This window comes from Streptomyces ortus (assembly GCF_026341275.1).
Taxonomy (GTDB): Bacteria; Actinomycetota; Actinomycetes; order Streptomycetales; family Streptomycetaceae; genus Streptomyces; species Streptomyces ortus.
The window spans coordinates 7,629,275-7,742,749 of sequence record NZ_JAIFZO010000002.1 but is presented as its reverse complement, the minus strand read 5'-3'; the positions used below and the strand labels follow the sequence as shown (position 1 = coordinate 7,742,749).

The window sequence follows — 113,475 nt, the reverse complement described above, 5'->3', positions numbered from 1 at the left end:
GCGCGGTGCGCTTCGAGGTACAGGGTGTCGTCGGGGGCGAGCCCCGGATCGTGATCGAGCACGTCACCCGGATCCATCCGTCCTGCGCGCCGGACTGGCCGGTTCCGCCGAACGGCGACGGGGCCCACCGCGTGATCATCGAGGGCCGCCCGCGGATCGAGATCACCGTCGAGGCGACCGACGAGGGCGAGAACCGGTCCGCGGGCGGGAACGCCACGGCGGTCGGCCGGCTGGTGAACGCGATCGAGTGGCTCGTGGACGCGGAGCCCGGCCTGTACGACGCGCTCGACGTCCCGCTGCGGCCGGCGGTCGGACGGCTCGGCAGGAAGTGACCCCGCGCACGCGAAGGAGTCCCGGATGAACGTCGACATCCCCGAGGGCAGGAACGCGATCGAGTACGTGTGGGGCGAGATGGTCCCCGGTATCGGACCCGCCGCCGCGAACTTCTCGCTCGCCGTCTACGCCCATACGACCCTCGGGCTGCGCGAGTTCGAGGCGGCGCGGCTGCGGATCGCGCAGATCAACGGCTGTCTCTTCTGCCTCGACTGGCGGACCGAGCGGGACGGGCTCAAGGTCGAGGAGGAGTTCGCCGACGCGGTGGCGAAGTGGCGCACCACCGACGCCTTCGACGAACGCACCCGGCTGGCCGCCGAGTACGCGGAGCGGTACGCCCTGGACCATCACGGCCTCGACGAGGAGTTCTGGCACCGGATGACCGCGCACTACGGCCAGACCGAGATCGTGGAACTGACCATGAGCCTCGGCTCGTGGCTGGCGTTCGGGCGGCTCAACCGTGTCCTCGGGCTCGACGCCATGTGCGTACTGCCGGGGCACTGAGCCGGGGGGCGCCACACAGGTCCGGGGCCGCCGGCCTCGCCGGGCGGCCCCGGTCGCGTACCCCTGCCGTCGCTACAGGTCGGCCGCGATGATCGCTTCGATGTTGCGTTCGGCGAGCGCCGTGATGGTGACGAACGGGTTGACGCTGGTGTTGCCCGGGACGAGCGCGCCGTCGATGACGTACAGGCCCGGATGTCCGTGCAGGCGGCCGTAGTTGTCCGTCGCCTTGTTGAGCACCGCGCCCCCGAGGGGGTGGTACGTGAGGTGGTCGCCCCAGATCTTGTAGGTGCCGAACAGGTCGGTCCGGTAGATCGTGCCCTCCTTGGCGTTGATCTTGTCGAAGATCGTCTTGGCCATGTCGATGGACGGCTGCTTCCAGGCCGTCTGCCAGTTCAGGTCGACGTTGCCCGTTCCCGCGTTGTACGAGAACTGGGCGCGGTGGGGGTTCTTGGTGATCGACAGATAGAAGGAGGCGAAGGTCTCGATGCCGGTGGGCAGGGGGGCCACCTCGGCGAACGCGCCGCCCGCGGCCCAGTTGTCGATGCCGGAGCACGGGATGGACGACTGCACGGCGCCCGTGGGGTCCCACAGATGGTTGGCGCGCCCGCACATGACGTTGCCGTTGTCGCCCCAGCCCTTGCCCACCTCGCTGTTGAGGCCGGGCAGGGCGCCGGTGGCCTTCAGGCTGACCAGGAGCTTGCTGGTGCCGACGCTGCCGGCCGCGAAGAACACCCGGTCCGCGGTGACGGTCTTGGTGGCCGTGGTACCGCCGGTGGTGTTGAGCTGTTCGATGACGACCGTGTAGCCGCCGCCGGAGGCCGGGGCGACCGAAGTGACCTTGTGGAGCGGTGAGATCGAGACCCGGCCGGTCGCCTTCGCGCTCGCGAGGTAGGTCTTCTGCAGCGACTTCTTGCCGTAGTTGTTGCCATAGAGGATCTCGCCCGCGAGCGCGGACTTCGGTACGGTCCCGGCGGCCTCCTGCTCCATGTAGTCCCAGTCGTACACGTCGGGCACGAAGACGAACGGGAAGCCCGAACGCTGCGCGTGCTTACGGCCGACCCGCGCGTACTGGTAGCAGGCGGCGGTCTCGAACCACGTCGGGTCGACCGTGCCGACCCCGAGGCCGGCGTTGGCGCGCGGGTAGTAGACGGAGTACATCCGATCGGCGTCGACCGACGGCAGGACGGCGGCGAAGTTCTCCCGCTTCGGAGTGACCGCCATGCCTCCGTTGACCAGCGAACCGCCGCCGACACCGCGGCCCTGGTAGACGATGATGCCGCCCATCTCCTCGGCGTCCAGGATGCCGGTGTAGCGCGGGACGTCCTTGTCGATGGGGAAGCCGAGGAAGTTGCTGAGCGGCTGCTTCGTCCTGGTGCGCAGCCAGTAGGAGCGGTGGTCGGGGCTCGTGGTGTTGGCGAAGATCTTGCCGTCGGAGCCGGGGGTGTCCCAGGCCATGCCCATCTCGACCATGTGCACGTCGACGCCCGCCTGGGCCAGGCGCAGAGCCGCCACCGAACCGCCGTATCCGGTACCGATCACGAGGGCGGGCACATGCGCCCCGGGTTCGATCACCGCCGCGGCGGTCGCGGTGGCGGCATGCGCGGGGGTCAGCTGCCCGGCCAGCGCGGCCGAGCCAAGAAAAGAACCAGTTCCAGTGATGAATCTTCGCCGGGACACACCTCTCAGGCCCGTCCCACGTGGGGAATGGTCGTTCATGCGCGGCTCCTCACTCTCCATAGAGTGAAACGGGTTCTACTGGCACCCCCGTGAGAAGTCACGCCATACCCTGAGGTAACTTTCAAAGAATCACATACTGGGCATCCCGCCTCGCGTGCCCCGCGACCCACGGGGCGTCATGTGTCGCGGAGCAGGCGCCTGGCGGTCAGCGCGAGGCTGAACTCCACCATGTCCGCCGGACGGGCGAGCGAGCGCCCGGTCAACTGCTCGCACCTCTTCAGCCGGTTGAGGACCGTGTTGCGGTGGCAGTACAGCCGGGCACTCGCCCGCTGCGCCGAGCCGTCGCAGTCCAGCCACGCGGCCAGCGTGTCCAGCAGGATGTCGCGGTCGGACGGCTCCAGGCGCAGCAGCGGCCCCAGGACCCGCTCGGCGAGCGCGCCGCCCAGCTCCGGGCACGACATCACCAGGGCGGCCGGCAGCTGCTCGCTCAGCCGTACGGTGCCGCCGTCGTCGGCGCACATGCTCAGGGCCATGTCCGCGAGCCTGCGGGCGTCGCCGACCGCGGCGAGGCCCGCCACGACGGGTCCGACACCGACCCTCGTCCCGGCGGGCGCGCTCAGTCCCACCGTCGGCTCGGTCCGCACGCCGTCACCGTCGCCGCCGCTCTCACCGTCGCCGACCAGGACGATGCAGTGGTCGACCTCCATCCCCGTGTGCCAGTACACGCGCGCACCGGCCGGGACGACGGCGCCGGGCACGGAGGTGCGGCCCGCCTGGCGTCCGCCCGCGACCGCTATCACCGCGTACCGGCCTTGTTCCGGCAGCTCCAGGGCCTCGGCCGTCTCGGCGACGTCCGCGATCCGGCTCGTACCGTCGAGCAGGGCGGCGGTCAGCAGGCGTACCCGGTGTTCCTGGCGCCAGGCGTGCTGCCGCTCCACCTTGCGGTAGACGTCCGCCACGAGGGTGCAGTGCTCGTCGACGAAGTTCCATACGTCGGCGGCCACATGGACGAGCAGACGGACGTCCTCGGGGGCGGTCCGTGAGGTCTCCTCGACCAGGGACTGCCAGATCAGGGAGCCGCCGAGCCGGAAAGCGTGCAGCAGCGCGTCCAGGGGCAGCCCCTGCTCGGCGCGCGAGGCACCGATCTTCCACGAACAGTGCAGGGCGGCGTCCCGGGCGCTGCGCGGGTCGAGCAGCGCGCCGACACTGTGCCTCAGCGAGCGGTGCGCCTCCTGCCAGGTGCCCGCGGGATCGCTCTCCAGGGTGCTGCGGTAGGCGGGTTCGCGTTCCCGCAGCGCCGCCACCAGCCGGTCGGTCAGCTCCGGGAGGTTGTTCAGGAGCACCCGGGCCGACCGGTGCAGCACCCGGACGGCGTCGGCGTCGATCAGCGAACGGACCTTGGGGGCACGCGACAGGGCGGCGGACGGCGGTCCGTGAACGAGCTCGGCTCGGGACCGTAGGGCTTGCTGCATCGCGTTCTCCCGGGGCGTCGGCTCGGCTGCTCCGTGGCGGCGCGCTCCCAGCGGTCCGTGTACGGCGGCCTGTCGGCCGCGGTCCCCGCGCTGGTCGGCACCTGTCTCGTCCTGCCCCGTAGAATGACATACCGTCCAGTCGGTCCCTAGGGTTCTGCGGCGTTCTTTTCCCTCGGCACCCCGTACTCCTTTCGTCGCCCCTCCACGGGCGTGCGGCGTGTCCCGCGGTTTCAGGGGCATCCGGAAGCCGAACGGGAGGAGAGGTGCCATGTATCTGGCACGTGGAGGCGGCGGGGATCCCGAGGGCTGGCTCTGGGCCCTGGGCGCCCTCGCGCTGTACGCGCTGATCAGTTACGCGCTGGCCTACCGGGCGCGCGCCCGGCGGGGCTCCGGGCATCCGGCCCACGACGCGCTGCACGACCTCAAGGACCGCGAGGAGCCGCAGACGACCCGGCAGCGCCTCGTGAGCCGCACGATCATGCTGTGCGGCGGGGCCGCGACCGGCCTGGTCGCCTTCACCACCTCGGGCGTGCTGCGGGTGGTGGCGGTCGCGGGCACCGCGGTCGTGGCGGTCGCCGTGTGGGCGTACTACGACCACCGGACCGAGAATCCGGTGGCGCGGCGGCGCTGACGCACCCGCAAGACGCCGTCGCCCCGCGGGTGCGGGGGCCTTTGTCGTCCCCGCGGGGATCCGGGGCCGGAGTTGTCGTCCCCGCGGGGATCCGGGGCGGAGTCAGGGGCCGGAGCCCGGGTCCGGTTCCACGGCGTCGGTGATCCCGGCGCGGGCGGCTTCGAGCTGGGCGGCGAAGGCGACTCCGAGGAAGAGCGCGACACCGGTGAGGTTGGCCCACAGCAGCAGGGCGACGAACGCGGTGAGGGGGCCGTAGACGGCGCCGAACGACCCGCTCTTGGCGACATAGAGCGCCAGCAGCCAGGTGGCCGCGACCCACAGCACCAGGTGGACCGCCGAGCCGAAGGCCAGCCAGGTGTAGCCGGGCTGGTCCCGGCGCGGCGCCCAGCGGAAGATCACCGCGGAAGCGACCCACACCAGCACCACGCCCAGGGGCACTTCGAGCGGCCCCCACCAGTCGAGGCTGTCGCGGGACCAGCCGAGGGCCTCCACCACGGACTCCCCCACCGCGTCACCGGCGACGAGGACGAGGAACCCCAGCGCGAGGGGCATGCCGGCGGTGAGGGCGAGGAGCAGCGAGCGGCCGTACTTGACCAGGAACGGGCGATCGCGCTCGATGCCGTATATCCGGTTGGCGCCCCGCTCGATCTGACCCATCGCCGAGGTCAGGTTGAGTACGGCGAAGGCCAGGCCCAGCCACATCGCGAGGGCGCCCCAGACACCGGATCCGGCGCTGCGGGCCGTCTTGTCCAGGGCCTCCTCGACCAGATCGGCACTGGCGCCGGGCACGATCCGGCCGAGGGTGAGCTCGATGATCCGTCCGACGCTCTCGGTGTGGACGGTGGTGGCGACGCCCACCAGGGCGATGGTGAACGGCACCATGCCGACGACGACCTGGAAGGCGAGGGAGCGCGCGTTGGTGAAGCCGTCGGCGTAGCGGAAGCGGGAGAAGGCGTCCACCAGGAGGCGCCGGCCTCCGTAGCGGCGCAGCGCGGCGAGTGCCTCGTCGCCGGAGAGTTCCTCCCCGATCATGTCCCGTGTCTGCGGGACGTGCACGGCGGTACCCATCGCGTATGTCTCCTCAAGTCGTCCCTCCGGCGCGACCGGAGCCGAACGGGAGATGATGGCACACACATCCGGCCCCGTCCGGAGCGGGCCGGATCCCGGTCGGTTCCGCCATCATGGGGCCGGCGCCGTCCGGGTCGCGGAACCCCTCCGGCTCCCGCGTTCCCGGTACGCCGCGGCGCTCCAGTACCCCCGGTACCCCGGTACCCCCCACCGCAGCGGACACCACAGTGGAGTCGCCCACGTATGGGAACCATCGACGCACCCATCGACGCATCGCCCCGCGCCCTTCCGGCGGCGGCCCCGTGAGCGCGGCGCGCGTTCCCGGGCTGATCCTGCCCGTCGCCTTCCTCTGCGCCTTCGTCGCCGCCGGGCTCTGGTACTGGCGCCACCGCGGGGACTGACACCGTATGAGGCCCCGCGGCCCCCGCAGGGGTCAGGCGGCGTGTCGGCGGATGTCCTGGAGGAGGGCGTCGACGCTCTGCGGGGTCGTCGCGAAGGAGGTGACGAAGCGGACGACGCTGGGCTCCCAGCGGTCGTGGTAGAAGGTGTAGCCGTCGGCCAGCAGCCCCTCGGTGACCTGCCGGGGCAGCCGGCAGAAGAAGATGTTGGCCTCGGCAGCGCCGAGGAGGTCCACCTCCGGGATGGCCTTGACGCCGTCCTGGAGGCGGGCGGCCATGGCGTTGGCGTGGGTCGCGTTGCGCAGCCACAGGTCGTCCGTGAGGTACGCGTCGAGCTGGGCGGCGTGGAAGCGCATCTTGGAGGCGAGCTGGCCGGCCCGCTTGGCGCGGAAGCTCAGTTCGGGGGTGAGGGAGCGGTCGAAGACGACGATCGCCTCGGCGGTCATCGTGCCGTTCTTGGTGGCTCCGAACGACAGCAGATCGACGCCCGCCCGCCAGGTCAGCTCGGCCGGGGTGGCACCGAGGGCCGCGACGGCTCCGGCGAAGCGCGCGCCGTCCATGTGGAACCGCAGGCCCGGCTCCCTGATGACCGAGCCGAGGGTGCGCAGTTCGTCGAGAGAGTAGACGGCACCGGTCTCGGCGGCCTGGGTGACGCTCACCACGGAGGGTTCCACGCTGTGCACGTCCCCGGCCTTGTTCCGTACGGCCGCGCGGAGTTCGTCCACGTCGAGCTTCGCGTCGTCACCGCCGAGGGGTACGAGCTTCGCGCCCGCGGTGTAGAACTCGGGTGCCCCGCACTCGTCGTTGTTGATGTGGCTGTCGCGGTGGCACAGGACGCTGCCCCAGGGCGGGGTGAGCGCGGCCAGGCTCAGGGCGTTCGCGGCGGAGCCGGTGGAGACGATCAGGAGGTCGACGTCGCGCTCGAAGATCTCGGACAGCTTGCCGCGGACACCGGCCGTGATGCTGTCGGAGCCGTAGGGCGAGGCCGGGCCCGCGGCGGCCCGGACCACCGCCTCGACTATCTCCGGGGAGGCGCCGGCCGCGTTGTCGCTGCTGAAGGTTCGGGCGGCGGCGGTCGTGCTGTTGCTCATGCCGTGGGTCCTGACTTTCCGTCGGTTGGGGTGCTGGGGCGGGCGGCCCGCGCCGGGTCGGCGGCGGTGACGAGCTGGCGCAGGGCCCCGTAATAGACCTCGTGGTCGGTCAGGACGGGCAGGATCGCCGCCACGTCGCCGGTCAGTGCCGGGTGGTCCGCCGGGTCGAGGGAGGCCAGGGCGGTGCGGGTGAGCGCCTGGGTGGCCCTGGGGTCGCGGTGGTCCACGAAACTCGCGCTGCCGAGGGTGAGCAGGTAGATCCGCCGGTAGACGGTGATCGCCTCGCGGTGGGTCATCCCGGCGGCCAGGCTGTCCGCGAGCTGCGGCTCGACGAGCCGGGCCAGCAGGTTCGGGCCGAGCCAGGGGCGGGCGCCGCGCAGCGCGACCAGGCCCGGATGGGCCGACAGCAGGCGGTACAGAGCGGTGAACCGCGTCTCGGTGGCCTCGGCCCAGTCGGTGCCCGGCTCGATCTCGGGCAGCCGCGCGGCCAGGTGGTCCGTGCACAGGTCCAGCAGTCCGGCCAGATCGGTGCAGCGACGCTGGAGGGAGGCCAGCGAGATGCCCAGCCGGGCGGCCAGCGCGCGGAAGGTCAGCGCGCCGGGACCCGACTCGTCGACCAGTCGCAGGGCGGCCTCGGCGATCCGGTCGGGGGTCGCGCGGTCCAGGGACGGGGAGTTCCGTGGCATACGTGTCAGTGTACGGTACGCCGTATCGGTCCCGTCGTGTCGAATACGCCGTATCGGATACGCCGTGTCGCACACGCGGATGCCGGAGCCGTGGCCGAGGCCCGGTCCGCCGTCGCGGACGCGGATGACCCGGTCGCCTTCCCCCAGGGGCGACCGGGTCACGGCGTACAGGAGCGCTGCCCGGCGTCGGCTCCGGCCGTGCGGTTCACGGCAGGTGCCGGGGCCGGTTCACAGGTTGCGCGGCGGCGTGGTGAACGACTCGTCGAAGTCCTCCTGCCGGACCACGCTCAGGGCCCAGATGATGAAGGCCGAGAAGGCGATCATCACGATGGACCAGACCGGGTAGTACGGCATCGAGAGGAAGTTGCCGATGATGATCAGGCCGCCGATCACCATGCCGGCGACCCGCGCCCACGTCGACGCCTGGAAGAGTCCGATGCTGACGATCACGGCGGCCGCACCCAGGGCGAGATGAATCCAGCCCCAAGACGTGAGGTCGAACTCGAATATGTAGTTGGGCGTGTTGACGAAGAGGTCGTCCTCGGCGACCGCCATGATCCCCCGGAGTATGTCGAGCACACCCGCGATCATGAGCATGATGGCCGCGAAGACCGTCAGGCCTTCGGCCCAGTGCCGCTTGGCCGAGTGCGGGTGACCGGTGTGTGTCGCAGTCATACCGATGCCTCGATTCAGTGTCGTGCGTTGCCGTCAGCGACCGGCCGCCGACTGCGCGGCGCCCGTCCGTCCCGAGGTGCCGGAACCGCTCAGCACCAGCTCCTTCGCCCGATGGAACTCCTCCTCCGTGATGTCGCCGCGCGCCTTGATCTCGGACAGCCTGGCCAGTTCGTCGACACTGCTCGGCCGGTCCGCGCTGCGGGCCGTCTCGCGGACGTACGAGTCGAAGGCCCGCTGCTGCGCGTGCGTCTGCGCCACCTCGCGGTGACCCATGTTCTTGCCCCGGGCGATCACGTAGACGAAGACGCCGAGGAAAGGCAGGAAGACCACGAACAGCAGCCAGGCAGCCTTGGCCCAGCCACTCATGTCGTCGTCCCGGAAAATGTCGACGACGATCCGGAACAGCAGGACGAACCACATGATCCACAGGAAGAAGACCAGCATGGACCAGAAGACGTCCATGAGCGGATAGTCGTAGGCGAGATACATCTCTTTCCTCCGTCCTGGGCGTTCACCCAGCCGTTTTCCACCTTTTTCAGCGTGCCCGGGTCAAAGAGCCGACGGCCTCACCCGGAGCGGGTGAGAGGACCGGCGGGCCGGCCCCGGGGCGTTCAGGAGGCGGCGTGTCCGGAGGCCGCGCCGTCTCCGGGCGGGGATGAGGCCGCCACGGCGACGAGCACCGCCACCACGGCCAGCGCCGCCAGGACCAGGGCCAGGACGAGCACCACGGCGCCGACCGTCGGGTGGTTCCACAGGACGAGGGCCAGCGCGCCCGCCCCGATCACGATGCCGGTGGCCCACGACCGCCGGGCGGCCAGCCCGCGTCCCACGGGGCCGACGCGCAGACCCGCCCGGCTCAGCCCCCGCCCCGCGGCACCCGCGCCGCGCCGGGCCCCGCGCCGCAGGCCGACGGCCACCCGCCCCGGACCGTACAGATACGCGGCCAGGGCCGTGATCGCGGCGACGACGATCAGGGTGCGCGTGCTGTCGCGCAGGAAGCGCACGAAGGTGTCGAAGATCGCCGCGGCGGCGTCCGGTGGCAGCGTGGTGGCCGGGACCGCGTCCAGGTACACCCGCCGCATGGCCGCCAGCGCGATGAGCAGCGCCACCGTCATCAGCCCGATGCCGACCGCCGTGATCAGCAGCATCAGCCGGTGCCCGGGAGCGGTCCACACGGCCAGGGCCGCGAGCACGATGGTGAGCACGGGCAGCCAGGTACCGACGATGTCCAGCACCCGCATCGCGTCCTGTGCCCTGGCCAGTTGGGCGGTCCGGAACAGGGTCACGGTCCGGTCGCTGTCCGGGATGAGGGCGGCCCGCTCGAAGCCCTGGTCGACGAGGCGCGCGCGCACCTGGTCCACCACGGAGCCGATGTCCAGCTCGATGGCGTCGTCCGTGGCACGCAGGGCGCCGTGCCGTTCACCGGTGAGCATGCGCAGCACGGCGGCGTGCGCCCGCCGGTTCGACCCCTCCCACACCTGCTGGAAGAGGTCGCTGGTGACCACGCGTTCGACGTTGCGCCGCACGACGGTGCGTACCGCGGAGGTCAGCGGGCCGGTGAGTGCCTCGGAGCCCGCCACCACGCGCGGCGGGGCGTCGGCGTCCGCGAGCACCTTGGTGAGCGAGGCCGTCACCGCCTCGACGTCCACCTGGTCCACCACGCGGGCGGTCAGCCGGTTGATCACCACCTTCTGCACGGCGGGGTCCGAGGCCAGGGGGGCGACGGTCTCCACGTACCGGTCGGTGTCGGAGACCGTGTCGTGCACCCAGGCCGCGACGACCGCCAGGGGCGCGAGCAGCAGCGCCACCAGGAGCAGGATCGACGCGCCCAGCCGGCGGGTCCTGCGGTGGCGCAGGGTCGCGGCCCGGCACAGCCGCTCGTACTCCGTGTGTTCCTCGGCGCTCAGGACACGACCGGTGGCCGCGGTCTCACCGGAGTGGGACGGTGCGGCCTTGTTGTCCGGGACGTCCGGGACCATGGCTACTCCTCGGAGGTGTGCGCCCCGGCAGCGGCGTGCCGCGGACGGGTTACGGAGGCTGCGGCGGGTGGGGAGGCAGCGCCGGGTCACGGGCGCCGCGGCGGACCGGCGCCGAAGGAGGCCGGGAGGGTGTCAGTCGGCCAGGAAAGTGTCAGTCGGTCCCGGCGGGTTTCGCGGGACCTGCGGAGCCCGAGGAACCTGCGGAGCCGGCCGGATCCGTGTAGGTCGTGGGCCCGGTGGGGTGCGCCGGATCGGCCTGGCCGGCCGGGGCCCGCGCGCTCGTGGCGCGCTCCTTGCCGAACGTGGCGCGCACCGCGACGGCGATCACCACCTCCACCAGCCCGAGCAGGACGAGCCACAGGCCGAGCAGCCGGGTCAGTGCCCGGGCCGACTCGGTCGGCAGCGCCAGCACCACGATGCCGGCGAGGATGCCGATCACGGCGGCTCCGAAGAGGAAGCCGCGGTGGGGCAGGCCCTTGGCGACGATGGCCGTGTAGAGGGTGAGCATGCCGGACACCAGCCAGACGACCCCGACGATCAGCGAGAGCGCGGCGATCGTCTGCAGCGGGTTGCGCAGGCAGAGCACGCCGGCGAGGACGTACAGCACCGCCAGGAGCAGTCCCGGCAGCCGTTCGCCCAGGTCGTGGCGGGCGAAGGACGCCACGAACCGGAAGCCTCCGGTGACCAGCAGATAGAGCCCGATCAGGACCGCGAGGACGTGCAGTGTCTCGTCCGGCCAGACCAGTACGAGGATGCCCGGCACCAGGGTGGCCACCGCCGAACCGAGGATCCAGGTCCAGGAGTGCCCGAGCTTCGCCAGTACCTCCGCCGGGTCGGCCGACGCCCCCGGGGCCGCCCCGTCGGAGCGGTGGGCCGCTCCGGAACGCGCTGCCGGACCACGCGACTGGGTCATGACCTCTCCTTACTGCGGAGTGAATCGACCGTCAGCGTCGCGCCGTCCCGGCGGGGCGGGCTCACCCCCGGCGGGTGATCCCGCCCGGCCGGCAAGACGATGAGGTGGAGGGCGCGGACGTGCACCGGCCTGCGGTGGAACGGACGGTACGGGTGCCCGGTACGGGTGCCCGTTGGAGGCGCCCGGTACAGGTGCGCGTGGCACGGGTGCTCGTCAGCACCGTCCGGACGGTTCAGGAGGTTCGCGCCATGGCCATACCGATCGCCTTCACGGCCTCTCTGCCCCCCGCCGAGAGGGCGGCGTACGGCAGGGACGCGCGCAAACGGGCCTCCCGCGCGTGTCACGGCTGGTTCGAGGCGGAGCAGCAGCGGCTCGACCCCGTCGAGGTGATAGAGCGTCAGTCACGTTCGCGACTGCCCGAGTTGGTGCCGATCCGCTACAGCCGCATGCTGGAGTCCCCGTTCCGCTTCTACCGGGGCGCCGCGTCGATCATGGCCACGGACCTCGGGCCGGTCCCCAACTCCGGCCTGACGGTGCAGCTCTGCGGAGACGCCCATCTGCTCAACTTCCGGCTGCTGGCCTCGCCGGAGCGCCATCTGGTCTTCGACATCAACGACTTCGACGAGACCCTGGCCGGCCCCTTCGAATGGGACGTGAAGCGGCTGGCGGCCAGTCTGGCGATCGCCGCCCGCGCCAACGGATTCCCGGTCCCGAAGCAGAACCGCGTGGTACGGGCCTGTGTACGGGCCTACCGGCAGCGGATGCGCCAGTTCGCCGGGATGGGCACGCTCGACATCTGGTACGCCCAGGACGACGTCGAGCGGATACGGGCGCTGCTGGCCTCCTCGATGGACAAACGGACCAGGCGGCGCACCGCCGACGCCACGGCACGGGCCAGGTCCCGCACGCACCTCCAGGCCTTCGAGAAGCTCACCCGGGTCACGGCCGAGGGCCGGCGGATCACCCCGGACCCCCCGCTGATCACTCCGCTCCGCGACCTCCTCACGAACTCCTCCGGGGCCGACGAGGAGAAGGAGCTGCGGACCGTCCTGGAGGGGTACGCGCGGACGCTGTCCTCCGAGCGCCGGCACCTGCTGCGCCACTACCGGCTGGTGGACATGGCCCGGAAGGTGGTGGGCGTCGGCAGCGTCGGAACACGCTGCTGGATCCTGCTGATGCTCGGCAGGGACGACGGCGATCCCCTGCTGCTGCAGGCCAAGGAGGCCGAGGAGTCGGTGCTCTCCGTGCACACGAACGGCAACCACTACGACAACCAGGGCCGCCGTGTGGTGGCCGGGCAGCGGCTCATCCAGACGACCAGTGACATCTTCCTCGGCTGGACCCATGTCGTGGGCCTCGACGGCCGGGGCCGGGACTTCTACGTACGGCAGCTGCGGGACTGGAAGGGCATCGCCCGGCCGGAGACCATGGACCCCGGGCTGCTGAGCCTGTTCGGGCAGTTGTGCGGTGCGTGTCTGGCGCGGGCGCACGCCCGGTCGGGCGACCCCGTGGCCATCGCCGCCTATCTGGGCGGGAGCGATCGGTTCGACCTCGCGCTCACCGGATTCGCGCAGGCCTACGCCGACCAGAACGAGCGCGATTTCGAGGCGCTGGGCGCCGCGGTGCGCTCGGGCAGGGTCCACGCCGCGAGTCTCTGAGAGCACGCCTGACGCCCGGCCCGGTGTGCCGCGTCGGGCGCCTTTGGGCGGGCCGCCAGCGTGCCGGGACCGTGTGTTCTACGGGTCGGTGTTCAGTGGGTCAGGAAGAGCTTGAACGAGATGATCAGCAGGCCCAGCAGCAGGTTCACCCCGGCGGTGACGGCCATCAGGCCGCGGGAGGCGCCGCCCCGCCGTGCCGCGACCGTGGACCAGCCCACCTGACCGGCCACGGCGACGGTGAGCGCGAGCCACAGGGTGGCGTCCATACCGAGCCCCAGCACGGGGGTGGCGGCCACGACGGCGGCCGGCGGAACGGCCGCCTCGACGATCGGCCACTCGTCGCGGCACACGCTCAGCACCACCCGGCGGTCCAGCCTGCGCTGTGTCACCCGCGCGCCGAACACCTGCGCGTGCACGTGCGCGATCCAGAACGCCACTCCGGTGAGCAGCAACAGCAGCACCAGCTCAAGGCGCGGGAACGACCCCAGCGTGCCGGCACCGATGATCACGGAGGCGGCGAGCATGGAGCCGTAGACAGCGCCGGTGCAGTCGGCCCGGGCCCGGCGTTCCGCGTTGCGCACCACCCGGGGCGTGGCGTGTCCGGTACCGGACATCTCGAACTCCCTTCGGGCGACGACGGTGGCCGCCGGGGTGTGCGTACCGGCCGTCCCGTTCCCATGGCACGCGGACAGGGCGGGCGGACAGGGCGGGCGGTGCCTCACCCTCCGTGGGCGACCCGACGGACCGCCGGCTCAGCCGAGGGCGTCCATCTCCTTGTCCAGCGAGAGGGCGGCCGTGATGAGCGCCAGGTGGGTGAACGCCTGCGGGAAGTTCCCGAGCTGCTCCCCGGTCGAGCCGATCTCCTCCGCGAACAGGCCCACCGGGTTGGCGTAGGTGAGCATCTTGTCGAAGGCGTACCTGGCCTGGCCGAGCTGTCCCGCCTGCGCCAGCGCGTCCACGTACAGGAAGCTGCACAGGGAGAACGTGCCCTCGCTGCCGCGCAGTCCGTCCGGGGAGGCCTGCGGGTCGTAGCGCTGGACGAGGCTGTCGGAGACGAGTTCGCGTTCCATCGCGTCGAGGGTCGACAGCCAGCGCGGGTCCTTCGGCGCGATGAAGCCCACGGAGGGCATGAGCAACAGGGACGCGTCGAGGGTGGCGTCCTCGTAGTTCTGCACGAACGACTCGCGCCGGGTGTTCCAGCCGCGTTCCATCACCTGCCGCAGGATGTCGTCCCGTGCCATGGTCCACTGCGGGATGTCGGCGGGCCGGGCGAAGTCACGGGCCATCCGGATGCCCCGGTCGAAGGCGACCCAGCACATGAGGCGGCTGTAGGTGAAGTCCTTCTGCCCACCCCGCGTCTCCCAGATTCCCTCGTCCGGCCGGTCCCAGGCCTTGACCAGCCAGTCCAGCACGCCGGACAGGGCCAGCCAGCCGTCGTACGGCGGTGCGTTGCCGACGCCCTGCACGGTGTGCGAGAGGGCGAGGACGGCCTCGCCGTAGATGTCGAGCTGGAGCTGGCCCGCGGCGCCGTTGCCCGCGTACACCGGTGCCGAGCCGCGGTAGCCCTCGAAGTGGTCGAGGGCCACTTCCGCAAGCTCGGGGTCGCCGTCGACGCGGTACATGATCTGCAGGGGTTCACCGCTGACCGTGCGGCCCGACTTCACCCGGTCCCCGAGCCAGCCGCGGAACGCCAGGGCCTCCTCGACATGGCCGAGGCCCAGCAGGGCGCCGACCGACATCGAGCCGTCCCGCACCCAGGTGTAGCGGTAGTCCCAGTTGCGTCCGCCGCCGATCTGCTCGGGCAGTCCCATGGTCGGTGCCGCGACGGGCGCCCCGGTCGGCGCGTAGGTGAGCAGCTTCAGGGTGATGGCCGCCCTGTTCACCATGTCCTGCCAGCGTCCGCGGTAACGGCCGCGGCGTACCCACGCGTGCCAGAAGTCGCGGGTGCGCTCGAACGACGCCATGACGTCCGTGGCCGTCAGCGGCGGTACGGGTGTGTCGTCGGCGTTGCCCACGGTCAGTACGAGAGCGGCGAAGTCGCCTTCGTCCATGGTGAGTTCGCTGCGGACGTCGTCGCCGTCCCCGCTCCACCGCACCGGGCCGACGGTCTGTACGACGGCCTGGGCCCCGGGGGCGTCGAAGCGCACGGTGTCCTCGCCGAGGTCGAGGCGGTGCCCGGCACGGCCGTAGTCGAAGCGGGGCCGGCACTCCAGCGCGAAGCGGACCCGGCCGCGGGTCACCCGCAGGATCCTGACGAGCCGGTGCCGGGCCGCCGCGCGCTCGGGGCGCTCCACCGGCATGAAGTCGACGACTTCGCCGACGCCCGACTCCGTGAGGAAACGGGTCACCAGGATCGCGGTGTCCTGCAGATAGATCTGCACCGGTGGCTGCGCGGTGTCGGCGGACACGGTGAAGTGGCCGCCGCGCTCGTGGTCGAGGAGCGAGGCGAACACACTGGGCGAGTCGAACCTGGGCGCGCACAGCCAGTCGACCGTGCCGTCGGAGGAGACGAGTGCGGCGGTCTGCAGGTCACCGACCAGCCCGTGGTCGGCGATGGGGGGATAGCGTCGCATGGTCGGGTGCTCCTTCGGCCGGAGCGCCCCCGGGCGTCGAACGACCCGGCACCGTGTCACGCCCCCACACCCCCCAACATCCCCGCCCCCACCCCCAAAGCCTCCCCCACCCCGGGTGACTTCCCCGCCTGTCACGGGGAAGACGCAGAACACGCACACCCCCAAGAGACAGGCCCAGCGGCCTTCTTTCCTTCCTTCAGGGGCGCGAAAAACTACGCACCCGGCTGACGCGCCCAGCCGCCTTCCTTCAGGGGCGCGGGGAACTGCGCACCGGGGTGCGGGGCGGAGCCCCCGAGGCAGCAGCGGGCGGCGCCGTTCAGAGAAGAGCGCCTCCAGATCCGGCTCTTGTCACCGAACAACCCGTCCTCCTTCCCCAGCGCCGCCAACTTCTCCAGCGAGTCCATGTCCACGGCCCCCGGCCACGCCGGCAACGTCAGCTTCGCCAGAACATCACCGTTGATCTTGGTGTACGTGGTGAGGACCTGCCGAGCCTCGTCAGGATGACCGGAGGCGTACTTCAGCGACTCGGTCATCGCCTCGGTGAACTTCTTCACCAGCCCCGGGTCCTCCTTCACCAGCTTCGCCGAGGTGAAATACGTGGCCACGGTGAGCTTCGGGTCCGTCTCCGCGAACGGAGACGCCACCACGCGGACACCCTGCGCCTTGGCGATCGTCATCGCGGGCTCCCCCATCCACGCCGCGTCCACCCGCCCGTCCTCCAGCGCGGCCGGCATCTGGTCGAACGGGATCTCCACGAACTTCACCTCGGACGGTTCACCGCCGGCCACCCGGACCGACTCACGCACCGTGGTGTCCCCGATGTTCTTCAGGGTGTTCACCGCGACAGTGTGTCCGGCGAGGTCCGCGGCCGACTTGATCGGACTGTCCTTGGGAACGCCCACCCCGGTGACGTCACCCCCGACCTTGCCGTTGGACGCGGCGCCGTTCACCACGGATTTGACCGGGACCCCTTTGACCTGGGCGATCATCAGGGACGTCGTATTGCTGAATCCGAACTGGAACTGCCCGCTCACCACTCCGGGAATGATCGCCGCGCCGCCCTGGGCGCTCACCATGTCCAGCTCGATGCCACGGCTGCCGAAGAAGCCCTTCTTCTGTCCCAGATAGAGCGGGGCCACATCGACGATCGGAATGATGCCGACCTTGACCCGTGTCGTCTTGTTCCCCCCGGAGGACGACGAACCGTCGGCCTCCGGATCGGAAGAGCCGCAACCGGCCGCGGCGACGAGGGTGGTCAGCACGGCGACAAGCCCGAGAACGCGCCTTCGCATGGGCTCCTCCTGCAGCTCGGTGCTACGGCTCGGCCTATGTTGTGCATTTTCGTGACGGCAGAAATCTACCGGCCCAGCTTCGCGCTGTCAGTACTCAGGACAACGTCGGTCGGCCGTTCGGAGGAGGTCCTTCGATTTCTCGGACGGCCGTGTTTGGACCGGCTCTCTCCGGTCAGCCGTAACAGTAGATCGCACGGACGAAGCACAAGTAAGGACGTGAGCTGCAGTGGCCGAGAACGAGAAGGCAAAGGCGAAGACCGAGCAGGCCAAGGGCAAGGTCAAGGAAACGCTGGGCCAGGCCGTCGGCAACGAGCGTCTGACTGCCGAGGGCAAGGCGGAGCAGACCAAGGGTGACGCGCGCCAGGCCAAGGAGAAGACCAAGGACGCATTCCGGCATTGAGGATCACCTAATGCGGAGGGCCCGTCGCACGCTCTTGCGGCGGGCCTGCTTCTTTTTCAGGCGAAGGAGCAAGAAATGCTCATGGAGCACCGGTCGCCCGTCACCGGCGCGACGACCGTCCCGTCCCGGACCGCCCCCGCCGAGCCCCGCAGCACCCCCTCGGGGCCCCGCACTCCGGCCGAGGTGCGCGAAGAGGTGAGGCACGCGCTCGCCGAGGCCCGCCGGTCCCCCTTGCTGCGTGAAGCGCTCGGCGGTGACGACATCATCGGCGACGCCCTGCTCGTCGCCACGGAGCTGACCAGCAACGCCATGCTGCACGGCGGCGGTGTCACCGGGTTCGAGGTGGCGCTGGACGCCAAGGAAGTACGGCTGTCGGTGAGCGACCGCAGCCCGGAGTACCCCCGGCCGGCGCGGCACACCGATGAGCGGGGTGTCATGCGGCCCGGTGGCCACGGCTGGCCGATCGTCTGCCGTCTCGCCAGCGACATCGCCATCTCGGAACTGCGGACCGGCGGCAAGCGCATCACCGCCGTGGTACCGCTCACACGCCGCTAGGACCCGCTCGGCCCGTCCGGCGTGGCTGCCGGGCCTGTCCGGTACACACGGCGGACCGGCCGCACCCATCGGTACAGCCGGTCCTCAGCGTCATGCGTCATGCGGTGTGCGGTGTGCAGACAGGAAGCCGTCCGCGAGCGTCACTTCCGCACGATGGCGCGTACGTTGTCCACGGATCCGCAGCCCGACTTCAGGTGGTGGGCCCGCTCCTCAAGAAAAGCCGCGCCGAGTTCTTCACGCCGCTCCATGGCGACGTTCTCCCGCGCTCCGTTGAGGATGGTCCGTTCCTCCTCGTCGGTGTGGTGCGCGATGGCCTCCACGAGTTCTTCGAGCTTCTCGTCCCAGTCGTCCGAGCCGATCTCGTCGACCTCCAGGAGGGCGAGCAAGGCCTCGTTGCCCTCCTCGTGCTCCTCCTCGCCGTGCTCCACTTCCTCGTCGTCGATGTCCTTGTAACGCTTGAGGGCGGGGTAGACCTTGGCCTCCTCCGCGAGCGCGTGGGCGATCAGGAGATCGGCGAACTCCTTCAGCGCGGCCGACCGGTCCGCCTCGACACTGCGCATCTGCCGGAAGAGGTCCTCCATCTTCCGGTGGTCCGCGAGTATGAGTTCGACGACGTCACGCATCTCGGTTCGTGTCTCAGACATGGGTGCGGTGGGCCCTCCTCGCTGGAAATACAGTCCAGCGACACGTGTGCCCCCGGAAGCGAGGAAGAAAAGCACGGGATGACGAAGACCCAGCCCCGGGCCGTCCGTCGCCGGGGTCAGGCGGTGAGTGCCTGCCGGGGCGCCTGTCGGGGCGCGCCCGTCGCCGGGGCGCGCACCACGGAACGCACGGCGGGGCGCACCGGGTACGTCGTCTTCGAGGGGTCGATCACCGGGTCGCCCAGCACGAGCCGGCCCGCCGCGTGCAGCGCGTCGCACTCCTCCGTGGGCAGCGCCACGTAACAGCCCGCGTACCCGGAGCCGGCCGTGGCCGCCTGCCAGTAGCCGTACCGGCGGCGGCCGTTGGCGTGCACGGTCAGGCAGACGGGGACACGTTGGACCGTGATCAGCCGCAGCACCTCGGAACCACTGGCGCCGAGCGGCGCGGGAGCGGGCGTGCGCGGGACGGCTCGCACGAGGGTCAGCGGCGCTCCGTCCGAGGCTCGCGACACGGCACGGCGGTGGAGAGTGGACGTCATGTGCGGGCGGCCTTTCGAGGGACGGGTTCGATCGCGTATCGCCTGGAGCGATGACGTTCTCGTTGCTCGGCATTCTTCCTGAGGGCACTGACAACGCGGGTCGCAGCCGGTCGGGGCCGCTCCCGGGGGCCGCACGTCACCGGCGGCCGGGAGGCGGGGGCGCGTGATGTGCGCGGCCTTCCAGCCCACCCTGTACGAAGGGGTCGTCGGCGCTGTCGTACGCCCCCGCGTGATCGAAGAGCGCTTCGGTGACGCGCTTCCACTCCTCGGCCTCCGCCCGCGCGATCAACGCGTCCCGGCCGGTGCGCGACTCGTCCTCGGCCGCCTTGCGAGCCTCGTCCCAGGCGTTCTTCGCCTCGTGGTGCCGCATCCCCTTCGCGGACCGCCGTACCCGCTCCCAGGCGGCTCGCTCGTCCTCGGACGGCTCCACCACCTCGTCGCTCGCGCCATCGACGAGACCGGACGCTCGGTCCTGCTGCGGGCTCACTGCTTCACCTCGCTGTGGGGTACGGCACGGAAAACCGCCTTCTGCAGCCCCGTCTGCCCCGGTCGCGGAAACCGACACCTGTCAGTGTGACGAGCCGTTACCTCACTGATCTCACGTCCGGTGCGGGCACCGAGGCCCGCCACCCACACGCACGTAGATGTACACGTACCGCGTTCGGCGCACCTCACACCTGGCGCGCCACTCTGCGCACCGGTCGCGCTACGCGGTGTTGTCACGGGATGTGCGGCTGCGGATGCGTCGTCGCAGAGCGCGTCGTTCGCCCTCGCTCTTGCCGCCCCAGACACCTATGCTCTGCCCGGTGTCGAGCGCCCAGTTCAGACACTCCTCGCGCACGGGGCAGCGTCGGCAGACGGACTTCGCGTCCTCGATCTGCACCAGCGCGGGGCCCGTGCTACCGATGGGGAAGAAGAGGTCGGGATCGACAGTGCGGCATTCCGCGTACTCGCGCCAGCCCTCCATGGGGGCCTCCTTCGGTCGCAGTGATGTTGTTCACGGGGGTGGGTCCTCCTTCGGGTCACCACGGACCGCCCCGGTGAAACAAGGAGACTCGTGGGACAGCGCCGCCAGGGTTTTCGGACGGCACCGCCGATCACCTGCCGGAAGCCCCGAAAGCCCTGGCCCGGCGCGACGCGGACGCCCGGATGGCAAGATGGGCCTTCACGAGGCGTCCCGGGATGCTTCACCAAAAGAGCAGGTGACAAATGTCTGAGGTGTCGGGCGAGGTCTGGGAGCAGTTCGCGATCGCCGTGGCCGAGATGGCGCGCGATCTACTGGCGCAGGACTCCGCCCAGAACACGCTGGACCGTGTCGTCGATCACGCGAAGGTTCTGATCGACGGATGTGACGAGGCCGGCATTCTCACGGTGCGGCAGGGCGAGGTGAACGCGCTGGCGGCCACGAGCGATGTGGTCCGCCGGTCGGACCGGATCCAGCAGGATCTGCGGGAGGGACCCTGCTTCGACGCGGTGACCGACCGTCAGCAGATCTACGCCATCGAGGACCTGCGGGAGCCGAACGCGAAGTGGCCCCGCTTCGCCCCCGAGCTCCGCAAGCTGGGCATGGGAAGCATGATGGGCTTCCTCCTCTTCACCGAGGACGACAACCTCGGCGCCCTGAACGTGTACTCGCACAAGCCGGACGCCTTCGACGAGGCCGCCCGGCGAGCCGGCTGGATCCTCGCCTCGCACGCGGCCGTGGCGTTCTCCGCGGCGCGTACGCATCAGCAGCTGAGCCATGCCATGGAGACCCGGCACGAGATCGGTGAGGCCATGGGCATCCTGATGGAGCGCTACGGACTGACCGAGGACACGGCTTTCAAGGTGCTCAAGAAGACGTCGCAGGACCGCAACGTCAAGCTGCGCGAGATCGCCCGCCAGATCTGCCAGACCGGCGAGAAGCCCTCCTGACACCGCGCAGTTCCGGGCCGACCGGACCGGCGGCGCGAGCGCTCGCCACGGTCCGGCCCGTCCCTCACAGGAAGCGGCGGATGGGGATGACGGCCGCCTCCCGGGCCCGCTGCACGACGGAACGCCGCTTCCAACGGCCCTTCTCGATCCGGGTACTGGCGGTCAGGTCCTCGTCGAAGTGGGCGTCGAGCGTCGACGTGAACTCCTCGTCCAGCACCGCGAGCATGATCTCCTCGTCGTGGTCGAGCGAGCGGCGGTTGAAGTTGGTCGAGCCGACCAGCGAGGCGACGTTGTCCACGGTGATGACCTTGGCGTGCATCATCGTCGGCTGATACTGGTAGATCCGCACACCACAGGCGGTGAGGTCCTCGTAGTAGTGCTGGCCGGCCAGCTGGCAGACCCGCTTGTCGGTGTGCGGGCCGGGCAGCAGGATCTCCACCTGTACGCCCCGGCGGGCCGCGGCGCACAGCAGCTCGACAAAGAAGGCGTCCGGCGAGAAGTAGGCGGTGGCCAGCCGGAAGCGCTCCTCGGCCGACTCCAGCATCACCCGGAGCAGGGTCTGCATGTCCTGCCAGCCGAAGCTCGCCGAGCCGCGCACCACCTGCACCACGGCCCCGCCCTCGGGGGTGTGCGCGACGAACCGGTCACGGTCGTCGAAGAGCTCTTGGTGGCACTCGGCCCAGTTCTGCGCGAACGCGGCGGCGATACCGTCCACGGCCGGCCCGCGGACCTCGGCATGGGTGTCACGCCACTCGCGCTCGTTGCGGGCGTCGCCGCACCACTCCTCCGCGATCCCCACCCCGCCGGTGAACGCGGTCCGTTCGTCGACGACCAGGACCTTGCGGTGACAGCGGTGGTTCTGCTTGAGCGGCGAGAGGGCGAGCGGTTTGCGGAACCACGCCACCTGCACCCCGGCGTCTTCCATGGCCGCCAGCAGGTCCTTCTCGATCAGCCTGCTGCCGAAGCCGTCCAGCAGCAGGCGTACCCGCACACCGTCCCGGGCCCGGTCCGCGAGTGCCTGCGCGAACTCGCGGGCGATGTCGCCCTTCCAGTACACGAAGGTCATCATGTCCACGGTGTGCTCGGCGGACCGGATGCCCGCCAGCATCGCCGCGAAGATCGCGTCGCCGTTGCGCAGAGCGGTGAGGGAGTTGCCCTCGGTCGCCGCGATGCCGATGAGTCTCTCCAGTCGGCGCCGTATCCGTTCCGCGCGCTGCGCGTACTCCGGCGACGACCACGTCCCGGAGGGACGGGTCGCCTTCTCCGGCTCGTGCTTCATGTCCGGCTGCTTCAACGTGCCCGGCTCGTTCCGCGTGTCCGGCTGGTCCTGCGTACTGGTCATGGCATCACCCGGCCGGCACAGAGAGGAGACAGGAGGATGCGCGCTGCCCGGTCCGGCGCGGGCGCGGCCAGCAGACTGTACTCCGGGTCCCCGGGTGCTCATGAACGGAGTGCTGATGAACGGACCCCTCCGCAATTGACCGAGGATGAGCAGACATGCTCTGGAAGAAGCCGGGCAGGAGATGGCCGACTTGGTTTCTAGTTAAGGCGGCACTGTGACTACCTCCGTGAACACCCGCGACGCATCTGACTGCAGCACGGGCGTGCAGGAGGCCGCCGGGGATCTGCCGTGGATCGAGGACGGCGGCAAGGTCGCCCCCAAGGACGCCCGGGTGCTGTCCCGCATGTTCCTCGACCGGCTGCAGGAGCTGGAAGAGGGCACGCACGAATACCAGTACGCCCGCAACACACTGATCGAGATGAACCTCTCCCTGGTCAGCTTCGCGGCCCGCCGGTTCCGCAACCGCGGCAGCGGGGACATGGAGGACGTCATCCAGGTCGGCACCATCGGCCTGATCAAGGCGATCGACCGCTTCGACCTGTCGCGCGAGGTCGAGTTCACCTCCTTCGCGATCCCCTACATCATCGGCGAGATCAAGCGCTTCTTCCGGGACACCACCTGGGCCGTGCACGTGCCGCGCCGTCTGCAGGAGCTGCGGGTCTCCCTCGCCAAGAGCAAGGAAGCCCTCGCCGCCACGCTGAACCGCCCGCCGACGGTCAAGGAACTCGCCGTCCACCTGGACCTGAGCGAGGAAGAGGTCATAGAGGGTCTGGTCGCCGCCAACGGTTACGTGGCCGGCTCCATCGACACCCCCGGCGGGGACGACGACGCCGGCGACGGCGGTCCGAAGTACGCGGACACGCTGGGCGAGGAAGACCCGGCGATGGACCTGTTCGAGGACCTGCACACGCTCGCGCCCCTGCTGCAGCAGCTGGACGACCGGGAGCGGACCATCATCGAGATGCGCTTCGGCCGGGAGATGACCCAGGCGGAGATCGGCCGCGAGCTGAACCTCTCCCAGATGCACATCTCCCGGCTGCTGACACGCACCCTGAGCCGGCTCCGCGCGGGGCTGCTCGCCGCGTGACGTCCGGCCGCGGGAAGCGGCACACGGACAGTCGTGACGAACACCTGTGACGAACACCTGTGACGGATCGAAGGGACGAGCAAGGCCGTGAGTGAAGAGCAGGACCCGCTCCTGGAGTCGGCCGCGCCGATCGTGACGGAGACCGTGCCGGATCTCCAGCTGCAGATGCTGGTGCGACTGGTCGGCCAGGACCCGCAGGCGGCACTGCCGATCACCTTGTTCGTCGGGGGTGGTCTCCTCTACGGCGACCTCATCTCGCACGCGGCGTGGAAGACCGACTGGGCACGCAGCCTGCGCGGTGTCGACGGACCCGGCGCACAGCTGCTCGAGCGGTTTCCCGAGCAGGTGGACGAGGCGGTCTCCGACAAGCAGGGGCGTCCGATCCCGCAACGGCTCCCCCAGTGGATCCACCTGCGTGACGCCACCAGTACCGTCGCGGCGGGCGGCCCTGTCGTGATGCCCCTGTGGCGCGGACGGCTCACGGACGTCTCCGGCTGGTCCCTGGGCAAGCCCGACAGCTCCCTCACCGAATCAGAGGACACCCGCCACTGACGACGTACGGGGGACGAGCGAGCGGCGGACGAGCGCGCCGACCGTCTTCAGCAGCCGGTCCGCGGGCTCCTTGAGTCCTGGATGGGCCAGCACCGTGTTCCGCAGCCCCCGCACCGGCCTGCGCCACAGCCGGTGTGCCGCTGCCACCGGGTGGGGACGCGTCGCGAAGCCCTCCCCCACCCGCAGTTCCCGGGTCTTGAGCCAGTCCTTGTACTCCTTGTCACCACGCCCCAGGTCCAGGACCCGTACGCCCTCCCGCCCCGCCGCCTCCGCCATCCTGAGGTGCATGATCAGCCCGGGTGAGTAGTAGCCCAGTGCGGGGTCGTACGCGGTGAACCAGGCCGCGAACACCGTGCGCGACCGGGGACCGAAGTGTGCGGCCACCGGCCGGTCGCCGGCGTACACCACGGACAGGATGCCGGTGAAGTGCTCCTCACGGACCTGGAACAGGTGCTCCACCACGTTCACGATCCAGGGGCGCGCGAAGCGGTCCATCCGGGACGTCCTGCGGTACTGGGCGGACTTCCACCCCATGAGCGTGCGCAGCAGCGCGGGGTCGCGCTCGTCGAAGACGAACCGCAGCTCGCCCAGGTCGCGTGCCAGGCGGCGTTCCTTCTTCAGTGTCGTCTTGGCCAGTCCGGGGTACGCGCCGCGCAGCCACTGCGCATAGTCGCCGTCACGGTCACCGACACCGGTCTTCAGGTCGACCACCGGTGACGCGAACGTCCCCGTGACGTGGCGGGCGAATGGTTTCTGTCCCTCGACGAGGTGGTCGAACTCGAAGACCGACAGCCCACAGGCACGCAGCAGTTCATGGGTGTCCCAGGTGACTCCGGGCCGGTGCACGAGGGCCTGGCAGTCGGACAGGCCGAGCCCGATGGCCCGTCCCACACCCAGGGAGTTGCGCTCGTACGGGAGGAAGCCCACCGCCTCCCCGCCCTCGTGCAGCACCGCCACCCGCGCCCCGCCGCGCCAGGTGCCGATGCCCGCCGCGAACTCGGGGGACAGGAAGGGGTTGGCGTAGTCGGGTGACCCGTCAGCCGCCCGGTGCCAGTCCCGGCGCAGCGATGCGCTCAGGGACTCGGGTCGGTGGGTGGTGATGTCCACCTCGGTGGATCGCATGGACGGTAGCCCCCCGTTCCCCCAGGGACGCGCCGTCCGCGTCCCGGCACTTCCCCGGCCGACGGGCGACGGCCGACGGCCGACGGGCCGGGACCCGAGGTGTCCGCAAGGCTCAAACTTCGCGAAACAGTACGCAGCCTGTCAAGGCTGCCGGTCGTAACGAAAAGGGTGCGAGTCGGGTGCACCGGTCGGTCAGTCCGTAAAGTCACCTTGAAGGTTGAATTCGAGACATGGCTTCACGCGACGGGTCAGGTGTCTCTCGCACACCTCGCAGCCTGCGCCTTTGCGGCTCGGGACAGGGTGTCAGAAGCCGTGGGAGCGCGCGGACGGTCCTGACAACTTCGGGATCATGGCCTGATGATGCGAGTAGCATCCGGCCCCAGCACCACACGATGACGAGGAAAGGTAACTGCCATGTCCGAAGTCGAATCGGCCGCCACGGAGCTCAAGACCCATTACGCCGCCCAGGTGTCCGCGGATCTCGAACGCAACACCAAGGAGCAGGAACGTATCGGCGCCGAAGTGGAGGCGCTCCAGGAGCAGTTGAGTGCACTGCAGCACGACCAGACCCTGCTGGCCGAGTTGCAGCGGGCCTTGGGTGGTGACAAGTCCGCCGCGAACGCCAAGGGTGGCTCCGCGCCCGCGCCTTCGGTGCCGCGCCAGGCCACCGCCACGGCGGGCGGACGGAAGAAGGCCACCACCGCGAAGTCGGCGGCCAAGCCCGCCGCGACGAAGACCACTGCGACGAAGGCCACCGCCAAGTCGGCCTCGAAGTCGGCTGTTTCGAAGCCGACGACCACCACCGCGAAGCCCGTCGCCACGAAGTCCACCGCCGCACAGCCCGCGGCTGCGAAGTCCACCGTTTCGAAGACCGCGGCCAAGTCCGTCGAGAGCGGTCCCGCGAAGCCCACGCTCGTCGAGCTCATCCGCGAACACCTCGGCCGGCAGTCCGAGCCGCGCTCGTCCGCCGAGGTCGCCACGGCACTGGCGGAGGCCCACCCCGACCGCGAGATCAAGCCCAAGGTCGTACGCACCACGGTGGAGGGGCTCGTCGCCAAGGGCCAGGTCCAGCGCAGCAAGCAGGGCTCGTCCGTCTTCTACACGACGTCCAAGGCCGCGCCCGCCGGCGCCACGGCGGAGCAGGCCGCCGTCCCGGCAGCCACTGCCTGACCGACATCCGGCGCTCGCCCGGCCGACGGGGCGCGGTGACCCCGCCGGCCAGTGGCCTCCCTGTGCCCTATTGACCCTCTGTCAGGTGGTCGCGCACGTGGTGCCGTTGAGGGTGAACGCGGTCGGGGCGGCGTTCGTGGCGCCCTTGTCGGCGGTGAAGCCGACGGTGACCGACCCGCTCGCGGGAATGGTGGAGGTGTACGAGGCGTTGGCGACGCTCACCGTCGCACCGCTCTGGGTCGGCGTACCGCCCCACATGCTGGAGACCTTCTGCCCGCCCGCGAAGGCGAAGACCAGCTTCCAGCCACTGATCGCCGCGGTGCCCGTGTTGCGGATGGTGATCTCGCCCTGGAAACCGCCCGGCCATTCGTTGCTGACGCGGTAGCCGACGGAGCAGCTCGCCCCGGGCGTGCCGCCGCCGTCGGCGGTGGTGACACTCACCGTGGCCGAGCGGGCCGAGCGGTTCCCGGCCGCGTCACGTGCGTAGACGGCGAAGGTGTACGCCGTGCCTGCGGTGAGCCCTGTCACGGTGGCGGTGTTGGTGGTGGCCGCGGCGACCGTGGTCTCACCGCTTCCGCCGACCCGCACCACGTCGTAGGCGGTGACGCCCACGTTGTCGGTGGCGGCGGTCCAGGTGAGGGTCACCGAGGTGGCCGCCACGGCGGCGGCACCCGGGGTGCCCGGCGCGGTCGGGGCCTGGGTGTCACCCGGGGTGCCGCCACCGTAGATCGTGGCCTCCTTCGAGGTCTGGGCGATGCCGTCGGCGCCGTTGAAGACGCGCTGACCCCAGGAGCTCAGCCGTGTCGGGTCGAAACCGATCGTGAGGTCCAGGATCGGGTCGGTGTTACCGCTCCAGGACCAGGCGAGGTAGCCGAGCTTGAGCTGCTGGGCCGCGGCCATCATGGTGTCCTCGTCCGGATCGCCGTACTGGTCGGCGGGGCCGCCGAACTCGCCGATGAGGATGGGGAGTTTCGCGGTGACGAACGCGTTCAGGTAGTCGGTGATCTCCGCCGCGGTGTCGAAGACGCTGTACATGTGGATCGAGAAGATCAGGTTGCCGGTGGTGTCGGCGTCGTGGACGGCCTGGGCATTGGCCCGCATGACGCCCTGCCAGTCCTGGCCCCAGTTGGGCGCGTCCACCATGATGGTGTGCTCGAACCCGGCGGCACGCAGCTTCTTGACGGCGGCGACCGTGGGAGCGGTCCAGCCGGCGGGGTCGGTGTTGCCCCAGGGCTCGTTGCCGATGTTGACGATGACGTAGTTCTCCTGGCCGGTGAGCACGCTCTTCAGGCCGATCCAGTAGTCGGCCGCGTGGTCGAGCGTGCCGGCCGCGGCGTCCTCGCCGTAACCGGTGGTGTCATGCACCTCCAGCACGCAGATCAGCCGGTTCGCCCTGCACTGGGCGATGACGGCGGCCACGTCCTCGGGGCTGTTCCTGCTCCAGCGGTGGCCGTCGGACAGGACGACGCGCACGGAGTTGGCGCCGAGCGCCTTGATGTCGGCCAGCGACTGCGTCTCGCCCGGGTACCAGGTGTGGGCGTGGTTGACGCCGCGCATGACGAAATCGTTGCCGTTGCCTTCGAGCAGGCGGCCGTCGTCGACATGGAGGCCGGTCGCGAGGGCACCCGCGGACGCGCCGGGCGGGTCACCGGGCATCTGGGCATGTGCGGCGGTCGGTACGAGCGCGCCGAGGACGACGAGCCCCAGAAAGGCGGCCAGCCCGGCGAGCAACGCGCTGATGTGGCTCTTTCGTGTCGTGCTTCTTGCTCTTCTCACTGCGACTCCAGGAAGTGAGCGCCAAGAAACTTGGATTACGGGAAAGTGGGAGCGCTCCCATGGAGTCACCTTGCCAGGAACACGTCAAGACTTGGCACAACCTCGGCTTCCTGACGGCTGTAACGGATGTGCCGTGATGGATGACAGGCCGGGGGTCCGTTTCCGCCGGGACCACCGGTGCGCGCCGCGTGACCACTCTCACGCCCCCCGAGGGCCGCCTTGTCACCACCCGGGTACGCGCACTACTGTCACGACGCCTTGGTGCTCGGGAAATCGGTGTGATGCCGGTGCGGCCCTCGCCACTGTGATCGGGAAGTCCGGCTCCGGCCCTCACGGGCAGCCACTGGGTCCTCGGACCCGGGAAGGCGGAGCACGGGCGGTGTTACCCGTAAGCCAGGAGACCGGCCAAGGCACGTCAACCATCCACGAGGTGCTGGAGAGGGTCTGCTGAGCCATGCACATAGCCGAGGGTTTCCTTCCTCCGGCGCACGCGGTCGCCTGGGGCGTCGCGTCGGCGCCGTTCGTCGTCCACGGAGTCCGGTCGCTCACCCGTGAGGTCAGAGAACATCCCGAGAGCACGCTCCTCATCGGCGCGTCGGGGGCCTTCACCTTCGTTCTCTCCGCACTGAAACTGCCGTCGGTGACCGGGAGTTGTTCGCATCCGACCGGCACCGGTCTGGGCGCCATCCTGTTCCGGCCGCCGGTCATGGCGGTCCTGGGCACCATCACCCTGCTCTTCCAGGCCCTGCTGCTCGCGCACGGCGGGCTCACCACACTGGGCGCCAACGTCTTCTCGATGGCGATCGCCGGACCGTGGGCGGGCTACGCGGTGTACCGGCTGCTCCGGCGGTTCGACGTGCCGCTCATGGTCGCGGTGTTCTGCGCCGCGTTCGTCGCCGACCTGTCCACCTACTGCGTCACCAGCGTGCAGCTGGCGCTCGCGTTCCCCGACCCGAGCAGCGGATTCCTGGGCGCGCTCGGCAAGTTCGGCTCGATCTTCGCCGTCACGCAGATCCCGCTCGCGGTGAGCGAGGGACTGCTCACGGTGCTCGTGATGCGGCTGCTGGTGCAGTCGAGCAAGGGCGAACTGACCCGGCTCGGCGTGTTCCTGACCGGCAGGCGGTCCGGGGGCGGGAAGTCCGGGGCCGCCGAAATCGGCGGGACGACCGACACCGGGGACCCGACCGATGCCGACGACACGACCGACACGACCGGGACGGTCAGGACGACCGACACGACCGGGACGGTGACCCGATGAGCCGCGGCGCGAAGATCAACACCCTGCTGCTGCTCCTCGTGGCCGCGCTCGCCGTACTGCCGCTGGTCTTCGGCATGGGCGACCACAAGGAGGAGCCGTTCACGGGCGCCGACGCGGAGGCGGAGACCGCGATCACCGAGATCGAGCCGGACTACGAGCCGTGGTTCTCACCCCTGTACGAGCCGCCGTCCGGTGAGATCGAGTCGGCGCTGTTCGCCCTCCAGGCCGCCCTCGGCGCGGGCGTCCTCGCCTACTACTTCGGCCTGCGCCGGGGCAGGCGCCAGGGTGAACTGCGCGTCCTGGCACAGCGCGAGGACGGCCGGGACCCGACGGCCGGGGCACCCGGCGGTGCCGAGGAGTCCGCGGCCCGGCCGAACCGTCCGGCCGAACGGACCTGAGCGTTCGTGCTGCCGATCGACGCGGCGGCGCACAGCAGTCGCTGGCGCCGCCGCCACCCCGTGGACAAGGCCGTGCTCGGTCTCGGCCTGACCGTCCTGGCGATCTCCCTGCCGCCCTGGCCGGGCGCCGCCCTGGTCCTGGTGACCGCCCTCACCGTGCTGCTGGGTCCGGCGGCGGTACCCGCCCGGCGGCTCTGGCGCGCCTACCGCGTACCGCTGGGCTTCTGCGTGACCGGTGCGCTGCCGCTGCTGCTCCAGGTGGGCGGCCCGGACGGGTTCGTGACCCTGGCGCAGGGTGGTCCGGTACGCGCCGGGGAACTCCTGCTGCGTACCTCGGCGGCCTCCCTCGGCGTGCTCCTGTTCGCGTTCACCACTCCCCTGTCCGACCTGCTGCCACGACTGGTGAACGCCGGGGTGCCCGCGCCGGTCGTCGACGTGGCCCTGGTGACGTACCGGATGAGCTTCCTGCTCCTCGACTCCGTACGCCGGATCAGGGAGGCGCAGGCCGCCCGGCTCGGGCACACCACGCGGGCCGCCGCCTGGCGTTCGCTGGCCGGGCTCGCCGCCACCGCGTTCGTCCGGGCCTTCGACCGGGCGACCCGGCTGCAGGCCGGACTCGCCGGACGCGGTTACGACGGCACCCTGCGCGTCCTGGTGCCGGAGGCCCGGATCTCCGCGCGCTTCACCCTGGCCGGCGTCGCCCTGCTCGCGGCGGTGGTCGCACTCACCTTCGTACTGGAAAGGCCGCTGCGATGAGCGAGCCCGTGCTGGTCGCCCTGCGGGGCGCGTCCTACGCGTACGAGGACGGCCCGACCGTGCTCGGCGGCCTCGACTTCGAGGTGCGCGCGGGACGTGCGCTCGCCCTGCTCGGCCGCAACGGCAGCGGCAAGACGACACTGATGCGGCTGCTCAGCGGCGGACTGCGCCCGCTCACCGGGCAGTTGACCGTGCGGGACCGGCCGGTCCGGTACGACCGCAAGGGCCTGACCCTGCTGCGCACGACCGTGCAACTGGTGGTACAGGACCCGGACGACCAGTTGTTCGCCGCGTCCGTCTTCCAGGACGTGTCGTTCGGGCCGCTGAACCTCGGCCTGCCGGACACCGAGGTACGGGCCCGGGTGGACGAGGCACTCGCCGCGCTGGACATCACGGCCCTGGCCGAACGCCCCACCCACCTCCTCTCCTACGGGCAGCGCAAACGGACCGCGATCGCGGGCGCCGTGGCGATGCGGCCACGGGTGCTGATCCTCGACGAACCGACCGCGGGGCTGGACCCGGACGGCCAGGAGCGGCTGCTCGCGACCCTGGAGGGGCTGCGCGCGAGCGGTACCACCGTGGTGATGGCGACGCACGACGTGGACCTCGCCCTGCGCTGGGCCGACGACGTGGCACTCCTCACCCCGTCCGGCGCCGTCACCGGGCCGGCCGGGGCGACCCTGGCCCGTACGGACCTCCTGGCACAGGCGGGACTGCGGTTGCCCTGGGGGGTCGCGGTGGCCGAACTGCTGCGCGCGCAGGGCCTGTTGACGTCTCCGTCGACCGGCCCGCGCACCGCCGAGGAACTGGCCGCGATGACGTCGCACAACTCCGCTCCCCCGGTGCCGGCCGAAGGCCGACGGTGACCGCCGTCAGTCGGCGGGTGTCACCCTGGTCACCTTGCCGCGGGCGTCGGCCAGCAGATAGCCGCTCCTCTTGTACTCGTCGGTGAGGTAGACCAGCATCTCGGCGCCCCGGTCGAACACGTCGTTCGGTGACCTGACCACGAGGTAGCGGGAGGTGGCGTCGTCGACGTTCAGTTCCTTCTCCGCCTCGGCGAGCAGGGCGGGGAGCCTGTCCCAGTCGAAGCCGTCCATGGTCATCGGCTGGTCCCCACCCGCCAAATGCGCCTTGACCGGGCTCTCCTGGACGCCCCGGCCCACGTAGTAGGTGTACTGCTCGTAACCGGTCCGGCTGCCCTCGACCATGACCTGCGCGGAGACGTAGTCGGGGTAGACCGTCAGGGTGCCGTACCGGTCGCGGCCCGTCTCCTTCTCCAGGGCCTTCAACGCGGAGCGGATGCCGTCCGGCGTCAGCAGGTCGGTGGGGGTCTTCGAGGCCGTCCGCCGAGGCGAAGGGCTCTTGTCGGCCGCTTCCGTCGCGGAGGTGTCGGCCGACGGATTCGCCGTCGTTCCGTTCGTGGAACCACCCGACGCCGAAGCTCCCGAGCCCTCTCCGTCGGGCAGCAGTGTCCACGCCAGCACACCCACCAGCACCGTGCCGACGGCGGACAGGGCGACCGTCGTCCGGCGTCCCCGCCGCCTCGCTGGTCGTACGGGTGCCGGAGCGGGCGGCCCGGGCACGGCGTCCTGCGGGGGTGTGATCCGGTAGGAGGTGGGTTCCGCACGGTCCTCGGGTACGGCATCGTTCTCGGGTTCGACACGGTCCTCGGGTACGACGCGGTCCTCGGGTACGGCACCGGCCGCGCCGTCGCTCGTGGCCGCGCGCATCCCTTCGCCCGCACCCACGCCCGTGCCCGCTCCCGTCCCCTCGGCTACGGCTGTCAGCATGCGGTCGAGCGTTTCGGTGTCCGGGCGGGCCTCCGGGTCCCGTACCAGTACCCGCATCAGCGCGTCCGCCAGCGGGCCTGCCCGCCTCGGCGGCGGCACGTCCTCGTACAGGACGGCCGCCAGGGTGGCCAGCGTCGTGGCCCGGCGCAGCGGATGGTGGCCCTCGACGGCCGCGTACAGCATCATCGCCAGCGACCACAGGTCCGACGCCGGGCCGCCGTCGTTGCCCGCGATGCGCTCGGGTGCCATGTAGTCGGGCGTGCCGATGATCGAACCGGTGGCGGTGAGGGCCGTCGACTCCCGGATCGCCGCGATCCCGAAGTCCGTGAGCACGGGGCGGCCGTCCGGGCGCAGCAGGACGTTGGCGGGCTTGACGTCGCGGTGCTGGATGCCGGCGTCGTGCGCGGCCCGCAGCGCGGCCAGTACCTCCCGCCCGAGCCGTGCCGTCTCCACGGGGTCCGTCGGGCCCCGCTCCAGCCGGTCGGCGAGCGAACCGCCGCCGACCAGCTCCATCACGATCCACGGGTACGTTCCCTCACCGCCGTCGACGATGTGATGGATCGTCACGACGTTCGGATGGTCGATCCTCGCGAGTGCCCTGGCCTCGCGCAGCACCCGTTCCCGCAGCAGGCGCGCGGCCTCCGGGTCGTACTCGGCGAGGTCCATGTCCGGGGGCCGGACCTCCTTGACGGCCACGTTCCGGTGCAGGGCGAGGTCAGTGGCCCGCCAGACCGTGCCCATCCCGCCGCCACCGAGCCGTGCCTCCAGCCGGAACCGCCCGTCGATGACCCGTCTGCCGGAGTCCCCGTTGCTCATGCGCGGAGCTTAGAGGACGGGTACGACAGGCCGTCCGCCCAAGGGCCGCACCCACACGCTCACACCGGACTCACAGGGTGCCCACGGCCGTCGGCCTGCCGAGGTAGGTGAGCGGACCGGGGTCGGGGACGGGGATCTCGTGGAAGCCGAGGCGGTCGTAGAACGCCCGCGCGGCCACATTGGCGGTGACCATGCCGAGGTGGACCGCCGGGACCCCGCGGTCGTGCAGGGCGGCGAGGAAGGTTCTCATCAGTCCCCGTCCGAAGCCGCGCCGCTGCCAGTCCGGCAGGAGGTCTATGTGCAGATGGGCCGGATGGGCGGCCAGGTCGGGCAGGATCATGCGCTCGGGCGTGTGCAGGAGAACGATCATCTCCTCGCTGGGTGTCCGGGGTTCCGCGCTCGGCTCGGGGTAGCGTCCGGCGACCCGGGGGAGCCAGGCCGTACGGAAGTTCTTGACGAACTGTTCCGTGTCGGCCGTGCCGAGGACGTAGCCGACCGGGGACCCCGAGCCGTCGTCGAGGACGAAGGCGAGTTCCGGCTCCAGGTGGCAGTAGGGCGCGGCGAAGATGGACGGCAGCAACTCCTCGTCGGGATAACGCGCTCGCGAATCCCCTCCGTCGAGGGCGGTTCTCACACAGATGTCGGCGACGGCGGCACGGTCGGCGGGTCGGTACGGGCGGATGCTCGGCTGAGGGCGCATGCCGAGCATCCTGGCCGCCACGGGAGCGCTCCCACAAGGGACCGGCCTCCTTCCGCGCGGGCCACGGCTTCCCGCCGGACCTCACGCCCCGGCGACCGCCGCGATGTCCCGGGCGGCGATGTAGCCGAAGGTCATCGCCGGGCCGATCGTCGAGCCCGCGCCCGCGTAGCTGTGTCCCATGACCGCCGCGCTGGCGTTTCCGGCGGCGTACAGGCCGGGGATGACGGAGCCGTCCGGGCGCAGTACGCGCGCCCGGGCGTCCGTGCGCAGGCCGCCCTTGGTACCCAGGTCGCCCGGGACGATCCTGAACGCGTAGTAGGGGGCGAGCCACAGCGGTGCCAGGCAGGAGTTCGGGAGGATCGCGGGGTCGGTGTAGTAGTGGTCGTAGACACTGTCGCCGCGGTGGAAGTCGGTGTCGGTGCCGCTCCGGGCCATGCTGTTGAAGCGGTTGACTGTGGCCCGCAGGGCAGCGGCCGGCACACCGATCCCCTGCGCGAGGGCGTCGAGCGTCCAGGCCTTGTGGGCGGCGCCGGACTCGTACCACGCGTCGGGGAGGACGAAGGTCGGGGCGACGTCCCTGAAGAGGTAGCGGTTGCGGTAGTTCTGGTCGACGATCAGCCAGGCCGGGATGTGCGGCGCGGTGGCGTTCTTGTCGTACATGGTGTGCACGACATCGCTGTAGGGGGCCGCCTCGTTGACGAAGCGCGCTCCGGCGGCGTTGACGAGGAGGCCGCCGGGCAGGGTGCGTTCGGCGAGGCAGAAGTACGGCTGGCCGGGCAGCGGGATGGCCGGGCCCCACCAGGCGTCGTCCATCAGGTCGAGTGCGGCGCCGGCCTGCCGTCCCGCCCGGATGCCGTCACCCGTGTTCTCCTTCGCGCCGACCGTCCACTCGGTGCCGATGGGCTGTCGCTGGTACTGGGCCCGCATGGCCGCGTTGTGCTCGAAGCCGCCCGAGCCGACGATCACTCCGTGGCGCGCCCTGACCAGGCCGGGCGCGCCGTTCCTGGTCACCACGGCTCCGGCGGTGGTGCCGTTCTCCGTGTACAGCTCGGTGAGCGGGGTGTTCAGCCACACCGGCACCTGGGCCGCGAGCAGTCCGGCGCGCAGCCCGGCCGCCAGTGACTGGCCCATGGTGAGGGGTTTCTGGCCGAGGAGCGCCGCCCTGGTACCGCGGGCCAGGCACTCGGTGGCGACGGCGGCTCCCTTCACACTGACCGCCGAAAGGGCGAGCCACTTGTAGTCGGTGCTGAAGACGACCATGCCGCTGGGCACCGGCAGGTACGGAGGGTTCAGCCGGGCCAGTTCCGCGCCGAGGACGGTGCCGTCGAGCTGGGCGGGTTCGATGGAACGGCCGCCGGGCAGACCGCCGGGCAGTTCCGGGTAGTAGTCGCTGTAGCCCTCCATGAAGCGGAACCGCAGAGGGCTGTTGGCCATGACGAAGGAGATCATGGCCGGTCCCTGTCCGAGGAAGGCCTGTCTGCGGTCCGCGGGGACCTCGGGGCCGACCACGGCCGCCAGATAACCCGCCGCCTTCGCCGGGGTGTCGGGGACACCCGCGGCCAGGATCACCGGGTTGTTCGGAATCCAGATCCCGGCGCCCGAGCGGGCCGCCGAACCGCCGAAAGTACCCGCCTTCTCCACGACGACGCAGGTCAAGCCCTGCTTCGCGGCCGTCAGCGCGGCGGTCATCCCCGCCGCGCCCGACCCGATCACGACGACGTCGTACGTGCCGAGGAGCGGCAGGTCGGCCGCGCGGGCCGTACCGGGGAGCCCGGCGGCGAGCGCGAGCCCTGTTCCGGTCGCCGCGCCCAACACGCGGCGCCTCGACGGGGCGGAGGAAGAGGAGGGGCCAGGGTGGTCCGTACGTCTTGCGGGGTCCGCGCTTGTGGCCATGGCAGGGCGCTCCAACCGGACGGCGAAGGAAGACGAGAGGAGACGGCGGAGTCAGGAATGTGGCGCGGGGGTCTTGGGAAGTCAAGGGCCACGCCGGGGCCGGCCGCCACACCCCGCGAGCGGACCTTGCACAGGAAATCGTCACCTGTCAGGATGGTGACGTGAATGTGGATCACGCCTTCGTGTGCGGAAACCCGGCCCTGGACTTCGCCACGACACTCCGCGCCCGCCGCACCCTGCGCTTCGAGATGTTCACGTCACCGGAGCGGCTGGACGCGTGGTACCTGGAAGCGGGAATCGTCGACACCGTCTTCCCCGCCACGGAATCCGACCTCGCGCGTGCGGTCGCCGTACGTGAGGCCGTCTACGCACTGGTCACCGCCCGGCGCCTCGGAGAGCCCTTCGACGGCGAGGCGCTCGCCACGGTGAACGGCGCGGCCCGCAGGCCTCCGGCGACACCGCAGCTCACCGCGGCGGGGCGGCGGACGGACGCGACCCAGGAGGAAGCGCTGTCCACGGTGGCCCGGCATGCCGTCGAGGTGCTCAGCGGTCCCGACGTACCGCTGCTCAAGGAGTGCGGCAATCCCGAGTGCACCCGCGTCTACATCGACCGGTCCCGCGGGATGCGCCGGCAGTGGTGCGGCATGGAGTCCTGCGGGAACAAGCTCAAGGCTGCGGCGTACCGCGCCCGCAAGAAGGAGGCGCGGGCACCTGCCGCACCTGCCGCGCAGGCCGGCGCCCACACCCGCTGACACCTTTACCCGCACTCACGGACGCGCGGGCCGTTGAACGGCGAACGTCAGATACACGTCCGTACGAGCCACTCGTCGTCGTTGTACGCGTTCCGCGCGGGGTCCGGGGCCATGGCCGGCCTCTCCTCGACGGTGTCCGCGAGACGGACCCTCTCCGGCAGCGCACCGAAGCGCGCACTGCGTGCCGCCTCGGCGACATCCGGAACCCGAACCTTCTCACCCTGCGCCATCCCGGCCTCCCGCACCTCAGAGCCATCGGACGCCGCCCATACGACGTCACCCGCCTGACTGGTGACGATCCTCTCAGTGGGGTCGTCACCAGTCAAGGGGGTGACGGATCCGCCACCCCCGGTCCGTGCGGCGTAGCGGCCCTGCGCGAGCCGCTGAGAGGAGCCGGGTCCACCGCTCAGCCCCGCGGCCGGCGCTGCCCCAGTGACGCACCGATGCGGCCGGCGATCTTGCTCCGGTCCATGGCCGCGCTGTCGGGTTCGCCCTCCAACCAGACGCGAAGACGGGTGACCGCCAGCAGTCCGAACCGCTCGGCGTCCGCCTCCTCGCGCCGGTCGAACTCGGTGCGGGCGGCCACTTTGCGTACCGGTTCCCGCAGTTCGGGGAGTTCGGCGCCGGTCGTGGCCATGCGGGCCGCCACCGCCTTGCCCACGACGTGGTTGCCACAGTCCCCCCTGAGCATGTGCCACACCTCATGGAAGAAGATCGCCAACTGATGCATCGGCGTCGCCCGCTTGTCCACCACGATCAGGTCGTAGGCGGGCAGGTCGAGCCACAGTCCGCTGGCGGTCTGGTGAGGGAACTCCTCCTTCACGAGCCGGACCTCACGGCCTCTCAGCTCGCTCACGGTCGTGACCAGCGCGGCGAACAGGGTGTCGGGCTCCGTGGGTACGGGCAGTGTCAGCCCGTCGACCAGCTGACCGATCAGTTTCCGCATCTCTCTGGCTTTGCCTGTGCGCACCGCTCTCCCCGCGAACCTCAGCACGGGCACCGTCGCACGGCGTCCGCCGAATCCCACCCTGCCTGCCGTACACCCGGTCGAAGGCGTTCGGCGGTCGTGCGGAGGACGGGCCCGGGGCGACGCCCTCGGTCCTGACCACCGGCACGGGCTCCAGCGCGCCCAACTCGGTAGGCAAATATGTCAAACCAGAGCCGCGTCGGCCACACCGAGCCGGAAGAAGTACGCGGAAGGCGGCGATCTGAAATACCGAACAAACCCGACATGCGCTGGTCTGGTCCTGGCGCATCCGTTGCGCTCCCAGCGCTCTCCCTCGGTCGGCGGAACGCCGACCATCCACGGCGCATGCCGGGCCGCACGCGACGGCCGCTCTGCTGGGCCGGCATCGTCCCTGCTTGTGGGGGATGTACTTCGGCCGGGTGTGAGGTGTCGCAAGCGCCGCTCGTCCCCCGCCGCGGTGAAGGAGGCGCTTTTCCGCTCTCCGGGGAGGGCTTGATCCAGTCACTCGTCGCGGTGTGTGCCGCAGCTCACGCGGTGCACTGCCCTGGGCACGGAACAAGCGGGAGCGGTCGGCCGTTCTTCTGTACGTGGCTGCGGAGGGGACAGTGTCCCCGGGCCTCACCCAAGCCCATGGGGAAGATCGTTCGGCTGAAGCCCCATGGAGCCATTCGCCGAGAGGCGACCGCCCTCCGCAGACACCGCACACGGCCCCGGCTGGTCTCCCCCGTCCAGCCGGGGCTTCTTGCTGCTCGCCTCACGACCCCCGCCGCAGGCCGGGAGACCGCGTGCCGGGATACCGCATCCCGGAATGCCGTGCCCCGCACGCACGGAGGGCGGTCGGAACTGCCCGCGCAGTTCCGACCGCCCTCCGTGCGGCATGTGCGACCGTGCCGCTGCCTGCCGCTGCCTGTCGCTACCTCGACCTGCTGCTGATACGGCGCAGGAGCACGAAGCCGGCGATCACCAGCAGTCCTCCGGCCGCCGCGGGCCACAGGCTCGTACCCGTTTCCGCGAGTCCGCCCGTCACCGCCTGGGGTGCGGCCACGCCGCCCGCGTCCGAGGGTTCGGGGCCGGGCACGGCGGCGCCGGTGTCCGCGTCGCCCGTGGAAGCGCCCGCGTCCCGCTGGGTCGCCGACGGCGATGTGGCCGCCTTGGGCTCGGCGTTGCCCTTGCCCTGGTCGTTCTTGCCCTCGTCGTTCTTGCCCTTGTCGGCGCCGCCCGCGGCCTCGGTCGCCTCGGTGTTGCCGGCCGAGGGCTTCGCGGTGTTCTCGCCGCCGTTGTCCGCGGGAGTCTCGCCCTGACCGTTGTCACCGGGCTCGTCGTCGCCCGGCTGCTCGTTGCCCTCGGTCGGGTCCGGGGCCGGAGTGGTCGCCGGCGGGTCGGTCGGCTCCTCGCCGCCACCGCCACCGCCGTTACCGCCGCCTCCGTTGCCGCCCCCGCCGTTACCGCCGCCGCCATTGCCGCCGCCGTTGCCGCCGTCATCGGCGCCGTCGCACTTACGGCCGTCGTTGATGCAGTCCACCATCTCCTTCATCAGTGCCTCGTCGAAGACGTTGATGAAGTCGCCGTGGTCGGTGACCGGCTTGTGCAGCTGCTCGGGGAAGGAGTCGACCGCGAAGAACGGCTTCGACTTCCCGCCGTCGGCCACGCTGGGCGCGTCGACGTCGTAGACGATGCGCTGCACCAGCTGCGGGATGGCCTTGAAGTCGTTCGCACAGCTGCCGTCCGCGGTGGCGAACGCCACGTGGGTGCGGTGGTTGGCACTGTCGATGTTCCGGCCGTCCCAGCAGCTCTGGAACCTGAAGGTGCGGACCACGTCACTGCCCTGGGGGCAGAGGGGGTACTTGTCCTTCAACTGCCGGTCCTCGAAGCCGGTGCAGCTCCACGACGCGTTGGCGTTGGTGGGGCCGTTGACGAACGCCTTGGCGTCGCCGGTGATGATGCGCAGCAGCTTCGGCATGGCCGTGACGTCACCGCGCGGGCTGCCCTCGAACGACATCGTGGCCGCCTTGGGCCGGATGATCTGGCCGGCGTTGCCCTCGATGCCACCGCCCGGAGAGCCGGCGTCCTTCTCGTCGTCGCCGTTCTGCAGCCGCAGCACGGGCCAGAAGTACGAGGACTTGTCGCCCTGGTTCTCGCAGGAGGTCTGGGCGTTCGCCAGGTCCTCGTCGCTCGCGAAGGCGTCGTTGGACTGGTTGCCGACGTAGTCGTGGAAGTGGTGGGCGCCGTTGCTGACACCGGGGGCCACGATCACGTTGTCGGAGTTGAACAGGCCGTTCTCGTTCACACCGCACTTGGTGACGAAGGAGCCCTTGGAGGCGTTGCCCTGGGCGGCCGGCTTCGACACGTTCGGCTTGACGGTGGAGATGTCCACGAAGTCGGCTGCCACGGGGCCGTTGCCGGCCTGACCGCCGTTGCCGGGAGGCTGCTCGCCCTGCCCCTGGTCGCCACCCTGCTCCTGGCCCTGGCCTTGCTCCTGGCCGTCGCCCTGATCCTGACCCTGGTCCTGGCCGTCCTGGCCGGCGCCGTCCTCGGCACTGCCGTCCTGGGCGTCACCGTTCCCTTCGCCGTCCTGACCGTTCTCCGGCGCGTCCTGGTTGCCGGAGGCGCGGAGTATGCAGGGTGCGAAGGCGTCCAGCCCCTCGGGGCGGTCGCCCACGGCGTCGATGGCCGCCACGATGCGCTCGATGGTCGCCACTCGCTTGTCCTTGAGCGGGTTCATGATCGAGTTCTGGGCGAAGGCGGCGTCCTGCTTGATGGCGTCCGCCGAGCTCTGCAGCCGCTGATACGCCTCGGCGATCTGCTTGTCCAGGAGGGCGAGTTGCTTGTCGACCTCCGTCTTGGACCCGTCCGGCACCGCGGCCAGCTCACTGCCCACATCCGGGCAGTCGATCGTGGCGGCACCCGAGGCAAGGACCTGGTCGGTCTGGCCCGAGGTGCTTTCGGAGGCAGTGGCGTAGACGTTCGCCGCTACCAGCCCACCTCCTCCCAGCATCAGCGCGACCGCCCCGATGGTCGCGCGTCGTGCGCCTGTTGGGCGTCTGCGCGTGTTGCGTCCCAAGGATCTACTCCTACGCTTCGTTGCCGACGGGCATGGCAATCCCCCGCCTCATACGGAGATGAAGCTCCGAGTGTTCAGACACATCTCGGATTCATAGAAACCTCTCACGAACCAGACGTTTGCGAGACCCGTGTCCGGGCAATCACGTTTTCCTGCGGTCTGGTTGGGGAAGACCACTCTGATGCGCTCCGTCGGGGCGCGACTGCTAGCGTTTCCGCCGGTTTGCGATGGTCAGGTCACCACTGGTGGCGGGTCATTCCGGCGACCACGGGGAGATACGCCGTCAGCTCGCGCGCCTTACGCCGCTGTTGGCACGCCGGGGCGTGCCACCCACACCGCCCGCCACCGCGAGGCTGACCGGGGCCGCGCAGTGCGGTCGGGGTCGCTGTCGCCCTGCCGTCCCGGCCGCATCACGGACCGGGATGCGGCTGGCCGCAGGCGCGGAGGCCATCACGGGCACCGTGGCCGTGGCCATGGGACGGACCGCCTCGCCCGCCCCCGGTACCAGTCGGCGCCGACGGCCATCGGGCGCCGCTCCCACCGGACGCCGCGCCACCGCCCTGCGCGTCCGGAATCTCGCCGGACCGGTCCGCACCACACGCGCCGACGAGGCAGTCGGCAGGGACGGGACGGCGTGTGACGCCCGTACGTCCTCGTCCCGTTTCCGCCAGAGGTCTGAGCCATCCGGACCCGATCTTCACCCCTCACACCCAGGGCGCCCCTCGCCTCCTGGCCCCCGGCAGTGTAGACATGAGCATATGGTCCGATTCTCGGGTCGATCCTGGGCTCGGTCGACCTCCCGCCTCAGCGGCCTGCGCGCGCGACGCAGGCGTGACCGCCCCGGCCGAGCACACGGGCGGCGGACCCAACAGGCGCTGGCCGGACGCAGCGTCGCCGGTCAGGTCTTCCTGCTCCAGGTGGCGATCGTGCTGCTGCTGGTCGTGGCCGCGGTCGGCGCCCTCGTCCTGCAGGTGCGCCACGACAGCACGACGGAGGCGCGGAACCGCTCCCTGGCCGTCGCCGAGACGTTCGCCAACGCTCCGGGCACCCGCGAGGCACTGAGCTCCCCCGATCCCACGGCCGTGCTCCAGCCGCGCGCCGAGGCGGCCCGTATGGGGTCCAAGGTCGACTTCGTCGTGGTGCTGAACACCGACGGCATCCGCTACACCCACCCCAAACCGGACCGGATCGGCAAGAAGTTCGTCGGAACCCTCGGCCCGGCACTGGCGGGCAAGTCCTTCACCGAGGAGATCACCGGCACCCTCGGGCCCCTCGTACAGGCCGTGGTGCCGGTCAAGGCCGACGACGGCACGGTCGTGGGTCTCGTCTCGGCGGGCATCACGACCGAGAACGTGGGAGGGGTCGGGGACCGCCAACTGCCCCTCCTGCTGACCGCCGCGGCGGCGGCCCTGGCACTGGCGCTGGGCGGCACGGCCCTGGTGAGCAGACGGCTGATGCGCCAGACCCACGGCCTGGGACCGTTCGAGATGACCCGGATGTACGAGCACCACGACGCGGTGCTGCACGCCGTCCGGGAGGGAGTGCTCATCGTCGGCGGCGAGGGCAGGCTGCTGCTCGCCAACGACGAGGCCCACCGGCTGCTGGATCTTCCGGAGGACGCCGAGGGACGCCACGTCCTCGAACTCGGCCTGGACGCGGACACCGCCGCCTTGCTGGCCTCGGGGCACGTCGTCACCGACGAGGTGCGCCTGGTCGGCGACCGGCTGCTGGCCATCAACCAGCGCCCCACCGACCTCAAGGGCGGCCCGGCGGGCAGTGTCGCCACGCTCCGCGACTCGACCGAACTGCGCGCGCTCTCCGGCAGGGCCGAGGTCGCCCGGGAACACCTCAAGCTCCTGTACGACGCCGGCGTGGGCATCGGTACGACCCTGGACGTGACCCGGACCGCCGAGGAACTGGCCGAGGTCGCCGTCCCGCGGTTCGCGGACTTCGCCACGGTGGACCTGTCCGAGGCCGTGCTCAGCGGTGGCGAACCGGACGCGGGCACCTCGCTGCGCCGTACGGCGTACAGCGGGATCCGCGAGGACGCTCCCCTGTACCGGGCGGGCGAGCGGATCGGGTTCATCGCCTCCACACCGCAGGCGCACAGCCTCGGCACCGGCGAGGCCGTGGTCGCGCCCGCGCTGAAGGAGGCGCACGGCTGGCTCGCCCAGGACCTGGAGCGCACCGCGCAGGTCGTGGAGTACGGGATCCACTCGCTGATCACGGTCCCCCTGCGGGCGGGGAACCTGGTGCTGGGGGTGGCGAACTTCTGGCGCTCCGAGAAGCCCGAGCCGTTCGACGAGGAGGAACTGGCCCTCGCCGAGGAGTTGGTCGCCCGGGCCGCGATCTCCATCGACAACGCGCGCCGCTACACCCGCGAGCACACCATGGCCGAGGCCCTGCAGCGCAGTCTGCTGCCGCGCAATCTGCCCGAACAGAGTGCCCTGGACATCTCCTACCGCTACCTTCCCGCCCAGGCGGGGGTGGGCGGCGACTGGTTCGACGTGCTGCCGCTGTCCGGCGCCCGGGTCGCGCTGGTCGTCGGCGACGTCGTGGGCCACGGCCTGCACGCGGCGGCCACCATGGGGCGGCTGCGCACGGCGGTCCACAACTTCTCCGCGCTCGACCTGCCGCCCGACGAACTGCTCGGTCTCCTCGACGAACTGGTCGGCCGGATCGACCAGGACGAGGCGACGGAGGACGGCAGCGCCGCGATCACCGGTGCCACCTGCCTGTACGCCGTCTACGACCCGACCACCCGGCAGTGCACCGTGGCCCGGGCCGGCCATCCGCCGCCCGCGGTGGTCCGCCCGGACGGCAGTGTCGACTTCCCCGACGTGCCCGCCGGGCCGCCGCTCGGTCTCGGCGGTCTCCCCTTCGAGACGGCCGAGCTGAAGCTGGAGGAGGGCAGCAGGCTCGTCCTCTACACGGACGGACTCGTCGAGGACCGGGAACGGGACATCGACGTCGGCCTCGAACTCCTGCGGACCGCCCTGACGGGGGCCGACCGCTCACCCGAGGACACCTGCCGGGCCGTCCTCGACGCCCTGCTCCCGGCGCACCCCGGCGACGACATCGCCCTGATCGTCGCGGGCACCCGCGCGCTGGGCGACGACCGCATCGCCGAATGGCGGGTGCCGTCCGACCCGGCGGCCGTCGGCGAGGTACGCGCCTCGGTCACCCGGCAGCTGACGGAGTGGGGGCTGGACGACCTGGTGTTCACGACGGAGCTGATCCTCAGCGAGCTGGTCACCAACGCGATCCGGTACGGCCACGGCCCCATCGAGGTCCGTATGCTCCTCGACCGCAGCCTGATCTGCGAGGTCTTCGACGGCAGCAACACCTCACCGCATCTGCGGTACGCGGCCTCGACGGACGAGGGCGGACGCGGTCTGTTCCTCGTGGCTCAGCTCACCGAGCGCTGGGGCACGCGGTACACGCCCGCGGGCAAGGTGATCTGGACGGAACAACCGCTCCCCTGAACCGCAGGCGCGGCGGAGGGCGTGCGGAGGCGGTGCGGAAACCGCAGTGCCACGCCCCGTCCGGTCCGCGCCTCGTTCAGTCCTCGCCCCTGACGATGTTCCCCTCGGGCTCCGCGGAAGTGCGGCGGGTGTCCCTGTCGGCTGTCGCCGGAAGGCAGAAACGCACGCCTCCCACCCGGCGGCGACGGGCCTGCGCCCAGCCGGTCTCGGGGCGACGGACGGTGTCCTGTGTGCTGCCGTACGCGGTCACGACCCCTCACATTCCTTCCGCACCCCTGTCCCGTGAAGGCCGGGTCTGCGTCATCTCGCTGCCATGTGTCGTCTACCGGTGCCGGGTCCCCCGCTGCGGCGCCCGGAAACCCCGCCGCGTCCGGGTCGCGCCGCCGTCACGCCCGCCGGTCCCCCGAACGGGTGGAACCGGGGTCAGCGGTCGGGGCGGGGGTCCCGCTCGGCGGCCGGTGCCTTCCGCGGCGACGGCGGCCCCGTATCGCGCTCGGCGTCGTGCTGCTCCAGCAGGGACAGCAGACCGGCGACGGACAGGCCGGCGTCGGCCGGGTGGCGCAGGATCGTCCCCGGCTCGATGCGGTATTCGTTCGTGCGCCCCTGCCGGGTGTGGGTGAGATAGCCGTCCTGCTCCAGATCGGAAATGATCTTCTGCACGGCACGCTCGGTCAGCCTGCAGCGGGCCGCGATGTCACGGATGCGCGTGTTCTGGTTCTCGGCGATCGCGGCCAGCACCCGGGCGTGATTGGTGAGGAACGTCCAGCCGGTATGCGTCTCAGGTACATCACCCATGGCCACAGCATACGACCTGCGATTCACGCAAACCAAAGGGTGAAAGAAATTTCATGTATCTCTTGACGTGTGAAAGTTTGGAGCCGAATCTGGAGGAGACAGTGACGGTGGATGCCCCGGGAGCGGCTGCCATGTCGAAACCAACGCTTTCCGCGCAGGCCGGGGGTTCTTGCGCAGTCTTCGGCGGAGGGCCGCCCGGTCTCGCGCGGGAGCCCGCCACCGCGGCCCTGAAGGTCGAGACGCATCGCACCGGTGAGCGGATCGCCGTCGTGGCGACCGGTGAGATCGACATGGACACCTGCCCGGCGCTGCGGCACACCCTGGGTGAAGCCCTCGCCGAGTCGGTACGCGGGGTCGACCTCGACCTGGCGGGAGTCGACTTCTGCGACTGCTCCGGACTCAACGTCCTGCTGCTCGTCCACCGACGCGCGTCGGCGGACGGCAAGACGGTCGCCGTACGCTCCGCGAGCCGCGCCGTCGAGCGACTGCTCACGCTCTCGGACACCTCGTCACTGTTCAGGCCCGCGAGCGACGACGACCGCGGCAGCCCTCGCGGGAACGAGGACCCGCACCACGGCACGAAGCACAGCACCACGGAGGAGAGATCGTTGTCCGGTGACGCCACGGAGGCCGTCGAACTGGTCGACACCACCGACACCACCGACACCACTGACACCGCCGACGCGGAGCAGAGTCTGCGCGTGGAGATCCTCCAGCTGCGGCGCGCCATGCAGACGCGGCCGGTCATCGATCTGGCCCGCGGGGTCCTGATGGCGTCTTTCGGGCTGGATCCCGACGACGCGTGGAGCGTACTCGTCGCGGTCTCGCAGAACGCCAACATCAAGCTGTTCCACCTCGCCGAGAGCACGGTGGCCGCCGTCACGGGCGAGCCGCTGCCCGAGGCCCTGCGCCAGCAACTGTCCGCGGCGGTCGCCGAAGTCACCGCGAGCCGCGCGGCGACGCAGCGATCGGAGCCGTGAACTCGGTGGCGACCGGGGCCTCGCACGGCCGGCGCGCCCTGTCCAGTTGAAAAGATGCCTTTCATCCTTACGAAGGGCACATCCGGACGGACCGCCCGAGTCGGGCTCCGCGTCCACTAACTTCCCTTCCCTGCGCAGGCGCCCGCACATCAGGCGCGTCAGGACGCATCAGCGCGCATCGGGGACAGAGGAGCGACGTGGCCGGAGTGAGCCTCCCGGAACATCCGTACAACCGCACGGAGGCGACCCGGCTGCTGTGCGCCGGCACGTACCAGGACGCCTCCTTCCGCCGACGGGTCATCGACGAACTGGTGGCGCATCAGGAGCGTCCCGTTGCCCCGCCGCTGGGCGTCGACGTGCTTCCCGTGCTGGCGCACGCCGTGCGCATCACCCGGCAGGAGTCCCGTACCGCGGGGCTGATGCTGGCTGCCTGGCTGGGCTTTCTGCTGTCGGACGTCGTGATGTTCTGGGACAGCGTCGCCGACCGCTGGGGCGAGGGGGCCGAGGTCGGCCTCGGCGATGTGTTCACCGCGTTCTACGCGGGCGACGACCGGCTGACCGCCGGACTGCCCATGCCGTGGTCGCAGTTCTACGCGTTCGTCGCCCTCGGCCTCTGGTTCGCTCAATCGGTGCGCGCGCAGGGCGCCGACGGCCGCCAGGCGGGCCTGCCCGCTCCGGTGGCGAAGGCCGCCGCCGGTCTCGGCCTCGCGGTGACCGTGGGCGCCACGCTGTTCGCCCTCTTCTACTGGTGCTGGTTCGTGGCCGGGGTGCTGGGCGGTGACGTACAGACGCCCTATCCGCTGCTCTTTCCGCTGCTCATCGCCCTGATCGCCTGGTGGCACGAGACCACTCAGCGCAGGGCCCTGTGCCGCTGGCTGTCACGCTGGACGTTCCCGACGACGGCGCAGCCGGACCTGCCCCCGGGCCCGTTGTACGAGGACCTCGTCACCAGCATCCGCCGCGAGCAGGCGGCCGCACTGACCCTGTACGAGCCGGACAGTCCCTTCGTCGGAATGGGCACGCCCCGCCGGGCCTGGTCCTTCGCGATGGAACTGCGCAAGCGCTCCGCCGCGCCGGACGAACCCACCGCCCCGGACACCGGCTCCCCTTCCCCCTCCCCCGACGGCGCCCTGATTCCGCACCAGAACCACGGTCCGCTCACCGCGGAGGGCGCGCTCACCATGATCGAGCCGCAGTTGGTGCGGCTGCGCGAGTCCGCCGCGCTCACCGGGAAGGACCGGCTGCGCGAGCTGGAGATCGACCGCTTCGTCTGTCTGCCGGGGGGTGTCGGCCGCGACGAGCAACTGCACCTCGGCGGCACCTCCGACGTACGGGCCGTACAGGCGGCCGGACAGCGCGCCGGTGACGGCCGGTCCGTCTACGACCCCGCGCAGGTCGCCGCCCACCTCGCGGAGGCCGTCGACGAGGGCGGCGAGGGACGGCGTGTCTTCCTGCGCGTACGCGTCGGCGCCTGGCACGAACAGGTCGTGGTGACCGTCCTGGTGCGTGTGCACACCCAGGGCGGCATGCTCGTGATGGAGGTCGTCCCGTACGTACTCGGCCCCGTCCGCAAGGACTTCAAGAGCGTGGACGCCCTCGTGGACCGGCTGCCCGAGACCTGGGCCGGCGGCGCGGTACGCGCACTCGGACACGGGCCCGCGACCGGGGTGAGCACCGCTCTCGGCGCCTTGAGGACCCTCGCCAGGGAGTTCGGCACCGGCTGGTCCGATCGGGAGGCGGACCCCGACGTACCGCGTGTCTCGCTGCGCCAGCTGGCCGGCACGACCCGTCTCTCCCCCTACCAGGAGATGGACGCCACCCGGTACATCAAGACGGTGCAGGAGCGCATCGTCAAGGGCATGCGCGAGGCGCTGCAGTCCCACGGTTACCGGACCGACCAGTTCGAACAGCACGTCTACCAGCTCAGTGGCGGAAGCGTCTTCGTCCAGGACATGTCCGGGGGCGCCGTCGCCACGGGCAGGCACGGCCACGCGACCGCGCACACCAACCCCCCGGCCGGGACGAACGGCACACCGCCGCGCACCGGCGCCTAGACACCGAAACCCGAAACCCGAAACCCGGACCCGGACACCCCGGACCCCGGCCCCGAGGAGCCAGCACATGAACGACACAGGACACCCCAACGGCGGCAACGACGGCGGGCCCGCGCAGGACAGCGGCTCCGGCAGTGTGCACATCGGCTCCATGAGCGGCGGTTCGATCGCCACTGGCAGCCACGGCCACGCGACATCCGTCAACCACACCGCGTCCGGGGCCGCCCCGCCGTACGAGGAGCTGCTGCGGGCCATCCGCGTCCTGCGCGAGGCCCTACCCGTCCAGGAGCGCAGCGCCGAGGACAGGTTCCTCGACGGCGAACTGGCGGACGCGGAGGGCGAGATCGTCCGCTCCGGGACAGCTCGCCCGGAGCGTCTCGCCCGGCTGCTGGTGGGCGTGCGGGGCTGGCTCGGATCGCAGACCGCGGCCGTGGGAGCCGTCGCCTCGGCCACCGCCGTCGTCCAGGGCATCGCCCAGCTCCTCGGATGACCGGCGCGACGGCGACAGGGGGGACCGGTCCATGAGGGTGTTCGACACCGAGCGGCAGGAGTGGGCCGGGTCCCGGCGCGAACGCCTCTTCCACCCCGACCAGTACCTCGACGTACGACGGCAGAAGGTCATCCGGCGCAAGACGGCGATCGTCCTGGCGGTGGCCGGTCTCACCTTCGGCGTCTGGGCCCTGGCCTGGAAGGACGAACCCGAGCCCTACCGCAGCTTCACCGCCGCCGGGTCGGACACCGCGAAGGACAGCTCGGACGGATCCGGGTCGGGGGACGGGTCCGGGGACACGTCGGAGGGCAGTGCGTCACCGGCGCAGCCCTCCGAATCCCTGCCCGCGGGCTATGAGTCCCAGGAGGACCCGGAGGGGTTCCGGGTGGCGCTCCCGACGGGCTGGGAGCGCGACAGCCGGTCCTCGCAGTACGGCATCGACGTGGTCGACTACCGCAGCCCGGAAGGCACCCGACGGCTCCAGGTGTTCCAGGTGATGGAGACCTCTCCGTACGAGTCCTTGCAGGTCGCGCAGGTGGAGGCGCGGAAGCTCGACGGGTACGAGGCCGTCTCCCTCACGGAGGTCCCCGGCGGTACGGGGCAGGACGCCGAGCACGAGTACCGCGCGGACGAGGTCGCGGGCGAGCAGGGTGGCGGGACCCGGCACGTGATCGACCACCGCTTCGAGGCCGCCGACGGCGAACGGTACGCGCTGGTCGCGTACGGCTCGGACGCCGACGGGCCGGAGGACGAGCGGGAACTCGTCGACACGGCGCTGCTCTGGTTCTGCCCGCCGGGCACGCAGTGCGAGACGCCCGGCGGCTGACGGCCCGCCACTCCTCGCCCCGGCGGGCCGGCGCGGGCCTCAGGAGGGCGCCGCGGTCGTGCCCCGCACTTCCAGGACGGGTGGGCCGAGGACGACCTGGCCGGGGCGGGCGGGGTCGGCGATCCGGTCGAGCAGGCACTGCGCTGCGCGGCGGCCGACGTCATGGCCCGCGCTGTCCACGGTGGTGAGCCAGAGGTGGCGCAGCCGGGCCAGGTAGGTGTTGTCGTAGCCGACGAGGGAGAGGTCCCGGGGCACCTGGAGGCCCAGTTCCTCGGCTGCCGACAGTGCGCCGACGCAGGCGATGTCGTTGAAGGCGAACACGGCGGTGGGCCGCCGTTCGGCGCTGAGCAGCCGGACCGTGGCCCGGTAGCCGCCCTCCTCGGTGAGATCGCCCTGTTCCACTACGGCCGTGTCGCCCAGCCCGTGCTCGCGCATGACGGCTTCGAAGCCGCCGCGGCGCAGTGCCCCGACCATGCCCTGCCCGGCGATGTGGGCGATGCGCCGGTGGCCGAGCCCGATGAGGTGCTCGGTGGCGAGGCGGGCGCCGTACTCGTCGTCATTGGCGACGATGTCCGCGCGGGGCAGTACCGGCTCGCGGGCTCCCGCGATCACGGTCGGCAGCCGCCCGGCCGCCGTACGCAGCATCTCCGGAGCGGGCAGGGTGCCGACCGCGACGAGTCCGTCGACCCGCAGGTCCGTGAACGTGCGGGTGAGGTCCTCGCCGAGCCGCCGGTTCAGATGGCCGTCGGCCAGCAGCATGTGCACACCGTGGGCGTCCAGCAGGGAGTTGAGGCCGTCCAGCAGTTCCACGAACCAGGGGTTGCGCATGTCGTTCAGGAGCACGCCCACCATGGGGGTGCCCCCGGACCGGGCGTGGTCGAGGGCCTGCGGGTGGGCGCGCCGCTCGCTGAGGCTGCGCGCGGCGGCGTTGGGCCGGTAGCCGAGTTCTTCGACGGCGGCCAGGACGGCCGTCCGCTTCTCGGGACGCACCCGGTCGGAGCCGCGCAGCACGAGCGAGACCAGGGACTTCGACACCCCGGCCCGTTCGGCGACATCGCGGATCGTCGGTGACCTCATGAATTGGACCGTTCCACAGCCGCCGACAGAAAGTCAAAGGGGCTGATGGGGGTTGACACCTGGGACGACGAACTTCAGTGTGATCGGACACGCTGGTGGACCGATCCAAACAGTGCACACACGATCCGAAGAGGAACAGTCATGGGAAGTACGCTCGGCGTCGCCGTCGTGGGGTTCGGCTGGATGGGGCGGGTGCACACCCAGGCGTACGCGCGCGTGCCGCACCACTTCCCCGGGCTGGCCGTACGGCCAGAACTGATCGCGGTCGCCGACGAGGTGCCCGGCCGGGCCGAGGAGGCCGCCGCACAGTACGGGTTCGCCACGGCGGTCCGGGACTGGCGTGAGGTCGCCGCCGACCCCCGGGTCGAGGCGGTGAGTGTCGCCGCTCCGAACTTCCTGCACCGCGAGATCGGCGTCGCCATGGCCGAGGCGGGCAAGCACCTCTGGATCGAGAAGCCGGTCGGCCTCACCGCGGACGACGCACGGGCCGTCGCGGACGCCGTCGCCGCGGCGGGCGTCCAGGGCACGGTCGGCTTCAACTACCGCAACGCGCCCGCCGTCGCGGCGGCCCGCGAACTGATCGCCGCCGGTGAGATCGGCACCGTCACCCATGTCCGCATCCGCCTCTTCAGCGATTACGCCGCCCATCCCAAGGGCGCCCTGACATGGCGGTACGAGCGGGAACGCGGCGGCAGCGGAGTGCTCGGCGACCTCGCGTCGCACGGCGTGGACCTGGCCCGCTTCCTGCTGGGCGAGATCGCGTCGCTGACCGCCGACACGGCCGTCTTCGTCCACGAACGGGCCCGGCCCACCGGCGCCACCGCCGGCCACACCCGGTCCACCGGCGGCGAGACGGGCCCGGTGGAGAACGAGGACTACGTGTCCTGTCTGCTGCGCTTCGCCTCGGGGGCCCGCGGTGTCCTGGAGGCCTGCCGGGTGTCGGTGGGCGAGCAGAACAACTACGGCTTCGAGATCCACGGCACCACGGGCGCCCTCTCCTGGGACTTCCGTCGTATGGGTGAACTGGGTGTCAGCCGCGGCACGTCGTTCCAGGACCAGCCGGTCAGCACGCTGTACGTCGGCCCCGGGCACGGCGAGTACGCCGCTTTCCAGCCCGGGTCGGCCAACAGCATGGGGTACGACGACCTGAAGGTCATCGAGGCGCACCACTTCCTGCGCTCCATCGCCGAGGGCACCCCGTACGGGGCCACGCTGGACGATGCCGTCCACAGCGCGACCGCCCTGGACGCCATGGCCCGTTCCGCCGAGCGGGGCACCTGGGTGAGTCCGGGGGACTGAGTCTGGCATAAGCCCGGGGTACGTGCCGACACGCCTCGGGGGCCGCCCGGATCATCAGTAGGATTGCCTGCTCATGGACACACGCCAGGTGCACGAGATGATCGCCGTCCCGCCGGGGCAGGTCACGCTGTCGGACCGGCGGACGCGGCGCAGTTGGTCGGTCGAGCTCGCGCCCTACCGGCTCGGGGCCTTCCCGGTCACGCGGGCGCTGTACGCGCGGGTCTCGGGCCTGTGGCCGAGCGGCGCCGACGGGGACCGGCTGCCCGTCGAGGGCGTCTCGTGGTGGGACGCGGTCCGGTTCTGCAACGCCCTGTCGGTACGGGAGGGACTCACCCCCGCCTACGCCATCCGGGCCGACGGCGAGGGCGCCGACGGGGGCGTCGACTGGGACAGGGCGGCGGACGGCTACCGGTTACCCACGGAGGCCGAGTGGGAGCACGGCTGCCGCGCGGGTACGCCTGGGCCGCGGTACGGGCCGCTCGACGAGATCGCCTGGTACCGCGACAACTCCGAGGAGCGAGTGCACGACGTGGGCGGCAAACGGCCCAACCAGTGGGGTCTGCACGACATGCTGGGCAACGTCTGGGACTGGTGCTGGGACGTCTACGACGCGGAGGTCTACGGCGGGTACCGGGTGTTGCGCGGGGGCGGGTGGTTCGACGAGCACTGGAGCTGCCGCGCGTCGGCCCGGCGCCGCAGCCACCCGAGCTACCAGGTCGACGACGTGGGCTTTCGGATCGCCCGGTCCGTCACGCACTGAGCCACCGGCGGACGGAGACGGTGTGCGGGGCGCGGGCCGGCAGGCCCGCGCCCCTGAAAAGCGACAGATCCCGCCGGTCCCCACCACGACTCACCCTTTCGGGGGGCCCGCTCGGCTGACAGACTCTGGTGGTGCGCGACTTCGACTTCCTCGTCATCGGATCCGGCCCGGGCGGCCAGAAGGCCGCCATCGCCGCGGCAAAGCTCGGCCGCCGGGTCGCCGTCGTAGACCGCCCCGACATGGTCGGAGGGGTCTCCATCCACACCGGAACCATCCCCTCGAAGACCCTGCGCGAGGCGGTCCTCTATCTCAGCGGTCTCACCCAACGGGACCTGTACGGCCAGAGTTACCGGCTGAAGGAGGACATCACCGTCGCCGACCTGACCGCGCGCACCCAGCACGTGGTCGGCCGCGAGGTCGATGTCATCCGCAGTCAGCTGTCCCGCAACCACGTCTCGCTGTTCGCCGGCACCGGCCGCTTCGTGGACGACCACACCGTCGCCCTGCGCGAAGTGACCGGCAACGAGAAGCTGCTGACGGCGGACCACATCGTCATCGCGACCGGAACCAGGCCGGCCAGGCCCGCGACCGTCGAGTTCGACGAGCTGACGGTCCTGGACTCCGACAACGTTCTCAACCTGGAGCAGGTGCCCCGTTCCATGGTCATCGTCGGGGCCGGCGTGATCGGCATGGAGTACGCCTCCATGTTCGCCGCCCTCGGCAGCAAGATCACCGTGGTCGAACAGCGCCCCGGGATGCTCGACTTCTGCGACGTCGAGGTGATCGAGTCGCTCAAGTACCACCTCAGGGACCTGGCCGTCACCTTCCGTTTCGGAGAGACGGTCGCCGCGGTCGAGCGCCACGCGCGGGGCACGCTCACCATCCTGGAGAGCGGCAAGAAGATCCCGGCGGACGCCGTGATGTACTCCGCGGGCCGGCAGGGCCTCACCGACGACCTCGGCCTCGACAAGGCGGGCCTGTCCGCCGACCGGCGCGGCCGGATCAAGGTGGACGAGCACTACCGCACCGAGGTGCCGCACATCTACGCCGTGGGTGACGTCATCGGCTTCCCGGCACTGGCGGCCACCTCGATGGAACAGGGGCGCACGGCCGCGTACCACGCCTGCGGTGAGCCGGTGAACCGGATGCACGACCTCCAGCCGATCGGCATCTACACGATCCCCGAGATCAGCTTCATCGGGAAGACCGAGGACCAGCTCACCGAGGAGCGCGTGCCGTTCGAGGTCGGCGTCTCCCGCTACCGCGAACTGGCCCGGGGTCAGATCATCGGCGACTCGCACGGCATGCTCAAGCTGCTCGTCTCCCCGGACGACCGGAAACTGCTCGGCGTGCACTGCTTCGGTACGGGTGCCACGGAGCTGATCCACATCGGGCAGTCGGTGATGGGCTGCGGTGGGACGGTCGACTATCTGGTCGACGCGGTCTTCAACTACCCGACGCTCGCGGAGTCCTACAAGGTCGCCGCGCTCGACGCCACGAACAAGATCCGGCAGATCGACCAGCTCAGGGGCTGACCGGATGCCGGACGCCTTCGCGGGCACCGGGTGCGGTGACGCGCCCGGTGCCCGCTGGCGGGGGTCGCCCGCACCCCTGAGGAGCCGCCTGAGGAGCCGCCCGAGAGGCGGGCCTGCGTCGTCGGCGACGGCCGGGGGCATAAGCTCACCGGGTGGCAAAGTACTTCGATGTTCATCCCGAGAATCCTCAGGCGCGCACCATCACCCAGGTCGCCGACTCCATTCGCGCGGGTGCGCTCGTCGTCTATCCCACGGACTCCTGCTTCGCGCTGGGGTGCCAGCTGGGCAGTCGTGACGGTATCGACCGGATCCGCTCCATCCGCCGGCTCGACGACCGTCACCACTTCACGCTGGTGTGCCAGAACTTCGCACAGCTCGGTCAGTTCGTGCAGGTCGACAACGACGTGTTCCGCGCCATCAAGGCGTCGACGCCCGGCAGTTACACCTTCATCCTCCCCGCGACCCGGGAGGTCCCGCGCAAGCTGCTGCACCCCAAGAAGAAGACCGTCGGGGTCCGCATCCCCGACCATGTGGTCGCCCAGGCACTGCTCGCCGAGCTCGGTGAGCCGCTGCTGTCCAGCACCCTCCTCCTGCCCGACGAGGAGGAGCCGATGACCCAGGGCTGGGAGATCAAGGAGCGGCTCGACCACTCCGTCGACGCGGTCATCGACTCCGGCGACTGCGGTACCGAGCCGACCACGGTCATCGACTTCTCCAGCGGCGAGGCGGAGATCGTCCGCAAGGGTGCCGGCGACGTCTCACGGTTCGAGTGACCCGCGGGCCTGCTGCGGCCCGGCGGCGCCGCGGGCCATGGTGCGGCGCCCGCCGAACCGTCGGTCGTCTACCGTCGGTTCCGTGATCATGACCAGCAGTGTGCGGCGGGGCGTCGCGTGACGCCGTGGGAGGCCGTGGCGGTGTTCGCGGCGGGCGTGGGTGCGGGCGGGGTCAACACCGTCGTCGGTTCCGGCACCCTGATCACCTTTCCCGTACTGCTCGCCACCGGCCTGCCACCTGTCACCGCGACCGTCTCGAACGCGCTCGGTCTGGTCCCGGGCGCCGTCAGCGGGGCGTTCGGCTACCGCAAGGAGCTGCGCGGTCAGCGGCGGCGCATCCTCAGGCTGAGCGTGGGTGCGCTGCTGGGCGGTTTCTCGGGGGCCGTACTGCTGCTGGCCCTGCCCGCGACGGCGTTCGAGAAAATCGTGCCGGTCGTGGTGGGTCTGGCGCTCGTCCTGGTCGCCTTCCAGCCGCTGATCACCAAACGGCTGCGCCGCCGCCGGGAAGTTCGTTCGCCGTCGGCCACCACCGACACACCCGGCACGCCCGGCGGCCCGGTCCGCCGGGACGGCGGACCGCTGCTGTTCGTCGGTCTGACCCTCGCGAGCGTCTACGGCGGCTACTTCGCGGCGGCGCAGGGGATCATCTACATGTCGTTGATGGGGGTGCTCCTGGACGAGACGATGCAACGCCTCACCGCCGTCAAGAACGTCCTCGTCGCCGTCGTCAACACCGTCGCCGCGACCTTCTTCCTCTTCGTGGCGGACTTCGACTGGACGGCCGTCGCGCTGATCGCGGTCGGCTCGGCGATCGGGGGGCAGCTCGGCGCCGCGGTGGGCCGCCGCTTCAGCCCGGTGGTCCTGCGCACCCTCATCGTGACGATCGGCACCGTGGCCCTCGTCCAACTGCTGCTCCGCTGAGAACCCGACCCGTCATAGCTGAGAAGCTGGTCCGTATTAGCTGAGAACCTGGCCCGCAGACCCGTCATACACGGGCCGGGCCGTCTGTCGCGCATGGCTCGGCGCCCGTGCCGCGGCGGCCCCGACCCGGGTCGCCTCAGTCGACCGCGTCGCGGCGGCCGGCCCGCAGGATCTCGTCCGAGAGCTCGGGCTCCACGTGGCGTACGGCGCGGGCGAGCATCAGCGCGCCGACCATTTCGCTGAGCAGGCGGACGGCTCTGTGGCGGGCCTCGGCCGGTGCGAGTTCGCGACCCTCCTCGCGCGCCTCGCGCAGGAACTCGGCGGCGAAGCCGCTGAGATACCCCTCGACACCTTCGGCGTACGCGCTCTGCACGGCTTCGCTGTGCCGTCCGGCGTCGGTGACCAGGGCGGCGGAGGGGCAGCCGCCGTCCGGGGCGTCACGGTGTGCGCTGGACAGGTACCCGGCCACGACCCGCTCCAGCGGGGTGGCGTCGTGGTCCGGACCGTCCTCCACCGTTTGGGCCAGGACGCCGAGCGAGGCGGCGAAGGAGGCCCCGCACACCTCCACGACCAGGTCGTTCTTCGAGGCGAAGTGGTTGTAGAAGCCGCCGTGGGTGAGTCCGGCCTCCTTCATCAGCTCGGCGATGCCGACCGCGTCGACGCCCTGCGAGCGGAACATGCGGCCCGCCGCGTCAAGGATGTTCTGCCGGTTGCGGGCCTTGTCCTCCTTGGTGATCCGCGGCATGGCCGTCCTCTCGCGTCGCTCTCGACTTGACCTTTTCAATGACAGCTCTCATCATAACAGGAGTTCCAATGACGCACATCATCAATAATCACCATCAACGCCCCAGGGAACGGGAGAGTCATGCGCGCCCTCGTCCACGACGAGCACGGAGAAGCCGGGCGGGTACTGCGCCTGGGCGAAAGGCCGCCCCCTGCCGCGCCCACGGCCGGGCAGGTGCGGGTGCGGGTGCTCTCCCGGCCCGTCCACCCCGGTGACCTCGCGGGAGTGGAGGGCTTTCCGGGCGCGTCACGCCAGCGGTTCGCCACGCCACGGATACCCGGCCTGGAGGGAATGGGAGTCGTCGAGAGCGTTGGTGGGGGCGTGCGGGATCTGCGGTCCGGCCAACGGGTCGCGTTCTTCCCGGTGCCGGGTGCGTGGAGCGAACTCCTCACGGCACCGGCCGAGCTGGTGGTGCCGGTGCCCGAAGGCGTCAGCGACGAGACCGCCGCCCTGATGCTGGTCAACCCGCTCACCCTGCTCATGCTGCTGCGGGCGGTCGAGGACGCCCTGCACGGCCGGACGGGTCCGGTGGTGCAGACGGCCGCCGGTTCGTCGGTGGGGAGACTGGTCGCCACCGCGGCGCTCAGGCACGACATACCGCTCGTCAACCTGGTACGCGGCCCGGCGGGGGCACAGACCTTGCGGCAGCGCTTTCCCGCACTGCCCACCATCTCGACCGCCGACACGGACTGGCGCATCCAGGTCCGGAACGCGACCGGCGGCCGGAGTGTCCGGGTCGTCCTGGACGCGGTGGGCGGATCCCTGACCGGTGAGCTGGCCGGGCTGCTCGACGACGGCGGCACGCTGATCACCTATGGACAGCTCGGTTCGGGCAGCACACCGCTGGAGTCGCTCGCGCTGACACCGCGGGCCCTGACCGTGCGGGGGGTGTCCGTCGGCCGGTGGCTGACCCGCACGCCCAAGGAACGGGCCGAGGACGTCGCCTTCGCCGCCCGGCTGGCCGCGACCTCCCCGGAACTCTTCGAGGTCGCTGCCCGCTACGACCTCGCCGACTTCGCGCAGGCCGTCGACCATGTCCGCCGCCCCGGCAAGACCGGAACCGTCCTGCTCACCAGCCCCGCGTCCTGAACCCCAAGAAGGGCACCGCCATGAAGATCGGAACCATCGGCTCCGGAACCGTCGCCCAGGCCATCGCCCGTCATGCCGTGGCCCACGGTCACCAGGTCGTACTGAGCAACAGCCGCGGCCCCGCCTCCCTGGCCGGGCTCGCCGACGAACTCGGACCGCTCGCGCACGCCGGCACCCCGGAGGAGGCCGCCGCGGCGGACCTCGTACTCCTCGCGGTCGGCTGGCCACGGATCCCGGACGCGACAGCCGGGCTGCCGCACTTCGGCGGACGCGTCGTCATCGACGCCACCAACCAGTTCGTCTCCCCGCCGCCCCACACGAAGATCGCCGACCTGGGCGACCTCACCGGCAGCGAACACGTCGCCTCACTGCTGCCCGGAGCCCGCGTCGTCAAGGCGTTCAACACCCTCTACGGCCAGTACATCGCCGCCGACCCGCGCCACCCGGAGGGCCGCCAGGTGCTGTTCCTCGCCGGTGACGACGCCGATGCCAAGACGACCGTGAAGGACCTCACCGCCGCCTTCGGGTTCGCCCCCGTAGACGTCGGCTCCCTGCGCGAGGGCGGACGCCTCATGCAACTCGGCGGCCCGCTCTCCGGCCTCCACGTCCTCAAACAGGACTGAACCACACCCTCGTCCACCCCTGAACCCTGATCCCGGCCCTCCCCCTCATCCACTCCTCGGTACAAGGAAGTCACTCATGACCACCCAGCCCCTGCTGCGACCCGTCCGACTCGGCGCGCTTGAGCTTCCCAACAGCGTCGTCATGGCCCCCATGACCCGCGCCCGCGCCCACAACGCCGAGCTGGCCCCCACCGACCTCCACGCGACCTACTACGCGCAGCGCGCCACAGCCGGGCTCATCGTCACCGAGGGCACCTGGGTCAGCCCCGACGCGATCGGCTTCATCGACGTCCCCGGCATCTACACCGACACACAGACCGCCGGCTGGGCGAAGGTCACCGAGGCCGTCCACGCGGCGGGCGGGCGGATCGTCTCCCAGCTCGGCCACGTCGGAGCGGTCTCCCATCCCGACCACCTCGACGGCCGCCTGCCCGCCGGTCCCTCGGCCGTCAACCCCGGCGAGAAGTCCTTCACCCCCGCCGGGCCGAAGGACACCCTCACCCCGCGCGCCTTCACCGCCGCCGAGATCGCCGACACCATCGCCGACTACCGCCATGCGGCCGAGAACGCCCGCCGCGCCGGTTTCGACGGCGTGGAACTCCACGCCCAGGTGTCGCACTTGATCCCGCAGTTCCTCAACCCCCGTCTCAACCGGCGCACCGACGCCTACGGAGGCACCGGCGAGAAGCGGGCCCGGTTCCTGCTCGACATCCTCGACGCCGTCGGTGACGTGTGGGGCGGCGACCGCGTCGGCGTGAAGATGTCCCCGGGCTGGACCAACGGAACCACCTTCACCGCGGACGAGGAGACACTCGCCGACCACGACCAGCTGCTCAAGAAGCTCAACGAGAACGACCTCGCCTATCTGCACCTCATGGGCGCCCCCGGCACCATCGAGGAGCGCGTCGCCCTCTTCTCCCGTTACCGCGCCCACTACCAGGGCAACATCGTCGCCAACCTCGGCTTCACCCGGGCCCTCGGCAACGAGATCCTCGGCCGCGGCGTCGTCGACGCGGTCTCCTTCGGCGCCCCCTTCATCGCCAACCCCGACCTGGTCGAGCGCTTCGCGCAGGACCACCCGCTGGCCGACGACGACCCGGACACCCACTACGCCGGTCACACCGAGGGCTACACCGACTACCCGGCCTACACCGCCGGCTGAGCAGGCGGGCTCCCCGGCACGCGCCGCCCGCTCCCGCGCGGCGGAGGGCTCACTTGCTGAAGGGTCCTTCCAGCGCCGCCCACTGCAACAGCATGATGGTCTTCGCGTCGGCGATCTCGCCCGTACGGATCATGCGCAGGGCTTCCTTGAAGGGCAGTTCGACGGTCTCGATGTCCTCGCCCTCCTCGTCCAGTCCGCCGCCCTCGTGGGTGCGGGTGGCCGGTCCGTAGGAGGCGGCGTAGAAGGTGACGCGCTCGGTGACCGAGCCCGGGCTCATATAGACGTCGAAGACCCGCTCGACCTCGCCGACCGTGTGCCCGGTCTCCTCGATGACCTCGCGCCGCACGGCGACCTCGGGGTGCTCGTCGTCATCGTCCAGCAGCCCGCCCGGCGTCTCGACGAGCATGCCGTCGGGATGGCCGTTGACATACACGGGGTAGCGGAACTGCCTGGTCAGCAGGACGGTTTCGCGTGCCGTGTCGTAGAGCAGGATCGTGGCGCCGTTGCCGCGGTCGTGCGTCTCGCGCTCCTGCGTGGACCAGGTGCCGTCGGCGAGCCGGAGGTCGAACGTCGTGGTGCGCTCCACGTACCAGTGGCAGGACAGCAGTTTCACGTCCCGCACCCTGACCCGGGGGTTCCCCGTCAGGTCCAGGCCGACCCGGTCGAGTCCGGTACGGCCCCTGGGGTCGGGGGTGTCGATGCCGGCGGTCATCGTGCGCCGCCCGGGGCACAGGTGCGGGCGGCGGCGGAGTCGGCGCTGATGAAAGTACGGGTGGAACACATGGTCATGCCCCGCTTCTACCATCCCGGTCCCGCCACTGTCAGGTCGTGCTCCTGCCGGAGTCCTACGAGTCATCAGGTCATCCGTCCCGGACCCTTGACTCTCTTCGCCGCAGTCGGGATTCTCGTCCCACGCGTTTGCAGGAGTCATGACAAGCAGCGTGCCGCCGACCGAAGACGTGGGTGATGTTCATGACCCGACCGCCTCTCCACCGGCGCCGACCTCTCACGGTCCTGTCGCTGCTGCTCGTCGTGATGGCCATGGCGCTCGGGCCCACGCCCAGCTCCGCCGCCGGGGCGAACTGGTGGGACCCGACGGCGCGGCCCGCGCCCGACTCGCGGATCGACGTCACCGGGGAGCCCTTCAAGGGCACGAACTCCCAGGGCGAGGTGCGCGGGTTCGTCGACGCGCACAACCACATCATGGCCAACGAGGCGTTCGGCGGTCGGCTCATCTGCGGCAAGCCGTTCTCGAAGGCGGGAGTCGCCGACGCCCTCAAGGACTGTCCCGAGCACTACCCCGACGGCTCGCTGGCGATCTTCGACTTCATCACCAACGGCGGTGACGGCAAGCACGATCCGGACGGCTGGCCCACGTTCCGGGACTGGCCCGCCCACGACTCGCTGACCCACCAGCAGAACTACTACGCCTGGGTCGAGCGGGCCTGGCGCGGCGGCCAGCGCGTCCTCGTCAACGACCTCGTCACCAACGGCGTGATCTGCTCGGTGTACCCCTTCAAGGACCGCAGTTGCGACGAGATGACCTCGATCCGGCTGCAGGCGAAGCTGACGTACGACATGCAGGACTACATCGACGCCATGTACGGCGGCCCCGGCCGGGGCTGGTTCAGGATCGTCACCGACAGCGCCCAGGCCCGCGAGGTCGCCCAGCAGGGCAAACTCGCCGTCGTCCTCGGCGTGGAGACGTCCGAGCCCTTCGGCTGCAAGCAGGTCCTGGACATCGCGCAGTGCGACAAGGCCGACATCGACGCCGGATTGGACGAGTTGTACGACCTCGGCGTGCGCAGCATGTTCCTGTGCCACAAGTTCGACAACGCGCTGTGCGGAGTCAGGTTCGACGAGGGCGGCCTCGGTACGGCGATCAACGTCGGCCAGTTCCTGTCGACGGGCACCTTCTGGCAGACGGAGAAGTGCGCGGGCCCGCAGCACGACAACCCCATCGGGGGCGCGGCGGCGCCGGGCGCGGAGAAGGAACTGCCCGCGGGCGTCGACGTACCGTCGTACGACGAGGACGCGCAGTGCAATAAGCGGGGGCTCACGGATCTCGGCGAGTACGCGGTCCGCGGGCTGATGAAGCGCAAGATGATGCTGGAGATCGACCACATGGGGGTCAAGGCCACCGGCCGCGCCCTCGACATCTTCGAGGCGGAGTCGTACCCCGGCGTGATCTCCTCGCACAGCTGGATGGACCTCAACTGGACCGAGCGGGTCTACCGCCTCGGCGGCTTCATCGCCCAGTACATGCACGGCTCCGAGGAGTTCGGCGCGGAGGCCGCACGGACGAAGGCCCTGCGCGACAAGTACGACGTGGGGTACGGCTACGGCACCGACATGAACGGTGTCGGCGGCTGGCCCGCCCCGCGTGGCGCGGACGCCCCGAACCCGGTCACGTACCCGTTCCGCAGCACCGACGGCACCGCCGTGCTCGACCGGCAGACCACCGGGCAGCGCACCTGGGACATCAACACCGACGGCGCCGCCCACTACGGTCTCGTCCCGGACTGGATCGAGGACATCCGGCTGGTCGCGGGCCAGGGCGTCGTGGACGACCTGTTCCGGGGCGCCGAGTCCTACCTCGACACCTGGGGCGCGGCCGAGCAGCACCAGGCCGGGGTGAACCTCGCCAAGGGGGCGCCCGCGTCGGCCAGTTCGTCGGAGTCGAGCATCTTCACCAGTTACGCGCCCGGCCGGGCCGTGGACGGCGACACGGGCACCCGCTGGGCCAGTGACTGGAGCGACGACCAGTGGCTGCGGGTCGACCTCGGCTCCACCCGCACGGTCAAGCGCGTCACCCTCGACTGGGAACGGGCGTACGCGAAGTCGTACCGCGTGGAGGTCTCCACCAACGGCACCGACTGGCAGTCCGTGTGGTCCACCACCGCCGGGGACGGCGGCCTGGACACGGCCCGGTTCTCCGGCGTACCCGCGCGTCACGTGCGGGTCCACGGGCTGGATCGCGGTACGGACTGGGGGTACTCCCTGTACGAGGTGGGCGTCCACAGCAGCTGACGGCCACCCGGGACGAGCGGGCGCGAAAGGGATCTCATGGCACGGATGCCGTCGGCCGAGCGGCGCCGTCAGCTCACCGAGGCGGCCATCCGTGCGATGACCCGGGACGGCGTCGCCAGGACGACGACCCGGTCCATCGCGGCCGAGGCGGGCGTGTCACTGAGCGTCTTCCACTACTGCTTCGACTCCAAGCAGGCGCTGATCGAGGCCGTCATCGAGACGATCACCGGTCACTCCGTCGCGGTGGTACGCGAGGCGATCCGGCCGCGGGCGACCCTGCGGGAGACCGTCGCGGCGGGCTTCCGGGCCTACTGGGACCATGTGTCCGCCCACCCCGGCGAGCACATGCTCACCTACGAACTGACCCAGTACGCCCTGCGCCAGCCGGGATTCGAGCAGTTGGCCCGGCGGCAGTACGAGCTGTACTCCGCCACCTACGCGGAACTGATCGAACAGCTCAGCCGTGACATGGACTTCGTGCTGCGCGTGCCCGTCCCCGTGCTGGCCCGCTATCTGGCCGCCATGACCGACGGGCTGACCCTCAACTTCCTGGTGCTCGGCGACGACTCGGCGTGGGCGGACATCCTCGACACGATCACCGACCACGTGGCCGGGCTCGTACGCGACACGGACGACAGTGCGTGAACCCGCGGGTCCGGTGGGCGCCGGGTGCGTGCTCAGCGCCCGCGGGGCTTACCTCGCTTGGCGCCCTTGGTGTTCTTCGTGCTCTTGGCACCCTGGGGCCTGCCCGCGGCCGGCTTGCGCCGGGGAGTGGCCTTGGCGGCAGGGCGAGCGGCCTTCGGCTCCGCGGGCGGCTGTGTACGGCCGCGTGAGCTGTTGACGGTCCGGCCCCGGACGATGCCGATGAAGTCCTCCACCAGATCGGTGGTCCGGTCCTCCGGCCACGACAGGGCCACCCGCGACTCGGGGGCGTCCGTCACCGGCCGGTACGTGAGGTCCTTGCGGTGGTGGAGGCGGGCGATCGACTGCGGAACGACGAGGAGTCCCACACCCGCCGCCACCAGGTCCACCGCGTCGGCCGTCGTGGCGGGGCGCTCGATCGCGGGCCGGCCCGGCAGGCGCTCCCAGTCGAGGGTGTCGTCGAGGGGGTGCAGCACGATGTCGTCCGCCAGGTCCTCGGCGCTCACCTCGTCCACCGCGGCCACGACATGGTCCTTGGGGACGACGACCACCGTGGTCTCGGCGTAGAGGGGGATCGCGCTGAGGTCCGTACCGTCGACCGGGAGCCGGAGCAGACCCGCGTCGGCGTCGCCGCCCCGCAGCGCGTCGAAGGCCTCGCCGACGGACATCGCGTGGAGCGTCAGGGGAACGTCGGGCAGCCGCTCGTTCCAGATCCGCACCCACTTGCTGGGCGTCACTCCCGGGACATACGCGAGCCGGAACGAAGGGGATTCTTCCGAGCCTGTCACCTGGCCAGGTTACCCGTCGTGGTCGGCGCTGGTTCACATGCTCGATACCCTTGACCGTATGACGTCGCACGAGAACACCCAGACGATGAAGCCCGCGACCGCGGCGAAGAAGCTGGGTGTGTACCTAGAGGCCACACCCGCCGAATTCCAGGAAGGTGTCGTCTCGCGCTCCGAGCTCGCCGCGCTCCAGGCCGAGCCGCCCGAGTGGCTGCGGGAGCTGCGGCGCACCGGGCCGCACCCCCGGCCGGTGGTCGCCGCCAAGCTCGGCGTGTCCATCTCGGGGCTCGCCCGCGGCGGGGTGACCGACGCCCTCACCACGGACGAGATCGAGGCGTTGAAGGCGGACTCCCCGGAGTGGCTGCGGAAGGAGCGCGCCACGCAGGCCGAGGTCCGCAAGGAGACGGCGCGCGTCAAGGACCTCAAGGACAAGAAGGCCGAGCGGTAGCGGTCGGCCCGCAGCGGTGCAGTAGCCACCGCCCAGGAGCAGTACACCTCGTGCCGGACACCGGAGGAGCCCCGTGCCGCCGCCCACCCGACCGTTGCGGAAGCTGGGCTTCCTGACCATCGGCCTGTTCGACGAGGCCGACCCCCGCGCGGGCCACGAGTCCACGCTGGAGATCATCGAACTGGGCGAGCGGCTGGGCTTCGACAGCGCGTGGCTGCGCCACCGCCACCTCCAGTACGGGATCTCCTCCCCCGTGGCCGTCCTCGCCGCGGCCTCGCAGCGCACCACCCGGATCGAGCTGGGCACCGCGGTCATCCCGCTGGGCTGGGAGAATCCGCTGCGCCTCGCCGAGGACCTGGCCACGGTCGACCTCCTGTCCGGGGGCCGCCTCAATCCGGGTGTCAGCGTCGGACCGCCGACGCACTTCGACCAGGTCAAGGACGCGCTGTACCCGGACACGGCCGAGTCCGAGGACTTCGGCCTCGACCGGGTGTCACGGCTGCTGGACTTCGTCCGCGGCAAGCCGGTCACCGACTTCAGCGGGGTCGAGGGGTTCGAGGTGTTCTCCGACCGGGTCCAGCCGCACGCCGCGGGTCTGGGCAGCCGGCTCTGGTACGGCGGCGGCAGCCTGCGGTCGGCCCGGTGGGCGGGTGAGCACGGCATGAACTTCCTGACCAGCAGTGTCGTCAAAGCGGAGGAGTCCGAGGACTTCGCCGAGATCCAGCTGTCCCACGTACGGGCCTTCCGTGCCGGGCACCCCGACGGGGAGCGCGCCCGTGTCTCCCAGGGTCTCGTCGTCATCCCCACCGACAGCGCGTCGGCCGAGCAGCGCGCGAAGTACGAGGCGTACGCCGAGAAGCGGACCCCGCGGACCGCGACGCCGCAGGGTCCCGCGCGTCTGATGTTCGCGCCGGATCTCGTCGGGACCTCCGCCGAGATCGCGGAACTGCTGTATGCCCAGGCGGCGTTCCGGGAGATCGACGAGGTCGCGTTCGCGCTGCCCTTCACCTTCGAGCACGCGGACCACGTACAGATCCTCACCGACATCGCCACCCGGCTCGGCCCGGCACTGGGCTGGCGGCCGTCGGCACACCAGGGATAGCGGGCCCCTCCCCCGGTCCCGCTCAGTCGCTGACCTTGCTGCGGGCCTGGTAGAGCAGGTCGCCGTACTCGGGGTGGCGGGCGATCCAGCCGGCGTAGAAGGGGCAGGTGGCCAGCACCCGCAGGCCGGCGGCGCGCGCCTCGTCGAGGGAGACCCGGACCAGCGCGGAGCCGACGCCCTTGCCCTCGCACTCCGGGCTCACCTCGGTGTGCACGAACGCGATGAGTTCCGTCGTGCGGATGTAGTCCGCGTAGCCGGCGACCTCGGACGATCCGTCGAGCCGGGCCTCGTAGCGACGCGCGCCTGGCGCGTCGCTCACCTCCACCGCCATGTTCTTCTCCTCGTGATACGTACGGTCGATATACGTACGGTCGATCGCGCACAGGGCCGATCAAGGTCACGACCCTAACCCACGCATGGCCGAAACCGACCGGCGCACCCCTGTTGACCTGCTCGTTCACGGGTGGAGGGGCTTCCCGCTCCGCCGGGGCGCCCACGTTTGGGTGATGAACGCTCGCCGACGGCACTCCCCGCCCCGAGCATGGCTGTAGGAGCGGCGAGGTCACGCGATCGCGTGGCCGGATCTCCCGCTCATCCGTCCATCACCTCTCCATCAGGGAGCAATCATGCGTGTGCGTACCATCCTTGCCGCCGGCGTCTTCGCCGCGACCGCGATCCTGGGCAGTGCCGGCGCGGCCATCGCCGACGACCACGACGAGCGCCACAACGATGGCCGCAACGACAGCCGCTACGAGGGCGACTTCCGCGCGTGCGGCGTGTTCTCCGGCGCGGGTGACGGCCACGCCTACTACGGCGACGGCTGTGCGGCGTCCCACTGGGAGGGCGAGAACCGGGGCTCCGAGTACGGTGGCGGTCACCACGACGGCGGTCACCACTTCGGGCGCTGACGGACCGTAGCGCCGCGTTCGGGGAACGGTCGTCATGACCGTTCCCCGACGCTCCGTCACACCTGGGCCACCGCCTCGTCGAACGTGGTGACGGGGCGCAGGACGTCCTCGGTGCCGTGGGCGCGGACCAGCCGCAGGGTCTCGGACCGGCACAGTACGCCCACGGTCGCCTTCCGGGTCAGGGCCCGCCGGCGGAAACGTACGAGCAGGTTCAGGCCGGTGCTGTCCACGAAGGAGACGGCGCGCAGGTCGATGACGTAGGCCGGGGCACGCAGCGCGACCACCGAGTCCAGCCAGGTGCGTAGCCGGACCGCGCAGGCCAGGTCGATGTCGCCGTGCAGTTCCACGACGATCGGACCGGTTCCGTCGTACATCTCGGAGTGTCCGGCGGGCGGTGGCCACGAAGCCCTGCCGACGGGCTTCGATCTGTCCATGTGCAAGCCGTTCCGCCTCGTTCCCGTGCGCGCGCCGTGTGTCCCCGGCGTTGGGCGGGCCGTTCGGCGTCCCCCGTCGACGGCCCTGTTCCGGCCCGGACCGGTGCGGCGGTGCGTGTCCTCCCCGCGCCGCACGGGCCCGTGCCGGAACTCCCCCGTGTCGGCTCCCCCTTGAACCGCGGGTACCTACTGTTCTACCTTCGCCACATGGTCGGGGCATCAACGCCCGCTCACCGGCGAGACAACGAGCGGGCGGCAGTAGGGCCGGGTGGTGACAGTTGCGTCCACATCTCGCGCTGATCGACGACGACACCGACTTCGCACTGATGTGCCGTTCCTATCTGGAGCGCGAGGGTTTCACGGTCACCTGGGCGATGGACGCCCGGGGCGGCAAGGCCGTCATGCACAACGGCGGGGTGGATCTGGTCGTCCTCGATCTGGGGCTTCCCGACGGCAGCGGACTCGAACTGCTGCGGGCCCTGCGGGCCACCAGCCGACTGCCGGTGATCGTCGTCAGCGGACGCGGCCACGAGACGGACCGGGTGGCCGGTCTGGAGATCGGCGCGGACGACTATCTCGTCAAACCGTTCTCGCAGCGGGAGTTGGTGGCGCGGATCGGGGCCGTGCTCCGCAGATGCCGGCCACCGGACATCCCGGCCGTCCTCGACGTGGGCTCGCTGCGCGTCGACACGGCCGCGTGCGTGGCCAGCGGTACGGGCGTCGCGCTGACCCTGCGTCCCAAGGAGTACGCCCTCCTGGAACTCCTCGCGCGCGCCCCCGGCCGGGTCTTCTCCGCCGAGCAGTTGCTGGAGCAGATCTGGGGCGCGTCCTGGCAGCAGTCCGCGACCGTGATCGAGCACGTGTACCGGCTGCGCGCGAAACTCGCCCGACTCCCCGTGCCCGCCCCGCAGATCACCACGGTGCGCGGCTACGGATACCGCCTCGACCCCTGAGAGCAGCCGTGTCCACGACCAGTCCGTCCACCGTTCCACCGGGCGGCCCCCACAGCGGGCCGGACTTCCGGCAGCTCTTCGACTTCGCGCTCTCCCCGTTGCTCATCCTGACGCCCGACTTCGTCATCGTCGAGGTCAACCGTGCCTACCGCGCGGCCACCGGCCAGGGGCGCGACATCGTCGGCCGCCCCATCTTCGACGTGTTCCCCGACAACCCGGCCGATCCCGCGGCCGACGGCGTCGCCAACCTGCGCCACTCGCTGGAGACGGTGGTGGGCACGGCGCGTACCGACACCATGGCCCTGCAGCGGTACGACATCCCGGCGGGCGAGGACACCGACGACGGCACCGGCTTCGTCGAACGCTGGTGGAGCCCCGTCAACACCCCGGTCCTGGCCCCCGAGGGCCGGGTGACGCACATCATCCACCGGGTCGAGGACGTCACCGAGTTCGTACTGGTGCGCCGGGCCGGACACGAGAAGGAGAAGGCCGCCGCCGAGGCGCGGACCCGCGCGCAGAGCATGGAGATCGACCTCTTCGTCCGCGCACGGGAGATCTGCGAGGTCAACGAGCAGTTACGGCGGCTCAACGGCGACCTCGACGCGGCGGGACACCGGCTGCGGGAGGAGCAGCGCGCCAAGGACCGGTTCATCGCGACGCTCTCGCACGAGCTGCGCAACCCGCTGGCCGCCGCCACCGCGGCGACCGAGCTGCTGGGGCTCGACATGCCCGGCGGCCATCCCGCGCTGTCCGTCCTGGAACGGCAGCTCGGCAGCCTGGCCCGGATGAGCAACGACCTGCTGGACGGCACCCGCGCGGTGACCGGACGGCTGGAACTGGTGCCCGAGCGGATGGACCTGCGCTCGGCCGTCGAGAGCGCCTGCGCCGACATCCGGGGCCTGTTCGGACACGAGGGGCGCGTGCTGGACGTACGGCTGCCCGACCGCCCGGTGCTCGTCGACGGCGACCGGCTGCGGCTGGCCCAGGTGCTGACCAATCTGCTGTCCAACGCGCTCAAGTACACGCTGCCGGGCGGCTGTACGGCCATAGAGCTGTCGGCCGGGGAGGGGCGGGCCCGGCTCACCGTCACGGACGACGGGATCGGGTTCGACCCCGCGCAGGCCGAGGAGCTGTTCGGGGTGTTCATGCGGGCCGCGCCGGCCGGACCGCAGACCCCCGAGGGTCTGGGCCTGGGCCTGTCGGTGGTCCGCACCATCATCGATCTGCACGGCGGCCGGATCTCCGCGCACAGTGACGGTCCCGGCACCGGGGCCTCCTTCACCGCCCTGCTGCCGCTCGCCGCGTCCGACGGCGCCCCGCCGCCGGCCCGGCCCGTGACGGCTCGTCGTGGCCGCAAGCAGCTGGCCGTCCTGATCGTCGAGGACAACACGGATCTCGCCGCGACCTACCGCACGCTGCTGGACCGCCAGGGGCATCACGTCACGGTCGTCCACACGGGCGCGGACGCCGTCACCGCGACCGGCAGCCAACTCTTCGACGTCGTCGTGTGCGATCTCGGACTGCCCGACATGGACGGCTACGAGGTGGCCCGTACCGTGCGCTCACGCCCCCAGGGTGTCGCGCCGCGTCTCATCGCGGTCTCCGGCTTCAGCCGCGGCGCCGACCGTACGCTGTCCCGCGAGGCCGGATTCGACGCCCACCTGGCGAAACCGCTGCCGCTCGCGGACCTGCTCGACCTGCTGGAGGCCTGACAGTCCCCACCTTCGGGGCGCCCGGGTCGGACGGGCTCGCGTGGGTACCCGTATCTCATGACTGACGTGGTGGACTCCGATGAACTCCTGCGCCGCATCCAGCGGGCCCGCTCCTGGGCCGGCCGGGAGGAGCAGACATGGAAGGCGCGCAGCGAGGAGCTCAGGACCGGCGATCCGGACAGCTCACGCGAGGCCGAGCTGCGCGGACACACCTACGAGGCCGTGCGAAAGGCGCTGGACGAGATAGTCACCCCGGGGGTGCACGACGTGGACGACTGAACCCCGGGCCTCGTCACCGGTTCGTTCACCGGTTCGTTTCACCGGTCCGCGCATGACCCGCCCGCCCCATGGAACCCGAGGTGGTCATGAGCACCCCGCAGGTCCCATGCGCCGAGCCCGTCACCACGGTCCTCACCTGGCAGGTACGTCCCGGCCGTGAAGCCGAGTTCGAGGAGTGGACCCGGGGCGTCACCGACTGCGTCTCACGGTTCCCCGGCAGCCAGGGGGTGTCCTGGCTGCGCCCGGAGCCGGGACACCGGTTCCACGCGGTGCTGCGCTTCGCCGACCCGCAGCGGCTCACCGACTGGCTGAGCTCGCCCGAGCGCGCGGAGTGGCACGCGCGGATCGAGGGCATCGCCACCGAGGTGCGGGAGGAGCGCCAGTCGACCACCGGGATGGAGAGCTGGTTCCGGCTGCCCGGCACCAGTGTGAAGGCTCCGCCGCGCTGGAAGATGGTCCTGACGACGTTCCTCGGCGCCTATCCGATGACGTTCCTCATCCAGTGGCTGGTGGCACCGGCTACGGCCGCGTGGCCCCTGCCGCTGCGCGCCGCCGTCTTCCCCCTCGTGCTGCTGCCGGTGCTCACCTATCTGGTCATGCCGGGGCTCAGCCGGCTGCTGCGGCTGTGGCTGTACGGCACGCCCGACCGCTGACCCCGTGACAGGTCCGGTTCCGGCGCCCGTTTCCGAGGTCCGTTTCCGGGGTTCGGTTCCGGCCCCGTCACACGTACGCCTCATCCCGTTGGCGGCGTTTGGCGGGGGCGCTTAGAAAGGTCGGACAGCAACTCTCGGGCCGCGCATCCGGGCCACGACAGCAACTGCACCCTTCGTAGGGAGCCGAGTATGACAACCCGTTCGCCTTTCGACGCCGATCGACCTGGCATATCTCCCGAGAGCATGGTCGACGCCACCATCCCGCCGCTACCCGCCTCCGCCCCCTGGCACGCCGTGCCGGACGAGCCGCCGGACAGGCCGACGCGCGGGGCCGAGCGCCGGTACGGCGACGCGGCCGGACCCCGGTACGCCGGACCGGCCGACGCCGTGGAGCAGCGGTACGCGGATCCTGCCGATGCCGACGAGCACCGGTACGCCGACCCCGCCGAGGAGATCGACCGCCGGTACCCCGACCCGGCCGACGAGATCGAGCAGCGGTACGCGGAGCCGGCCGACGACGTCGAGCACCGGTACGCGGAGCCGGTGGACGACGTCGAGCACCGGTACCCCGACCCCGCCGACGACGGGATGGACCGCCGGTACCCCGAGCCGGTCGACGAGGTCGCCCGCCGGTATCCGGACACGGCCGACAGGGCGCCCCGCCGCTACGCGGAGCCGGCCGAACCGGTCGGCGAGACCCGCCGGGCGACCTCCGCTCCCGCCCCTGCCTCCACCCCCGCCCCCGCCCCTGAGGCGCCGGTGAACCGGGGTGAACCGCGGGCCGCCGACTCGGCCGCCGAGTTCGACAGGAAGTACCCCGACCAGGCCGAGATCGAGGCCGATCCCGCGTACATCAACCCGGTCGACGGACTGGTGCACGCCGCGGTGGCCGACCGGCCGCTGGAAGAGGTGATCGAGCTCATCGAGCTGCTGGAGCAGTCACCGGAGTACGCGCGGGCCACGGTCGACGCGCTGCGTGCGGTCGGTACGGACCGGTCCGTGGAGGACGTGAGCCGGCTGGTGGCCCTGCTGACCCGGCCGCCGAGGAACGCCGACAGCGCCGACGAGGCGATCCGCGCGGCGGCCGAGGGCCGGCCCGTGGAGGACGTCACCAGGCTGATGGCGCTGCTGCACCGGCCCCCGCTGGAACCCCACTGCGGCGAGGCCGCGGTGCGGGCCGCCGCCACCAGCCGGCCGGTCGACGAGCTCGTGGAGCTGATCGGCCGCATGGCCCACGAGCAGGGCGTGCGCGAAGGCCGCCAGCGGACGATGCCGGCGACGCGCGAGGAGAAGAAGGCGGCGGAAGCCGCGCGCGCCACGGCCAAGGAAGGGCCCCCCTCCGGGGACCGGCTGCTCGCCGAGGGCGGCACGGTCGCCATCGGCCGTACGGCCCGGGCACGCCGGAACCGGCCCGCGAGGACCGTCGACTCCCCCGCCTGGCCGCGCCTGGCCGCGGCCCTGCTGCTCGTGGTGTGCGGGCTGGCGCACTTCCCGCCGCACCGCGACGGCGCGTCCCTCAGCGCCTACGGGTTCGTCATCGGCGCCTGCGGTCTGTGCGTCCTGCTGGGTCTGGCACTGCTCCGCCGGAGCGTGGTGCCGGTGCTCGCCCTGGGGATCGTCGTTCCCGCGACGCTCGCCGTCGCCCAGCTCCTGGAGGGCCGTGTCCGGTCGGCCGGCCTGTCCCGGGCCCTGGATCTGACGCTCGCGCCGCCGTTCGTCGTCCCCTCACGCCTCCGCGGACCCGTCACGTCGCGGTGGGTGGCCGCGTAGCCGCTCAGCCGGCGCCCGTTCGGTCGAGGCCCGGTCGACGCCCCGGGTGCGGCGCGGGAGTTGCCGGCGGGAGAAGGCCCGGTCCGGCTCGGTGACCAGGGCGAGCAGAATCTCGTACTCGTCGGGTGTGCACTCCACCGGCGATCCGTCGCACACCACTTCGTGCCGTACGGGGTCCACGGTGATCCCCGCCGCCCGTACGACCGGGTCCTCGCGGTGCCCGGCGCCCTGCCGTCCGCTGCGGCGCAGGAAGGTCCGGGTGCGGGCCATCAGCTCGCGCGGGCTGTACGGCTTGGTCATGTAGTCGTCGGCGCCGAGTTCGAGGCCGAGCAGGACGTCCTCCTCGGCGGAGCGGGCGGTGAGGCCACGTCCAGGGAGATCCGGGGTGCGGGGGCAGGGTCGGCTGCGCGCCCGGCGCGCGCTCCGTCGTCCTCGCCTGTCCGGCGCCGCAGCCGACAAGACAGGCGAGACCGACGAGACGGGCGGTCAGGAGGGTGGCCGCCAGGACGACGGCGGAACGCCGTCCGGCGCCGCGGGTGCGCGTGATCATGCGTCGACCCTGACCGACACATATGAGGAACCTGTCAGGCGCGCGGGATCACTCACCCGTCACGCTCGCATCTCCCCACCGGGCAGCGCCTGCTGCCGGAACCTTCGGCGGGGGCTCGGGCGTTGGTCTGCGCATGACTGATGACGCCGGTTCCGGCCAGGACGCCCTGCTCCGACTTCTCTCCGAGTACGACGGCGGGGTGCTGACGACGCTCAAGCGCGACGGACGCCCCCAGCTGTCGAACGTCAACCACGCGTACTACCCCGACGAGCGGATCGTGCGCGTGTCGCTCACCGACGGCCGCGCCAAGACACGCAATCTGCGCCGCGATCCTCGGGTCTCGTACCACGTGACCAGCGCGGACCGTTGGGCCTACACCGTCGCGGAGGGCACCGCCGATCTCTCGCCCGTGGCGCGTGAGCCCGGCGACGAGACCGTCGAGGAGCTGATCCGGCTCTACCGGGACGTACAGGGCGAACATCCCGACTGGGACGACTACCGGGCCGCCATGGTCCGCGACGGCCGGCTGGTGCTGAGGCTGCGCGTGGAGCGGGCGTACGGCATTCCGCTCGCGCGCTGACAGCCGTCCCGCCCACCGACAACTCCTGTTTTTGGTCTGTACCTGACGAAGGCCTGCCGCTAGGCTCTGCCCCGCACGGAGATGAGAGCGCTCTCATAGTTCAGCTGTTCCTCCCCCACCTTGCTGGAACAACGAAGGGCTACCGCCTTGAGACGCACCACGACCCTGAGCACCGGCCTGGCCTCCCTCCTCCTCGTCGGCGCATGGGCGACCGTCGCCGCCGGACCCGCCTCGGCCGCCCCCGCACCCGAAGCCACCTCCACCTCACACTCCAAGGCTCCCGCCTCCGACGCCCTCATCGACGCCATGCGACGGGACTTCGGCCTGTCGCGGGCCGGCGCCGAGGCACGTCTGGCCGCCGAGGAGAAGGCGACCGCCGCCGAACCGAAGGCCAAGCGCGCGGCGGGCGCCGCGTACGGCGGGTCCTGGTTCGACGCCGACAGCGGGAAGCTGACCGTCGCCGTCAGGACCGGCGCGTCCGCCGCCACGCTCGCCTCCGTGCGGGACACCGGCGCGAGCGTCCGGACCGTCAAGTACAGCGCGCGGCAGCTCGACGCGGCCAAGGCACGCATCGACGAGCTGGCCGCGCCCGACGGGGTCAGCAACTGGTACGTCGACGCCGAGTCGAGCTCGGTCGTCGTGGGCGTGGTCGCCTCTCAACGGGCTGACAACGATGTCCGGTCGTTCCTCGCGAAGGCGAAGGCGCGGGCCGGTGGTTCGGCCGCCGTCACCGTCGAGGAGACCGCGTCGGCGCCCGAGACGTTCGCGGCCGGGACCGTCGGCGGCGACCCCTTCTACACCGGCAACGTCCGCTGTTCCATCGGCTTCTCGGTGCACGGCGGGTTCGTCACCGCCGGGCACTGCGGTGGGGCGGGGCAGGGTGTCAGTGGCTGGGACCGGTCGTACATAGGCAACATCCAGGGGTCGTCGTTCCCCGACAACGACTACGCGTGGGTGAACGTCGGCAGCGGGTGGTGGACCGTGCCCGTCGTGCTGGGCTGGGGCACTGTCTCCGACCAGCTCGTGCGCGGGTCCAACGCGTCGCCGGTCGGTGCGTCCATCTGCCGGTCGGGGTCGACCACGCACTGGCACTGCGGGAACGTGCTGGCGAAGAACGAGACCGTCAACTACAGCCAGGGCGCTGTGCATCAGATGACCAAGACGAGTGTGTGCGCGGAGCCCGGTGACTCGGGTGGGTCGTTCATCAGCGGTGACCAGGCGCAGGGTGTCACTTCCGGTGGGTGGGGGAACTGCTCCACCGGTGGGGAGACCTGGTTCCAGCCGATCAACGAGATTCTGAACCGGTATGGGTTGACGTTGCACACGGCGTGATGTGCGGGTGAGCCTGATGGACGGGCTGGGGTGGGCCGGGCTCCGTTGCCGTTGGGTGGCGGCGGAGCGCGGGCCTTTCGGCTTGCGCCGTGGGTTTGTGTCGGTCTGCGCTTCGCGCGGTGCGGGGCGCCTGGGGCTGGCGTGCGCGGTTCCCCGCGCCCCTGAGGGGGCGGGGCCTGGGTGGGCGTTGGTCGTCGCGTGGCCCTCGCCCGGGGCTGGCGTGCGCCGTTCCCCGCGCCCCTGAAGGGGCGGGGCCTGAGTGGGCGTTGGATGTCGCGTGGCCGGCGCCTGGGGTGGGAGTGCGCCGTTCCCCGCGCCCCTGAGGGGGCGGGGAACGGCGGTCGGCGATGGGCGTCGCGGCGCCGTTCCCCGTGACGCTGGTTGTGGGTTCATCGGGTGTTCATTGTGGGGGGGGCGGGGGGTCGTTCGGGGTGGGGGCCTACGCTCGGGCGCTGTCGGTCCGTTGCTCGTCCGTCACGGAAGGGTTCCTCGCACATGGTCCTCAGATCCACCGCCGTGTCGCGGAGGTTCGGCAGGAGAGCCGCCGCTCTCGCGCTGACCACCGCGCTCGCCGCCGCACTGCCCGGGCCGGTGTCCGCGGCGGCCGACGCCGCCGCGCCCGCCCGTCCCACCGCGTACGTCGATCCGCTCATCGGTACGGCGAACGGCGGCAACACCTACCCGGGCGCCAACCTCCCGTACGGCATGATCGGTTGGTCGCCGACCAGTACCCGAGGCGACCAGACCAGTACGGGCGCGGCCAACGGCTACGAGTACGGGGCGACCCGGCTGCGCGGGCTGAGCCTCACGCATGTGAACGGCGCGGGCTGCAACCCGGGCGCCGCGGGCGACGTACCGATCATGCCGTTCGTCGGGGACGTCACCTCCTCTCCCTCGGCGGACACCAAGGACGCCGTCTACGCGGCGAACTTCTCGCACGCCGACGAGCGGGCCGTGCCCGGCCGCTACTCCGTCGGCCTCGACTCCGGCGCCCGCGCCGACCTCGCGGTGTCGCAGCGGGCCGGCGTCGCCGACTTCACGTTCCCCGCCGACAAGCCCGCCAACCTGCTCTTCCGGGTCTCCAACTCGCTCAACGGGAGCGAGGACGCGCAGGTGCGGATCGACCGGGCCAACCGCAAGGTGACCGGGTCGGTGCTGACAGGCGCGTTCTGCGGCCGTCGTGCCAACGGCGGTGTCAACAACCGCAAGAGTTACTACCGGCTCTACTTCACCGCCTCCTTCGACCGCGCCTTCGCCGGCACGGGTACATGGAAGGACGGCACCCTCTCCCCCGGTTCCACCACCGGCGGTGGCGGTGAGGGGTACGCCACGGGCGCCGACCGCGCGGGGCGCGGGTCCGGCGGTTATGTCGGCTTCGACACCCGGGCCGACAACGATGTCCAGATGCGGCTCGGTATCTCGTACGTGAGTCTCGCGGGGGCCGAGGCCAACCTTCGTGAGGAGATAGCGCCGCGGGCGAGCGTGGAGAACGTGGCGGCGGCCGGGAGTCGGGCCTGGGACCGTGAGCTGCGTTCCGTACGGGTCGGGGGAGGCGGTGAAGCCCGGCTCACCGCCTTCTACACCGCGCTCTACCACTCCCTCCAGCAGCCCAACCTGGTCAGCGACACCGACGGCCGCTACCCCGGCATGGACGGGAAGGCTCATCGGATCAAGCGCGGCCAGGGAGCGCAGTACAGCAACTTCTCGGGCTGGGACCAGTACCGGGCGCAGATCCAGTTGCTCGCGCTGCTCAAGCCGCGTATCGCCGGGGACTTCGCCCAGTCGCTGTACAACTTCGCCGAGCAGAACGGCGGGGTCTGGGACCGCTGGGTGCACATCAACGGTCCGACCCATGTCATGACCGGTGACCCGACGGCGGCCACGCTCGCCACCTTCTACGCCATGGGTGTACGCGACTTCGACTACCGCGGCGCCTTCGACTCGCTGGCGAAGCAGGCCACCGTGCCGCACCCGGACGGGCTCTCCGACGCGGGCTGCCCCGGCCAGTGCACCGGCCAACGGCCCAATCTGGCGCAGTACATGACCTCCGGGTACGCGGCGCAGGACGTCTGCCACTGCTGGGGCGGCGCCGCCGAGACCCTGGAGGACTCGGTCGCCGACGACGCGCTCGGCCGCTGGGCGAAGCTGCTGGGCCGTGACGAGCAGGCGGCCTACTTCACCGAGCGGGGCGGCTGGTGGCGCAACGTCTACAACCCCGCGGCGACGGACGGGGCGGGCACCGACGGCTACATCCAGGCGCGCAACCTGGACGGGTCATGGGTCACGCCGTTCAGTCCCGGCAGCGACCGCGGGTTCGCCCAGGGCACGAGTGCCACGTACACCTGGATGGTGCCGCAGGACGTGCAGGGGCTCGCCGAGGCGATGGGCGGGCGTGAGGTCGCGGCGAACCGGCTCGACGCCTTCTTCCACAAGGCCGACGGGTCCTGGTCGGTGCAGGGCGGCGACGCGCTGCGCTACGACCCGACCAACGAGCCGGGCATCCACGCCCCCTGGCTCTACAACGCGCTCGGCCGGCCGTGGAAGACCCAGGCGACCGTCCGGCAGATCCTCGACACCGTCTACGGCACGGGGCCCACGGGACTGCCCGGCAACGACGACCTCGGCACCATGTCCGCCTGGTACGTCTTCTCGGCCCTCGGCATCTATCCGCAGACGCCGGGCAGCGCCGACCTCCTGCTGAGCACGCCCCTGTTCCCGCACGCCGTGGTCGACCGGCCCGGGCGGACCGACCTCGTCATCGACGCGCCCGCGGCAGACGCCACACACGCGTATGTGGGCGGCGTGCGGCTCAACGGCCGTACCCACGACCGGTCCTGGACGGACGGGAGCCTGCTGCGGACCGGTGGCACGCTCAGGTTCACGCTGGTGACGGAGCCGGACAAGCTGTGGGCGACCGCGCCCGCCGGCTTGCCCCGCTGACCTGCCGCTGAACCGACCGCACATGGGTGTGGCCCCGGATCCGGACGACGGATTCGGGGCCACACCCATGTGCCGTGGTGCGTCAGACCTTGCGGTACCTCGCCATGGCGAACGAGAACAGGCCGAAGAGCATCAGGCCGACGGCTATCAGCACCAGCAGCCAGGGCCCCACCGGGGTCTCGGCGAACGAGCGCAGGGTGTCGTCCATGCCCTTGGCCTTGTCCGGCTCGTAGTCCCAGGCCGCGCGGACCGCGAAGCCTCCGGCGACGGCGAACACCAGACCGCGGGCCACACCGCCGCCGACACCGGTCACGTCGACCCCCTGGCGGACCTTGCGCGACATGTCGGTGAGCCGCATGTGCTTGTGATACTTCCGGCGCGCCGCCTGCACGACCATCCAGAGGCCCGCGCACAGGATCACCACTCCGGCGATGCCCACGAGCCACCGCCCGGCGGGCAGGTCCATGGCCTTGGCCGTGGCGTCCCGTGACTTGCCGTCGCTCGAACCGCTCCCTCCGGCGCCGGCGGCGAAGGAGATCACGGAGTAGGCGACGAAGCCGTAGAAGACGGCCCGTCCCGCCGACGCCAGCCTCTTCTTCGGCTTGTTCCCGTCGGGGCCCGCCGCGCCGAAGATCGCTTCGGACAGCCGCCAGAGCGCCATACCGACCACTCCGACGCCGAGCGCCCAGAGCACGACCTCCCCGAAGGGCTTGCTCGCGACCTCCTCCAGCGCACCTCCCTGGTCCGCCTGTTTCCCGCTGTCGCCGAAGGCGATCTGCAGGGCCAGCAGGCCCACCAACAAGTAGATGACACCGCGCGCGGTGAAACCCGCCCGCGCCGCCCCCTCTATGGCCGGGGCCGCCTTCTGCTTCCCGGCCCGGCCGCCTCGTGTCAACGTGCTTGCGTTCATCATTGCCTCCCGTCTCCGGTTGCCCCGGCTCGGCCGTACGACACCCGGCGGGCCCGGCCGGGCGGTACGTCCCTTTTCCGAAGCGGATCGGGGGGATCGAACATACGATGGGCCTGCAACGTGGAAGGGCGTCGCGCGCAGCCGCGCGGGGGCGCCGACCTCTCGGGGTGGGAGACGAATGGCACAGGGCACAGACGTAAACCGGACCGTCATCCTGACCGTGGACGACGACCCGGGAGTCTCGCGTGCCGTGGCCCGTGACCTGCGGCGTCGTTACGGCGAGACGTACCGCATCGTGCGCGCGGAGTCCGGGGAGAGCGCTCTTGAGGCGCTGCGCGAACTGAAGCTGCGCGGGGATCTCGTCGCGGTGATCCTGGCGGACTACCGCATGCCGCAGATGAACGGGATCGAGTTCCTGGAGCAGGCCCTGGACGTGTACCCGAGTGCGCGGCGGGTGCTGCTGACGGCGTACGCGGACACGAACGCGGCGATCGACGCGATCAACGTGGTGGATCTGGACCACTACCTCCTCAAGCCCTGGGATCCGCCCGAGGAGAAGCTCTATCCCGTCCTGGACGACCTGCTGGCCGCCTGGCGGGCCTCCGACCACCGGGCCGTGCCGATCACGAAGGTCGTCGGCCACCGCTGGTCCGCGCGCTCCTCGGACGTACGGGAGTTCCTGGCCCGCAACCAGGTGCCGTACCGCTGGTACTCCTCGGACGAGCCGGAGGGCAAGCGGCTGCTGGCCTGCGCGGAGCAGGACGGCGAGCGGCTGCCGCTCGTGGTCACCGCCGACGGGGCGGTGCTGGTGGAGCCCGACGATCAGCAACTGGCCGCCCAGGTGGGGCTCGCCACGACGCCGACCGCCGAGTTCTACGACCTGGTCGTCATCGGCGGCGGCCCGGCCGGCCTCGGCGCGGCGGTGTACGGCGCCTCGGAGGGGCTGCGGACGGTGCTCGTCGAGCGCTCCGCGACCGGCGGACAGGCCGGGCAGAGCTCGCGCATCGAGAACTATCTGGGCTTCCCGGACGGGGTGTCCGGGGCCCAGCTCACCGACCGTGCGCGACGGCAGGCGTCGAAGTTCGGCGCCGAGATCCTGACCGCGCGCGAGGTGACCGCTCTGGAGGTCACCGGAGCCTCACGCACCGTGCGGTTCTCGGACGGTTCGGCGATCTCCGCGCACTGCGTGATCCTGGCGACGGGTGTCTCGTACCGGCAGTTGGAGTCGCCGGGCGCCGGGGACCTGACCGGGTGCGGGGTCTTCTACGGGTCGGCGCTGACCGAGGCCCCCGCGTGCCAGGGGCAGGACGTGTACATCGTCGGCGGGGCGAACTCCGCCGGGCAGGCCGCGATGTACCTGGCCAGGGGCGCGAAGTCGGTCACCCTGCTGGTGCGCGGCCCGTCCCTGGCGGCGTCGATGTCCCACTACCTGATCGAGCAGATCTCGAACTCGCCGAACATCTCGGTGCGCACCGGCACGGTCGTCGACGCGGTGCACGGCTCCGACCATCTGGAGCAGCTCACCCTGCGCGATCTGGCGAGCGGCCACACCGAACTCGTCGACGCGCAGTGGATGTTCGTGTTCATCGGCGCCGCGCCGCTGACCGACTGGCTGGACGGCACGGTCCTGCGGGACGAGCGCGGGTTCATCGTCGCCGGGCCGGACCTGGCGGTCGGCGGGGAGTCGCCGCCCGAGTGGGAGCTGGACCGGCCGCCGTACCACCTGGAGACCAATGTGCCCGGGGTGTTCGTGGCGGGTGACGCGCGCGCCGAGTCGGCCAAGCGGGTCGCCTCCGCCGTAGGAGAGGGAGCCATGGCCGTGATGCTCGTCCACCGGTATCTGGAGCAGTCATGAGCGGGCGGCCGATGCCGTGCGACATCAAGGAACTCGGCACGCTGTTCCTGTTCGAGAAGCTGGACGCCGAGCAGTTGGGGCGGCTGTGCGGCGAGGGCCGGGTGGAGCTGTTCGAGCCCGGTCCCGTCTACCAGGAGGGCGAGCCGGCCACCTGCTTCTTCGTCCTCCTGGAGGGCACGCTCGTCATGTCGCGGCGGGTCGGCGGCGACGACGTGGAGATCAACCGCACGTCCCAGCGCGGGGTGTACGCGGGCGCCATGCAGGCCTATCTGGGAGCCCCCGACGAGGCGCGCTACAAGGGTTCCCTGCGGGTCACCGAGCCCTCGCGGTTCTTCATCCTGCCCGCCGAGACGTTCTCCGCGGTCCTGCGGGAGTGGTTCCCGATGGCCGTGCATCTGCTGGAGGGGCTGTTCTTCGGCAGCCAGAACACCCAGCGGACCATCGGGCAGCGTGAGCGGCTGCTGGCGCTGGGCTCGCTGTCCGCGGGGCTGACGCACGAGCTGAACAACCCGGCCGCGGCGGCGGTCCGGGCCACGTCCGCGCTGCGCGGCCGGGTGGCCGGGATGCGGCACAAGCTCGGCATGATCGCGGCGGGCCCGTACGCGCGCGACGCCCTGGAGACACTGGTCGAGATCCAGGAGCGTACGGCGGAGCAGGTCGCCAAGGCCACACCCCTGAGCCCGTTGGAGGCCTCCGACCGGGAGGACGCGCTGGGCGACTGGTTCGACGACCACGGCATCGCGGGCGGCTGGGAGCTGGCGCCGACGTTCGTGCAGGCCGGGCTGGACATCGACTGGCTGGACCAGGTGGCGGCGACCGTGGACGAGGGGACGCTCGAAGGCGCGGTGCGGTGGCTCAACTACACGGTCGAGACCGAGTTGTTGATGAACGAGATCGAGGACTCCACGACCCGCGTCTCGAACCTCGTGAACGCGGCCAAGCAGTACTCGCAGCTCGACCGGGCGCCCTACCAGGTCGCCGATGTGCACGAACTGCTCGACAGCACCCTGATGATGCTCGCGGGGAAGATCGGCCCCGGGGTCCGGATCGTGAAGGACTACGACCGGTCGCTGCCCCGGATCCCCGCCTATCCGGGCGAGTTGAACCAGGTGTGGACGAACCTCATCGACAACGCCGCCTCCGCGATGGGCGGCGAGGGCACGCTCACCGTGCGCACCGCGCTCGAACGGGAGCAGTTGCTCGTCGAGTTCCGGGACACGGGGCCCGGGGTTCCCGAGGAGATCCGCGGCCGGATCTTCGACCCGTTCTTCACCACGAAGCCCGTGGGCGAGGGCACCGGGCTCGGCCTCGACATCTCCTGGCGCATCGTCGTGAACAAACACCACGGGCACCTGCAGGTGCACTCCGAGCCCGGCGACACCCGCTTCCAGGTCTTCCTCCCGCTCACCGCGCAGGAGACGGACTCCCCACCCGCCACCACGGACGACACCCCCCAGGAGACGCCATGACCACCTCGGACACGGCCGGAATCGACCCGAGCGTGCCGCCGAGCGGCACGGGATGCGTCGAGTGCGAGGCCGCGCAGGGCTGGTGGTTCCATCTGCGGCGCTGCGCCCAGTGCGGTCACGTCGGCTGCTGCGACGACTCCCCCGCGAAGCACGCCACGGCCCACCACCGGAGCACGGGCCACCCCTTCATCCGCAGCTTCGAGCCGGGCGAGGCCTGGTTCTGGAACTTCGAGACGTCCGAACTGTACGAGTCCGGGCCCGACCTCGCCCCGCCGCTCAGCCACCCCGCCGACCAGCCCGCGCCCGGACCTGCGGGACGGGTGCCGGCGAACTGGGCGCAGACGCTCCGCTGACCCGGCCGGCGCCCGCGCCGCGCCGCACCGCCCCGCACCGCCCCGCACCGCCCGGCCGGTCCTCGGGCCGGGGGCTGTCGGTGGCGCGTGCCAGGATGGATCCGTGTCGACCACCGCGTACACCGCGCCCCTCAACGGCCCCTTCATCGGGCCTTTCATCGGGCGTGCCGACGAGCTCGCCCGGCTGACCCGGATCCTGGACCGGGCCCGGGCCGGTGAGGCGCGGGCCGTGCTGGTCGCCGGGGACGCGGGGGTCGGCAAGACCCGGGTGCTGGCCGAGGCCGCCGGGTACGCCGCGGCGGCGGGCACGACGGTGATCACGGGGCACTGCGTGGACCTGGGTGACGTCGGTCTGCCGTATCTGCCGTTCACCGAGATCCTCGGGGTGCTCGCCGGGGACGAGCGGTTCTCCGGCACGCTGGCCGCGCATCCCGTGGTCGACCGGCTGATCGGACACGGCGGGGACGGGGCACGGGACGCGGGTGGCCGTCCGCAGCTGTTCGAGGGCCTGGCCGCGCTCCTGGCCGAACTGACCCGGGCCGCCCCGCTGTTGCTGGTCCTGGAGGACCTGCACTGGGCGGACCAGTCCTCCCGCGACCTGCTGCGTTTCCTGCTCAGCAGGGGCGTCCTCGGAGGTGCGGGAAGTGCGGGCGGCGCGCCCGGTCAGCGGCTGGCCGTCTTCGCCTCGTACCGCGCCGACGATCTGCACCGCAGACATCCCCTGCGGCCCCTGCTCGCCGAGTTGGTGCGGCTGCCCGCCGTCGAGCGGCTGGAGCTGCGGCCGATGCCCGACGGCGAGGTGGCACGGCTCGTCCGCTCGCAGCGGACCGCGCCGGTCACCGACGCCACGATCCGCCGCATCGTCGAGCGCGCCGAGGGAAACGCCTTCTACGCCGAGGAGTTGCTGGCCGCCACCTCGGAGAGCGCGCCGGGGGACGCCTCCGCCGTGCCCAGCGGTCTGGCGGACGTGCTGCTGAGCCGCTTCGAGCAGCTGTCGCCGACCGCGCAGCAGGTACTGCGCACGGCGGCGGTCGCCGGGCGCCGCGTCGAGCACGACCTGCTGCGCGACGCCGTGCGACTGCCCGAGGAGGACCTGGAGTCGGCCCTGCGCGAGGCCGTCGGCCGACAACTCCTCGTCGCCGGCGGGGGGCCGGGCAGGGAGCGCGACCGGAGTTCGGGCGGTGGTCTGAGTGAGGGCTTGGGCGGGGGGCCCGGTGGCATTTCCCGCAACGGCTTGGGCGGCGGCCCTGGCGGAAGCGCCCGCAACGGTTTGGTCGGGGGCTCCGGCGGGAGTTCCCGTGACGGCTTGGGCGGAAACGCCCGCGCCAGCCTGGGCGGGGGTCCTGATGGGAGTTCCCGCGCCGGCTTGGGCGGGGGCCCCGGCGGGAGTTCCCGTGCCGGCTTGGTCGGCGGCTCCGGCGAAAACGCCCGCGACCGCTTGGGCGGGGGTCCTGGCGGGAGTTCCCGCGACGGCCTGGGCGGCGACTTCGGGAGCGGCTCGGGTGGGGGCTCCCGGGGTGGCTCGCGTGAGGGAGCCGGTGGGGACAGTGCCTACTCCTTTCGGCACGCGCTGATTCGTGAGGCCGTTTACGCCGATCTGCTGCCGGGCGAACGCGTGCGGCTGCACCGGGCGTTCGCCCAGGTGCTGGCCGGGCGGGGCCTGCCGGCGGAATACGCCGCCGAGCGCGCGCACCACTCGCGTGAGAGCCATGACCTGCCCGACGCGCTGGCGGCCTCGCTGGAGGCCGCCGACCACGCGGCGCGGGTCCGCGCGCCCGCCGAGGAGCTGCGCCACCTGGAGGCCGCCCTCGACCTGTGGTCGGCGGTGCCCGCGGACGCGCGGCCCGACGGCTACGACACGGTCACCCTCACGCTGCGTGCCTCGGCGGCAGCCGCCCACGCGGGCGAGACCCACCGGGCGGTCTCGCTCACCCGGGCCGCACTGGCGCGCATGGGTTCGGACGAGGACTCCGAACTGGCCGCCCGGGTGCGCTACACCCTCGCGGGCAACCTCATGCGCATCGACAGCCTGACCGCCGCGTTCACGTACAGCAGTGAGGCCCTCGCGATGATCCCCGCGGACCCTCCCTCGCGTACGTGGGTGTGGGCCGCGTCCACCCACGTCATGGCGGCGCGGTACGTGGGCCACGACGAGACCGCCCGCGACGTGGCCCGCCGGGCCCTGGGCATCGCGGAGGACCTGGACATACCCGATGCCCGGGCCGACCTGATGATCTCCCTCGTCGGTCTGGAGGGGGCGAGCCGGACCACCTCCGAAGGGCGGGCCCGGCTGCGGGAGGCACGGGAGCTGGCCCGGCGCGCGGGGAACACCTCGATCGAGATGCGCGCGCTGTTCAACCTCTCCATCGGCGCGTACGAGTCCGGTGACCTCGACGAATGCCTGACCTGGCTCTCCGACGGGCTGGAGCGCGCGGGCCGTGCGGGGCTGCTCGCCTCGCCCTACCCACTGGAGATGCGCTATCTGCGCTCCCTGGTGCTCTACTCCCTGGGCCAGTGGGACGCATGCGTCCGCGCCGCGGAGAGCGACGCCGAGGGACTTCCGGCGGCGGGTCGCTACGCGATCGGCCCGGCGCTGTCGGTGGCACTGGCACGCGGTGAGGAGGGCGCGGCCGAGCGGGCCCGGTCCCTCCTCGACGGACCGTTCGACTGGATGGCCGCCCTCGTGGCGGGCATCCTCCTGACCGACGCGGCGGCCCTGCGCCACGATCCCGAGGCGGCCGTCGAACAGGTGCGTACGAGCGTCGTGGCTCTCACCGAGGACTCCGGTACGGCGCCCGATGTGGTGGTGCGGCTCGCGGCGCTCGCCCTGGCGCCGGTGGCGGACGCGGCCGTGGCCGCCCGTCAGGCGGGCGACGAGGACGGCGTGCGGCGCTGGTGCGAGACCGGGGCGGAGCTGGTGGGGATGGCCCGGGTCACGGCCGCCGAGGGCGAGGACGGTGCGCCGCAGGGTCCCGAGGGCCGGGCCTGGCTGGCGCGCGCCGAGGCCGAGTGGGCGCGCGCCTGCGCCGAGCCGGACCCACGGGCGCGGGAGGCGCGGGAGGCGCGGGAAGAGACCGGGGTCGCCCGGGAGAGCACACAGGCCTGGGAGAAGGCGGTCGAGGCGTTCGGTTACGGGGACGTCTATGAGCAGGCCCGCTGCCGGGTCCGACTCGCGGAGGCGCTGGTGGCGGCGGGGCGGCGCGAGGAAGCCGCCGGGCAGGCACGGGTGGCCCAGGACACGGCCGTCCGGCTGGGCGCCGTGCCGTTGCGCGCGGACGTGGAGCGGCTGATCCGCCGGGCCCGCCTCGCGGAGACCTCCCCGGTGGCGGGCGTCCCCGCGCTGACCGCCCGGGAGAACGACGTGCTGCTGCTCCTCGCCCGGGGCCGCATCAACCGGCAGATAGGCGAGGAACTGTTCATCAGCGGCAAGACGGCGAGCGTGCACGTCTCCAACATCCTGGCGAAGCTGGGTGCGGCGAGCCGTACGGAGGCGGTGGCGATCGCCTACCGCGAGGGACTGGTCGAGCCGGGACCGGCCGCCTCCGGCTGACCTGCGAGCGGGACCGGCGCGTCGCCGGGCGGCCCGGACCCCGCAGCGGCTGCGGGGTCCGGCGGATGGCTGTGTGATGGAGACGGGCCCACGCGCGGCCGAGCCGCCGTTTGTGTCCAGGTCAACCGGTTACCCGAGCGGATGGCCCGCATTCGTCCACGTACAAGCAAAGGTGGCTGTTCATGACGTCCGGCACGCATCTCGCTCTGACGCTCACTCTCACCGGCGGTTCGGCCGCCGACGCGCGGGCTGTCGTCCACACGCTCGAACCCGTCTTCGGATCCCCGGACACCCTGCCGGGCGACGGCGGCGCGACGGTCTACACGGCCACCTTCGGCAGCGGCGACGCGCCCTCCGGCGACGGCGGCGGGGAGAAGCCGTCCGCCGCGGACAAGCTCTCCACGTCCGTCACCGTCACTCTGCAGGGCAGCCCGGAGGCGGTGCGACAGGCCGACGAGACGCTTTCGGCGGCCTTCACCGTCCACGAGGAGGGTGCGGCCGCCGGCGACCAGGAGCAGGAACGGGAGCTGCGTCTCGAACCGTAGGCCGTCGGCGGAAAACCCGTCCACTCCGCTCCCCTCGGCGTCGGCTCACCCGTCGGGCCCAACGGCCTCACCCGCTGAGACGCAGGGTCCGCAGCTGTTCGTCGAGGGGGGCGAGACCGACGTCGCGGCGCCGCTCGTCGAGCCCCTCGGGCCGGCGGACCGGATAGGGGCAGCAGGTCAAGGGGTCGATACGCGTCCCGTAGAACTGCGGCTGACCCAGTTCCACCGCGCAGTGGTCGGCGATGTACGCGTGATGCGGCGCCGGGCAGCGTCCGTCCGCCACCGCCTGGGCGATCAGGTCGCGGCACGCGACCTGGAAGGCGAGATCCGGGGCGTGCAGCAGGATCATCAGGGCCGCGGTCGAGGCGGGGGCGCCGACCAGGGCCGCGGTCGGCCAGGCATGGCGCCGCACGATGGCCCGTAACGCCTCGGCGTTGCTCTCACGGCACGTCGCGAGGCAGCGCCGCGCAGCCGGTGTGGGACTGCGGTGCACCTCTTCCGTCGCCCGCTGGTCGTCGTCCACCCGGCGGACCAGTTCGCGGGCGAGAGCGGCGGCGAGTCCGGGAAGCACGGGCGGCGGGGTCGCGGCGGGAACTCCGGCCGGGGTCCTCGGTTGTCCGTCACTCAAGGTGGCCATCCAGGTCTCGCATCACGCTGCCGCAGGCTCGCCCGGCCCGCCGCCGGGGCGCCAAGTGCGTTGTGATCGAGCGCCGTTGTGCGCCGCCGTGCGCCGTAGCCGCCGGGCTGTGCGGCACTTCACTCGCGTCCTATGATTGCGTACCCAATCAACCCGTAACAAGCGTTCTGATAATTTCGGAACGAACCGCACCGCTCTGTCTGGGTCAGCCACCGCGTGGCACACTGCCGGCTGTGACGGCCGTACCGGGAGGGTGGCGTCCCGCGCCGGGCAGCGATCCGCGGCCGACGGACGGCTACGGAGGCGTGGCGCGCAAGCCCTGACGCCCCCCGTCGGCGTCAGGGCCCTTCTGCGGACGGCCGGTGGGGCCGGTCAGGACCGTGCGGCCGGCTGGATGTTCTGGTTCAGCCGGAACAGGTTGTCCGGGTCGCGGTCGGCCTTGATCCGGGCCAGGCGCGCGTAGTTGTCGCGGTAGCCAGCACGGACCCGCTCCTGTCCCTCGTCCATCATCATGTTCACGTAGGCGCCGCCCGCCGAGTACGGGTGCAGGGCCTCGAAGTAGTCGACGGTCCACTGCCGGATGAGGTCGGCGTTGGCCGGGTCGGGGTCCACCCCCGCGTACACCGAGGCCCAGCGTGCGTCCCGGTAGCTCCAGGCGGTGTCCGTCGGGGCGTGGTCGTGGACGGCGCCGTCGATCGGGTACAGGTGGAACGTCGACTTGAGGGTGGGCAGTTCGGCCCCGAACTTGGCGTGCCGGTCGATCGCGTCGGCCGGGATCTCGTTGACGAAGTCGGCGCGCCAGTACCACTGGTCGCCGGGCGGGTAGAGCCCGTCGAAGGCCGACTGGATCGCGGGGTACGGCATCGGCGCGGGGCCGTGCAGCATCGGTTCGGGGAGCGCGTCGAGCAGGGGTGCCATCAGCCGGGCCGCCGTGTCCGCGTCGTCCCCGGCGTAGCACCACACGACACCGCAGGCCTTGCGTCCCTGGATCTCCTCGGGGAACGGCGGGCCCGACGGGACGGCGCCGAACAGGAAGAAGCCGCCCAGTTCGCGGGGCGCGTGGGGGATGAAGTCCCGGTAGGCGGTGAGGACTTCGGCGGCCGATTCGACGGGCCAGAAGGTGGGCCCGGCGACGACCGTATTCACCTCGTGCAGCCGGAACCGGAACGAGGTGACGACGCCGAAGTTGCCGCCTCCGCCGCGGATCGCCCAGAACAGGTCGGCGTTGTCGTCGGCGCTCGCCCGCACCTGGGTGCCGTCGGCCAGTACGAGGTCGGCCTCCAGGAGGTTGTCGATGGTGAGCCCGTACTTGCGGCTGAGGTGGCCGAGGCCGCCGCCCAGGGTGAGGCCGCCGACTCCGGTGGTGGAGATGATGCCGCTCGGGGTGGCAAGACCGTGTGCGTGGGTGGCCCGGTCGACCTCGCCCCAGACGCAGCCCGCGCCGACGCGTGCGGTCCTGGCGGCGGGGTCGATCACGATGTCCTTGAGCGGTGACAGGTCGACGACCACGCCGTCGTCGCAGGTCCCGAGGCCCGCTCCGTGGTGGCCGCCGCCGCGGACCGCGAGCGGCAGGCCGTGGCCGCGGGCGAAGCCGACGGCCCGGGCCACGTCCTCGGCGCTGATGCAGCGTGCCACCAGGGCGGGCCGGCGGTCGATCATCGCGTTGTAGACGGCGCGCGCCTCCTGGTAGCCGGGATCGTCCGGACCGGTCAACCGGCCCTCGAACGCGGTGAGTTCCTGACGGGCCGCCTGTGCGGGCGTGACGGACATGGCATCCCCCGATCCGGGGCCCCGTCGTCCGGACCCCTCCGATGGTCCTGTTCTAGTCCGGGGTCACCCGCTCGGGCATCCGTGCCCGCCACTCAGTTCGGCGCCCTCGCCTACCTATGTCTCCCCGCACCTGTCCGGGCCCGCCGCGTCCGACGTGTCCCCGCCTACGACTCGCGGCCCGGCAGGATCCCGAGTTCCGTGGCGCGGGCGGCGGCCTCGCGGCGTGAGCGGGCACCCAGTTTCTCCAGGACGGCGGCGACGTGGTTGTCGACGGTACGGACCGACACGACGAGCCGCTCGGCCATCTCCGGGTTGGTCAGGCCCTGGGCCAGCAGCCGCACGACCTGCAGTTGCCGCTCGGTGAGGCCGGCGGGGTTGTCGCGGGTGGCGGCGAGCGGCCCGCGCGGGATGTGGCGGACGCCGAGGTGCCGCAGTTCGGAGCGGACCAGCCGGGCCAGGGGTTCGGCGCCGAGCGCGTCCAGGCCCGCGAGGGCGGTGAGCTTGTCGTCCGGGTCCGGGCTCTCGGCGAGGGCGGCGGCATGCTCGTACGGGCAGCCTGCCGCGTGCCACACCCGGGCCGCCTCCCGCCAGCGGCCGGCGGTCTGGAGGGCGTACGGGTGGTCCGAACCGTCCGCCGGTACGCGGTGACCGGCCTTGCTGAGCCAGTGGCCGAGTTCGGCGCGGTGCGGGACGGCGTTCAGCCGGCGTGCCTGCTCGAAGGTGTCCCCGGCCAGTGCGGCCACCGCCGCGTGGTCGCCGCGCAGCCAGGCGGCCTCGGCCCGGGCGGCGGCGACCGGTCCTGTGCGCTGGAGTTCACGGGTGCGGACGGCGATCTCCCATGCCTCGTCGAGGAGTTCGTCGCCGCCGCTCCGGCCGCGCCGGACCCGTACCCGGGCGAGGACGGTCAGTGCGGGGCAGCGGGCCGGTACGAAGTCGTGGGCGCCGATCTCGGCGTGGCGCTCCGCCTCGTCCCAGGCGCCGGCCGCGAACTTCCTCAGTCCCAGGGCCACATGGAGATAGCTCAGGAAGCCGACGTGCTCGGCCCGGTCGGCCAGCTCCGTCCCGGGCCCGAGATAGCGGTCGGCTTCGGCGTATTCGAGGCGTTCGAGCAGTGTCCAGATGAGGTTGGCGTACGAGCGGCAGGCGTGTTCGACCTCGCCCGCGGCCAGCGCGACCCGCAGGCTCTCCTCCAACTGGGCGCGGCCCAGCGGGTCTCCGGCGCGCCAGCGGGCGGTGCCGACGTTGTTCAGGGCGTGCGCGAGGATCGCGTTGTCGCCCGTGCGGCGGGCCAGCAGGATCGCACGCTCGCCGAAGTCGATGGCGGGTGCGGTGCGTTCGGACAGCATGTGGAGCTGGGAGGTGTTGCTGAGCGCGAGCGCGAGCAGCCGTTCGTCGCCCGCCTCCTCCAGGACGGTGATGGCCTCCCGTGCGGCGCGCTGGGCGTCGTCCGCGTTCCCCGCCCACCAGTGGATCCGGGAGAGCCAGCGCAGGTCGGCGCCGAGCGCGCGGGTGTCGCCGAGGAACCGGCGCAGCGCGACCGCCTCCCGCTCGGCGTCCACGGCGGCGGCGGAGTCGGCGATGGTGTAGCTCTCGATGGCGAACCGCTCCAGCAGATCGGCGAGTTCGGCCGTGTCGAAGCGGTCGCGCTGTCGCAGGACCAGGCACAGATGGGCGGCGGCCTCCCGGTGCGCGCCCGCTCCGGCGGCGTCCCGGGCGGCGTCGGGCCCGTACCGTGCGATCGCCTCCTGGTCGCCGGCCTGGGCCGCGTGGTGGACGACGCGGGCCGGGTCGGAGCCCGGTTTCACGACGAGCGCGGCCAGGACCCGGCGGTTGAGTTCGATGCGCCGGGCGGCGGGCAGCGAGTCGGCGACGGCGCGGCGGATCAACTCATGGCGGAACCCGGCCCGTTCGGGTGTCACGGTCAGCAGTCCGCGCTGTTCGGCGACCGCCAGCTCGGCGACGCCGTCCGGCAGCAGCGCGTCGACGAGGGGACGTTCGACCGCGGAGGGTACGACGGCGAGCTGTTCCAGGGCGTCGCGGGTGCGGTCGTCCAGGTCGCGCAGCCGGGCGAGGACCGCGTCGACCACCGTCGGCGGTACGGCGCCGGTGCCGCCGGCCGCCACCACCTCGGCCACGAAGAACGGGTTGCCGGAGGTCACCTCGTACACTTCAGCCGGGTCCAGGCCGCTCACCGCGCTGAGCCTGTGCACGGCACCCGGGGAGAGCCGGGACAGCGGCAGGCGGTGCACGCGTTCGGCCCGGGACACCTGGCCGAGGAGGTGGTGCAGGGGGTGGCGGCGGTCCAGCTCGTCGTCCCGGTAGGTCAGGACCAGCACGGCCGGCAGGCGTTCCATCCGGTGCACCAGGAACCGCAGCGCGTCGAGGGAGGCCTCGTCGGCCCAGTGCACGTCCTCGACGACGAGGACGGCGGGGTGCGGGGCCGCGGTGAGTTCCGCGCGCAGCGCGTCGTACACCCGGGGGCGGTCGCCGCCCGCCGTGAGTGCCCGCGCCAGTTCCGCGCCGACGTTGCCGACGAGGTCGCGGAAGGGGCCGAGCGGCCGGCGCGTGGCCAGGTCGTCGCACTCCCCCACCAGCACGCGGGAGGCCGTGGGCAGCACCCCCGGCATCGCTTTCACCAGGCTCGACTTGCCGATACCCGCCTCGCCGTGCACGAGCACCACGGAACCGGCTCCGTCGGCCGCCTCTCTGGCGGCCGAGGCCAGCCGGTGCAGCTCGTGCTCACGTTCGAGGATCCCCCCATCCACGGCGCCATGCTGGCACATGCACGCCTCTTGAAGCCCCCCAGCGGCGCCCATAGGATCGTTCAAGAATTTATGAAACGTTTCAAACGGACTCACCCGTCTCCCTCCCGACGCTCCCCTGCCTCCCGCACCCGCACGCACGCACGCACGCACGCAACCAAGGGACTCCACATGACCAAGGGTTGGAACCGCCGCGTCTTCCTCCGGACCTCGGTAGCCGGAGCGAGCGCCTCCGCCGCCCTCGCCTCCGGCACCACCGCTGCCACCGCTTCGGTTCCGCCGGACGCCGGCGCGGCCCGGCCCGGCGGGCTGCGCATCGAGCGCACGACCGTCGAGTACGCCGAGACACTGCTCGGCACGGAGGTGGAACAGCCCCGGCTGACCTGGGAGTTGGCGGCCGACGGACGCGGGGCCCGGCAGAGCGCGTACCGCGTGAGAGTCGCGCTGAGCGAGCAGGGCCTGCGGGAGGGGCAGCGCGCGGTCTGGGACTCCGGCCGGGTCGGGTCGGACCGCAGCGTGGGAATCGCGTACGAGGGCCCCGCCCTCAAGCCGCGCACCCGCTACTTCTGGCAGGTCAGGGTCTGGGACGGCGAGGGCCGGCCGTCGGCGTGGAGCGCGCCGCGCTGGTGGGAGACAACGTTGTCCAAGGACTCCTGGCAGGGGTTCTGGATCGGTGCCGCCGCCGCGCCCGAGCCGCCGACGTTCGAGGGGGCGTCCTGGATCTGGTCGCCGGGCGCGACCTCTGACGATGCCCCGAACGGCCCCCGTTGGTTCCGCGGCGCGCTCACCGCGCCGCCCGCGGGCTCCGAGGTCCGAAAAGCCACGCTGCTGGCGACGGCCGACGACGATTTCACCCTGTATCTCGACGGGGTCCAGGTGATGCACCAGGCCGAGCAGACCGACGCCTGGCGGCAGGGTCATCTCCTCGACGTCACCGAGGAGGTGCGGGCGGCGGGCTCCGGGCGCCTGGTGGTCGCCGCCCTCGCCACCAACCGCGGCAACGCGTCGGTCAACCCCGGCGGTCTGCTCGTACGGCTGCTCGTGGAACTCGATACAGGGACCGTGGAGTTGGTCACGGGCGAGGGATGGCGGAGCGCCGACACCGAACAACACGGCTGGCAGCAAACGGGGTTCGACGACTCCTCCTGGGCCGGGGCGGCCGTGCTCGCCCCGTACGGGCAGGGGCCCTGGGGTTCCGGGGTGTCGATCGCGGCGCCCGAGCAGCCGGCCCCACTCCTGCGCCACGAGTTCACCCTCACCAAGCCGGTCTCCCGCGCCCGCCTCTACATCAGCGGACTCGCCTACTACGACGCCGAGATCAACGGCGAACGCGTCGGCCGCCAGGTCCTCGACCCCGGCTTCACCGACTACGACGAGACCGTCCTGTACGCCGTCCACGATGTGACGGACCACCTGCGCCGGGGCGCCAACGCGATCGGCGTGACCCTGGGCCGCGGCTTCTTCGGCATGACGACACCGAACGTCTGGAACTGGCACCGCCCGCCGTGGCACGACGAGCCGCGCCTCCTCGGCCAGCTGGAGGTCGACCACCCCGACGGCTCCCGCACCACGGTCGCCACGGACGGCGGCTGGCGCATCACCGAGGGCCCGACCCGCTCCAACTCGCTCTACGCGGGCGAGAGTTACGACGCCCGCAAGGCACCCGAGGACTGGACCCGCCCAGGCTTCGACGACAGCGGCTGGCAGCGGACGCAGCGCCGGGACGCCCCGAAGGGCACACTGCGCGCCCAGCCCCACGACCCGATCCGGGTCGTCGAGACAGTACGCCCGGTCGCCGTCGAGGAGTTGACCGAGGGCGTGTACGTGGTCGACATGGGCCGCACGATGGCCGGCTGGACGCGGCTGACCGTGCGCGCCCCGGCGGGCACGACCGTACGCCTGGTCCACGGCGAGAAGCTGAAGTCCGACGGAAGCGTGCACGCCGAGACCGGGCACGTACCCGGCCGGTTCCAGACCGATGAGTACGTGTGCGCGGGCGGCGGCGCCGACGAGGTGTGGGAGCCGAAGTTCTCGTACAAGGGATTCCGATACGTGCAGGTCAGCGGGGTACCGACGAAGCCCGAGCCGTCGCAGCTGCTGGGGCGCGTCGTGCACACGCCGGTGGAGGCGACGGGTTCCTTCGCCTGCTCCGTGCCGTTCTACCAGCAGCTGGAGCGCGCGATGCGGCGCACGCTCCTGAACAACCTGCACGGCATCCCGACGGACACGCCGATGTACGAGAAGAACGGCTGGACCGGCGACGCGCAGCTGGGCGCGCCCGTCATGGCGTACGCGCTCGGCGTGCACCGCTTCCTGTCCAAGTGGCTCGGCGACCTGAAGGACAGTCAGAACGCGGACGGACAGCTCCCGGTGATCGTGCCGAGCGGCGGCTGGGGGTACGGCGACCTCGGCCCGTCCCCCGAGTGGACGACCGTGTACCCGTTCCTGCTGCGGGAGATGTACCGCGTGTACGGGGACGAGCGGCTGGCCCGCGACCACTGGACGCCGCTCACGCGCTATCTGGACTGGGAGATCGCGCGGCTGCGGGACGGGCTCGCCGTGACCGCGCTCGGCGACTATCTGCCGCCCGGGTACGGCGGCAACCCGCCCGAGGACACCCGGCTCACCGCGACGGCGTATCTGCACCGGGCGCTCACCGACACGGCCGAACTCGCCGACCTTTTGAAGGACCCCGCGGTCGCCGATCGCTATCGCGGGGCGGCGGCGGGGCTCAAGGAGGCCTTCAACGCGGCCTTCCTGGGTCCCGACGGCCACTACCGCACGGCGAAGGATCCCGGCTACCGGCAGACGAACAACTGCGTGCCGCTCGCCTTCGGGCTGGTCCCGCCGGGCGCACGCGCCTCCGTCGTCGACTCGCTGCTCGCCGACATCGAGGAGCGCGGCAACCACCTCAACACCGGCGCGCTCGGCACCAGTGTCCTGCTGCGGCAGCTGTCCGCGCAGGGGCATCCCGAGGTGGCCCACGCGATCGCCACTCAGCGCACCTATCCGAGCTGGGGCTACTGGTTCGAGAACGGCGCCGACACCATGTGGGAGATGTGGCCGGTCGACTCACGCTCCAGGGACCACTACTTCCAGGGCACGGTCGTGCAGTGGCTGTACGAGAACGTGGCCGGGCTCCGCCCCGGAGACGCCGGGTACCGGACCTTCACCGTGCGCCCCGACGGCCGTACGGGAGTGGACTGGGCCCGCACCTCGATCCGGACCGTCCGCGGGGAGGCTTCGGCGGCCTGGTCGATGGTGGACGGCTCGCTACGGCTCTCGGTGGGCGTGCCGGTGGGGTCCACGGCCGAGGTGCATGTACCGGCGGCGGCGCGCTCGGCCGTGCGCGCTCCCGGCGGGGCGGAGTACGTGCGGGTGGAACCGGGGTTCGTCGTGTACGAAGTGACGCACGGGGATTGGGAGTTCGTGGCCCGGCCCACCGGGTGACCGGACGCGCTCACGAAGTGCTGGTGCGGGATTCGAGATCGTTGCGGGTGTCGTTGCCGTACACACCTGTCTCGTCTCCCCGGATGCCGTACCAGAGTTGGAAGCGGGCCACCGCCGCCGTCAGCGCGGCGTCGTACACGCCGGTGGGCGTGCCCTGCGCGTACACGTCGGGGATCCGCAGCAGGCGTTCCTGCAGGTCGCTGACCTCGGGTCCGCTGTCGCCCTCGCGCAGGGTGCCGGGGCCGTCGGGGTCGGCGCCCTGCGGGCCGACGCCGTCCCGCGCGGGGGCCGAGGCGGGGGGCGCGGACGACGCGGCCGGGGGCCGCGCCTGGGCGGCATCCTCGTCGTTGTCCCAGGTCAGCAGCAGGGCGCCGCTGAATCCGCCCAGCGCGGCGACCGTCGCGGCGACACCGAGCGCCGTGCTGCGCAGGAAGGTGCTGCGACCGTGGGCCGGCCCCTTCTTGGCCGGGCGTTCGCGCACCTCCGGCCCGCTCTCACCGTGGGCCACGACCACGGCCGCGGACACGGGTGGCAGTTCCTGCGTGTCGTCCTCCGTGACCCAGGACTGCGGGTCGTCCGTCGCCGCCCAGGACTGCGAGTGGTCCGTCACCGCCCCGGACTGCGAGTCGCGCTTCGCGGCCGGGGGCCGTGCCGGGGCCGCGGGTGCCGGGGACCGCGCGGGGCCTTCCGGCGCCCGGGACGGCGCGGAGACCTCCGGGGGCGGTACGGCGACGACCTCGTAGCCCTCCTCCGGCTCGCGCTCTCTCTCCTTCACCTGCCGCAGCAGATCCGCCAACGACCCTGGCTGTCGTTTGCGCAGCACATGGGTCGGTTCCAGCGGCGCACGACGCGGTGACTCTTCGGGGTCGAACGGTGTCGACAACCTGCTCTCCCTCCGGGCGTTACTGAGAAGGGATACGGGTCCCTCCGCCCTCCGGTTCAACGGCGCGGCGCCGAGCCGGCCCCGTGACAAAGTGCGGCCCACCGGATGACAATGAAAATGATTGTCGATAGCGTGTGCGTCGGTCACGTCGTCCACACCCCGCCATGGGGTGCCCTCGGCGTGCCCGGACGCTCAACCGGAGCGCGGGAAAGGGGAGTTGTGGCTCATCTGTTGGTGGTCGAGAGCTGGGTCGGGTCGATGAGCAGACTGCTGCCACGGGCGATCCGGGAGGGCGGCCACGAGTTCACCTTCCTCACCCGGGACCTGCATCACTACCTGCGCTCCGCCCCGGAGGGCACGGCTCATCCCCTGCTGGCGGCCCGCAACGTACTGACCGCCGAGACGAACGACATCGACCTCTTGCTCCCGGTCGTGGAGCGGCTGCACGAGGCACTCGGCTTCGACGGCGTGGTCACCTCCTGCGACTACTACCTGCCCACCGTGGCGCGGATCGCCGCCCGGCTGGGGCTCCCCGGGCCGACACCCGAGGCCGTGGAGAACGCGTGCCGCAAGGACATCACCCGCCGCGTCCTCGGCGAGGCAGGTGTCCCCGGCCCCCGTTTCGCCGTCTGCCCGGACCGGGCCACGGCCGAGGAGGCCGCCCGGGAACTGGGCTTCCCGCTGGTGGTGAAGCCCGTCGACCTCTGCGCGGGCATGTTCGTGCGGCGCGTGGACGACGAGCGCGAGCTGACCGAGGCCTGCCGGGCCATCGCGGACTTCCCGCTGAACGCCCGCGGGCAGTTGCGCGCACCCGTGTTCCTTCTGGAGGAACTCCTCGACGGGCCCGAGGTCAGCGTGGAGACGGTGTCGTTCGCCGGTACGACGCACGTGGTGGGCGTGACCGACAAGAGCCTAGGCGGGGCGCCCGCCTTCATCGAGACCGGTCACATGTTCCCCGCCGACCTCGCCCCGGCCGATGCCGAGGCCGCCCAGGACACCGCGGCCCAGGCGATAAAGGCGCTCGGGCTCGACTCCGTCGTGGCGCACACCGAGATCAGGCTGACCGCCGCCGGGCCCCGCGTCGTCGAGGTCAACCCGCGCCCGGCCGGCAACCGCATCACCGAGCTCGTCCGTCACGTCACCGGCGTCGACCTGGCCGCCGCCTGCGTGGACGTGGCGCTCGACCGCGCCCCGGACCTGCGACCCCGACCCACCGGGCTGCGCAGCGCGGCCGTCGGTTTCCTCGTGCCGGACACCGAGGGGACGCTGGAGTCGATCGAGGGGGCCGGTCAAGTGCGTTCCGCGCAAGCCGTGTTGGAGGTTCAGCTCGCCGAGCCGGGCCGGGCGGTGCGGGTCGCGGGCAGCAACAACGAATACCTCGGCCATGTGATGGCGGGCGACACCGAAGGGCTCGGCGCGCGCGCCCGGGTCGAGTCACTGCTGTCCGGGCTGCGACCGCGGGTGACCACCCGATGAGGCCACCGGCACCCACACCCGCACCCTCGCTCTCAACCACGCCGGCATCAACACCGGCACCGACACCGACAGAGGCAAAGGCACAGGCACCGGCACCGGCACCGGTTTCGTACGACGCTCTCGTGCGGCGGGTTCTCGCCGGTGAGCTGGGTCCGGATCCCCACGTGCTGCGCGTCGCCGTGGCGTTCACCACGAACCAGGCCGTACGGCACGACGGTCGCCGCGGCGGCTACCGCAACGAGGTGCTCAGTCTGCGCCTCGGCCGGGCGGTCGGCTCCTGCGCGGTCGAGCCCGGCGCGCTGCCGTCCGGCGCCGTGGAGGACTGCGCCGGGGCCGACATCGCACGGCTGCTGGAGCACCCGCTCCCGTCGGTCCGCGTGGCGGCGCTGGACGCCTATCTGATGCATGTGCGCCCGCACACACCGAAGTACGGGGCACTCCCCTGCCCCCTGCCCGCCGGGAGTTCCCTGGAGAAGTCCCGGGCCCGGGCGCGGGCCGTCGTCGAACTGCTGGACGTCGTACCGGGCCGGACCGTGCTCGTCGTCGGCGTCGTCAACTCCCTTCTGGAGGCGCTGCGTTCGCGCGGAATCTCGTACATTCCGTGCGACCTCAAGGGCGGTACGACGGAGTGGGGCGAGCCGGTCGCGACCGACATGTACGCCTCGCTCGACCGCTGTGACGCCGTGCTGGCCTCCGGCATGACCCTCGGCAACGGCTCCTTCGAGCCCTTGCGGGCCCATGTCCTGGACAGCGGGCAGCAGTTGGTGATGTTCGCGCAGACCGGCAGTGCCGTACTGCCGTGGTTCCTGGGCGCCGGGGTCGACGCGGTGTGCGCGGAGCCGTACCCCTTCTTCTGGCTGGACGGCGGTCCGGGTGTCATCCACCGCTACCGCCACCGCGACGCGGAGGCGGCCCTGTGACCACGGCCGCACTGCGTCCCCTCGCCGCCAACCCCGATCTGCTCGCCCTGCTCGGCCGTACACCGCTGGCCAGGGTGACCACCGATCTGCCCTGTCCGCAGCCGGGCTTCTGGGCCAAGCTGGAGGGCCTCGGCGCCGGCGGGATGAAGGCCCGGGCGGCGGTGTCCATGCTGCTCGGGGCACGTGAGCGGGGTGAACTGCGCCCCGGCGCGCCGGTCGTGGAGTCCACCTCCGGGACGCTCGGCGTCGGACTCGCCTTCGCCGGGCAGGCCCTGGGTCACCCCATCGTGCTCGTCGGCGACACCGAACTCGAAGCGTCCATGCGGCAGTTGCTGCGCGCCTACGGAGCCCGTCTCGAACTGGTCGACCGTCCCGCCGGGGTCGGTGGCTGGCAGGCCGCCCGGCTGGCCCGGCTGCGTGAGTTGCTCGGGACGCTGCCGGACGCGTACTGGCCCGATCAGTACAACAACCCCGACAACATCGCCGGTTACGCCTCCCTGGCCGCCGAACTCGCCACCCAGCTCGACCACTTGGACGTCCTCGTGTGCAGTGTCGGCACGGGCGGTCACAGTGCCGGGATCGCGGGACCGCTGCGCAGGCACTGGCCGGGGCTGCGGCTGATCGGTGTGGACGCCACCGGCTCCACCATCTTCGGCCAGCCCGCGCGTCCCCGGCTGATGCGCGGCCTGGGCAGCAGCATCCATCCGCGCAACGTGGCCTACGAGGCCTTCGACGAGGTGCACTGGGTGGGTCCGGCCGAGGCCGCGGACGCCTGCCGACGGCTCGCCCGCGGCAGTTTCGTCAGCGGTGGCTGGAGCACGGGCGCGGTCGCGCTGGTCTCCGCGTGGGCGGCCCGGGTCCATCCCGGCGCCGTGGTCGCCACCGTCTTCCCGGACGGCCCCCACCGCTATCTCGGCTCGGTCTACGACGACGACTTCGCGGCGGCCCACGGCCTCGACCCGGCCGCCGCGGCCACCCGCCCCGTCGAAATTCCGCACGCCCGCGCCGTCGAGGCCACCGGCTGGGTCCGCTGCGCCACGGTGACCGACCCCCTGCTCAGCACCCTGGAAGGGAGCCCGTGAAGGCCACCCTGCGCACCGTACGGCTCACGCTCGCCGAGCCGCTGCGCATCTCCCGTTCGACGACGACCGCCCGCGACGCCGTCTGGCTGACGATCGAGCACGACGGCCTGCACGGCCACGGCGAGGCCGTCACCAGCGTCTACTACGGCCTCGACACCGGCACACTGCGACGGCGGTTGCACGTGTCCGGCCGCGACCTGAGCCGTTTCCCCGATCCCGAGAGCGCGCTGCGCGAGTGGCCGGCTCGGGGAGGCAAGGGGGACGGGCAGGACGACACCCGGCCGCCCGGGGTCACCGCCGCCGTGGAGGCCGCGCTTCTCGACCTGTGCGGCAAGCGGTCCGGCACACCCGTGTTCCGCCTGCTCGGGAGCGAAAGCCCTCGCGGCACCCGGAGTCCCGGGAGCGCCGGAAGCGCCGAGAGTGCCGGAAGCGCCGAGAGTGCCGGGAGCGCTCCGAAGGCCCGGAGTGCTCCGAGCGCCCCCACCGCACACACCGCGCGCACCATCGGCATCGTCCCGGCCCCGCACGCCGCCGCGCAGGCGCGCGCGCTCGTGGCCGCCGGATTCGCCCTCATCAAGGTGAAGGCCGGCACCCCGGACCCCGAGGACGACCTCGACCGCGTACGCGCCATACGGTCCGCCGCGCCCGGCGTCCGGCTCCTGCTCGACCCCAACGGCGCCTGGACCGCCGACCGCACCCGCCATCTCCTGCCCCGCTACGCCGAGTTGGGCGTCGAGGCCGTCGAGCAGCCCATCGCCCCCGGTGACCCGGAGACCCTGGCACGGCTCGCCGAGCGTTCACCGCTGCCCCTGATCGCCGACGAGGACGTCGTCAACCTCGAAGACGTACGCCGTCTCGCGGGCCGGGTGCACGGTGTGAACGTCAAACTCGCCAAGTGCGGCGGCCCCCTTGCCGCGCTGCGCATGGCCGAGGTGATCGCCGGGAGCGGTACCGAGCTGATGCTCGGCTGCCTCACCGCCAGCACCCTCGGCCTGGCACCCGCCGTGCACCTCGCCGACCGTGCGCGCTGGGCCGACCTCGACGGGCATCTGCTGCTCGCCCACGACCCGTGGACCGGGATCGGCGGCGCCGACGGCGTCGTACGGGCGAGCGAGCTGCCCGGCCTCGGCGTACGGGAGAAGGACGCGGGCGCCCCAGGCGTGCGCGAGCGGGGGCCGCAAGACGGGCGCGAGCAGGAGGCGCAGGAGACGCGCGGGACAGGTGGGCGGCCGTGAAGACGCTGTACGAGATACGCGGCTTCTCCCCCGCGATCCGGCTCCTCCTCGTCAACCAGTTCGGCGTCAACACCGGCTTCTACCTGCTCATCCCCTATCTGGCCACCCATCTGGGCGAGGACCTGGGCATGTCGGCGGCCGTCGTCGGGATCGTGCTCGGAGTGCGCAACCTCAGCCAGCAGGGGCTGTTCCTGATCGGTGGTTCGGCCGCGGACCGGCTCGGGGCACGCGGGGTGATCATCGCCGGCTGCGGGGTGCGTACCGCGGGCTTCGCGCTGTTCGCGCTCGGCGACGGGCTCGCGGTGCTGCTCGCCGCGTCCGTACTGAGCGGGCTCGCGGGGGCGCTCTTCAACCCGGCCGTGCGGACCTATCTGGCGCAGGAGGCGGGCGAACGCAAGGCTGAGGCGTTCGCACTGTTCAACGTGTTCGCGACCACCGGGGCGCTGGTCGGGCCGCTGCTCGGGAGTGTGCTGCTGCTCGTCGACTTCCGGGCGTCCGCGCTCACCGCCGCCGGGATCTTCGCGGTGCTCACCGTGGCCCAGGCGCTGGTGCTGCCCGCGCGGGCCGTGCCGCCGAGTGCCGGCGGTGTGCTCGCGGACTGGCACGAGGTGGTCGGCAACCGCGCCTTCCTCGCCTTCTCGCTGGCCATGGTCGGCATGTTCACCCTGGAGAACCAGCTGTATCTGCTGCTGCCCGACGGGGCCCGCCGGGCCACCGGCTGGGACGGCGCGGCCGGACTGGTCTTCCTGGTCGGCACGCTCGCCAATCTCGCCCTGCAGTTGCGGCTCACCCGGGCGCTGAAGCCGTACGGCAGACGGGCGATCGGCGCCGGACTCACCCTGATGGGGCTCGCCTTCCTGCCGCCGATGCTGGTGTCGGGCGCCGGCTCCCCCGAGCTGTGGCACGCCGTTCCCGTCCTCATCGGCGTCCTGCTCCTCTACGTGGGGGTCATGGTCGCCCAGCCCTTCGTGATGGAGCTGATCCCGGGTTTCGGGCGGCCTGAGCTGATCGGCACGTACTTCGGCGTCTTCTACATGGTGTCGGGGGTCGCCGCGGCCGTCGGCAACACGGCCGTGGGCTGGGCCATGGACGCCGGGGAACGGCAGGACGCGGCCTGGCTGCCCTGGGCCTGCTGTCTGGTGTTCGGGCTGGCGTCGGCGGCCGGATTCGGCTGGCTGCGCCGCCTAGGCGCCCTGCCCGCACATCCCGCCCCCGCCGTGGAGGCGACGGTATGACGAGCGGCAACCTGCTGACCGACAACCCGGAGCTGTACGAGGCCAGGTTCCCCGATCCCGACCTGCTGGCCGGGCGATGGGCGGAGGACTGTCTGCGCCGGTACGGGGCCGGGCCCGGCGTGCTGGACCTGGGCTGCGGCACCGGACGGGACGCGGCCCATCTGCACAGGGCGGGCCGGTCGGTCGTCGGCGCCGACCTGTCCGAGGCGATGCTGGCGTACGCCGGCGAACGGCACCCGGGTCCGCGGTACGTACGCGCCGACCTGCGGGACTTCTCCCCCGGACCCGCCGGACCCATCCGATCTGTTGGACCCGTCGGACCCGATGTCTTCGACGCGGTGGTGTGCCTGGACAGTGCGCTGCTGTACTGCCACACCAACGACGACCTCGACGGCTTTCTCGCCTCGTGCCGCCGGAGCCTGTCCCCCGGCGGGCTCCTCGTCGCGGAGATGCGCAACGGCGCCTACTTCCTGGGCCGCGACGACCTGTTGAACACACCAACGGACAACTCCCTTACCTGGCAGGGCGTTTCCTACCGTTCGACGACCACCCTGCACATCGACCGCACCGCGCAACTCCTGCGGCGTACCCGCGTCTGGACCGCCGACGACGGCTCGGCCCCCGTCGAGCAGCGCTCGGCCTGGCGGCTGCTCCTGCCCCAGGAACTGCGGCACTTCCTGACCGCACACGGTTTCGCCGTGCTGGAACTGCACGACGGGCCGGGGCCACGCAGCGAACCGCCCTGGCAGGAAGGCGACGTGCCCGGTACGGCGGCCGACGCCGACCGGCTGCACGTGGTGGCACGCCTCACCGACTGACCGCGTCCCGCCTCCCCCACCCGACCTCACCCCCTCTCACACAGCAAGGACATGCTCATGCAGGACCAACCCGGCCTCCGTCGCAGAGGCTTTCTCACGGCCGCCTCCGGTGTCGGCGCCCTCGCCCTCGTCGGCTGCGGCGGCCCGGACGACTCCGGCGCCGGCTCCGGTGCCGCCGGCAAGGGAGGCGGAGGGAAGCCCCGGCGCGGCGGGCGGCTGCGGGCCGCCTTCGCGGGTGGCGGGGCGAGCGAGACGCTCGATCCGCATCTGGCCAACCTGTTCGCCGACGTGGCCCGCGCCAAGGCGCTCTTCGACAAGCTGGCCGACTACGGGGACGACCTGTCCGCCCGGCCCCGTCTGGCGTCCGGGTGGGAGCCGAACGCGGGACTCGACCGCTGGAAGGTCACCCTGCGCAAGGCCGACTTCCACGACGGGAGGCCCGTCACCGCCCAGGACGTCCTGTTCAGCTACCGCCGGATCGCCGACCCTGAGAAGGCGTTCCGCGCCAAGGCGTCCCTCGAACCCATCGATCTCCGGGCGAGCCGGGCCGTCGACGAGCGGACCGTGGAGTTCGTGCTCAAGCGGCCGACCGCCGAGTTCCCCAATGTGCTGGCCGCGTTCGGCGCGTACATCGTTCCCGACGGTTCCTCGGCGGCCGACTTCGACAAGAAGCCGGTCGGCTCGGGTCCGTTCCGCTTCGGGTCCTTCGCGCCCGGCCGCTCGGCGCTCTTCCGGCGCAACGACGACCACTGGGACGGTGCCCCGTACCTGGACGAGGTGGAGTTCGTCGTCGCCAACGAGGAGTCCGCGCGGGTCAACGCGCTGCTCGGCGGGCAGGTCGAGTACGCCCATGAGCTGAACCCGACGACCGCCCGCGCCCACGAGGGCGGGGGCCGGATCGAGATCGTACGGCTGCGGAACAGCGCCATGCAGGCCTTCGCCATGAAGACCGACCGGGCCCCCTTCGACGACGAACGGGTCCGCGAGGCGTTCTTCCTCATCGCCGACCGCCAGGAACTCGTCGACGGAGCGCTGTCCGGGGCAGGCGTGGTCGGCAACGACCTCTTCGGCAAGGGGTACGAGTACTACGCCGACGGGCTGCCCCAGCGCGAGCAGGACCTCGACCGGGCGCGCTCCCTGCTAAGGAAGGCGGGAGCCGAGAAGCTGAAGGTCACCCTGGACACCTCGGCGGTCGCGGCCGGGTTCACCGAGGCGGCGAGCATCTTCCGCGACCAGGCCGCGAAGGCCGGTGTCACCGTCGACGTCGCCATGGGCAGCAAGGACTCCTACTGGGCCGACATCCTCGACTCCGGGACCCTGTGCTGCTACCGCTCGGGAGCCATGCCCATCGAGGCGCACATCTCGCAGCGGCTCCTCACCGACTCCACCACCAATGCCACCAAGTGGCACCACAAGGACTTCGACGCGCTCTACCAGCAGGCGCAGGCCACGAAGGACACCCAGGAGCGCGCCGCCGTGTTCGGCCGGATGCAGCGCAGGCTGTACGCCGAGGGAGGCTTCCTGGTCTGGGGGTTCGCCGACTGGATCATCGGAACCGCCCGCACGGTGCGCGGAGTTGACCGCGAGGCGCCCGCCAACACGCTCGACTGGGCGCGGTTCGACAAGGTCTGGCTGGCGTGAGCGGCCTCGGTTCCTGGGCCGCCCGGCGGCTGCTGCTCGGCGGTGTGCAGGTCGTGGCCGTGGTGCTGCTGGTCTTCGCGCTCACCGAGGCGCTCCCCGGCGACGCGGCGGTGGCCCTCGCCGGGGACCAGCCCGATCCGGCGCGGATCGCCGCCATCCGGGAGGCGATGGACCTGGACCGGCCGGCGTACGAGCGGCTCGGCGACTGGGCGGTGGGGCTCCCGCACGCCGACTTCGGCACCTCCCTGGCATCCGGGCGGCCCGTCACCTCGTACCTCTCCGGTGCCTTCGGGCCGACGCTGCTGCTCGCCTCGGTCACCGTCGTGCTGTTGGTGCCGGTCGGGGTCGGACTCGGGGTGCTGGCCGCGCGGTTCGAGGGGCGGTTCGTGGACCGGCTGGTCAGCGCGGTGACTCTCGGAGTGTACGCGGTACCGGAGTTCGCGTTCGGGGTGCTGCTCGTGACGGTGTTCGCGCTGCGGCTCGACTGGCTGCCCCCGACGGCGGTCGGCTACGGCACGGACCTGCTCGCGCATCCGGCCGCCCTGCTCCTGCCGGTGCTCGTCCTGCTCTCCCGTCCGGTGTGCTCACTGTCCCGGCTGGTACGCGCCGGCATGATCGACGCGCTCGCCTCGCCGTACGTCGCCCATGCCCGGCGGTACGGGATTCCGGGCGCCCGGGTCCGGTACGCGCACGCCCTGCCGAACGCGGTCGCACCGGCCGCCCAGCAACTCGCCCGTACCGTCGACTGGTTGCTGTGCGGGGTGATCGTCGTGGAGGCCCTGTTCGTGATCCCCGGCCTGGGAACCGTGCTGATGAACGCCGTGGCCGAGCGGGACGTGCCCGTGGTGCAGGGTCTCGCGGTGGTCTTCGGGGTGATCACGGTGGTGCTGAACCTGGGGGCCGATCTCGTCGCCCACCGGTTCGCGCCGCGGGCGGAGGTGGCCGCGTGAGGCCCCCTCGGCTGAGGTTGCCGCCGACGCGATACGCGCTGGGAGCCGTCCTGATGGGTGTGCCGCTCGTCCTCGCCCTGTGCGGGCCGCTGGTGGCGGGCGGGGCCGGGCCGCGGGCCGCCTCGTTCACACTCGGCGACGGGCACTGGCTGGGCACGGACTTCGTGGGGCGTGACGTGTGGCGGCAGGTGCTGCTCGGCGGCCGGCCCGTGGTGGTGGTCGCGCTCACGGCGACGGCGCTGGCCTATCTGGTGGCGCTGCCGCTCGGGCTGATCGGCGCGCTGACGCACAGAACCTGGCTGGAGGAGACACTGATGCGGCCGTTGGACGTGCTGCTCGCCGTACCGTCCCTGCTGATGATCCTGCTGGTGGCCTCCGTGTTCTCACCCGGCGCCACCGGGCTCGCGCTGCTGGTGGCGCTCGTGAACATCCCGGACGCCGCACGAATCGTCCGGGCCGCCGCCGCCGACGTGGCCGCCCGGCCGGCGGTGGAGGCGCTGCGGATGCAGGGCGAGTCGTGGTGGCGTATCGCGGTCGGCCATGTCGGCAGGTCGATCCTGCGCCCGCTCGCCGCGGACGCGGGGGTACGACTGACGGGTGTCCTGTATCTGGTGGCCACGGCGGCGTTCCTGGGCATCGGGGTGGCGCCGGACGCGGCCGACTGGGCGGTGATGGTGGACCGCAACCGTACGGGGCTGTTCGTGCAGCCCTGGGCCGTCGTCGTGCCTGCGCTGCTGATCGTGGCACTGACCATGGGCTGCAATCTGCTCTGTGACGCGGCGCTCAGGGGCGCGCCACTCAGGAAGGGGCCGCGTTCATGAACGGGTCGAGGGGGTCGGACGAGCCCCTGGCGGTCGCGGTGCCGGTCGCGGAGATCGAGGGGCTGACCGTGGAGGTCGGTGGCAGACGCATCGTCGACGGTGTGAGCCTGCGGGTGCTGCCCGGGAGGGTGACCGCGCTGGTGGGGGCCTCCGGCAGCGGGAAGACGACCACGGGGCGTGCGCTGCTGGGCGAGTTCCCGCCGGGAGCGCGCGTCGGGGGTTCCGTACGGGTGGCGGAGGCGTTGGCCGGTTACGTTCCGCAGCATCCGGCGACGGTGCTGAATCCCGCGCGGCGGGTGGGCGCGCTGCTGCGCGATATCGCGCGGGCCCAGGTCCGCGGGCTGCCTCGCCGTGAGCGGGGCCCGGCGGCACGGGAGCGCGTCCTCCACGCTCTGGAGGCAGCGCAACTGGAGCGCGGTGCAGCACTGTTGCGCCGCTTCCCGCATCAGCTCTCGGGCGGTCAGCAGCAACGGCTGGTACTGGCCCAGGCGTTGCTGCTCGGCGCCCGGGTCGTCGTCGCGGACGAGCCCACCACGGGTCAGGACGCGCTCACCAAACGGCGGGTCGTGGCCGAGCTGGCGGCGGTGGCCGCGCGTGGAATCGGGGTGGTCCTGCTCAGCCACGACCTGGAGACGGTACGCGCGCTCGCCGACGAGGTACTGGTCATGCGGAACGGCAGGGTCGTGGAGTCGGGCCCGACGGAACGGGTGTGGCTGACTCCCCGCCATCCCTGGACACGTCAACTCCTCTCTGTGCGGGCGCCGTTGGCGGAACCCGCGCAGTCCGGCCCGCACCCGGAGGCCGTCCTGCGGGTCCAGGGACTCCGGGCCCGCCACCGCCCCGGAACCGAGGTGCTGCGCGTCCCGGAACTCACCGTGCACCCGGGCGAATGCCTTGCCGTGCTTGGCCGTTCGGGCAGCGGCAAGACGACGCTCGGCCGGTGTCTCGCCGGACTCCACCGCACCTACGAGGGAGAGGTGCTGCTCGACGGGGTCGCGCTCCCGCGCAGTCTGCGGGACCGGGGACGGGCCCGGCTGGCGGCCGTGCAGTACGTCTTCCAGGACGCCCGCGCCTCCTTCGACGAGCACCGGCCGGTCCTGGACCAGGTGGCCCGGACCGCCGTACGGCTCAGGGGTGTTCCGGCCCCGGACGCGCGGGCCGAGGCGTCGCGCACGCTCAACGGCCTCGGGCTGAGCGACGAGTCGGCGGCCCGCGCTCCCGCCCGGCTGTCCGGCGGCGAGCTCCAGCGGGCCGCGCTGGCCAGGGCGCTGCTCGCACGGCCGCGGGTCCTGGTGTGCGACGAGCTCACCTCCGGACTCGACACGGTCACCCGCCGGGCTCTCCTCGACCTGCTCGCCGGGCTGCTCCGCGACCGTGACGACCTCTCCCTCGTCCTCATCACCCACGACCTCGACACGGCCCGACTCGCGACCGGGATCGCGGTGCTGGACGGTGGAGAGGTGGTCGAACAGGGACCGGCGCGGGACGTCCTCACGGCACCCGCGCATCCCTTCACCGCGTCACTGGTCGAGTCGGCGGCAGAAGTCCACCTCCACGGGGTCCGCCACCACCCTCAGGCGGGGCACCCGTCCGACGAGGGTGAGTAGGTCCTCCCGTGCGGCGCCCGCGGGGACGCCGAAGCCGCCCAGCCAGTCCTCGGGCCGGGCGGCGTCCGTGTCGAGCGTCAGGGCGTAGCGGTAGCGGCCGGGGCGCTGGGGGGCGAAACGCGCGAACGTCATGAGGGGCAGGCAGCCGGGGCCCGAGGTCGGGTCCCACGACTCGCCCGGCATGAGTGCGCGCAGGTCCGCCGGGCGCAGCGGGCCGACGAGGGGGTCCTCGGCCGGTACGGGAACCGCCACGACGGTGCCGTACCCGGTCGCGTCCGCGCCCGCGCTCCGACCACCAGTGCCGCCAGTGCCGCCAGTGCCGCCAAAGTCCACGTGACCGTCACCGTCACTGTCGCTGTCGCCGGATCTCGTGACGGTCGGCCGGTAGCGGGGGAAGCGCAGTCCGTTCTCGGAGCCGTCGAGCACTCCCGCGACCCACAGCTCGCGGGTCCCGGTGTTGCGCAGTTCCACCCGTACGGCGGCCGGGTGGCCGAGGGGTTGGGGGCCCCGCGGCCCGTACAGGACGAGGTCGATCACGCGACGGATTCCTTCCGGTACCTGAACGTGTTCGTGCGGTCGTACCCCGGGGTCAGCCGCCGAACTCCTCGGTGAGCCGCGCCTTCGTGGAGTCGGCCTGGTCGCGTACCGCGTCCTTGACGTACGGCTTGTACGCGGGTGTGTCGAAGTGCCGGACCAGCCGGTCGAGCGTGGAGTTGGCCTCTTCGAGGTCGCCCTGGCGGGCGTAGGCGCAGGCGAGACGCCGTGCGGCCAGGTTGAGCGTCAGGTTGTCGACCCCCTTGCCCTGCTGCGAGACCTTCACGACCTGAGTGAGCTGCTCGATTCCGGACTTGGGGTCCGGCGGCCGTACGGTCAGTTCGGTCTTGTCCGGGCTCAGGCTCTTGAACTCGTGCTCGAAGTTGAGCCCCTTGGCGAGGCGCGCGTACACGGCGAAGGGGTGGGTGCCGTGTCGTTCGATGACCTCCTGGAGCGCGTCGTTGCCGGACCGCAGTGACGTCGGAGCCGCGCAGGGCGAGGATCTTGCCCTGTTCCTCGCCCATCATCAGCTCGGCGAGCCGGAGGTCGTCCTGACCGACCGGGTGCCGTACGTCGATCCGCAGCACCGGCGAGACGATCCGGGACCCGTCGGAGGCCAGGTAGGCGGCGCGCAGCTGGTAGGTGCCCGGCTGCTGGAAGTAGTGCCCGTCGCGGCCGTAGCCGATGTAGGCGCTGCTGTAGATCGCGGGCCGTCCGGCGTCCAGGCGGACGGTCTGGTCCTGGTCGACGCAGCGCCGCAGCAGCGGCCGGTAGAGCACGGTGCGTCCGGAGGGCTGCCGGATGGCGACGCTGACGAGTTCGTCGTCAGGGTGGAGGTGGTTGTGCGTGGAACGGCCGCGCAGGTCGGTCGTCTCCAGCTTCAGCTCCACGACCACCGGTTCGCCGAAGGAGAGGCCGCTCTTGTCGGCGCGCAGGCCGAGGCGCAGACCCGACTCGTCGGTGAGGGGTTCGTCGAAGAGTTCCGGTTCGATGTCGGCGGCGCCCGTGGCGAACGCGTTGGCGCCCATGATGACGTTCCGGTAGGAGCCGTGCCGCAGGTGCAGCTGCTCGTTGTCGGTGAACTGGAAGGGGAAGGCGCCCCAGAAGGCGGCGGCCCCGCCGTTGCCGTTCAACGGCTGGTAGCTCTGCGGGTAGTTCATCCAGGACAGGTCCGCGAAGCCGTTGTTGCCGCCGAGCGGGGCCGGCGGCGTGGCCAGGTTCTTCTGCCAGGAGTGCAGCAGGTTGAAGGCGTGGCCGATCTCATGGACGTACGTGCGCAGCATGGCGCGTTGCTCTTCGGGTCCCGCGCCCTGGATCAGGTCGTAGAAGACCGCGCAGCCCTGTCGCTGGAAGGAGTCGGCGGCGTCGAACATGATGCCGCGCACTCTCGCCATGCCTTCGTAGCTGCCGGCGACCAGCAGCCACAGTTTCCATTGCGGGGCGTTGCGCCAGAGGCTGAAGTTGGTCTCCATGGCGCCGTGCAGCTCGGTGTTGGTCCAGCCGTTCTGGCTGTTGGCGATGACGTTGGCGGTGCCGGAGACCAGCAGTTCGATACCGGCCTCGGCGTAGGCGCGCGGCACGGAGAGGATCCGGGCGGGGCTGTTGGCGGGCTGCGGAAGCGAGCCGGTGTCGTACGAGAGGAAGGGCACGGCCCCGGCCACGGAGTCCTGCTCCCACTCGACGGTGCGGAAGTACGGCGAGACGTACGGGCAGATGTAGGTGGCGCCCAACTGGTGCGGCGGGCGCAGGAATTCGACGGTCGCGGCGCCCGGCCGCTGGTTCGTCCTGCTGCGCGGGACGGTGACCCGCACGAGCGTGTACGCGGTCTGCCAGGTGTAGATGGCGGTTCCCCTGATGACGACCTGGGTCGCGGTACGGGAGACGGTGGGCGCGTCCACGACGAACGAGCCGAAGTACGCCTGCGTACCGCCGCCCGTGCTGAAGAAATCGCCGCTGACCTTGCGCAGGACCTTCGGGCCGCCGGGGACGCTGTCGACGTCCACGCGCAGGATCAGTTCGTAGCCGCCGCTGGTGCCGCGGTAGCGGCCACGGGTGGGGCGGTGGGCCGGGAGGGCGGCACCTGACTCGTCGCGCGCGGCCGGTCCATCGGCGGACCGGCGCTGCTCCGCCGCGCGTTCCGTGCCGTCCGCCGCGGCGCGTTCCGTCGCGCCCGCTCCGGTGTCGTACTCGCCCGGGACACCCTCCTGACCGCTCTCCCACTCCTCGGGGAAGGAGGTGTCGGCCAGGGGTGTCGCCGAGAAGTCGGCGGTCCCCGTTGTCGGGTCTCCACTGGCTGTTGACATGGCGACAAGCCCTCCGTTCGCTCGACGCGCCGTGCAACGTGCAACGGGCGACGGGCGGCGTCCGCGCGACGCCACCCCGGGTCCCGACCGGCCGGAAGGACTGGTGCGAGCACGTTGGCACCGTGCTCCCACCACGTCAACGATCCTTTCCGTTGTCCAGCAGAAATACGACCGTCCCGCGGAAATGCGACGGTCGGTACCGAATCCGGCCCACTCCCGCGAGGACGGAGATCCACGATGCTCTTCAGCCCGTTCGACGCCAAGCACGCTTCCCTGGTGGCAGGTTGGCCGGTCACGGCGGCGGAGGCGCTGATGTGGTGCGGACTGCGGGAGTTCCCGGTGACGGAGCGGACGGTCACGGCGTGGCAGCGCGAGCAGGACGTGACGGCTTACGTCCTGCTGGCGCACGAACAGCCCGTCGCGTACGGGGAGTTGTGGCCGGACGCCGAGGAGGACGAGGTCGAACTGGCGCGGATCATCGTGGCTCCCGGGGCGCGCGGGCGGGGCCTCGGCCGCCGACTGGTCCGGGACCTGCTCGCGGAGGCCCGGCGGACGGGTCTCTCGGAGAGCTGCATGCGGGTCCACCCGCACAACACCGCCGCCCTGCGCTGCTACCGCGGGGCGGGCTTCGAACCGGTCGACGCGACGTCGGCCGCGGCCTGGAACGCGGGCCAGCCGGTCGACTACACCTGGCTGCGCCACGGGCACGCCTGAACGCCGGGCGCGGGGGCCGTTCGAGGTGGCCCCGTGGCGCCGGAATGTTGGGCCGGTCGAGGGAATTCTGACGCCGTATCAGCGGTGCGGCGCATTTCGCGGTTCCGAATGTGAAAGGGAGTCGGGTGCACAACCGATTTGTACGACAATCATTCCGCTCGGAGGACTTCGTATGCCCGCCTCACCGCTCACCCGCTCCGCCGGCTTCCGCACCGGCGCCACGGCCCTCACCACCGTCGCCCTCGCCGGCGCCGCCCTCCTCGGGGCACCGGCCGCCCAGGCCGCCCCCGACAGCGGTGACGTCAAGATCCACTCGGAGACGACGTCCCCGACCGACCAGCGCGACGAGACGAAGGTCTGCAAGTTCTACCTGGCCGCCTTCAACTTCGAGGGTGTCGGTGTCACGGGGATCACCTACATCATCGAGCCACAGCCGGCCGCCTCGGCCGCCGCCACGCTCAACGGCACCCTCAACCTCCCCATCGGCACCGGCTACACGGACACGCTCGCGCTGCCCGACGGCAACTACAAGCTCACCTGGAAGCCCGTCGGCGGAGCGGGAGCGGGCAAGGAGAAGCAGTTCAAGGTCGACTGCAAGCCGGCGGCGAAGCCGGACGCCAAGCCGCAGACTCCCAGTGGCGCGGTGCCCGCGGGCGGCGGCGGTCTCGCCGAGACGCCGACCGTGTCGGCGGTCGCCGCGGCCGGAGCGGTGGGCCTGGTCGGCGTGTCCGGCCTCGTCTACTTCCGGCAGCTGCGCCGCCGGTCCGACGGTGCCGCGTAGGCGCGCGCCCAGGCCCTGGTACCGCACGCGTGCCTACCGCCTGACGAGAACCGCGGTTCTGGCGTTCTCGCTGGTGATGGGCGGCATTTGGTGGTCCGAGGACGACGGCCGGCCCGCTGGGCCGGTCGCCGCCCCGGCGGTGGAACTCGGGACGCGAAGGCGTCCCCGGGTCCGCCCGCCGCCGCGGCACCGGAGCCCCGGCGCACCCCGGCTCCCGTACGACCCCCGTCACCCTCCCGTCAAGCCACCCCTCCGCCCCCGCGACCCCCGTCGCCCCCACCAACCCAGGTCGTCCCAACCGGCCCAACCGGCTCAGCCACCTCGGCCACCGCGGGCAACCGGGCCGGCCCAGCCCCCCAGGGCGCCCCAACCGCCGCGGAGACCGCAGCAGCCGCAGCCCCTCTCCCGTTCCAAACCCACCAGCCTGCGCATCCCGTCCCTCCGCCTGGAGGCCCCGCTCATCGGACTGGGCCTGGACCGGCGTCACCAGCTCACCACTCCCCCGGCGGACAAGCCCAGACTGGCGGGCTGGTACGAGGGCGGGCCGGCACCGGGCGAGGCGGGCACCTCCGTGGTGGTCGGCCATCTGGACACCCGTACCGGACCCGCCGTCTTCGCCGGCCTGAGCACGCTGAAACCCGGCCGGCTCGTCGAGGCCCTGCGCGCCGACGGACGTACGGCCGTCTACACGGTCGACGCCGTCCGCATGTACGAGAAGGCGCACTTCCCCACCCAGGAGGTGTACGGCGCGCGGAAACGTCCGGAGCTGCGGCTGATCACCTGCGGAGGCGTGTACGACCGGCGGTCCGGCTACAAGAGCAACGTCGTGGTCTTCGCCCATCTGACGAAGACCGTGGCACCCTCGCGCCATGCCTAAGGGCTGTCCCGTAACTCCCGGTGGATCAGCGTGCGGCGTCAGATGCGGTGCATCGCGAGGCGCCGGGTCGCCCTCATACCGGGTGTATTCGGGCGATCCGGCAACGCCGCGAGGTGCCGTAGCTGTCGTCGTGCGCCCGCCGGGAGTTACGGGACAGCCCATAGGGCTGTACGACACTTCCGTACCCCGCCCCGTCATTGGTCGCGGCGGTTTACGGAGGCCACCGCGACGAACGCCGCGGCCACGGCCCAGACCGCGTAGACGGTCCACGCCCCGTCGGTCGTCCAGGGATGCGCGTCCGGCTGATGGCCGACGGCCGTCAGCCGGTTCCACGCGGCGGCAGGCGCGGCCGGGTTCCTCGTCAAGGACATGGCGCTGGAGGACATCCTCGCCGCGATCCGGGTGGTCGCGACCGGGGACGGGCTGCTCGCGCCCGGTGTCACCCGCCGTCTCATCAGGGACTTCGCCGACCGCCCGGTGCCCGCGACCCCGAACGCGGCCCCCTCCGGCCGGACGGTCGTCGGCATCACCGGCCGGGAGCGTGAAGTCCTCGCGCTCATCGGCGGCGGGCTGTCCAACACCGAGATCGCCGAGCGGCTCTCCATCAGCGTCGCCACCGCCAAGACCTATGTGTCCCGGCTCCTGACCAAGCTGGACGCCCGGGACCGGGTACGGCTCGTGATCATCGCGTACGAGGCGGGGCTGGTGGAGTCGGGCCGCTGAGCGACCGCAGCCAGTCGGTCAGGAGCCGGTTGACCTCCTCGGGGCGTTCCTGCTGGACCCAGTGCCCCGACCCCTCGACGAGGTGGGAGGTGACCAGGCCGGGGAGCGTGCCGGGGAACGCCTCGATCGCGTCGGCCAACCAGGCGATGGACGCGTCGAGTTCACCCGCGACGAACAGCGACGGCTGGGTGAGGGGGGCGCCGTCGAAATCGGCGAGATCCGCCCAGTCCCGGTCCATGCTGCGGTAGCGGTTCAGCGCTCCGGTGAAGCCCGTCCGCTCGAACTCGGCCGCGCAGTGGTCGAGTTCGGCGTCCGTCAGCCAGGTCGGGCGGTCCTTCACGAACCGGTCCGAGAGCCTGCCGCC

General features: G+C 71.7%; 101 protein-coding genes, 3 pseudogenes and 1 riboswitch (2 of these 105 only partly in view). Of the genes and pseudogenes, 61 read left to right on the top strand and 43 right to left on the bottom strand.

Translation table 11 applies throughout. The features are described from left to right. Together K3769_RS36885 and K3769_RS36880 are read left to right on the top strand one after the other, a co-directional pair. A protein-coding gene (locus K3769_RS36885) for an NAD(P)H-dependent amine dehydrogenase family protein (RefSeq protein WP_267030566.1) crosses the window boundary here: on the top strand, positions 1–332 show its final stretch. It extends 742 nt beyond the left edge of the window; only the last 332 of its 1,074 coding nucleotides appear in the window; its start codon lies beyond the left edge, outside the window; its stop codon occupies positions 330–332. Positions 333–357: 25 nt separating this feature from the next. Next, positions 358–837 (top strand): carboxymuconolactone decarboxylase family protein, encoded by a 480-nt coding sequence (locus K3769_RS36880; RefSeq protein WP_267030565.1) that lies wholly within the window; start codon positions 358–360, stop codon positions 835–837. A 72-nt stretch (positions 838–909) separates the two neighbouring features. Here the strand turns inward: K3769_RS36880 and K3769_RS36875 are convergent, their stop codons facing one another. Next, entirely contained in the window at positions 910–2,553 is a 1,644-nt protein-coding gene (locus K3769_RS36875) for a GMC oxidoreductase (RefSeq protein WP_267030564.1), read from the bottom strand. 137 nt (positions 2,554–2,690) lie between these two features. Continuing rightward, positions 2,691–3,986: a PucR family transcriptional regulator gene (locus K3769_RS36870; protein ID WP_267030563.1), complete on the bottom strand. Its 1,296-nt coding sequence runs from the start codon at positions 3,984–3,986 to the stop codon at positions 2,691–2,693. Between the two features lie 268 nt (positions 3,987–4,254). Here K3769_RS36870 and K3769_RS36865 point away from each other — a divergent pair, with 268 nt between their 5' ends. Further along, positions 4,255–4,617, top strand: a complete 363-nt coding sequence (locus K3769_RS36865; RefSeq protein ID WP_267030562.1) for a hypothetical protein — start codon at positions 4,255–4,257, stop codon at positions 4,615–4,617. Positions 4,618–4,719: 102 nt separating this feature from the next. Here K3769_RS36865 and K3769_RS36860 read toward each other — a convergent pair whose 3' ends face one another. The 7 genes from K3769_RS36860 to K3769_RS36830 all read right to left on the bottom strand — a co-directional run bounded on the left by K3769_RS36860 (position 4,720) and on the right by K3769_RS36830 (position 11,427). Next, positions 4,720–5,685, bottom strand: coding sequence for a YihY/virulence factor BrkB family protein (locus K3769_RS36860; RefSeq protein ID WP_267030561.1), 966 nt, complete (start codon positions 5,683–5,685; stop codon positions 4,720–4,722). 433 nt (positions 5,686–6,118) lie between these two features. Then, the gene (locus tag K3769_RS36855) at positions 6,119–7,174 is read right to left on the bottom strand and encodes a threonine aldolase family protein (RefSeq protein ID WP_267030560.1); all 1,056 of its coding nucleotides are present in this window, start codon (positions 7,172–7,174) and stop codon (positions 6,119–6,121) included. Further along, complete coding sequence (locus K3769_RS36850) at positions 7,171–7,860, bottom strand: TetR/AcrR family transcriptional regulator (RefSeq protein WP_267030559.1); 690 nt, start codon at positions 7,858–7,860, stop codon at positions 7,171–7,173. Before K3769_RS36850 ends, K3769_RS36855 begins: the two co-directional genes overlap by 4 nt. 228 nt (positions 7,861–8,088) lie before the next feature. After that, positions 8,089–8,535, bottom strand: coding sequence for a DUF7144 family membrane protein (locus K3769_RS36845; RefSeq protein WP_267030558.1), 447 nt, complete (start codon positions 8,533–8,535; stop codon positions 8,089–8,091). A 33-nt stretch (positions 8,536–8,568) separates the two neighbouring features. Further along, positions 8,569–9,024, bottom strand: coding sequence for an SHOCT domain-containing protein (locus K3769_RS36840; protein ID WP_267030557.1), 456 nt, complete (start codon positions 9,022–9,024; stop codon positions 8,569–8,571). Between the two features lie 122 nt (positions 9,025–9,146). After that, positions 9,147–10,514, bottom strand: a complete 1,368-nt coding sequence (locus K3769_RS36835) for a hypothetical protein (RefSeq protein WP_267030556.1) — start codon at positions 10,512–10,514, stop codon at positions 9,147–9,149. Positions 10,515–10,665: 151 nt separating this feature from the next. Next, positions 10,666–11,427 carry an HdeD family acid-resistance protein gene (locus tag K3769_RS36830; RefSeq protein ID WP_267030555.1) on the bottom strand — a complete coding sequence of 254 codons (762 nt, stop codon included), beginning with the start codon at positions 11,425–11,427 and terminating at the stop codon, positions 10,666–10,668. Between the two features lie 248 nt (positions 11,428–11,675). Between K3769_RS36830 and K3769_RS36825 the strand changes: the two genes are divergently transcribed. Beyond that, positions 11,676–13,085, top strand: coding sequence for a DUF2252 domain-containing protein (locus K3769_RS36825; protein ID WP_267030554.1), 1,410 nt, complete (start codon positions 11,676–11,678; stop codon positions 13,083–13,085). Positions 13,086–13,177: 92 nt separating this feature from the next. Here K3769_RS36825 and K3769_RS36820 read toward each other — a convergent pair whose 3' ends face one another. From K3769_RS36820 to K3769_RS36810, 3 genes and pseudogenes are all read right to left on the bottom strand, one after another. Then, positions 13,178–13,699 (bottom strand): hypothetical protein, encoded by a 522-nt coding sequence (locus K3769_RS36820; protein WP_267030553.1) that lies wholly within the window; start codon positions 13,697–13,699, stop codon positions 13,178–13,180. A gap of 138 nt (positions 13,700–13,837) precedes the next feature. Next, the gene (locus tag K3769_RS36815) at positions 13,838–15,658 is read right to left on the bottom strand and encodes a glycoside hydrolase family 15 protein (protein WP_267031706.1); all 1,821 of its coding nucleotides are present in this window, start codon (positions 15,656–15,658) and stop codon (positions 13,838–13,840) included. A gap of 318 nt (positions 15,659–15,976) precedes the next feature. Continuing rightward, positions 15,977–16,950 (bottom strand): annotated as a pseudogene (locus K3769_RS36810) (ABC transporter substrate-binding protein); the annotation flags it as partial. 226 nt (positions 16,951–17,176) lie between these two features. On the opposite strand from K3769_RS36810, the gene K3769_RS36805 reads away from it, so the two are divergent. Then, entirely contained in the window at positions 17,177–17,350 is a 174-nt protein-coding gene (locus K3769_RS36805) for a CsbD family protein (RefSeq protein ID WP_267030552.1), read from the top strand. 75 nt (positions 17,351–17,425) lie between these two features. Beyond that, a complete protein-coding gene (locus K3769_RS36800) occupies positions 17,426–17,905 on the top strand; it encodes an ATP-binding protein (protein ID WP_267030551.1) in 480 nt (159 codons plus the stop codon). 140 nt (positions 17,906–18,045) lie between these two features. On the opposite strand, the gene K3769_RS36795 is transcribed toward K3769_RS36800, so the two are convergent. The 4 genes from K3769_RS36795 to K3769_RS36780 all read right to left on the bottom strand — a co-directional run bounded on the left by K3769_RS36795 (position 18,046) and on the right by K3769_RS36780 (position 20,052). Then, a complete protein-coding gene (locus tag K3769_RS36795) occupies positions 18,046–18,528 on the bottom strand; it encodes a hemerythrin domain-containing protein (RefSeq protein ID WP_267031705.1) in 483 nt (160 codons plus the stop codon). A gap of 137 nt (positions 18,529–18,665) precedes the next feature. Continuing rightward, positions 18,666–19,085, bottom strand: coding sequence for a hypothetical protein (locus tag K3769_RS36790; protein ID WP_267030550.1), 420 nt, complete (start codon positions 19,083–19,085; stop codon positions 18,666–18,668). A 136-nt stretch (positions 19,086–19,221) separates the two neighbouring features. Beyond that, positions 19,222–19,572, bottom strand: coding sequence for a hypothetical protein (locus tag K3769_RS36785; RefSeq protein WP_267030549.1), 351 nt, complete (start codon positions 19,570–19,572; stop codon positions 19,222–19,224). A 219-nt stretch (positions 19,573–19,791) separates the two neighbouring features. Beyond that, positions 19,792–20,052 (bottom strand): WhiB family transcriptional regulator, encoded by a 261-nt coding sequence (locus tag K3769_RS36780; RefSeq protein WP_267030548.1) that lies wholly within the window; start codon positions 20,050–20,052, stop codon positions 19,792–19,794. Positions 20,053–20,294: 242 nt separating this feature from the next. On the opposite strand from K3769_RS36780, the gene K3769_RS36775 reads away from it, so the two are divergent. After that, a complete protein-coding gene (locus K3769_RS36775; RefSeq protein WP_267030547.1) occupies positions 20,295–20,999 on the top strand; it encodes a GAF and ANTAR domain-containing protein in 705 nt (234 codons plus the stop codon). A 64-nt stretch (positions 21,000–21,063) separates the two neighbouring features. Here K3769_RS36775 and K3769_RS36770 read toward each other — a convergent pair whose 3' ends face one another. Continuing rightward, a complete protein-coding gene (locus tag K3769_RS36770) occupies positions 21,064–22,278 on the bottom strand; it encodes a phospholipase D-like domain-containing protein (RefSeq protein WP_267031704.1) in 1,215 nt (404 codons plus the stop codon). 277 nt (positions 22,279–22,555) lie between these two features. On the opposite strand from K3769_RS36770, the gene K3769_RS36765 reads away from it, so the two are divergent. Next, positions 22,556–23,428, top strand: coding sequence for a SigB/SigF/SigG family RNA polymerase sigma factor (locus K3769_RS36765; protein ID WP_372515110.1), 873 nt, complete (start codon positions 22,556–22,558; stop codon positions 23,426–23,428). Between the two features lie 87 nt (positions 23,429–23,515). Continuing rightward, entirely contained in the window at positions 23,516–23,980 is a 465-nt protein-coding gene (locus tag K3769_RS36760) for a GvpU-like protein (RefSeq protein ID WP_267030546.1), read from the top strand. On the opposite strand, the gene K3769_RS36755 is transcribed toward K3769_RS36760, so the two are convergent. Continuing rightward, a complete protein-coding gene (locus K3769_RS36755) occupies positions 23,960–25,102 on the bottom strand; it encodes a GNAT family N-acetyltransferase (RefSeq protein WP_267030545.1) in 1,143 nt (380 codons plus the stop codon). The genes K3769_RS36760 and K3769_RS36755 overlap by 21 nt on opposite strands. Before the next feature lie 414 nt (positions 25,103–25,516). Between K3769_RS36755 and K3769_RS36750 the strand changes: the two genes are divergently transcribed. Then, on the top strand, positions 25,517–26,272 hold the full coding sequence (locus tag K3769_RS36750) for a hypothetical protein (protein WP_267030544.1): 756 nt from the start codon (positions 25,517–25,519) through the stop codon (positions 26,270–26,272). 81 nt (positions 26,273–26,353) lie between these two features. Here the strand turns inward: K3769_RS36750 and K3769_RS36745 are convergent, their stop codons facing one another. Next, entirely contained in the window at positions 26,354–28,048 is a 1,695-nt protein-coding gene (locus K3769_RS36745; protein WP_267030543.1) for a cellulase family glycosylhydrolase, read from the bottom strand. 242 nt (positions 28,049–28,290) lie between these two features. Continuing rightward, positions 28,291–28,472, top strand: a riboswitch (cobalamin riboswitch). A 30-nt stretch (positions 28,473–28,502) separates the two neighbouring features. Here K3769_RS36745 and K3769_RS36740 point away from each other — a divergent pair. Genes K3769_RS36740 through K3769_RS36725 form a run of 4 tightly spaced genes read left to right on the top strand, consistent with a single transcriptional unit; the run spans position 28,503 to position 31,326 of the window. Then, the gene (locus K3769_RS36740) at positions 28,503–29,306 is read left to right on the top strand and encodes an energy-coupling factor ABC transporter permease (RefSeq protein WP_267030542.1); all 804 of its coding nucleotides are present in this window, start codon (positions 28,503–28,505) and stop codon (positions 29,304–29,306) included. Next, on the top strand, positions 29,303–29,704 hold the full coding sequence (locus K3769_RS36735) for an energy-coupling factor ABC transporter substrate-binding protein (protein WP_267030541.1): 402 nt from the start codon (positions 29,303–29,305) through the stop codon (positions 29,702–29,704). Before K3769_RS36740 ends, K3769_RS36735 begins: the two co-directional genes overlap by 4 nt. Positions 29,705–29,710: 6 nt before the next feature. Further along, complete coding sequence (gene cbiQ, locus K3769_RS36730) at positions 29,711–30,460, top strand: cobalt ECF transporter T component CbiQ (RefSeq protein ID WP_267030540.1); 750 nt, start codon at positions 29,711–29,713, stop codon at positions 30,458–30,460. Next, positions 30,457–31,326: an energy-coupling factor ABC transporter ATP-binding protein gene (locus K3769_RS36725; protein WP_267030539.1), complete on the top strand. Its 870-nt coding sequence runs from the start codon at positions 30,457–30,459 to the stop codon at positions 31,324–31,326. Before cbiQ ends, K3769_RS36725 begins: the two co-directional genes overlap by 4 nt. 6 nt (positions 31,327–31,332) lie before the next feature. On the opposite strand, the gene K3769_RS36720 is transcribed toward K3769_RS36725, so the two are convergent. The 3 genes from K3769_RS36720 to kstD all read right to left on the bottom strand — a co-directional run bounded on the left by K3769_RS36720 (position 31,333) and on the right by kstD (position 35,659). Further along, positions 31,333–33,066 carry a serine/threonine-protein kinase gene (locus K3769_RS36720; RefSeq protein ID WP_267030538.1) on the bottom strand — a complete coding sequence of 578 codons (1,734 nt, stop codon included), beginning with the start codon at positions 33,064–33,066 and terminating at the stop codon, positions 31,333–31,335. A gap of 70 nt (positions 33,067–33,136) precedes the next feature. Beyond that, positions 33,137–33,766, bottom strand: coding sequence for a GNAT family N-acetyltransferase (locus K3769_RS36715; protein WP_267030537.1), 630 nt, complete (start codon positions 33,764–33,766; stop codon positions 33,137–33,139). Positions 33,767–33,847: 81 nt separating this feature from the next. Then, on the bottom strand, positions 33,848–35,659 hold the full coding sequence (gene kstD, locus K3769_RS36710) for a 3-oxosteroid 1-dehydrogenase (RefSeq protein WP_267030536.1): 1,812 nt from the start codon (positions 35,657–35,659) through the stop codon (positions 33,848–33,850). A gap of 161 nt (positions 35,660–35,820) precedes the next feature. Between kstD and K3769_RS36705 the strand changes: the two genes are divergently transcribed. Then, positions 35,821–36,411 carry a CGNR zinc finger domain-containing protein gene (locus K3769_RS36705; protein WP_267030535.1) on the top strand — a complete coding sequence of 197 codons (591 nt, stop codon included), beginning with the start codon at positions 35,821–35,823 and terminating at the stop codon, positions 36,409–36,411. A 47-nt stretch (positions 36,412–36,458) separates the two neighbouring features. Here the strand turns inward: K3769_RS36705 and K3769_RS36700 are convergent, their stop codons facing one another. The 3 genes from K3769_RS36700 to K3769_RS36690 all read right to left on the bottom strand — a co-directional run bounded on the left by K3769_RS36700 (position 36,459) and on the right by K3769_RS36690 (position 40,439). Then, complete coding sequence (locus tag K3769_RS36700) at positions 36,459–36,641, bottom strand: hypothetical protein (RefSeq protein ID WP_267030534.1); 183 nt, start codon at positions 36,639–36,641, stop codon at positions 36,459–36,461. Positions 36,642–36,817: 176 nt separating this feature from the next. Beyond that, entirely contained in the window at positions 36,818–37,357 is a 540-nt protein-coding gene (locus K3769_RS36695) for a toxin-antitoxin system, toxin component (RefSeq protein ID WP_267030533.1), read from the bottom strand. A 934-nt stretch (positions 37,358–38,291) separates the two neighbouring features. Then, positions 38,292–40,439, bottom strand: coding sequence for a DUF1996 domain-containing protein (locus K3769_RS36690; RefSeq protein WP_267030532.1), 2,148 nt, complete (start codon positions 40,437–40,439; stop codon positions 38,292–38,294). 758 nt (positions 40,440–41,197) lie between these two features. On the opposite strand from K3769_RS36690, the gene K3769_RS36685 reads away from it, so the two are divergent. Next, positions 41,198–43,924, top strand: a complete 2,727-nt coding sequence (locus K3769_RS36685) for a SpoIIE family protein phosphatase (protein ID WP_267030531.1) — start codon at positions 41,198–41,200, stop codon at positions 43,922–43,924. 76 nt (positions 43,925–44,000) lie between these two features. Here the strand turns inward: K3769_RS36685 and K3769_RS36680 are convergent, their stop codons facing one another. Both K3769_RS36680 and K3769_RS36675 read right to left on the bottom strand, forming a co-directional pair. After that, positions 44,001–44,174, bottom strand: coding sequence for a hypothetical protein (locus K3769_RS36680; protein WP_199854609.1), 174 nt, complete (start codon positions 44,172–44,174; stop codon positions 44,001–44,003). Positions 44,175–44,347: 173 nt separating this feature from the next. After that, entirely contained in the window at positions 44,348–44,719 is a 372-nt protein-coding gene (locus tag K3769_RS36675; RefSeq protein ID WP_267030530.1) for a helix-turn-helix transcriptional regulator, read from the bottom strand. Between the two features lie 131 nt (positions 44,720–44,850). Here K3769_RS36675 and K3769_RS36670 point away from each other — a divergent pair, with 131 nt between their 5' ends. The 4 genes from K3769_RS36670 to K3769_RS36655 all read left to right on the top strand — a co-directional run bounded on the left by K3769_RS36670 (position 44,851) and on the right by K3769_RS36655 (position 49,069). Further along, positions 44,851–45,699, top strand: coding sequence for an anti-sigma factor antagonist (locus tag K3769_RS36670; RefSeq protein WP_267030529.1), 849 nt, complete (start codon positions 44,851–44,853; stop codon positions 45,697–45,699). Between the two features lie 197 nt (positions 45,700–45,896). Further along, positions 45,897–47,753, top strand: coding sequence for an AbeC-like domain-containing protein (locus K3769_RS36665; protein ID WP_267030528.1), 1,857 nt, complete (start codon positions 45,897–45,899; stop codon positions 47,751–47,753). Positions 47,754–47,820: 67 nt separating this feature from the next. Then, complete coding sequence (locus K3769_RS36660; protein WP_267030527.1) at positions 47,821–48,243, top strand: hypothetical protein; 423 nt, start codon at positions 47,821–47,823, stop codon at positions 48,241–48,243. Between the two features lie 31 nt (positions 48,244–48,274). Then, positions 48,275–49,069, top strand: a complete 795-nt coding sequence (locus K3769_RS36655) for a serine/threonine kinase C-terminal domain-containing protein (RefSeq protein ID WP_267030526.1) — start codon at positions 48,275–48,277, stop codon at positions 49,067–49,069. Between the two features lie 39 nt (positions 49,070–49,108). Here the strand turns inward: K3769_RS36655 and K3769_RS36650 are convergent, their stop codons facing one another. Continuing rightward, positions 49,109–50,146 carry a LacI family DNA-binding transcriptional regulator gene (locus tag K3769_RS36650; RefSeq protein WP_267030525.1) on the bottom strand — a complete coding sequence of 346 codons (1,038 nt, stop codon included), beginning with the start codon at positions 50,144–50,146 and terminating at the stop codon, positions 49,109–49,111. Positions 50,147–50,287: 141 nt separating this feature from the next. On the opposite strand from K3769_RS36650, the gene K3769_RS36645 reads away from it, so the two are divergent. From K3769_RS36645 to K3769_RS36625, 5 genes are all read left to right on the top strand, one after another. Further along, positions 50,288–51,445 carry a Gfo/Idh/MocA family protein gene (locus K3769_RS36645; protein WP_267030524.1) on the top strand — a complete coding sequence of 386 codons (1,158 nt, stop codon included), beginning with the start codon at positions 50,288–50,290 and terminating at the stop codon, positions 51,443–51,445. Positions 51,446–51,518: 73 nt separating this feature from the next. Then, positions 51,519–52,205 (top strand): formylglycine-generating enzyme family protein, encoded by a 687-nt coding sequence (locus K3769_RS36640; RefSeq protein WP_267030523.1) that lies wholly within the window; start codon positions 51,519–51,521, stop codon positions 52,203–52,205. Positions 52,206–52,336: 131 nt separating this feature from the next. After that, complete coding sequence (gene sthA / locus K3769_RS36635) at positions 52,337–53,740, top strand: Si-specific NAD(P)(+) transhydrogenase (RefSeq protein WP_267030522.1); 1,404 nt, start codon at positions 52,337–52,339, stop codon at positions 53,738–53,740. Positions 53,741–53,892: 152 nt separating this feature from the next. Then, positions 53,893–54,513, top strand: a complete 621-nt coding sequence (locus tag K3769_RS36630) for an L-threonylcarbamoyladenylate synthase (RefSeq protein ID WP_189768828.1) — start codon at positions 53,893–53,895, stop codon at positions 54,511–54,513. Positions 54,514–54,630: 117 nt separating this feature from the next. Continuing rightward, complete coding sequence (locus K3769_RS36625) at positions 54,631–55,434, top strand: sulfite exporter TauE/SafE family protein (RefSeq protein WP_267030521.1); 804 nt, start codon at positions 54,631–54,633, stop codon at positions 55,432–55,434. A gap of 136 nt (positions 55,435–55,570) precedes the next feature. On the opposite strand, the gene K3769_RS36620 is transcribed toward K3769_RS36625, so the two are convergent. Continuing rightward, positions 55,571–56,179 carry a TetR/AcrR family transcriptional regulator gene (locus K3769_RS36620; protein WP_267030520.1) on the bottom strand — a complete coding sequence of 203 codons (609 nt, stop codon included), beginning with the start codon at positions 56,177–56,179 and terminating at the stop codon, positions 55,571–55,573. Positions 56,180–56,299: 120 nt separating this feature from the next. On the opposite strand from K3769_RS36620, the gene K3769_RS36615 reads away from it, so the two are divergent. The 3 genes from K3769_RS36615 to K3769_RS36605 all read left to right on the top strand — a co-directional run bounded on the left by K3769_RS36615 (position 56,300) and on the right by K3769_RS36605 (position 59,092). Then, entirely contained in the window at positions 56,300–57,307 is a 1,008-nt protein-coding gene (locus K3769_RS36615; protein ID WP_267030519.1) for an alcohol dehydrogenase catalytic domain-containing protein, read from the top strand. Positions 57,308–57,327: 20 nt separating this feature from the next. Next, positions 57,328–57,930 (top strand): NADPH-dependent F420 reductase, encoded by a 603-nt coding sequence (locus K3769_RS36610; protein WP_267030518.1) that lies wholly within the window; start codon positions 57,328–57,330, stop codon positions 57,928–57,930. 76 nt (positions 57,931–58,006) lie between these two features. Then, on the top strand, positions 58,007–59,092 hold the full coding sequence (locus K3769_RS36605) for an alkene reductase (protein WP_267030517.1): 1,086 nt from the start codon (positions 58,007–58,009) through the stop codon (positions 59,090–59,092). Between the two features lie 49 nt (positions 59,093–59,141). On the opposite strand, the gene K3769_RS36600 is transcribed toward K3769_RS36605, so the two are convergent. After that, a complete protein-coding gene (locus K3769_RS36600) occupies positions 59,142–59,804 on the bottom strand; it encodes an NUDIX domain-containing protein (protein ID WP_267030516.1) in 663 nt (220 codons plus the stop codon). A 260-nt stretch (positions 59,805–60,064) separates the two neighbouring features. Here K3769_RS36600 and K3769_RS36595 point away from each other — a divergent pair, with 260 nt between their 5' ends. Next, complete coding sequence (locus K3769_RS36595; RefSeq protein WP_267030515.1) at positions 60,065–62,122, top strand: discoidin domain-containing protein; 2,058 nt, start codon at positions 60,065–60,067, stop codon at positions 62,120–62,122. A 36-nt stretch (positions 62,123–62,158) separates the two neighbouring features. After that, positions 62,159–62,767, top strand: coding sequence for a TetR/AcrR family transcriptional regulator (locus K3769_RS36590; protein ID WP_267030514.1), 609 nt, complete (start codon positions 62,159–62,161; stop codon positions 62,765–62,767). Between the two features lie 32 nt (positions 62,768–62,799). Here K3769_RS36590 and K3769_RS36585 read toward each other — a convergent pair whose 3' ends face one another. Beyond that, on the bottom strand, positions 62,800–63,552 hold the full coding sequence (locus K3769_RS36585) for a LysR substrate-binding domain-containing protein (protein WP_267030513.1): 753 nt from the start codon (positions 63,550–63,552) through the stop codon (positions 62,800–62,802). A gap of 37 nt (positions 63,553–63,589) precedes the next feature. Here K3769_RS36585 and K3769_RS36580 point away from each other — a divergent pair, with 37 nt between their 5' ends. Beyond that, positions 63,590–63,997: a DUF5997 family protein gene (locus K3769_RS36580; RefSeq protein ID WP_267030512.1), complete on the top strand. Its 408-nt coding sequence runs from the start codon at positions 63,590–63,592 to the stop codon at positions 63,995–63,997. A 73-nt stretch (positions 63,998–64,070) separates the two neighbouring features. Beyond that, positions 64,071–65,099 carry an LLM class flavin-dependent oxidoreductase gene (locus tag K3769_RS36575; RefSeq protein ID WP_267030511.1) on the top strand — a complete coding sequence of 343 codons (1,029 nt, stop codon included), beginning with the start codon at positions 64,071–64,073 and terminating at the stop codon, positions 65,097–65,099. A 22-nt stretch (positions 65,100–65,121) separates the two neighbouring features. Here K3769_RS36575 and K3769_RS36570 read toward each other — a convergent pair whose 3' ends face one another. After that, entirely contained in the window at positions 65,122–65,430 is a 309-nt protein-coding gene (locus K3769_RS36570) for a GNAT family N-acetyltransferase (RefSeq protein ID WP_267030510.1), read from the bottom strand. A 295-nt stretch (positions 65,431–65,725) separates the two neighbouring features. On the opposite strand from K3769_RS36570, the gene K3769_RS36565 reads away from it, so the two are divergent. Further along, a complete protein-coding gene (locus K3769_RS36565) occupies positions 65,726–66,007 on the top strand; it encodes a hypothetical protein (protein WP_267030509.1) in 282 nt (93 codons plus the stop codon). Positions 66,008–66,063: 56 nt separating this feature from the next. Here K3769_RS36565 and K3769_RS36560 read toward each other — a convergent pair whose 3' ends face one another. Continuing rightward, a complete protein-coding gene (locus tag K3769_RS36560) occupies positions 66,064–66,441 on the bottom strand; it encodes an STAS domain-containing protein (RefSeq protein WP_267030508.1) in 378 nt (125 codons plus the stop codon). A gap of 278 nt (positions 66,442–66,719) precedes the next feature. Here K3769_RS36560 and K3769_RS36555 point away from each other — a divergent pair, with 278 nt between their 5' ends. The 5 genes from K3769_RS36555 (at position 66,720) to K3769_RS36535 (ending at position 71,808) form a co-directional block, all read left to right on the top strand. Next, positions 66,720–67,394 (top strand): response regulator transcription factor, encoded by a 675-nt coding sequence (locus K3769_RS36555; RefSeq protein WP_267030507.1) that lies wholly within the window; start codon positions 66,720–66,722, stop codon positions 67,392–67,394. Positions 67,395–67,402: 8 nt separating this feature from the next. Beyond that, on the top strand, positions 67,403–69,106 hold the full coding sequence (locus K3769_RS36550) for a hybrid sensor histidine kinase/response regulator (RefSeq protein WP_267030506.1): 1,704 nt from the start codon (positions 67,403–67,405) through the stop codon (positions 69,104–69,106). A gap of 57 nt (positions 69,107–69,163) precedes the next feature. After that, complete coding sequence (locus K3769_RS36545) at positions 69,164–69,385, top strand: hypothetical protein (RefSeq protein WP_267030505.1); 222 nt, start codon at positions 69,164–69,166, stop codon at positions 69,383–69,385. 86 nt (positions 69,386–69,471) lie between these two features. After that, positions 69,472–70,038, top strand: coding sequence for an antibiotic biosynthesis monooxygenase (locus K3769_RS36540; RefSeq protein WP_267030504.1), 567 nt, complete (start codon positions 69,472–69,474; stop codon positions 70,036–70,038). Positions 70,039–70,281: 243 nt separating this feature from the next. After that, positions 70,282–71,808, top strand: coding sequence for a hypothetical protein (locus K3769_RS36535; RefSeq protein ID WP_267030503.1), 1,527 nt, complete (start codon positions 70,282–70,284; stop codon positions 71,806–71,808). A gap of 12 nt (positions 71,809–71,820) precedes the next feature. Here the strand turns inward: K3769_RS36535 and K3769_RS36530 are convergent. Further along, positions 71,821–72,189 (bottom strand): annotated as a pseudogene (locus tag K3769_RS36530) (response regulator transcription factor); the annotation flags it as partial. Between the two features lie 302 nt (positions 72,190–72,491). Between K3769_RS36530 and K3769_RS36525 the strand changes: the two are divergent. From K3769_RS36525 to K3769_RS36515, 3 genes are all read left to right on the top strand, one after another. Then, complete coding sequence (locus tag K3769_RS36525) at positions 72,492–72,938, top strand: PPOX class F420-dependent oxidoreductase (protein ID WP_267030502.1); 447 nt, start codon at positions 72,492–72,494, stop codon at positions 72,936–72,938. Positions 72,939–73,085: 147 nt separating this feature from the next. After that, a complete protein-coding gene (locus K3769_RS36520) occupies positions 73,086–74,270 on the top strand; it encodes a S1 family peptidase (protein WP_267030501.1) in 1,185 nt (394 codons plus the stop codon). 495 nt (positions 74,271–74,765) lie between these two features. Next, positions 74,766–77,210: a GH92 family glycosyl hydrolase gene (locus K3769_RS36515; RefSeq protein WP_267030500.1), complete on the top strand. Its 2,445-nt coding sequence runs from the start codon at positions 74,766–74,768 to the stop codon at positions 77,208–77,210. Between the two features lie 82 nt (positions 77,211–77,292). Here the strand turns inward: K3769_RS36515 and K3769_RS36510 are convergent, their stop codons facing one another. Next, complete coding sequence (locus K3769_RS36510) at positions 77,293–78,120, bottom strand: DUF1206 domain-containing protein (RefSeq protein ID WP_267030499.1); 828 nt, start codon at positions 78,118–78,120, stop codon at positions 77,293–77,295. Between the two features lie 178 nt (positions 78,121–78,298). Here K3769_RS36510 and K3769_RS36505 point away from each other — a divergent pair, with 178 nt between their 5' ends. The 5 genes from K3769_RS36505 (at position 78,299) to K3769_RS36485 (ending at position 85,892) form a co-directional block, all read left to right on the top strand. Further along, on the top strand, positions 78,299–79,975 hold the full coding sequence (locus tag K3769_RS36505) for an NAD(P)/FAD-dependent oxidoreductase (RefSeq protein ID WP_267030498.1): 1,677 nt from the start codon (positions 78,299–78,301) through the stop codon (positions 79,973–79,975). Next, complete coding sequence (locus K3769_RS36500) at positions 79,972–81,444, top strand: ATP-binding protein (protein ID WP_267030497.1); 1,473 nt, start codon at positions 79,972–79,974, stop codon at positions 81,442–81,444. The genes K3769_RS36505 and K3769_RS36500 overlap by 4 nt, the downstream gene beginning before the upstream one ends. Beyond that, entirely contained in the window at positions 81,441–81,797 is a 357-nt protein-coding gene (locus K3769_RS36495; protein ID WP_267030496.1) for a UBP-type zinc finger domain-containing protein, read from the top strand. Before K3769_RS36500 ends, K3769_RS36495 begins: the two co-directional genes overlap by 4 nt. A 103-nt stretch (positions 81,798–81,900) precedes the next feature. Then, complete coding sequence (locus tag K3769_RS36490; protein ID WP_267030495.1) at positions 81,901–85,347, top strand: helix-turn-helix transcriptional regulator; 3,447 nt, start codon at positions 81,901–81,903, stop codon at positions 85,345–85,347. A gap of 182 nt (positions 85,348–85,529) precedes the next feature. Next, positions 85,530–85,892, top strand: a complete 363-nt coding sequence (locus tag K3769_RS36485) for a hypothetical protein (protein WP_267030494.1) — start codon at positions 85,530–85,532, stop codon at positions 85,890–85,892. Positions 85,893–85,959: 67 nt separating this feature from the next. Here K3769_RS36485 and K3769_RS36480 read toward each other — a convergent pair whose 3' ends face one another. The 3 genes from K3769_RS36480 to K3769_RS36470 all read right to left on the bottom strand — a co-directional run bounded on the left by K3769_RS36480 (position 85,960) and on the right by K3769_RS36470 (position 91,064). Continuing rightward, the gene (locus tag K3769_RS36480) at positions 85,960–86,520 is read right to left on the bottom strand and encodes a DUF6624 domain-containing protein (RefSeq protein ID WP_282566320.1); all 561 of its coding nucleotides are present in this window, start codon (positions 86,518–86,520) and stop codon (positions 85,960–85,962) included. 381 nt (positions 86,521–86,901) lie between these two features. After that, complete coding sequence (locus K3769_RS36475; RefSeq protein ID WP_267030493.1) at positions 86,902–88,299, bottom strand: FAD-binding oxidoreductase; 1,398 nt, start codon at positions 88,297–88,299, stop codon at positions 86,902–86,904. A gap of 164 nt (positions 88,300–88,463) precedes the next feature. After that, positions 88,464–91,064 (bottom strand): helix-turn-helix transcriptional regulator, encoded by a 2,601-nt coding sequence (locus K3769_RS36470; RefSeq protein ID WP_267030492.1) that lies wholly within the window; start codon positions 91,062–91,064, stop codon positions 88,464–88,466. A 168-nt stretch (positions 91,065–91,232) separates the two neighbouring features. On the opposite strand from K3769_RS36470, the gene K3769_RS36465 reads away from it, so the two are divergent. Further along, a complete protein-coding gene (locus K3769_RS36465; protein WP_267030491.1) occupies positions 91,233–94,511 on the top strand; it encodes a family 78 glycoside hydrolase catalytic domain in 3,279 nt (1,092 codons plus the stop codon). A 10-nt stretch (positions 94,512–94,521) separates the two neighbouring features. Here the strand turns inward: K3769_RS36465 and K3769_RS36460 are convergent, their stop codons facing one another. Then, on the bottom strand, positions 94,522–95,394 hold the full coding sequence (locus K3769_RS36460) for a peptidoglycan-binding domain-containing protein (protein WP_267030490.1): 873 nt from the start codon (positions 95,392–95,394) through the stop codon (positions 94,522–94,524). Between the two features lie 219 nt (positions 95,395–95,613). On the opposite strand from K3769_RS36460, the gene K3769_RS36455 reads away from it, so the two are divergent. From K3769_RS36455 to K3769_RS36410, 10 genes are all read left to right on the top strand, one after another. Beyond that, the gene (locus K3769_RS36455; protein ID WP_267030489.1) at positions 95,614–96,870 is read left to right on the top strand and encodes an ATP-grasp domain-containing protein; all 1,257 of its coding nucleotides are present in this window, start codon (positions 95,614–95,616) and stop codon (positions 96,868–96,870) included. A 122-nt stretch (positions 96,871–96,992) separates the two neighbouring features. Further along, a complete protein-coding gene (locus tag K3769_RS36450; protein WP_267030488.1) occupies positions 96,993–97,790 on the top strand; it encodes a Rossmann-like domain-containing protein in 798 nt (265 codons plus the stop codon). Continuing rightward, a complete protein-coding gene (locus K3769_RS36445) occupies positions 97,787–98,872 on the top strand; it encodes a PLP-dependent cysteine synthase family protein (RefSeq protein WP_308216436.1) in 1,086 nt (361 codons plus the stop codon). Before K3769_RS36450 ends, K3769_RS36445 begins: the two co-directional genes overlap by 4 nt. Next, entirely contained in the window at positions 98,869–100,107 is a 1,239-nt protein-coding gene (locus tag K3769_RS36440) for an enolase C-terminal domain-like protein (RefSeq protein ID WP_267030487.1), read from the top strand. Before K3769_RS36445 ends, K3769_RS36440 begins: the two co-directional genes overlap by 4 nt. After that, entirely contained in the window at positions 100,104–101,342 is a 1,239-nt protein-coding gene (locus tag K3769_RS36435) for an MFS transporter (protein WP_267030486.1), read from the top strand. The genes K3769_RS36440 and K3769_RS36435 overlap by 4 nt, the downstream gene beginning before the upstream one ends. Continuing rightward, on the top strand, positions 101,339–102,160 hold the full coding sequence (locus K3769_RS36430; protein WP_267030485.1) for a class I SAM-dependent DNA methyltransferase: 822 nt from the start codon (positions 101,339–101,341) through the stop codon (positions 102,158–102,160). The genes K3769_RS36435 and K3769_RS36430 overlap by 4 nt, the downstream gene beginning before the upstream one ends. Before the next feature lie 57 nt (positions 102,161–102,217). Next, positions 102,218–103,801: an ABC transporter substrate-binding protein gene (locus tag K3769_RS36425; protein ID WP_267030484.1), complete on the top strand. Its 1,584-nt coding sequence runs from the start codon at positions 102,218–102,220 to the stop codon at positions 103,799–103,801. Beyond that, the gene (locus K3769_RS36420; RefSeq protein ID WP_267030483.1) at positions 103,798–104,751 is read left to right on the top strand and encodes an ABC transporter permease; all 954 of its coding nucleotides are present in this window, start codon (positions 103,798–103,800) and stop codon (positions 104,749–104,751) included. Before K3769_RS36425 ends, K3769_RS36420 begins: the two co-directional genes overlap by 4 nt. Positions 104,752–104,804: 53 nt before the next feature. After that, on the top strand, positions 104,805–105,572 hold the full coding sequence (locus tag K3769_RS36415; RefSeq protein WP_267031700.1) for an ABC transporter permease: 768 nt from the start codon (positions 104,805–104,807) through the stop codon (positions 105,570–105,572). Next, positions 105,569–107,179 carry an ABC transporter ATP-binding protein gene (locus K3769_RS36410; protein ID WP_267030482.1) on the top strand — a complete coding sequence of 537 codons (1,611 nt, stop codon included), beginning with the start codon at positions 105,569–105,571 and terminating at the stop codon, positions 107,177–107,179. Before K3769_RS36415 ends, K3769_RS36410 begins: the two co-directional genes overlap by 4 nt. On the opposite strand, the gene K3769_RS36405 is transcribed toward K3769_RS36410, so the two are convergent. Then, positions 107,093–107,716, bottom strand: coding sequence for a hypothetical protein (locus tag K3769_RS36405; RefSeq protein WP_267030481.1), 624 nt, complete (start codon positions 107,714–107,716; stop codon positions 107,093–107,095). The two genes, K3769_RS36410 and K3769_RS36405, sit on opposite strands and share 87 nt — an antisense overlap. Next, positions 107,713–110,016, bottom strand: a complete 2,304-nt coding sequence (locus K3769_RS36400; RefSeq protein WP_267030480.1) for a zinc metalloprotease — start codon at positions 110,014–110,016, stop codon at positions 107,713–107,715. Before K3769_RS36400 ends, K3769_RS36405 begins: the two co-directional genes overlap by 4 nt. A 237-nt stretch (positions 110,017–110,253) precedes the next feature. Between K3769_RS36400 and K3769_RS36395 the strand changes: the two genes are divergently transcribed. The 3 genes from K3769_RS36395 (at position 110,254) to K3769_RS36385 (ending at position 112,388) form a co-directional block, all read left to right on the top strand. Then, positions 110,254–110,730, top strand: a complete 477-nt coding sequence (locus K3769_RS36395; RefSeq protein ID WP_267030479.1) for a GNAT family N-acetyltransferase — start codon at positions 110,254–110,256, stop codon at positions 110,728–110,730. A 172-nt stretch (positions 110,731–110,902) separates the two neighbouring features. Beyond that, positions 110,903–111,511, top strand: a complete 609-nt coding sequence (locus K3769_RS36390) for a hypothetical protein (RefSeq protein ID WP_267030478.1) — start codon at positions 110,903–110,905, stop codon at positions 111,509–111,511. 58 nt (positions 111,512–111,569) lie between these two features. After that, the gene (locus K3769_RS36385; RefSeq protein ID WP_493660841.1) at positions 111,570–112,388 is read left to right on the top strand and encodes a class F sortase; all 819 of its coding nucleotides are present in this window, start codon (positions 111,570–111,572) and stop codon (positions 112,386–112,388) included. A 194-nt stretch (positions 112,389–112,582) separates the two neighbouring features. Here K3769_RS36385 and K3769_RS36380 read toward each other — a convergent pair whose 3' ends face one another. Beyond that, positions 112,583–112,759 (bottom strand): hypothetical protein, encoded by a 177-nt coding sequence (locus K3769_RS36380; RefSeq protein ID WP_267030477.1) that lies wholly within the window; start codon positions 112,757–112,759, stop codon positions 112,583–112,585. Between K3769_RS36380 and K3769_RS36375 the strand changes: the two are divergent. Then, positions 112,728–113,111: pseudogene (locus tag K3769_RS36375) on the top strand (response regulator transcription factor); the annotation flags it as partial. The gene K3769_RS36380 and the pseudogene K3769_RS36375 sit on opposite strands and share 32 nt — an antisense overlap. Here the strand turns inward: K3769_RS36375 and K3769_RS36370 are convergent. Continuing rightward, a protein-coding gene (locus K3769_RS36370) for an alpha/beta fold hydrolase (protein ID WP_267030476.1) crosses the window boundary here: on the bottom strand, positions 113,071–113,475 show its 3' portion. 630 nt of this gene lie beyond the right edge of the window; 405 of the gene's 1,035 nt are visible here — the last part of the coding sequence; its start codon lies off the right edge, out of view; it ends in the stop codon at positions 113,071–113,073. The pseudogene K3769_RS36375 and the gene K3769_RS36370 overlap by 41 nt on opposite strands.

What these genes read in the sequence shown, in the direction of transcription:
- K3769_RS36620 (WP_267030520.1), bottom strand. Translation starts at nt 56,179, where the DNA reads ATGCCGCGGATCACCAAGGAGGACAAGGCCCGCAACCGGCAGAACATC.
- K3769_RS36755 (WP_267030545.1), bottom strand. Translation starts at nt 25,102, where the DNA reads ATGCGATCCACCGAGGTGGACATCACCACCCACCGACCCGAGTCCCTG.
- K3769_RS36505 (WP_267030498.1), top strand. Translation starts at nt 78,299, where the DNA reads ATGGCACAGGGCACAGACGTAAACCGGACCGTCATCCTGACCGTGGAC.
- K3769_RS36715 (WP_267030537.1), bottom strand. Translation starts at nt 33,766, where the DNA reads ATGCGCCCTCAGCCGAGCATCCGCCCGTACCGACCCGCCGACCGTGCC.
- K3769_RS36735 (WP_267030541.1), top strand. Translation starts at nt 29,303, where the DNA reads ATGAGCCGCGGCGCGAAGATCAACACCCTGCTGCTGCTCCTCGTGGCC.
- K3769_RS36700 (WP_267030534.1), bottom strand. Translation starts at nt 36,641, where the DNA reads ATGGCGCAGGGTGAGAAGGTTCGGGTTCCGGATGTCGCCGAGGCGGCA.
- K3769_RS36600 (WP_267030516.1), bottom strand. Translation starts at nt 59,804, where the DNA reads ATGACCGCCGGCATCGACACCCCCGACCCCAGGGGCCGTACCGGACTC.
- K3769_RS36850 (WP_267030559.1), bottom strand. Translation starts at nt 7,860, where the DNA reads ATGCCACGGAACTCCCCGTCCCTGGACCGCGCGACCCCCGACCGGATC.
- K3769_RS36525 (WP_267030502.1), top strand. Translation starts at nt 72,492, where the DNA reads ATGACTGATGACGCCGGTTCCGGCCAGGACGCCCTGCTCCGACTTCTC.
- K3769_RS36795 (WP_267031705.1), bottom strand. Translation starts at nt 18,528, where the DNA reads ATGCGTGACGTCGTCGAACTCATACTCGCGGACCACCGGAAGATGGAG.
- K3769_RS36565 (WP_267030509.1), top strand. Translation starts at nt 65,726, where the DNA reads ATGCGTGTGCGTACCATCCTTGCCGCCGGCGTCTTCGCCGCGACCGCG.
- K3769_RS36675 (WP_267030530.1), bottom strand. Translation starts at nt 44,719, where the DNA reads ATGGGTGATGTACCTGAGACGCATACCGGCTGGACGTTCCTCACCAAT.
- K3769_RS36830 (WP_267030555.1), bottom strand. Translation starts at nt 11,427, where the DNA reads ATGACCCAGTCGCGTGGTCCGGCAGCGCGTTCCGGAGCGGCCCACCGC.
- K3769_RS36390 (WP_267030478.1), top strand. Translation starts at nt 110,903, where the DNA reads ATGCCCGCCTCACCGCTCACCCGCTCCGCCGGCTTCCGCACCGGCGCC.
- K3769_RS36855 (WP_267030560.1), bottom strand. Translation starts at nt 7,174, where the DNA reads ATGAGCAACAGCACGACCGCCGCCGCCCGAACCTTCAGCAGCGACAAC.
- K3769_RS36570 (WP_267030510.1), bottom strand. Translation starts at nt 65,430, where the DNA reads ATGGCGGTGGAGGTGAGCGACGCGCCAGGCGCGCGTCGCTACGAGGCC.
- K3769_RS36800 (WP_267030551.1), top strand. Translation starts at nt 17,426, where the DNA reads ATGCTCATGGAGCACCGGTCGCCCGTCACCGGCGCGACGACCGTCCCG.
- K3769_RS36650 (WP_267030525.1), bottom strand. Translation starts at nt 50,146, where the DNA reads ATGAGGTCACCGACGATCCGCGATGTCGCCGAACGGGCCGGGGTGTCG.
- K3769_RS36560 (WP_267030508.1), bottom strand. Translation starts at nt 66,441, where the DNA reads ATGGACAGATCGAAGCCCGTCGGCAGGGCTTCGTGGCCACCGCCCGCC.
- K3769_RS36605 (WP_267030517.1), top strand. Translation starts at nt 58,007, where the DNA reads ATGACCACCCAGCCCCTGCTGCGACCCGTCCGACTCGGCGCGCTTGAG.
- K3769_RS36580 (WP_267030512.1), top strand. Translation starts at nt 63,590, where the DNA reads ATGCTCGATACCCTTGACCGTATGACGTCGCACGAGAACACCCAGACG.
- K3769_RS36815 (WP_267031706.1), bottom strand. Translation starts at nt 15,658, where the DNA reads ATGCGACGCTATCCCCCCATCGCCGACCACGGGCTGGTCGGTGACCTG.
- K3769_RS36590 (WP_267030514.1), top strand. Translation starts at nt 62,159, where the DNA reads ATGGCACGGATGCCGTCGGCCGAGCGGCGCCGTCAGCTCACCGAGGCG.
- K3769_RS36535 (WP_267030503.1), top strand. Translation starts at nt 70,282, where the DNA reads ATGGTCGACGCCACCATCCCGCCGCTACCCGCCTCCGCCCCCTGGCAC.
- K3769_RS36860 (WP_267030561.1), bottom strand. Translation starts at nt 5,685, where the DNA reads ATGGGTACCGCCGTGCACGTCCCGCAGACACGGGACATGATCGGGGAG.
- K3769_RS36825 (WP_267030554.1), top strand. Translation starts at nt 11,676, where the DNA reads ATGGCCATACCGATCGCCTTCACGGCCTCTCTGCCCCCCGCCGAGAGG.
- K3769_RS36515 (WP_267030500.1), top strand. Translation starts at nt 74,766, where the DNA reads ATGGTCCTCAGATCCACCGCCGTGTCGCGGAGGTTCGGCAGGAGAGCC.
- K3769_RS36780 (WP_267030548.1), bottom strand. Translation starts at nt 20,052, where the DNA reads ATGGAGGGCTGGCGCGAGTACGCGGAATGCCGCACTGTCGATCCCGAC.
- K3769_RS36875 (WP_267030564.1), bottom strand. Translation starts at nt 2,553, where the DNA reads ATGAACGACCATTCCCCACGTGGGACGGGCCTGAGAGGTGTGTCCCGG.
- K3769_RS36400 (WP_267030480.1), bottom strand. Translation starts at nt 110,016, where the DNA reads ATGTCAACAGCCAGTGGAGACCCGACAACGGGGACCGCCGACTTCTCG.
- K3769_RS36720 (WP_267030538.1), bottom strand. Translation starts at nt 33,066, where the DNA reads ATGAGCAACGGGGACTCCGGCAGACGGGTCATCGACGGGCGGTTCCGG.
- K3769_RS36475 (WP_267030493.1), bottom strand. Translation starts at nt 88,299, where the DNA reads ATGTCCGTCACGCCCGCACAGGCGGCCCGTCAGGAACTCACCGCGTTC.
- K3769_RS36485 (WP_267030494.1), top strand. Translation starts at nt 85,530, where the DNA reads ATGACGTCCGGCACGCATCTCGCTCTGACGCTCACTCTCACCGGCGGT.
- K3769_RS36770 (WP_267031704.1), bottom strand. Translation starts at nt 22,278, where the DNA reads ATGAAGCACGAGCCGGAGAAGGCGACCCGTCCCTCCGGGACGTGGTCG.
- K3769_RS36775 (WP_267030547.1), top strand. Translation starts at nt 20,295, where the DNA reads ATGTCTGAGGTGTCGGGCGAGGTCTGGGAGCAGTTCGCGATCGCCGTG.
- K3769_RS36740 (WP_267030542.1), top strand. Translation starts at nt 28,503, where the DNA reads ATGCACATAGCCGAGGGTTTCCTTCCTCCGGCGCACGCGGTCGCCTGG.
- K3769_RS36495 (WP_267030496.1), top strand. Translation starts at nt 81,441, where the DNA reads ATGACCACCTCGGACACGGCCGGAATCGACCCGAGCGTGCCGCCGAGC.
- K3769_RS36615 (WP_267030519.1), top strand. Translation starts at nt 56,300, where the DNA reads ATGCGCGCCCTCGTCCACGACGAGCACGGAGAAGCCGGGCGGGTACTG.
- K3769_RS36415 (WP_267031700.1), top strand. Translation starts at nt 104,805, where the DNA reads ATGGGTGTGCCGCTCGTCCTCGCCCTGTGCGGGCCGCTGGTGGCGGGC.
- K3769_RS36660 (WP_267030527.1), top strand. Translation starts at nt 47,821, where the DNA reads ATGAACGACACAGGACACCCCAACGGCGGCAACGACGGCGGGCCCGCG.
- K3769_RS36640 (WP_267030523.1), top strand. Translation starts at nt 51,519, where the DNA reads ATGGACACACGCCAGGTGCACGAGATGATCGCCGTCCCGCCGGGGCAG.
- K3769_RS36880 (WP_267030565.1), top strand. Translation starts at nt 358, where the DNA reads ATGAACGTCGACATCCCCGAGGGCAGGAACGCGATCGAGTACGTGTGG.
- K3769_RS36865 (WP_267030562.1), top strand. Translation starts at nt 4,255, where the DNA reads ATGTATCTGGCACGTGGAGGCGGCGGGGATCCCGAGGGCTGGCTCTGG.
- K3769_RS36820 (WP_267030553.1), bottom strand. Translation starts at nt 13,699, where the DNA reads ATGTCCGGTACCGGACACGCCACGCCCCGGGTGGTGCGCAACGCGGAA.
- K3769_RS36380 (WP_267030477.1), bottom strand. Translation starts at nt 112,759, where the DNA reads ATGTCCTTGACGAGGAACCCGGCCGCGCCTGCCGCCGCGTGGAACCGG.
- K3769_RS36840 (WP_267030557.1), bottom strand. Translation starts at nt 9,024, where the DNA reads ATGTATCTCGCCTACGACTATCCGCTCATGGACGTCTTCTGGTCCATG.
- K3769_RS36430 (WP_267030485.1), top strand. Translation starts at nt 101,339, where the DNA reads ATGACGAGCGGCAACCTGCTGACCGACAACCCGGAGCTGTACGAGGCC.
- K3769_RS36595 (WP_267030515.1), top strand. Translation starts at nt 60,065, where the DNA reads ATGACCCGACCGCCTCTCCACCGGCGCCGACCTCTCACGGTCCTGTCG.
- K3769_RS36685 (WP_267030531.1), top strand. Translation starts at nt 41,198, where the DNA reads ATGGTCCGATTCTCGGGTCGATCCTGGGCTCGGTCGACCTCCCGCCTC.
- K3769_RS36835 (WP_267030556.1), bottom strand. Translation starts at nt 10,514, where the DNA reads ATGGTCCCGGACGTCCCGGACAACAAGGCCGCACCGTCCCACTCCGGT.
- kstD (WP_267030536.1), bottom strand. Translation starts at nt 35,659, where the DNA reads ATGGCCACAAGCGCGGACCCCGCAAGACGTACGGACCACCCTGGCCCC.
- K3769_RS36750 (WP_267030544.1), top strand. Translation starts at nt 25,517, where the DNA reads ATGTCCGAAGTCGAATCGGCCGCCACGGAGCTCAAGACCCATTACGCC.
- K3769_RS36670 (WP_267030529.1), top strand. Translation starts at nt 44,851, where the DNA reads ATGTCGAAACCAACGCTTTCCGCGCAGGCCGGGGGTTCTTGCGCAGTC.
- K3769_RS36510 (WP_267030499.1), bottom strand. Translation starts at nt 78,120, where the DNA reads ATGAACGCAAGCACGTTGACACGAGGCGGCCGGGCCGGGAAGCAGAAG.
- K3769_RS36500 (WP_267030497.1), top strand. Translation starts at nt 79,972, where the DNA reads ATGAGCGGGCGGCCGATGCCGTGCGACATCAAGGAACTCGGCACGCTG.
- K3769_RS36655 (WP_267030526.1), top strand. Translation starts at nt 48,275, where the DNA reads ATGAGGGTGTTCGACACCGAGCGGCAGGAGTGGGCCGGGTCCCGGCGC.
- K3769_RS36545 (WP_267030505.1), top strand. Translation starts at nt 69,164, where the DNA reads ATGACTGACGTGGTGGACTCCGATGAACTCCTGCGCCGCATCCAGCGG.
- K3769_RS36410 (WP_267030482.1), top strand. Translation starts at nt 105,569, where the DNA reads ATGAACGGGTCGAGGGGGTCGGACGAGCCCCTGGCGGTCGCGGTGCCG.
- K3769_RS36610 (WP_267030518.1), top strand. Translation starts at nt 57,328, where the DNA reads ATGAAGATCGGAACCATCGGCTCCGGAACCGTCGCCCAGGCCATCGCC.
- K3769_RS36465 (WP_267030491.1), top strand. Translation starts at nt 91,233, where the DNA reads ATGACCAAGGGTTGGAACCGCCGCGTCTTCCTCCGGACCTCGGTAGCC.
- K3769_RS36395 (WP_267030479.1), top strand. Translation starts at nt 110,254, where the DNA reads ATGCTCTTCAGCCCGTTCGACGCCAAGCACGCTTCCCTGGTGGCAGGT.
- K3769_RS36845 (WP_267030558.1), bottom strand. Translation starts at nt 8,535, where the DNA reads ATGACTGCGACACACACCGGTCACCCGCACTCGGCCAAGCGGCACTGG.
- K3769_RS36725 (WP_267030539.1), top strand. Translation starts at nt 30,457, where the DNA reads ATGAGCGAGCCCGTGCTGGTCGCCCTGCGGGGCGCGTCCTACGCGTAC.
- K3769_RS36790 (WP_267030550.1), bottom strand. Translation starts at nt 19,085, where the DNA reads ATGACGTCCACTCTCCACCGCCGTGCCGTGTCGCGAGCCTCGGACGGA.
- K3769_RS36540 (WP_267030504.1), top strand. Translation starts at nt 69,472, where the DNA reads ATGAGCACCCCGCAGGTCCCATGCGCCGAGCCCGTCACCACGGTCCTC.
- K3769_RS36695 (WP_267030533.1), bottom strand. Translation starts at nt 37,357, where the DNA reads ATGCGGAAACTGATCGGTCAGCTGGTCGACGGGCTGACACTGCCCGTA.
- K3769_RS36870 (WP_267030563.1), bottom strand. Translation starts at nt 3,986, where the DNA reads ATGCAGCAAGCCCTACGGTCCCGAGCCGAGCTCGTTCACGGACCGCCG.
- K3769_RS36645 (WP_267030524.1), top strand. Translation starts at nt 50,288, where the DNA reads ATGGGAAGTACGCTCGGCGTCGCCGTCGTGGGGTTCGGCTGGATGGGG.
- K3769_RS36425 (WP_267030484.1), top strand. Translation starts at nt 102,218, where the DNA reads ATGCAGGACCAACCCGGCCTCCGTCGCAGAGGCTTTCTCACGGCCGCC.